The organism is Affinundibacterium amnicola, from assembly GCF_014284275.1.
Lineage (GTDB): Bacteria > Pseudomonadota > Gammaproteobacteria > Burkholderiales > Burkholderiaceae_D > Undibacterium > Undibacterium amnicola.
In genome coordinates, this window is the sequence record NZ_JACOFU010000009.1 from 1 (window position 1) to 115343 (window position 115343).

Consider the following 115343-nt stretch of genomic DNA (forward strand, 5'->3'; position numbering starts at 1 on the left):
CCGAACAGGACCGTGAAACGACTTTGCGCCGATGATAGTGCTGCAACCAGTGTGAAAGTAGGTCATCGTCAGGCTCTTATTCCGCATCGCCCCTGATTCAAATCGAATCAGGGGCTTTTGCTTTTTTTACTCCTTCTACACTTCATTCCCCACTGTGCACCTCAGCCAGATCTGTTTAGATTTGCTTGTCAATCCTCAAGCAAGACAAGAGAGAATCACGCTTAAATCACTTATCCTGCTATTTTTCTACTGACATCTAGCGAATATGTTCATCATTCAGCGATTGGATAATTCAGTATCAGTAAGCTGACAAAGAGAAGCTATTCGCTACGGTATAATGCACCCCTTAGCATTGATTATTCACTTCAAACTGAACGAACACAAAGCATTAAATGTTGCACCGATTTACTTGTGACGCGTTGATTTAAAGAAACTTGATTTCTGTCTCCACCTAACAGATTTTTCGTAAATTTTGTTTTTCAATAATAGTTAAGTTGAAAACTAAAAATAGTCGGGATCTCTTTCACTCTCATTTATCTCTCTTGGTATCATGGAAGCATTTTTCGTATCCACATTTGCAGTCAGTATCGGTGAAATTGGTGATAAGACGCAATTGTTGGCGCTGTTACTCGCCGCGCGATACCGTAAACCAGTGCCGATCATTTTAGGCATTTTGCTCGCCACTCTAGCAAATCACACCCTTGCTGGGCTAATTGGTCAGTGGGTCGTTAGCCATATCTCTGCAGATATTTTGCGCTGGGCACTAGGTCTTTCATTTCTTGCTATTGCGATATGGACCTTAAAGCCGGATGAGATCGATGATGGTACGTTGAATGAAGGTCGGTTTGGGGTATTTATGCTGACTTTCATCAGCTTTTTCTTTGCTGAAATTGGTGATAAAACGCAACTAGCCACAGTGGCTTTAGCCGCAAAATATAGTGAGTTAAGCATGGTTATTGCAGGAACCACTTTAGGCATGCTGATAGCGGATGTTCCTGCGGTATTTTTAGGTAAAGTGGCTTCACCCAATTTCCCATTTCACTATGTCAGATGGCTAGCTTCAGCAGTGTTTGCAATTTTGGGTGTTTTGGTTTTGCTGAATTTAAGTGGCATGTGAGCAATTGCTGCTATGGTTTATCGAGAAGTTCGTATAATTTTTTGCCTAATTGTTTTAGGCCTGTATTTCAGGATAGAAAGTACTTATGAGCGCATATGTTTTGCCAAAAGGAACCGTTGTCAAAGTTGGATCTCTGTCGCGAGATCTGTATTCTTTTTTTAATCAAGGAATACCCAAGAACATGCCACGTGTTGGCTTGCAAAGCCAAGAGTCTTCATCGACATTTGAAAGTCAAGAGGGGATTTACATTGGCGAGCTGATGGCATATTTCTCAGCAGCTGCGCAATTCTGCCAGGCGACCGCTGTGATTTACGCAGAGCATAGTAATGTGATGGAGAACTTCGTACAGCAGCTGCAAGACATGCGAGGGCAAAAACCGGTTATGGAAGGTTTGGAAACTATCTCCATTCAGATCGGTTTACCTGTGGTCTTGGAAATTACGCTAGATGAAGATTGTGAAGTATTTGCAGATACACATTTTGAATCAACAGATAAAGGTGAAAAATGTTGGAAGCATTGGCGCAGTGTTGTGCTGATGCGTAAAGGTGGCATTCCGGCGCACTGGATTAAAAAATTTTACTTCCCCCGATTACTTGATTATCGCGATGTCGAGAGTAGTAAAAGTCCACGCGTATTAGAGCAAACGATTGATAGTTCCTTGATGGTCGGTGGCATGATGCAGGTTTGGCACAAAGATGCACCAGCCGACTTGCTAATGGCGTTTAAGAAGCAATATGGAACAATCAATTTTTCGCAAAACTTGCCTTTTGATGCGAATTCACTTGAACGATTTTTCAATTTTAATAGCATGATAGATCCCGCAAGCAGATTGTTAAACCAGCTAACAATTTGGCAGGACATTGATGCCTTGGCGAAGAAGCAGGGAATTCCCTTGCAGTGATTATCCTAACGCTTCATCATCGCACTCATTAACTGGCCTTTTAAGGTTTTGATGAGTGCGGTTTCATCTGGTGGAACTCCTTCATTTGCTGGTAAGCAGCGATCCGCATAAAATAAGCCTAGCGGTTTATTTTCTATGACTAGAGGCAAAATAATAAAGCTGCGAGCATCGGGCAACAAACGTTTATGCCAGCCAGGCAAGATAGCTTGAATTTTTGGATTCAAAGCATCTTCAATCATCAAGTCTACATTATTGTTCATTGCTACATGAAAGATGGAGTTTTCAGTTTCCACGGGAAATTGAAACTCCTTCTGTCGCTCAATATACTTTTCACCAACAGAAATGCGAGCAGTGTATTTTCCCTGTTGTAAGTCCCGTAAGCAGGCGGTCGCAAAACGGAATCCCATCGCGCCATATAAAGTTTCCAGCACAAGCAGCACCAGATCATTCAATTTCAGCTGTTTTGATGCCAACATTTGCGTGGCATCTTGGACACCAGCGAGCAAAAGATCGCGTGCATTACTTGGTTTTCCACTTGGATGTCGGGTAACCGATTGTAATTGTTGCGCATCAAATGCAGGCAGCATAAATTCATTACAAAAATCGCTGTCACGCACTACCGGAGCGTTTGCGACATGATTCAATGTTGCCAGTGGAACCTCTAAAGTAATCGCTAGTTGACGTGCTTCCTTATCGACATTTTTGAAAACTTCTTCGAGCTGAGTTGCATTAAAATCTAATGCACTACCAAAGCGTTTTACCAGTTGTTCACAACCTTGTTCTATCGATATTTCACCAGGCGTACTTTGTACCATCACTATTGCCAGCTCTTCACTAAAAGTGGCGACTTGCTTAATCCATTCAGAATCTTGTAGGGTCTTTTTAGCGTGGCCGTAAATTGGCTGTAATGCGAAGATGATACTGTCTGGAATTTTCCAATCGTATAAAACGCTCTGACCGAAGCGTTCAAAACTGCACCCTAATAATTGATTGCAAATTTCATTTGTTTGTACGGGATCAGATGAGCTTAAGTTGAGAATTTTGTCATATAGCGGATGGTCAAAAGCCGCCACTAAGATCCGTCCAATATTTTTAAACAATGCTGCAACGGCGGCTTCCTCACTTTTGGGATGGCGATTTCGCCTTGCAATTTCACGCGCCGCCACACTGGCACACAAAGCTTGCACTAGCTCCTTTCGGACAGATTGCGCTTGTTTGTGATCTTTGAATCCATCCACCAGTAAAGTCGCCATCGCGCTGGCTTTAATGGTATCGAAGCCGAGTAAAAAAATGGCACGCGAAATAGTGGTTACTGACACGCCTCCGGGTGTTCGGTAAGCAATCGTATTCGATAAGTGTAATATTTTTTGTGTGAGGGCGACGTCTGACAGAATGAAGTGAGCTAATTCAGAAACAGAGTCTTCTCCCGACGAAGTAATCTGAATGACTTTGCTGATTGTGACGCCCAGTGTAGGCAAGTTTTTGTCACTACGAATTTTGTCGAGTAAACGCTCGCGAACACTGCTGTTGGTGTTGGATGAAATAGTCACAGAAACTTTATGTTATTTTTGTACGAACCGCATCAATTCCATATCGCTTTTGTAGTTCCCCATATAACGATCGGATGGCTTTTAACCGGCTGTTCATAGGATCTAAACGCGCGGCTGATTCAATCAGTTGTTTTGCCAAGCCACCAGTCGCAGGATCCCAACCTAAATTTTCAATACACTTGAGTGCAGCAAGTGCAGCATTGAGAACCACTTGTGGGTTGTCTGGTGATTTCTTAGCGGCACTGGACATGAGTTCAACTGAACCTCGGAAGTCGCCCTCTTTTGCTTTTTGAACACCGAGCGCGACTAGATCTTTTACTTCCTTCTGACTTCTTTGAACGAGTTCTTGTCCAATATGACCTTTGCCCGCACTTTCAAATACACCCAGAGCGCGCGTGACCATCTGTTGATTTGGCGCGTTACGCATGACTTCCATGATGACTTCAGAAGCTGCCTCTTCGTTATTGTTTTCGAGACAGCTCTTAGCTAATCCCAGCTTCAAATCATTGGATAATCCAATTTCGTCACGGTTAGCTAACACGGCGGCATCAAGTTCTTCTGTTAATTTAGCAGAATCCCCCGTTGAGGCATGTAACATCGCTGCTGATATCGCACGACAAGCCTCGGTCTTCTTGATTCCAGACATGCTTTTTTCTAAGTCGCGGATAACAGATTTTGCCTGATTGTGATCGCCTTTTTTTACCAGTGCATTGACTAGTTTGACATGATCTTCGGGATCGCGAAATTCGGAATATTTCGCTTTGCTGACGACTTTTTTGAGAACGTTTTCTGCGGTTTCTATATCGCCAGTTTCAAGTGCCAGCGAACCCAATTTACGCAAACGGCGCACTGCATGCGGTGACACCACGACAGCAGTATCGAGTACCGATTTTGCTTCTGGTAGCGCGCCAATTGCCTCGTGTGTTTTGGAAAGCCAGTCATAAGCATCCATATACTTATTATTTTCCGCTACCAGACTTGTGAGAATTTCCTCTGCTTCTTGGTAACGTCCTTGCATGTATAAAGTTTTGGCCAGACCTAATTTTGCCCAAGCAACTGTCTTCATTTCGTATAGCTTGACATACAGTTCTTCGGCTTCATTCGCCTCACCTAAGATGACGTGCAGTTCTGCACGCAGGCGCATAAAATCAACGAGGTATCTGGGATAAGCTTGTTCACCCTCAACGCAAGCTTCAAGCGCTTCTCGAACAAAACCCTGATCCATTAAATTGAAGACTTCCATGAAAGCTTTGCGCTTTTCAATCGCCTTAAGCACTCTTTCTAGTAAAGCATCTGCCGTGAAAGGTTTGAGCAAATAATCGGAAGGTGCGAGTTCGGCAGCGCTCACCACTTTGGCGTAAGCACGTTCTGCTGTCACCATGATGAAGATCGTTGATAGTGGGGTCAGCTTATGATGACGAACGTCTTCTAACAACTGTTGTCCATCTTGTCCGACACCTAAATCGTATTCGCACAAGATAAGATCAAATACTTTTGATTGAATTGCACGGATTGCGGTACCCGCAGAAATGCCGTGATCGATCTTGGTGATGCCGCATAAGTTCAGCATATTGTGCAAGCTGACACGCATACCAGAATGTGGTTCAACTAGCAGTGCGCGAATTTCCCCTAGATTGCTCATGAAAACCTTTGATGATGAAGGAGTTTGCCTGTTTTAATTGTTTTGGCAAAACATCATATAAAACGACACATTAAATCTGTACTGTTTAGATGACGACCAGCGTGTGCTAAAACTTTAACCGATTAGGTCTTTATAATGTAGCTGTATAGCAATTTTTTTCAAGACATTTCATACAACGTCGCTGGAATGCGACGCTATATTTCATTTGAGAAATTTTGCAACCAGCAAAATGACTAGCGAGAGCAAAATCGTCGAGGCAAAAGGAATAGTAAAAATCTTACCAAATAGTTTTAAACGCAGGTCGCCAGGGAGTTTGCCTATGCCTAATTTCTGCAACCAGGGCAGCAAATTGGCAAATAACACCAATCCAATAAATATCACCAATACCCAGCGAATCATGTGTTGTCCTTTGATGTAAATAACTCAATCACTTTACCTGTTATAGCGGATGCTGTGTTTCGTTCTGCATGCGCACGGTCGTAGTGATGTTAATGCTTAGTTTAAAGGCGATGGCTGCGATCATGCTGCAGTAAAGCTTCGGGTAGCGCGACTCCAGTGCCCAGAATTAATACTTTGAATAATTCTCCCATTTCAGCAGGAGACAATAATTTTTGTACTGCATTACTGGCTGGTAAATAACGACGACTGTCTTCCGCAGGAATCCGGGCCAAAACTTCCGTGATGCCCCCTCCGAGTAAAAATCCCGCTTGGCTGGTGTAGCTTAATAAATCAAGACCCGCTTCCACCCCAGCGATTGCGACGGCGGTGAAATCGACGTGGGCGGTGATATCTTGCAGCCCTGGTAAATAAAAAGGATCAGGATGGGCGTGATGCCGATAGTGGCACATCAAGGTACCTTGATCACGTTGTGGCAAGTAGTATTCGTGTGCCGGAAATCCATAGTCCAGCCAAATAGCGACACCACCTTGCCCCGATTCTGCATGTCCTGCCATCAACATCGTGGCGATACTTCGCATAAAGCCAATTTCAATTGGATGTACTTCGGTAAGGTATCCATTTGGTAATGCTGCGGCGTCTGGAATCTGCGTAAGCAATGCGACGTGTTGATCAGTCGCTTCGTCCATGCTGACTAATTTAAAGCCAGAAATTGACGCTGTCGATGACATTTCACTACTGACTCCCAAGCGTGTCCAGCCCTGTTCTGACTTACAGACCAGCTCAACTGGCATCGCATCAAGTACTTCGTTTCCTATAACGATTCCGGAAAAAGCGGTGGGCATTTTCGATAGCCAAACGACCTGAGGAAAATCTTTTAGACGTTCTTCCTGTCTGGCTCTGAGTTCGCCGGACAATTCCACGATAAAATAGCGTCTTAGCGGAATTTGAGATTGCTGGCATTCCGACAAAATATCGAATGCTAGCTTGCCAGACCCTGCTCCAAACTCCATGATTTCAGGAGCGCTTTGTGTGAATAACTGCTGTGCGACTTGTGCTAAGGTCGCACCAAACAGAGAACTCATTTCTGGTGCGGTAGTGAAATCACCATCAGCACCGAGTTTGACCGAACCACCGCTGTAGTAACCTAAGCGTGGTGTGTAAAGTGCCATTTCCATGTAACGTGAAAACGGAATGACGCCATGGCAAGCGGCGATTTCTGCATGTATCAGCGTTTCAAGTTGTCGCGATACCAGTTGTGCATCGTCAGACGGAATAGGTAGGCTCAGTTGATGATTAGGGGTGGGATTTAGTTTCTGCATACCAGCATTGTATTAAAAAGCGGGACAGTTCCGGTCAATAAGTGAAAACATTTTCGCTTATTGCTATATCAAACAATTTAAGAAAAGCTGATATGGTGCCAGTGCGCCATGTATTTGTCCTTACAGATCAGCGTATCTGAAAGAATCTGAGTGTAGCTCAGGGAAGATTGAAGACTATGAATTCGCAGCAGGTTTCATCAGTGCCAGTCGTGCTAATCACCGGGGCGGCTAAGCGCATTGGTCGCCACATCGCATTGAAGTTGGCACAGCGCGGTTGGGATATCGTGGTGCATTATCACCAATCTGCTGAAGATGCAGCGCAAGTGGTAGCAGAGATTGCTCAGTTGGGGCGCCGTGCAATCGCGGTGCAGGCAGATTTAAGGAGTGTTGATCAAGTCAAGAAAATCGTACCGCAAGTGTTAAACCAGTTGGGACGTCTCGATTGTGTCGTGAATAATGCATCGCTATTTGAGGCCGATAGCGTGAATGATTTCTCGCAAGTTTGTTTGGATAAACATATGCATGCGAATTTAATGGCACCCATTATGTTGGCGCAAGCAATGCACGCATCGCTGCCGGATGATGCTCCAGCGGGGATTGCTTCGGTGATTAATATTCTTGATCAGAAATTGTTTAATTTGAATCCAGATTATTTATCTTATACTTTGTCAAAAGCAGCATTACAGACTGCGACCACGACCTTGGCTCAGGCCTTAGCGCCTAAGCTCAGAGTGGTTGGCATTGCACCTGGATTGTCGATGGTGTCAGGCGATCAAAGCGAAACGGATTTCCTCGCCGCGCACAAAGTGACGCCGCTTGGGCGCTCCAGTACGCCAGAGGATATCGCTGAAGCGGTGTGTTATGTGGCAGCAGCACGGGCAATCACTGGCACCACAATTTTGGTTGATGGTGGTCAGCATTTGATTCCTACACAGCGCGATGTGATGTTTTTAGCGAAGGCTAATTCAGATAGTTAATCCAGATCGTTAATTCGGATCCTTAATTCAGGTCTCTAATCGCGATTTTTTATTATTTTAATTTACCAGTTTTATAAGTGACTCTTTATGTTATCCATACTCCATCATCCACAACTTGCCGATTGTCGTCGCCTGTTTTTGCGTAACTACGAAGTGTCTATCAATATCGGTGTACATGAATTTGAAAAGAAGGGTGAACAAAGAGTCATGATCAATGTTGATCTGTATATTCCTTTGGCATTATCAACGCCAAAAGATGATCAGCTCGATGAAGTGGTTGATTATGACTTTATGCGTGGCACGATTGCTGCGCGTGTGGCGCAAGGCCATGTGCATTTGCAAGAAACTTTATGCGACGATGTCGCAAAAATCATGTTGGCGCATCCTCGAGTACGCGCGGTGCGCGTGTCAACCATGAAGCCAGACGTGTATCCTGATTGCGAAGGCGTCGGTGTGGAAGTGTTTCAAATTAAATCGGAAGTGTGAGTCGAAATATGCAAGTCATCTCTATGCCAAACCCAGTCAATCCATCGCAAACGGCAGCGACTAGGTCACCAGAAAAAATCGCTTACGAGAATAATAAATTACACAAACGCTTATGTCGTTTAGTCGGCCAAGCGATTGGCGATTTTAATATGATCGAAGATGGTGACAAAGTGATGGTGTGCCTGTCTGGCGGCAAAGACAGTTATGCTTTACTCGATATTTTGATGACCTTGCGTGAACGCGCGCCGATTCATTTCGATATCGTGGCGGTGAACCTAGATCAAAAACAGCCAGGCTTTCCTGAAGAGGTGCTGCCTGCTTATTTGGACAAGTTGGGTATTCCGTATCATATCGAGAATCAGGATACGTACAGCATCGTTAAGCGTCTGGTACCAGAAGGAAAAACCACTTGTTCTCTGTGCTCACGCCTGCGTCGCGGAATCTTATATAGGGTTGCGGACGAGCTTGGCGCAACCAAGATCGCTCTAGGTCATCATCGCGATGACATCATGGAGACGTTTTTCCTGAATATGTTTTTTGGCGGTAAGCTAAAAGGTATGCCAGCCAAATTGCAGTCGGATGACGGCAAACATATTGTGATCCGTCCACTTGCTTACGTTAAAGAAAGTGATACCGAACGCTATGCTGCGGTAAAGCAGTTTCCTATCATCCCGTGCAATCTGTGTGGCTCGCAGGAAAATCTGCAACGCAAGCATGTCAAGCAATTGATGCGTGATTGGGATAAACAACATCCTGGCCGTGTGGATAATATTTTCTCCGCACTGTCGACAGTGGTTCCCTCCCATCTAATGGATAAAGATTTGTTTAATTTCCGCGATTTGGCTTTGACCGGTGAGGCGATGCCAAATGGCGATATTGCATTTGACGAAGAACCTTGTGCTACGCCTACTAATGCCGTAATTAAGCTGAATCTGGATCAAGAGTAGTATCGGAAAAAGTCTGACATCTGATGGATTTTGAGTGAAGATAAGAAATGCGCCTTTGGGCGCATTTTTTTTGTCCAAAGTGATTGTTCATACAGAGCAAAGTTCTGCCTGCCAGTAAAACTCAAAATTCCATCACGAATGATGGGCATTCATCATCAATAAGTCGTCGTTTATCGCATGGCTGACCATCGTTGCTTAATGCTTATTACACTGTCTTTGTCGATTGCTTCGCGGTTGCAAGTCGTCACAAGCTTGTGTCAGCAAAAAGAAAAATTATGTAATTTAGATAAGTAGGGAATATGATGTTGATTCTGATTGTCTATTTCCCAAATGATTCAAATGTGAATTGCTCAGTATTTCAGATGGATTCCTGAGCTTGATCTTAACCAAAAAAAGAAAAGGAAATCGTATGTCTTTAAACGCAATGTCTGTGTTGGTAAAAATCTTCTTTGAACCCAAGTCAGCTTTTGAATCGCTGAAAGACAATTCCAAGCCATGGTTACCTTTGGCCTTGATGTTGGGATCGACTTTGGCTTTGTTTTACTGGTATTTTGCGACGGTCGATTTCTCTTGGTTGCTTGAACACACCATGAGCGCGAATCAGGATTTAAATGCCGAGCAAAAACAGGCGATGGCAAAGATGATGACCAAAGACAGTATGATGTGGACCACCTTGGGTGGTGTTTTGATTGGGACACCAATTGTATTTGCGCTGTACGCCTTGTATTACTTGATTGCTTCAAAAATAATGGGTAGCGCAATCACCTATGGTAAATGGTTTGGATTTTCTATCTGGGCAAGTGTGCCGACCTTAATTGGCGTGCCTTTGATGGCATTGCAGATTGTGACAGGCAAAGGTCAAGTGGCGATGGAAAGCTTAAATATGTTGTCGTTGAATTTCTTGTTGACGAACTTACCAAGTGATCATGCATGGGCAGGCTTGATGAATAATCTGAGCTTAACAACGTTCTGGACTGCATTTTTGAGCTATGTTGGTCTTCGTGTCTGGACTGGTCGTAGCGTTGCCAGTTGTGCGATCGCGACGGCTTTGCCTTACGTGGTGATTTACGGAATTTGGATTGCTAAATTGATGTTTTTTAAATGATCGGTCGTGAAATGAAAAAAAGTAAAATTCTAGGAATCGCTGTTGTCGCGGCGATCATCATTGTTCCGGTAGTCATGAAGTTTTCTGGTGGTAAACCGAAGTTAGAAGTGGAAATGACCAAGGTCAGTAAGAAAGAAATTCAGCCATCAATACTCGCATCCGGCAATTTTGTATTTCGTCAGCAGGTGCAATTGTCGAGTGAGGTGATTGGTAAAGTTTCTGAAGTGTTGGTGAAAGAAGGCGACAAGATCGAGCAGGGACAAGTTTTGTTGCGGCTTGATCCTACCTTGATTCGCGCCGAAGTTACACAACAACGCGCCATTGTTCGTAGTGCGCAAGTCAATATTGAGCGAGCGCAATTGAATGTCGATCGTCAGCAAGTGAATGTTGAACGCAGCCGTCGCTTGGCAGAAGCAAAATTTATTGATACCAGTAAGTATGAAGACGCAGTACATCAATTGAATGTGGCGAAGGTTGATTTACATGCAGCACGGGAAAGCATGCAGCAAGCCAGCGCATCTTTAGATCAGGCTTTAAAGCGTTTGGATAAAACGGAAGTGAAAGCACCGATCAGTGGTACGGTGACGGCGGTACAAATCAAAATTGGTGAAACCGCAGTTGCCAGTGCAACTGGGATGGCTGGTTCCTCTTTGATGACGATTGCCGATATTGCTAGCATCATGGCAGAGGTGAATGTAGATGAGGCCGACGTCGCCAAGGTGCAAGTTGGCCAGAAATCAAAAGTGTATCCAGCTGCATTTGATGATCAACCCGTCATTGGTACGGTAGAAGAAGTATCCATGGCGCCACGCGCAAATTTGGCTGGCGCATCGCAAGGTAAAACGTATGTGGTGAAATTGCGTTTGTCAGAAACGAAAATGGGTATTCGTACTGGGATGACATGTCGCGTTGAAATTGTTACCGGTGGTGGCAGCTTGCGACCAGTGTTGCCGATCCAGGCGATACTCACTGGCGACAGCATGAAGCTGGAAAATAAAGAAGGCAAGGACAGCAAAGAAACGAGTAAAAGTCTGGGCGTGGTGTTCACAGTCAAAGATGGCATAGCGCGTAAGAAAGAAGTGAAAGTCGGTATTGCTGACGACAATAATCAGGAAATCATTTCTGGTTTAGCCGAGGGTGACGTTGTTGTTACTGGCCCTGCCAGAGTATTGCGCGCTTTGCGTGATGGCGATCAGGTGCAAGAACTTAAACCTGCTGAACAGAAGGTGAATGCCGCATCTGCATCGGCATCTGCAACATCAGCGTCAGCAAATGGAAGTGGGACCAAGCCGTGATTACTTTGTCAGGTATAGAAAAAAACTACCAGATGGGGGATCAGACTGTGCAAGCTTTGCGCGGCGTGGATCTCCATATCGATCGCAATGAGTTCGTCGCGTTTATCGGCGCCTCGGGTTCCGGCAAATCGACCATGATGAATATTGTTGGTTGTTTGGATCGTCCAAGTGCAGGTAAGTATCAACTTAATGGGCGTGATGTGGCGACGATGGATAGCGATGAATTAGCCTTGGTTCGTAATGCTGAAATTGGCTTTATTTTCCAAAGTTTCCATCTCTTACCGCGTGCCACTGCGCTGGATAATGTGGCTCAGCCTTTGATTTACCGCGGCATCGGTTATAAAGAGCGTAATCGACTGGCGATGGAGGCATTAGATCATGTGGGTTTGAGTTCACGTATGCATCATCGACCGAATGAGCTTTCTGGCGGACAGCGGCAACGCGTCGCGATTGCACGTGCCTTAGTCGGTAAGCCATCGATATTATTAGCTGATGAACCAACTGGGAATCTTGATTCAAGCACCAGCTTGGAAATTCTTGCATTGATCAAAGAAGTTCATCGTGCAGGTCAAACTGTGGTGATGGTTACGCATGAGCCTGAAATTGCCGAGCAATGTCATCGCGTGGTTCGATTGCATGATGGTCGGGTACTAAGTGATGTGCGTAACGACCATCAAGTGCACCATGTACACAATGTGTCAGGAGAATAGCGATGTTTTTATTACTTGAGAGTGTGCGTTCAGCGCTCAATTCCATTCGTGCACATCGGATGCGCAGTTTCCTCACTTCGTTGGGGATTATTATTGGTGTTGCATCCGTCATCACCGTAATCTCTTTGATTCAGGGTTTGTCCAAAAGCGTGACCAAACAGTTTGAAGGTTTGGGTGGCAATTCATTGACGATCACTGCGCATAACACGATGAAGGAAGCAATGCAGGGCAAGTTTAATTCATTGCGTTTCGAAGACATTGAGCATCTTCGCACGCATATTGATGAAATTGCTGATGTCAGTCCCTTGTTTGTGTTGTCTGTACCGACGGTTCGTTTTGGTAGCACCGATACTTCCGCTCGTGTGTTTGCAACTACCCCGACTTACCAAGATGTACAACAACGTTTTGCTAGTATGGGGCGCTTCCTGAGCGCTTCGGATGAGTCGGGTGCGCGTCGAGTTGCCGTGATTGGCCCTAAGCTGATTGAATCTCTGCATCTGCCAGAAAATCCGATTGGTCAGTACATTGGGTTCAATAACGAATGGTTCAAAATTATTGGCGTGATGGAAAAGCGCGGCGAGTTGTTTGGCATGTCGCAAGATGATTATGTGATCATCCCATTTCGTACTGGGCGCAGCTTGATTGGTAATAATCAAAACATGCGTAACATGCAGCTGACGGTGTCGCTAAAAGATATTTCGAAGCTGGAAGAAGTCAAACCGCGGATTAAAACCGTGATGCGTAAAGCGCATCGTTTAGATCCAGATGCACCTGACGATTTTGAGATTGCATCGTCGGATCAATTGTCGAAGAGCTTGGATAACATCACCGCTACTGTGACTTTGGTCATGGGGGGTATCGTTGGTATTGCGCTGTTGGTTGGTGGTATCGGCATTATGAATATCATGCTGGTTTCAGTGACCGAACGTACTCGCGAAATTGGTATCTGTAAGGCAATCGGCGCGCGTAGTCGTGACATCATGATGCAATTCTTGATTGAAGCGGTCACCCTGTCGGTACTCGGAGGCTTGATTGGTTTGGCGCTTGGCTATGCGCTAGGCTTTGGCATTTCGAATCTCATTCCGGATTTTCCTGATGCCGTCGTGCCCTGGTGGGCGGTTCTGTTATCGTTTGTGTTTTCAGCGGGTGTGGGGATCGTCTTCGGTGTGATGCCGGCGAGTAAAGCAGCGAAGCTCGATCCTATTGATGCCTTGCGTTACGAGTAGGTGTTTGTAGCAGATTTTGTCTTAAATTCGAAAAGCTGTAGTCGTCTAAGCTTAATTCTGCTTTAGACACTACAGCTTTTTTATGATTTCTCATGATGGTAAACGAGAATTTAACCAGTGCTTACCTTCGGCAATCCGTGTCACCATCATGGAAGCAATCAGGTCGCCATTGGCGTTGAGCAAAGTCGCAATGGGATCAACCAGCGTGCCTATCACCATCGCGACGGGTAATGCCTGTTCCATAGGAAATCCAAATGCGGTGATCGCAAACACTTCACCAATATAGCCACCGTTGGGAATACCTCCCGCAACGATAGAAACCAGTACCGTAATGCCAAAAATAGCGAACAGCATTTCTGGTGCCGAAAAATCTTTACCAAACATTGCAAACAACACTGCTAGCTTGATAATCGATGACATGCTAGAGCCATCTTTATGAATCGGTGCGCCAAGTGGAATAACGATATTGCGTATATACGCGGGCACCATCATCTTTTCTGCACCAAGCAAATTTGCTGGGATCGTGGCAATACTGCTGCAAGTACCAATCGCGGTCATCGATGGCGTTAAATTATTTTTCCAGAAGACAGTGACACCTTGTTTGCCCGCCGAAAAATAAGCGTATAGGCTAAAGAAAATGAAAAAATATGCCGCGCAGGTGATGTAGTACAAGGCCAAAGGGTGTGCATAAACGCCAATAAGTTGTGGCCCAAAAACACCGACCTGATACGCGAAATAGGCACCTAATCCTAGTGGAGCGATTTTCATGATGATCGCTAATAATTGCTTCATCACTTCATTGGCTGAATTGAGAAACGTGGCAAATGCTTTCCCTTTCTCACCTGCGCGTAAAGTGGCGAAGCCAACTAGCAAAGAAAACAGAATTAATGCCAACATGTTTTTACGTGCCATCAATTCAGAAAAATCGTTGACGGTAAGCACTTGCGCTAGGCCAGTTGCGGAAGTGTTCGAATTACTGGAAACTGGATTATCAAGCGCAGCCTGAGCCGCCATGTTGCGCAGTGTATCGTCCTGCGCGATAGGAAACGCCAGCATCACCAGCATCATCACTGCCGCCGAAATAATGACGGTAGTTAAAAAGACCGCTGCCACAATCGCAAATAATTTCCCTAGACGTTCGCTGCTTTGCAGATTCGCAATCGACGAGGCGATGGTAAAAAATACCAAAGGAATGATCGCGGTGAATAAGAGATTGAGAAAAATATCGCCGATAAATTTGATGCTTTCGACTTGATTCCCAAACAGAAAACCAATCACGCAACCTGTCGTGATGCCTATTAACAGGTAAAGAATATTGGCATAGTTGCGCAGTATGTCCTTAGCTTGCAGGGCGAATTTCATCAATGATCCTATTCAACTTTGGCAGGGATGGTGATGTCGCAAATACTAAAATCAGCACCACGTTCTTGGCGTGTTTTTTCGATGATGCGATTGATTACTTGTACGCTCGCAATACGCACTTTGGGACGTTCTGCCACCGGCAGATCTGCAAGTACACGTACCGACTTCATGATGTCAGGCTGTGCAGGAGGTTCGCCATGTGCCAACTTGAGTAACACATCGGTACCAATGACAACACGTCCAAATACTGTGTAATCACGATCTAAACGACGGGTTGCATCGAGCATAAAATAGAGTTCACTATTGGCAGAATCGCGTGCTTCATTGCGCCCCATACCCGCGCTCCCCAAACAGTGAGCACCCCAAGAACGCAGGGGTGTTTGGCTATTTTTATTGGCTTCGTTGATGGGCAGTGATTGAAACGGCACGCTACCTAAAAATCCCGAAGCAGCATCGCTACTTTTGCTGGCGAAGGTAGCGATCAAGCTAGTGTTCAGCCGAAATATCATTTCTGGCGGCAAGTTAGGGTAAGAAGTTCCGCCGCCGTCTTTGTTGTTGGGGTTGCCTGTTTGCGCCACAAATTTAGGAATCACACGATGAAACTGCAAGCCATCGTAAATCTTTTCACGCGTTAGTAACTTGATTCGTTCAACGGCCTTAGCGGCCATTTCTGGTCGCATCTCGATAATGATACGACCTTTGCTTGATTCAATGATCAAGGTATTGGCTGGATCAAGTGTGCGCCAGTCGTCATTTGTCTGGCTGTTTGCCGCACCCAAAATCATGCATGAACTTAACAGAATGGATAAGGATGGTATCAAGCGCAGCGAATTTTTCATGCGAGTTCTTTCTTTCAATTGTCGACAGACTTACTATTGGAAAAGCTATTGTAGGCAAGGCATGATCGCAGAGCTAGTGAAATTTAGCCGAGTCAAAAAAAATGGCTTGAATCGGTGTCGATTCAAGCCATGAGTGTTGCGTCATTGTGTTTGCTAATGTAGCTGCGGTGCGCGTTTAATCGTCGCTCCATGTGTGCTGACCACGGGGTCGCCGCGCATTTTGAACATGTGTACAACTTGCGTCAAAGCCGCAGCTTGCTCTTGCATTGCAGCAGCCGCTGCAGCAGCTTCCTCAACCAGAGCGGCGTTCTGTTGAGTTGCATCATCCATTTCACGGATCGCTGCATTGACTTGCTCAATACCACTGGCTTGTTCGTCGGAAGCTTTGGTGATTTCTTCCATTATCTGCGTCACGTGATCGACACTTTCAACAATTTCTTTCATCGTTTCACCAGCTTGGTCCACTAATTGTGTGCCAAGTTTTACGCTGTCAACAGAATCGCCAATCAGGGTTTTGATTTCTTTCGCCGCACTGGCAGAACGTTGCGCAAGGCTACGCACTTCAGATGCAACGACTGCAAATCCACGTCCTTGTTCACCAGCACGAGCGGCTTCAACCGCTGCATTTAAGGCCAGAATATTGGTCTGGAAAGCGATGCCATCAATCACCGAAATGATATCGACAATTTTTTGTGACGAGGTATTGATCACGCCCATGGTGCTAATTACTTCGTTGACTACGCTACCACCTTTCACCGCCACACTAGAAGCTGCTGCCGCCATTTGATTGGCATTGCGTGCATGCGAAGAATTCAATTTCACCGCTTCCGTTAAAGTCATCATCGATGCAGTAGTTTCTTCCAGTGAACTTGATTGACTTTCTGTACGCGCAGATAAATCCATATTACCTGTAGCGATCTCGGTCGATGAAGTCGCAATTGCATCTGTACCTTTTCGTACTTCGCGAATAATGTCGCGCAAACTATTACGCATCGTGAATATCGAATACAGCAGGCTAGATTGGTTTTCTGTGTCGAGTGCAATATGTACGGTTAAATCGCCAGCTGCAATTGCGCTGGTGATGTCAACCGCATATTGCGGTTCGCAACCAAGTTGTTTTACTAAGCCGCGCGAAATGAAAAAGCCGAACGCAAAAAGCAAGAACGATAAAATGCCGACAGTGATCAGCATCTGTATCGCACTTTGATAAATGGCAGCATCGACGTCATCCAAATAGACACCAGTGCTGATGATCCAAGACCATTGTGCATTGAGTTTGAAATAGGCGAGTTTTTCGATTGGCGTTGTGCTGTTTGGTTTCGGCCACATAAAACTCAAGAAGCCATCGCCTTTGCTTTTGGCGATGTCACGCATTTCGACATAAAGCAATTTACCTTTGCTATCTTTTTTGTCGGACAAATCTTGTCCTATCATATTCGGCAAAATCGGATGCATGATCATGCGCGGCTGGGTATCATTAATCCACAAATAACCACTATCGCCGAAACGCAAATTTTTTACTGCATTCAATGCCGCTTGTTTCGCGTCGGCTTCATTCATTTTGCCTTCGCTCATTTGCTTTTGATAATGTTCGACTAAGGTGTTGGCTAACTCCACCGCATTTTTGACATTCGCTTGATGCATGGAAAGTAGGGTTTGCTTTTCATGATTTAAGACGATAAGACTGAAAACGACGATCCCTAGAATTGCACTTAACACCAATGCGCCTAATCGTTTGCTCACACCGATTTGGTGAATTTGGCTGAAAAAGCCTGACATACTGTTCTCCTGATGTTCTTTGGTGTTGACCACTAAAATAAAAAGCCCGGCTAGCGCTGACCAAGAAAATTTTGGTCTGGCGTGAAGCAAGGCATGTGACGGCAAATAGCGGTCTTATTGGATCTGCGCTGGCGATAGTGAAAAATGTTCCATTGCTTGGGTTCAGATCCTGCTGGCAAAATCCTACCATGCGCACCGTGCTTTGTAGAAAACATTTCTAGTCTAAGCAGGGCTAATCGCGCTTAACTATTGCGAACCAGCAACAAATCTTTCGTGTTTTGGATTGCGCTAGGAGAGCAATTTTTTGTCTTGATTTATCTTAATAATCACTCATGCTATTTATGTTATTTGTGCATTCCACAACTCTCATTCGTCGCGCTTGTTAGATCTTTTTACGAGTATTTGTGCCAACCCCGACAGCAGTAAAAATCGCGCATAGCTGAAATAGGCCGATACAAGCAAAGACCCAGTTTGGATGGTGTGCATCCATAATCGCGCCAAACAAGACGGGTGAAAATGCCAATCCAATATCCAGACCAGAATATACAACCCCATACACGCGTCCAGTTGCGTTTTTAGGCGAGGCTGCACGGATCAACAGATCGCGTGATGGACCAGCAATGCCGGCACCGAGCCCAACCGCACCCATAAGCACCACCGCCATGCCAGCAGAGATCCATCCAGTGGCCAGTATCATCGCGATCAGCGCAGAAAAGGAGAATGCCACGCTAATGGTTTTGTCGTGATTGCTGGTTTTGGCGGCGATAAAGCCGCCCCAGATCATGCCCAGCGCCGAAGTCAACATATAAGCAGTGTACGCAGCCGTCGCCCAGCTTAAGGACATGCCATACACTTCGCGTAATGCGGTCGGTGAAAAGCTTTGGATGCCACCAATGCCCATAGAAATCATGAAGAAAAACAGGAAGCACATCCATACCGCAGGCAAGCGCATGAAATGAAATAAACCATTTTCCTGATGTGCAGCTGCGATATTTGTATTGCTTGTTTGTGGCTTTGTATCTGTGTGTAGCAGTTCACGGTACACAAATAAAATGACTAACACGATGATGGGGAGGATAGTCGCAGACATTAAGGCAACGCGCCAATTATATAAATTCGCTAGCGTGACTAAAAATACCGGAGCTGCAGCCCAGCCAAGATTACCGCTAATGCCATGCACAGAGAAGGCATGGCTTAGTCTTTGGGTCGTGACACATTTGTTGAGGATGGTGTAGTCCGCTGGATGAAATACACTATTTCCTAAACCTGCCAGCATCGAGCCCAACATCAAGACCAGATAATTGGGGGCGAGCGCTAACACGAATGCAGATAGTGCAAGACAACTAATACCAAAAAATAGCACCGCTCGTGCGCCAACTTTATCGACCACAAACCCAGCTAGGGCTTGTCCGATGCCAGAGATCACAAAGAAAGCACTCATTAATAAGCCTAGTTCTGCATAAGATAATCCAAATGCCTCCTTTAACCAGGGAAACAAGGGTGCCAAAATCATGTGAAAAAAGTGCGAAATTCCATGTGCCAGGCCGACCAGGCTGATCACCAGCGCATCTTGTTTGAAACTATTTGGCGCCGGTACGGTGTTGTGGCTTGCGGTGATACTGCTCATAGCGAAACGTCCTGTTGAATAATCCTTAGTAAGGTCAAAGTGTAAGCAAATAATGCTCGTCTGTTTTAAGATAAACAGTCATAATTTGTCGATTATGTGACAAGTGAGTGCCAAATGAGTAGCAGATGAGTGCCAAATGAGTAGCAATTCTTTGTCAATTGAATTCAAAGCGAAGTCAGCCTAAACCCAAAGTTAACGATGTCACAAGTTCCGTTTACCCATACTGATTCACCACCCGCGAGTCTGTCGCCCACAATCGCACGACCTGTGCGGGTTGTTGCGCGTAATTTGGAAGCCGATGAATTACTGCGGGCGCATCAACATGCATGGGGACAAGTGACCTATGCTCTGGATGGCGCAGTGCAAGTGAACGCGAATCAACAAACCTGGTTTGTTCCGCCACTGAGAGCGATTTGGATTCCACCAAGGATTGAGCATGAGGTGCGCACACTGGAGCGCGCTCAGTTACGCGCGATTTATGTCGATTCATCGGTCGCGCCGATAACTGGCGATGATTGCGTGGTGTTGGAAGTTTCCGCCTTAATGCGTGAATTAGTGCGTTCATTGACCGCAATCGAATTGAATCAATGGGGTTCCGGTGAATCGTATCATCAGGATCATCCTTCGTTGATCAGAGCGGGAAGAACGCAGCGCGAATCGCATCTTGCTGCATGTTTATTAGATGAACTTGCACACGCAGCACCACTACCTTTGAATGTGCCAATGCCGCGTGATACACGTCTGCGTCATCTATGCGAACTGCTAATTGTTGATCCTGCTTTGAATGCGAGCCTGTCTGATTTATCGAAACAAGTTGGCGCCTCTGAGCGCACTTTAGCGCGTTTATTTCAAGCAGAAATGCAAATGAGTTTTGGTTTGTGGCGACAACAGATGCGACTGGCACGCGCGGCGCCTTTGATCGCCAGCGGCAAACCTCTGTCTGTGGTGGCCGCCGAACTGGGTTATGCGAGCCAATCAGCTTTTTCTGCGATGTTCAAAAAGACGTTTGGACAAACTCCTTCCAAATTTTTTCGAACATCAGAACAGAGTTTTGATTAAGCTTGGTGCCATCAATATCATCGATTGCGTTCGTCGCTTATTGCGGATGCTTGGTGAGATAGTCGCGCAATGCTACTTTGAGCGGCTCGATCAATACGATGATCTGAGCAAATAAGGCGTCGACTTCTGAGAACTCATGTTGCTTGCCTTTTTGTTCTATGGACTTCGCCAAAACTTCGATTGGCTGCGCACGAAAATTTCCGACTAAACCTTTGAATGTATGCGCACTTCGATAGAGTAATTCCGCATCTGCATCTTGAATCGCCAGACGAATTTCATCGATTTGTTTGTCACAGCCAGCTAAAAATAGTGGTGTGATAATTTGTATGACTTCCGCATCACCCTGTAAAAGCGCGGCACTAAAATCAAATTCAGATTGCGCGGAAGTCGACCAATGATCGAGTACGTCCTCATTTTGCATCTGATCGGGGTGTGCTTTCGCGCTATTGATATCACGATGTGCAGCGAGTAGTTCGAGTAGTTCTCGCAGATTGTCTGACTTAATCGGTTTGGATAAATAATCATCCATTCCAGCTTCAATGCAGCGCTCTTTATCGCCAGGCATCGCGTTGGCTGTCATTGCAATAATCGGGATATGCTGGTCTTCGGTTTCCAACTGGCGGATAATTTGCGTTGCCTCAATGCCACCCATTTCCGGCATTTGCATATCCATCAAAATCACATCGTATGCATGAGATTTAAATTTTTCAACCGCCATGCTGCCATTCTCGGCAACGTCCGCAATATGCCCCCATTTTTCTAGCAAACTGATCGCAAGTTTCTGATTGATAGGATTATCTTCTGCCACTAATACTTGTAATTGGGTTTGCTCGGGGTAGCTATCTTCCGCGACCAGATTAATGTAATGGATCGCGCCAGTAGCCACGCCTTGAAATATCGCATCAATTGCGATTTGCAATTCACTTTGACTAATTGGTTTGCGTACATAGCCGGCAATGCCGATGGCTTCGCATCGTTGTGCATCATCGTGCAAAGCGGCAGAGGACAGCATTAACATTTTTCCGTTGCCGAGCAGATGTCGTTTGTGTATTTGCTCCGCCAAACGAAAGCCATCCATTTCTGGCATGCAGGCATCGAGTAAAATCAAACTGAACTGGCGCTGAGTTTGAGCTTGCTGACCTAAAATGTCGAGTGCTTCGCCTGCACTGCTAGCGACCGTCACATCCATTTGCCAATGGCGTAAAGTATCGCCAATATACTTTTGATTGATGAGATTATCATCGACAATTAATGCACTTAATCCTTGCAGATGCATCTGTTGCAAGGGCGCGCTATTGGCCAGACTGAAGCCAAAATCGGCAGAAAAATAAAAACAACTTCCGCGCCCGATATCGCTTTGCACTTGCAATTGTCCATTCATTGCTTGTACCAAGCGCGATGAAATCGATAGACCTAATCCAGTGCCACCATATTTGCGCGTGGTGGAAGCGTCCGCCTGACTAAATGCCTGGAAGATGTGCTCCTGCTTGTCAGCTTCTATCCCAATACCCTGATCGGTCACGCTGAAATGTAAACGCGCTACTTCATCTTGTAATTCAACCAGATTGATATCAATCGTGATTGTGCCATGGTGGCTGAACTTAATCGCATTGACTAACAAGTTGCTGAGAACTTGCCTGAGCTTGCCCGGATCGCCAATCAGAATTTCGGGTAGCTCTGGATCGATTTGATATACCAATTCAATGTTCTTTTGATCTGCTCTGAGCGCCGATGCTTTGAGCATGGTTGCAATCAATTCTCGAATCGGGAATTCGATTTTTTCTAGAACAATTTTTCCAGATTCAATTTTTGAAAAATCTAAAATATCATTAATGATTTCTAGCAGAGAATGGGACGACACTTTGACTAGTTCGAGATATTCCCGCTGTTGTGAATTTAAGTGTGTGTCCAAGGCCAGTTCCGTCATGCCGATAATACCGTTCATGGGCGTACGGATCTCGTGGCTCATGGTCGCCAAGAATTCACTCTTTGCTTTGCTAGCGTCTTCCGCTCCTACCTTCGCTTTGATTAATGCAGCTTCTACTTCCTTGCGGCTGGTGATGTCGCGACATGAACCATAGATGCTGCCATCTGGTAATAATGCAGCATTCATTTCGACGGGAACGCTGCCACCATTTTTCTTGAGCAATTGGATTTCTTGACGAATCAATTTTTCATTTTTTAAGCGGCTGGTAAAGACCTGTTTCGCGGATGCACGATGTTGTTCGGGCAGCAGCGAATAAATCCTTGTTCCTAGTAATTCTTCCCGACTAAAGTTGAGCATATTGAGTGCCAGATCATTGACGTAAATCCAGCGTTCGTCTTTGTCGGCAACAAAAACGGCATCCGCGGCATAATCTAAAATCATGCGCTGCTTGTTTTCACTTTCACGTAATGCAAATTGTGCGGCTAAGCGCTCCGTAATGTCTTGAAAAGCGGCGACCGATCCGACAATTTCATCGTTCTCTATAATCGGGGAAGCAACGATTGAAATTGGAAAAAGTCTGCCAGAACGATGTTGAAAATATTCTTGATCCGAACGATAAACCTGACCTTGCGTAACCGCACGGTTAATCGGACAATCAGCTTGCGCCACGGGGTCGCCATTGTGATGCCGCGCATGAATCAAGTCGTGCAGACTTTTCCCGCGCAGTTCTGTCAGAGACCAACCTAAGATTTTTTCCGCTTCTAAATTAAGAAAATTACAGTTGCCTGCTGCATCTAAGGTATAAACACCTTCACCTAAAGTGTTCATCACATTTTGCAAAAGCTGTTTACTCGTGTTGATCTCGTCGGTTAACGCGCGCTCTTGTGTGATGTCTGTGCGGATAGAAATATACTGATATGGCTTTTTTTCAAGGTCTAAAAATGGCACGATACTGGCATTTGTCCAATACATACTGCCATCTTTGGCACGATTGCGGATATCGCCATGCCAAACTTTTCCCTGACTGATTGTTTGCCACATGTCAGCAAAAAAATCTTGACTATGCAAGCGCGAGTTAACGATACGGTGATTTTGACCTAATAGTTCTTCGCGCGTGTATTGACTGATTTGGCAGAACTTATCATTGGCATAAATCAGGTTTCCTTGTGCATCGGTGATGCTGACAATCGCATGTTGATCGAGCGCAAATTGCTGGTTTTCAATCGCCACTAAAGCCGCTTGTAATTCATCGCGTGTATGCAAGATTTCGCTGACTAATCCGGCTAAGAGTGTGCTTAGATTTTCCAGACTATCGTCGTCGGCCAAATGCTTGCCTAACTGTGCCAATACTTCATTAGTCGTATGACGTAAGGTTTGCATGACCTGTTGGCGTAGCTCCGATTCATGGCGTAAATTTTGATTGGCTGCCATCAATTCGTCAGAACTGAGTTCAAGACTCCGTTTGCCGAGCGCCAGATCGCGATCTGCTTGTTCGTAAGCTTCGTCAACTTGCGTCATAAATTGACGCATTCCCTTTAATGCTTTTATCGCCTCGGCACTCAAGTTGCTGTCGTCGGATAGATTGTCGAATTCGCTGAGAATACGGTTCAACTGTGTCTCATCGTGAATACCCAGTAAGCGCTTTTGTTGTCGTTGGGACAGCTTGTGTCGCATTACAGACTCTCCGCTAAATACGTGATCGTCATGGTTTGGTTATGCAAGCTACAGCTTTCTAGTCGATAGCCAGGACAGATTTCACCGTTGGAATAAAAACCGCACAGCGTGGCATTAGTGCCGAGAATATCCTGCACTGCTTCAATCTCTTCATCCACTCGACCACCCATCACTAATTTTCTGCCGACACAACTGACCAGTAGACCTAAGGTCTGCCCATATGCCGGTTCTCTATTTGCGATGCTAGCCTGCGCCGCTGTTTCTGCGCCATCGACTAAGTCATTAGTATGCGCATGCATCAGTCTTAAATAGCCATTGGGATTAATTTCTCCGGCTAATACCAAGCTTCTAGCCGTTGCGTCGATTCCTAATATGGTGCGAATTTGCCCTAGCGATTCGCGTGCATCACTGAGCATTTCAAATGGAAATAACAGCCCAGATCCAGGTAAATCTTTCGCATACTCGCCCAAGTAACGTTGATACACTTCTAGTGCAGGTTCGCCATCAAGTTCATACAAAATATTCCCCGCGCTACGTGTTACTTTGCGGGTCGGACCAAAGGGTTTCCAGCCACCAAAGCTGCCATGAGAGAACACAAGTTTGTCTCCAGAAAAACCGATTCCGACGATGGCTGATGTTGAAACACCGGCATTCGATAGCGTATATGTTTTGACGAAAGCACCATCGTCTGCAGCAAGGCCGCCAGTGATCGGCAATGAATCGCCAAGTTCACTGACGATGCCTTCAATCATGGCACTTCCATTAATATTGACACCTTGGCCGAGTACCAGCAAAGCACGCAATTCAGTGCTGTGCAATTGTGTTGCTAATGCTTTGCCAGCATCGAATGAATGTTCCATCGCTGTGATTTCAGCAGTGGCGATTTTGAACTGGGTTGAAGCAAATCGTATTGCCGTGATGACGGTGGTTTGCGTTGAAACGCCGGCCGAGGTGATTTCGCCGGCTGTGCTGCAACCAGCTCGCTGCGCGTTGGGAAAGTAGCTTGCGAGTGCCATATGCAGTTCAGGGGCGGCGAAATGTTCGGTGTACCCAAACACCAAAACTAGTTGCGGGTCTATGCTGGCTAAATCTGCTAGCTGATCCAAATCTGTAGAGAGATCTCTCAATATCAGCTGCTTGATTTCCATCTTTTATCTCCAGCTCAATGTGTGCGTAGCAATCCTGACTGAGTGCTTCTTGAGATGTTGTAAGAAACAGTGGATATTACACGCGTGGGATTGCGTTTCAATTTAATAGGAACCAAATACTTTAAGATCATCACTATCTTCGCGATAGCGTTCTTTGATGGCCAACACTTGTGAGAAATCAGCCAGAAATGCATCCACACATAGTGGATCAAAATGCTGGCCACTACCATCTTTCAAAAATTCGATAGCGCGATCAACTTCCCAAGCGCGTTTATAGGGGCGCTCGGAAGTTAATGCGTCAAACACATCAGCAACCGCAACAATGCGTGCCGACAAAGGAATATTTGTGCCGCTTAGACCGTTTGGATAGCCACTGCCGTCGAATTTTTCATGATGGGAAAGTGCAATCTCGGCACCCATTTGCAAAGTTTCTGATGCGCTGCCAGCCAAAATTTGGTGACCTAAGCTCGCGTGCGTTTTCATGATGGAAAATTCATCTGCGCTTAGTTTGCCTGGTTTGAGCAAAATATGATCAGGAATGCCAACTTTGCCGATGTCGTGCATGGGTGCGGCTTCTAAAATCATCGCTTGTACAGATTCTGGCAATCGCAGGTTTTTTGCAATTAGACAGGAGTAATTCGCCATGCGCACAATATGCGCGCCAGTTTCTGGATCACGTGAATCGGCCGCTTTACACAGCCGCAATATGGTTTCTTGTTCGCGCGCTCGAATCTCTAAAATCGCTTTTTGTACTTCAGCATCAAGCCAAGAAGCGCGGTTTTCCAGATATCGCTGATTGCGCCGCAGTGCCAGCATATTTTTTGTGCGTGCCAAAAATTCGATTTTATCGACGGGTTTAATCAAGAAATCATTGGCACCAACTTCGAGCGCTTCATAACGTAGTGCGACTTCGTCGTTCGCGGTGATCATTAAGACGGGAATGTCAGCGCAGTGCTTTAGTGTGCGAAAGCGCCGAATGAATTCTATGCCATTCATTGCAGGCATCATGTAATCGACTAAGACGACATCAGGGACATGGTCTTGACACCAAGCGAGCGCAGATTCGGGTACTAGAAAGCTGATCGAGGAACATTGTTCAATTTTTTCTAGCAAACGACAAAGTAAGGTCACATTAATCTGTGCATCATCGATGACTAACACTTGCATTTCCATTCAACTACTCCGGTGACAACACATGAGTTTGGCGGAAGTAATGCATTTACGACAAAGGGGAAGTCGTTAATGCGAATGAAAATGATAGCCTAAATAAATCTTTACTGAGAGTAAGAAGTTGGGAAATTAAGAATGTTTATCAAATTGTGTCTTTTCTGACTGACAGTAGAAAAGACACTTCAAGGCGGATAGACAAAAATTTGCCTTTTGATTAAGTGATGTCTGTGTAAAGAGCAGAAGGTGCTTATACCGCTGATGCTGCTTTCTGTTTGTTCGCTTTGTATCGTGCATGAAAGCTAATTGCGATGCAGACCAGACCTAACATAATGATCGTGCTGTGTGAATTAGTATGTTCTTTAATCAAGATAAAATTCATGATCCCAATGAACGTGATCAATGTCCCCCAACATAAAAAACTGAGGCGGCGCAGATCATAAATTGATAGCGATTGGATGCGCCATAGCATGCCGAGACTGAGCAAAGGCAGCAATAAAATCACCGCACTACCTAATGTGCTAGCCATTTTTTGATCGACAAACAATGCGCCAAACAAGGGCAGGCAAGCCAAACCTGCCATCAAAGACAGAACTAGAAAGACGGTACTTAAAAACAATTTTTCGCGCAGCATGTTGTATCAATATTGAGATGAACCCAGAAAGAGGGCAAGCGCAGCATCGTAGCAAAAAACCGCGCTTGATAGTAGATTTCTTGCACCCATGTGATGGATCAAGGCTTGCGTTGATGCAGTAAGTAAGTCTATATTTGCATGCAAGAACGTAATTTCGATGAATTCATACTTGCTTGCTAATTCCCCTGATTATTTACAGGCAGTAAAGTGAGTGCGTGATAAACTTGCATTGAATTCGTCTAACATTAGACTAAACACAGATGAACATTTGGCGAGCAAGCAAACAGCGTTATGACAAAAATTATTAGCGATCAAGCCAAGAGTGAGCACCCGCTGGTAGCACAAATCCGGCAGGAAGCTGTGATGCCTAAAGAGAACGCATCAGCGCAGTTTAATCCCCCAAGCATTCCAACTAAATTATCCCGCATCGAAAGCCGCATACATAAACGCTATCTGGTGAAATGGCGGATTGCGATTGTGTACGAAGGTGGTAAAGGTAAAAAAACCTTCCACGGTCGCGTCAATGAAATCTCCTTGGGCGGCTTGAGCATACATTGTGATTACAATGTTTTTCATGATGGAAAAGTCATCCTATTGCTAGCATTACCACCATTGAATGCAGGTGCACGAGAGAAAATCTTGGAAATCACCTGTCGTATGAATTACACCATCCTATCGCAGAAATTATTTCGCATCGGGCTAGAGTTTGTCGAATTTCGTCAAGGTGACAGAAAACTGCTGGAAGAGCGATTGGAAATCAGCAACGCTGGTGGAATTGGCTACTCAGAAAGCTGATGAATTTGGGCGACATTATTCCTGCGTGGTAGCGGTGACTGTTTGATCTGCTTTCAAACAGCCGACTAAGTCATCGATAAATTGGTCACGCAGCACTTCATATTCACGCATGGTCTTGAATGCGCCTAGCTCGGCTGGCTGATTCATCATATACGCGGTAGCGATGACCGCTCTTGATTCTGACAATAAGGTATATATACTAAGTGGTCCATTAACTTCGAGTGAAGATTGATCAAGCGCAATGATCTCAATATCGTGGTGTTTTCTGATAGGTATGGGCTTCGCCGGAGTCATTTTTGATTGATAAACTTTCTGCATTTGCGCGATGATCGCGACACGATCTTCTGAAAACAGTTTTGCGTCAGATTGTTCAAGCTTCAAATCGACAAACATGACATTTGGTGCGGTTTCCAAAATTAGTTTATAGCCATCTAGCGTACTTACCTTGCGATTGCCTTCCGTGGTCATGACCTGACGAAACTGTATGTGGGCTGGTAGTCTGTTGGTCTTGGCTAGTTGTAAATTGCCTTGTGCTATACAGGTGAGAATCGGCGCAAGAGTATCGGTGCTGCGATTCAGATGAGTTTGTTCTGCCTTTGCAGAATTTGATAGGGTCACTAAAAGCAGTGATAATCCAAATAGAACACCGTAAGTTGAGCGTTGTTTGTTCATGTCGATGCTGTAAAAAAAATGCATGCCCTACGCTTTTCAATTGTGAAGAGAATCAACCTAGGGAATGAGTAGACCTATTAATTGTGAGAATAATTTAGTTTTCAGCGAGTGACCAAACTTGTCTTACTCGCTGCAAAAACTGCGTTAGGCTAACAAGGAAATAAGTGATGAGCGAACCCCAAGCTAAATAGCCACCGATTAATAATTCGCCAAAACTAGTCAGCCTTAGTAAGCAAAAAGCCGAAGCCAAACACAAGGCGATTGCGGTAATTTGGACAGATAAAATGTGTTCAAACTTAGCGTACACCAATAAAACAAGTGTTAACATTAAAGGCCAAGTAAAGGCAAATACGTTGACCGCACGGAACATCATCGTATCGTGATCTGCGTTGTAGGCATATCTCACATCAACAGATGGCGAAGCCGTAAGGATTTCTTGAGTGGATGGTGTCTGTGTTGGATCTTTTTGTACACTGCATTGAGATAAAGGCAGGAAGAATGAGATGAACAAACATAATGCGGCAAGACGTTTGAGTAAGTTCAATTTCATCAAATTAGCCTCTTTGTTTTTATTTTGAATCCGGCGCCATATTTTTCTTTAGGCTGGAAAATAGGGAGTAGGTAAGTAGAGTAAATAAAGGAACGAAAATAAGTCGACCAACAAACCAAGCGATTTCTCCATGCCGTAAATCTGAAAAGTAGCCCCAGATAAGCGCGCTCAAGGTCGAAAGAAAATAAATAGTAAGGTATTTTTTCTTCATGTTGTGGAGGTAAGAATGCAATGTCGATTGCAACTTACCATGGTTTAAAGTCATTAACAAGAAGCTAAAATCAAACCTTAATAAACATCGCGTCGATACAAGCCATTCTCGCGCATTGTTTCTAATACTTCATCACCTAACATCTCGCGCAATGCGGCATCGACTCCGCCTGCCATGCCTTCTAGACTTCCACAGACATAGATTGCGGCGCCATTGCTGATCCATTCGCTTAGTGTCGCAGCTTGTTCGCGTAATTTGTCTTGCACGTATATACGCTGAGATTGATCGCGGGAAAAGGCCAGATCCAGTTTGCTTAGAACACCGCTGGTTTGCCATTGTTCGATTTCTGTTTGGCAGAAAAAATCGTGTTCGCGATTGCGCTCGCCGAAGAATAGCCAATTTTGCCGTTGTCCTTGCTGTGCACGATGTTTGAGATGGGCGCGTAAGCCTGCGATGCCGGTACCGTTCCCGATCAAGATCAGTGGGCAATCGCTATCCGGTGGATGAAAGCTACGATTGTTACGCAAGCGTAGTTGTATGGCGGTTCCCAATTCTGCGAAGTGCGTCAGCCATCCAGAGCCCCACCCTAAACTACCATCGGCTTGCTGCATTTGCCTGACAATAAGTTCCACCGCGCCATCTTGCGGGATAGACGCAATCGAATATTCGCGGTGTGGCAAAACTATTTCTAGACCTGGGCGACGCGGTAATATTTCTGCGATGTCGCCAGCTTGCCAATCACGCTTTGTTGGTGGTGTTAGACGTAACTGGTAGACCGCATTTCCTTGGCTACCTGCATTGAGTAATCGGCGTTCTGTCAGTGTCCATGTTTCATACTCGGCAGGGTGCCAATCGGCGAGATCTGTATGACCACTCAGCACCCCTAGATGATGTTGCCAATGACGTAGCGCGCCATCGTCGCCGTTATCGACTTCGACTAAATCGAACAAAGTTTTTGCGCCTTGCTGATGTAGCCAGTGATCAAGTTGGTGACCAAAAGCGCAGAAGGCTTGATAGTGACGATCGCCCAAGGCGAGCAACGCATAACGGCAATGCGTGAGTGACAGCGATTGCGTCATGATGTCGCGAGTAAATTTGGCCGCACTATCTGGTGCATCACCTTCGCCGGTAGTACTGGCGATGAAGAGTATTTGCTGCGCTTTTTGTAGGAGCGCGGAATCTAACTGACTGATGTCGAGCAAATGGGTTTGCATGCCGCCTTGCTGCAAACTGGTTTGGGTTTGAAGCGCGAGCTGTTCTGCGTAACCAGTTTGGCTAGCATAGACAATCAATATCTCGTTTTGATTCAGCGATTCTGCACTGAGCGATGCTGATGGAACTTGATGATTTGCACGATGCGCCTGATGTGCCCGATGTGCTTGCGCATGCCGATCTTGTATCCAATAATAAAATAAGGTGTAGCAGAGCAGTAAAATGACTGTAGTAACTACCCGCACTTGTTGGATGCTCAGGTACTGTTCTAAGGATGCGAATAAGCAAATCGCGCTGAGAACTAGTGTCACGATCAGACCTAGATTGAGCAAGCGAGTTTTGCTGAGATTTAATTTCTTTGTTGACGACATAGTGTGAAGTTCAAATCAATTTTTGATGGCGACTTTTCGGGATTGCCTTAGTCATCATTCATCATGGCTACAAATGTGGGGCTCAGATGTTCGTGAAAGGCATCGTTCTCACGCACCACTATTCGTGCTGCGACATGCAGGCGGGTTGCGTAGTCCATGCCTGCTTCTGGGTCTAATACGGTCATCGCGGTTGCCAAGGCATCAGCGATCATGCATTCTGGGTGCAAGACGGTGACAGATGCGACGCCATGTTGTACCGGATAGCCATTGCGTGGATCTATCGTATGGGAATAGCGTTTAGCGTCGTGTATAAAGTAACGTTGATAATCACCCGAAGTAGCAATTGCAAGACCGTGTAGCGCTGCCACATATTCCACTTGTTCAGTTTGTCCTTCAAGTTGTTCTAAATTCGCCCACCACGGTTGACCATCAGGTTTACACCCTAAGCCTCGTAATTCACCGCCGATTTCAACCAAATAACTATGGATGCCGATTTGCTGCAAATAGCGCGCAAGTTGGTCCACACCGAAACCCTTTGCGGTTGAACACAAATCGATTTCAAGATCGCCCGTTTGCAAGACACTTTGGTCTGTCGTATTTAGTTTGAGTTGACGCCAATTCGATGCTTGTAATGCTTGTTGAATGTGGGTTGAATCAGGCGCTACCGTGATTTTTCCTTTGGGTCCGAATCCCCAAAGATTCGCTAGATGGCCTATGCATGGGTCATAGGCGCCTTGGGTTTGTTCCGCAACAAATAAGCTGTGTTGCAAGACCTTAAAAAAGTCCGCAGGCAAAACATGCCAGCTATTTGCCGCTGCGCGATTAAAGCGACTGATATCGGAATCGGCTTCCCAAGGGCTCATTTGTGCTACGACTTGATCGAGTTCTGCTTGAATGCCCGCTTGTAACTTATCCGCTTCGATTGACGAGTTGGCATAACACTGTACCTGCCAAGTCGTACCCATGGTGAATCCGCGCAGATCATGCAATTGCGCATGGTGATCTGGCTGACTTGGTCGTTGCATCGTGAGCGGAATTAACACCTGACGTTGTCTAGTTTGAGATGAACTCGATGGCGGCATATGGGTGAGAATCGGCACGTGGGAAGTCGGAGACAAGATAGCAAAAGAAGGGGTTTGCGTGTCAGTATCTTGGGGGAATACCGACACGCGACTCTTGGGAGAGTATGAAATTAGTCAGGCATCACTTCTAAAGTGGCAACGTAGCTGGCACGACGTTCTTTGACACCAGGAATACTGGATTTGTTGTCGCTAAAACTCGCTTGCATCCAATACAAACCAGCACCTTGCCATTTAATGCTCACTTTACCTTCGCTGTCGGCGGTTAATAATTGCTCATCGAGTTTTTGACGATAGCGAATACCACCGGCAATCACGGTAACTTTAACGCCAGCAGCAGGTTTGCCATCGATTAAGAATTGGAACTGGGCTTGGTCGCCATTCATCAAATCATTTGGATGTGTGATTGGATTTAATTCCAATCCCTTGCCAGTTGGTTTCAATGCCGTATTGTTTGGCTTGCCATTAGTAACAAAAGTTTCGACGCGTCCTTGGTTATGACTCACTTGCAAATCTTGTGCGTTCGCAGGAACTTCTTTGGCAAAGGCTTCTGCCGTACCGCGCCAACGTTTTGGCGCACCATTTTCTTTGTAGCTAGCATTGATACCATCGTTGACTACGCTGATTTTGTAGGTGCCTGGTAATTCAGCACGAATATCGAAGTTACTTCGTAATTTACCGCTGCTTTGATTTTCTGCTTTGATGTTGGAACCATCTGCTGCGGTGATGACTAAATTATTTAGATTCATCGCAACGTGATCGAAGAAAAATACATCCGTTGCCGCCGCCGCGTCAAAACTGACCCACGGTGCTTTGCCGTTCACCACAGTTGAGGTCGGAACGATAAATTGACGATGCGCCAGCGCATCTAGCGGCGCCAATAAAGGCATGCAAGCGGCTAATGCGACACACAAACTTTGGCGAGTTTTATTGGAAAAGAGTTTCATGGAAGGATCCTTGAATAAAGTTTTATCTGAGGTGAATTTGATTATGGTTTAACTTGTACCGAGATTTTGCCTAACTCGTGGCCGCCTTGTGCGGACGCGAGTTTGCCGTCTTTGCCGCCCCAAGTAAATGGAACCTTGACCACTTCACGACCACCGCCTTCACGTGATGCCTCGACTAATAAGTTGTAATCACCTGCAGGCAATTTCGCCAGCGCGGTTTTATCACTGGCAAAGCTGAGTGTATGTTCGCCAACAATTCTTGTCGCGCTACTCACACCGTCCATAGGCATGGACACATCGCGACCACTACGACGCCACCATTGACGCATATCTTTCAACCATTTCGCGCCTTCGTTATCGCGCTTTTTGAGGTCATACCAAACCGATAAATTGGCCGCAAAACTTTGATCAGGACGTTCAACCCAAATCGCCACATAAGGACGATGATATTCAGCGACATTGAGTTTTGGAACTTCAACTTTTACCACTAATTCCGCTGCCATCGCAGACGTGCCTAGTAAAGTGCTGATAGCGAAGGGAAGTATTTTTTGCATAAATTTACCTCGATAAATATGAGTCAGATTAAATAGAAATTCTCTTTTTTTGTGCATAGCTGAAGCGCCCGATGATGATTTTTTTAGGGCGTTTCTGACGGTGTTCTGTCATGCGTTTTTTTATAGTGCGACACTAATCGCAGATAGAAAAACAGTAAAACAAAGGAAACGAACGGCTGGCATGACGAAGACTCATCGGCTGGCAAATACCAACAAAAACGGTCAAACTTAGTGAATAAACATAATACTCAGTAGCATCGGTATCACTAAACCTGCGACCACCAAAGGCCAGGTTAAGCGACGGTTGCTCGCATGCATTTTGAGTAAAAATAATCCTGTAATACAAAAGATCAGACAAGCCAAGGCAAAAATATCAATGAACCATGACCATGCGGTACCAGTGTTGCGGCCTTTGTGCAGATCGTTTAAATAAGCGATCACACCACGTTCCGTTTTTTCATATTCCAGTGCGCCGTCTTCTAAATTGACTCGCAACCAAGCATCGCCACCTGGGCGCGGTAAGGCGACATAAATTTCTTCTGGCGACCATTCCGCTGCTTTGTTGGCGGCATCAATACGATGTTGTGTTTCCAGCCATTGCAACATGCTAGCGGGCAAACTGGTATCTGCATTTTTCTGGCTACGCTGCTTTACTTCGGCATTTAATTGTTGCAAAAGACTGGCGGGAACTTGCCCGGTCTTTTGGCTGGTTTTTGGGCTAGCTTCGATATCGGCAGCATGATTTAAAGTGAAGCCTGTCACAGCAAATAACATCATCGCGATTAAACAAATCGCGGAACTGATCCAATGCCAGTTGTGTAAATGACGCAGCCAAAAAGCGCGTTGTTGTTGAGGAGTAGACACGTTGTAAATACTTAATAAATTCGTCAAGGTGGTGATGTCAGCAAAAGCTTACTGACAAGACATGCTATTTTAATTGAGAATCATTCTCAATTGGAATTATTTGAACAATTGATTTGTATCGCATTGTTACCGATAGTCTGACGTTCGTCGGAAAGCTGGTTGGAAAACTCGTAACAACAGACAAATTCAAATCAGATCAAACTCCAGCAAACTCGATCAAGTCTCTGCCCACATGCGGATCAGATTATGATACTGCGCAGTCAGCCCTAAGACCTCTGCACTGTCACCAATTTGCCCGCGTAAGCTTTGTATGTATTGATCCATCTCAAATAACATGTTGCGACGTGCATCGTCACGGATCATGCTTTGCGTCCAAAAGAACGAGCAAACGCGAACTCCGCGCGTTACTGGCTTCACTTGATGCAAGCTGGTGGATGGATACAAAATCAGATCACCAGCCGGCAACTTGACTTCATGTGCACCATAGGTATCGATCACTTCTAGCTCGCCACCCTCATATTCGTCAGGGTCGCATAAAAATAAAGTCGAAGACACATCTGTGCGTAAGCTGAAGTCAGCATTCGGTACCTGACGAATAGAACCATCGACATGTAAACCATAATGCTCGCCGCCGGCATAGGCATTAAATAAAGGTGGCACGATGCGTAAAGGAAGGGCGGCTGAATAGAACGTAGGATTCTTCTTTAGCGCCGCCAGTACCATTTGTCCCAGTTCTAATGAAACCTCAGCATGTTCTGGTAATTGGCGATTTTGTTTTACCAGCGCACCTTGCGCACCAACGGTTTGTTTGCCGTCTACCCAATTCGTTTCTTGCAGGCGTTGACGTAAATAATTCACTTCATCCAAAGTGAGAACGCCGGGGATATGCAACATCATGATGATTCATCCGTAGTAAATAAGTGATTGGCCGTCATCAACATTGCTACCCACTTTGTTTTTGTCTAGGGAGGCGCGGATGGTTTCAGTTATTTGAATAATTCCGTGCTTCTCTATGTTTCGAGCGTCTGATGCTTGGCGTTGACAGGCATTCTAAACAATCTTTAATGCAAAGTAAATGGGAATCATTCTCATTTACTTGTTGCAAATCAAAATGAGAACGATTATCATTCGTCTTAATGTTTTTCGCCAGCCATCGAAGCCGTCCACTCCAAGCGGTTGTCACTAGCCAGCCTTCTCCCTTTATTTTGATTGAAACTTAAGCTAACTACTTTCAACCACACTGAACTTGTGTTGAATGCTGCGCCTCTGTTTCTGATTCATTTTATTTTCATATTTTTAACATTCCTAACCGGAGAATTTTTGTGGCATATATTCGTAGTCGTCAACATCAAAAAAACGCGGTCCAGTTCAAACATACTTTGATCGCTATTGCTGTTTTGGCAGCACCGCTGTCGGTGCAAGCACAAACCGAAGCGCAAAAGAGTACGCAAGAGCAAAGTAAAAAAGAAAATGCTTTGCCTGAAATTAAAGTGCAAAGCACGCAAGATATCCCTTACAAGGCAGAAGTATCTAGCTCCAGTAAACTGGTGAAACCCTTGTTGGAAACGCCGCAGATGGTATCGGTCATCAAAAAAGAACTCTTGCAAGAACAAGGCGCATACAACTTGATGGACGCTTTGCGCAATACGCCAGGTATCACAATGCAATTGGGTGAAAATGGTAATACTGCCGCGGGTGATACATTCCAGATGCGTGGTTTCGCCAGTCAGTCTTCCGTTTTTGTCGATGGCGTTCGTGATTTAGGAGCGATTACACGCGACACATTTAATGTAGAACAAGTTGAAGTCGTCAAAGGTCCGGCAGGCGCAGACGTTGGTCGTGGTGCAGCTTCTGGCTATATTAATTTGGCGTCTAAAGCGGCGATGTTGGACGATGTGACGAGTGGTACTGCCAGCATCAATAATGGCAATAACAAACGCGTCACTGCCGACATCAATCGCAAAATCGGTGATACGACAGCCTTGCGCTTGAACGTGTTCAAGCAAGATGGTGGTGTTGCAGGTCGTGATCAGGTCGAGAGTAATGGCTACGGTATCGCGCCGTCTATCGCCGTGGGCTTGGGGCAAAAATCACGTGCCTATTTTTACTCACAACACATTCGTCAAAACAATGTACCAGACGGTGGTATTCCTACCGTTGGCCTAAAAGGCTTCTATAACGCGAATGCCTTATTGTTGAATGCGCCTAAAGTCGATAGCGAAAACTTTTACGGTAGCGTCAACGACTTCGAAAAAGTAGAAGCGGATATGGCTACTGCCAAGTTTGAATTCGATTTGAGCGACACGACAGTCTTACGCAATATTACGCGTTACGGGCAATCCTCCATGAAACGTGTGGTGACAGGTATCAACGGTGTTACCGCCGCTGGCGCGCAAGACACTTGGACGGTGGCTCGCTCACGTCAAGGTTTGGATCAAAGCAATGAAATTATCGCGAACCAAACCAGTGTTAACAGCAGCTTCGATACCGCAGGTTTGAAACATAGTTTGTCTGCGGGTGTTGAGCTCTTGATGGAAAAACAAAACACCAATACTCTAGCGGTGCCAACAGGTGTCGTTGTGCCAGCAGCCAATCTGTACAACCCGAATGCCAATGTGAGTTTGCCTATTCCTGTGAAAAATGGTGCAACGGCAGAAGGTCAAACCAAAACTGTCGCCCTCTATGTCTTTGATGCGATCGATTTGAATGACGCATGGCAGTTGAACACAGGCTTGCGCTACGAGCGCTACAACACAGAATCACGCACGGTCAGTTTATCCACTGCAGCGGCGAATCCAACACTGCCAGTTGGCACTTTGATTCCTGCGAAAGTAACGAAGAGTGATGACCTCTTAAGTTGGAAATTAGGTACTGTTTACAAAGTTGCTAAAAATGGTCGTTTGTACGGTGTGTATGCAACCTCATTAACGCCGCCAGGTAGTGCGAATTTTTCGCTGAGCAGTGCGGCAAATAATATCAATGGTCCTTTAGCGGATGCACAAAAAACCACCAATTTGGAATTAGGTACCAAGTGGGATTTGTTAGACAAATCCTTGTCATTGACGGCGGCTTTTTATCGCACCGATAGTACTAATGAAATCGTCCAAGTCGATAGCGTTACAAATGCCTTTGCCCAATTTGGTAAGCGCCGTGTTGAAGGTGTTGAAATTGGTATCGTTGGACAAATCAATCCAGATTGGCAAGTGACCGCCGGTGCAGCAACCATGAAGACAAAAGTCTTACAAGGTTCCACTGGCAACAATGCGGCTGGCGCTGCAACACGTTGGTCACCAGATCTGACAGCGACTTTGTGGAGTAGTTACAAAATCACGCCTGCGTTCACCATTGGTGGTGGATTACGTTATACCTCGGAGCAAAAGCGTGTGATTGATCCGGCTGCGAATCTGGCGGTGCAAAATATGCCAAATATCGCATCGAATTGGGTGGCGGATGCCGTCGCGTCTTATCAGGTGAATCGCAATCTTTCTTTGCAGTTCAATGTGGCGAACTTGACGGACAAAGCTTATGTCAATACCTTGAATAACAGTGGCGCACGATACACTGTTGGTACACCTCGTACCTTCTCATTAAGTGCCAATGTCTTGTTCTAAGCATCGCATGATGGAAACGATGACTAGTCAGTCTGATTAGTCATTAGTGCATTGATCTTAAAGCGCATCATCATTCTGGTGGTGCGCTTTTTATTTGCCGGAAGTATTGCGGATGGCATTCAAAATCGTCATTTTTGTGTATAGTTGTCGAGTCGCGGTGAATCCGCAGATATCGTGATGGCTTATTAGGTTTTTAGGTTTGAATAAGGAGAAACAAAATGGATGCTATGAAAAAACAAGCTGCAATTGATGCGCTGAATCACATCATGGAATTGGAACTTGCCGGTGTCGTGCGTTACACCCATTATTCTTTGATGGTGTATGGCTATAACCGTATTCCTATCGTTTCGTGGTTGAAAGGAAATGCGGATGAGAGTTTGGCGCATGCACACAAAGCTGGTGAATTGGTGACGCTGCTAGGTGGTCATCCTTCGCTAAAAATTGGTGCACTACTAGAAACGGAGCAGCATGATATCGGTGATATTTTGCGTGAAAGTTTGGATTTAGAAACCACCGCTTTGTCTGCCTATTATGCATTGCTGAAAATTGTCGAAGGCAATTCAGTTCTACTCGAAGAATATGCGCGCGAAATGATCGTCGCCGAAGAGTTGCATTTAGATGAAGTCAACAAAATGTTGCGTCGCCCTGGCGCTATTGAAGTGTTTGCTGCATCCTAATCGTGTCTCGCTAAGTCGGGCTGCTTAGCCCGACTCTTGTTTCCTTCTCCTCCATCATTGAGCTTAAACCGCTATTCCATGTCGCCAGAACATCATCGAATGCTGTCTAAGAATGTGCTTAGGCGGCAAGCCGCGGGAGCTAGGAAATTAAGCCCGCCCATCGATTTTCTTGATAGCTGCCTGACAGATTAATTGACATGAACGGTGAGCGCATACAATCTTAATATGAGGAGTCTTCAATGGATTTAATTTTGTTGCAGCCCGGTAATGCAGAAATGTTCGGCGGCTTGATGGATGGCGCTGATGATAATCCTGTGTTGACGGAAGATGGCAGAGAAAGTGGCGATATCAAGTTTGCTCAATGCATTGAATTGGTATCGCTGCGTCAAGGAATGAAACAACAGATCACGACAGACCCAAGTAACTTGGCACGTAATTCAGATCGCCCGGTTATTACCGAATTTACTTGCGTGAAATATGTCGATAAAACTTCGGTGAAGTTATATGAATATTGTCTGCGTGCACAAGTGCTTAGCACGGATCAAAAAAGTCCAACCAAGATTTTTATCTTACGCAAAACGAATGAGAAGTTCGCTGTCTTCATGACGATTGAGTTACGTGACGCCATCATCAGCGAGATTCAGTTTCAATCACACCCCAACGATATGCCGACTGAACAATTTAAACTAAGCTTCACCGAAATCTTATGTACTTATTCCGTACAAGGCGCTGACAAAGCGAACCCTGGTAATTTCACTTCTGGGTGGAGTATTGCGCACAACCGACCAATTGCGCAGTTGACTGATTGACCTAGGACTCGGGGCACGTGTCATTTTGGGTTTGCCTATTTCAACTGAGTTTTGACGAAAGTAGGCGTTTTCTTAGCAAGGACCCGATGAGAAAAGTGAGACCCAAGCTCAGTGCGCTTACCAGCAGATAAATCAGACTTGCATTCAGCAGACCTAGATAGGTATGTGCCGTAAAGAATGCGTTGATATGAATAAAGAATCCGCAGATCATCCAAGGTATGGCGGGGAGTGGTTTATTGAGCCATGATTGACGCTGATGGCATAGATAAATCAGTCCATTGGCAATGACTACACTAAGTAGAAATATCGTTGTTGCGAGTTGGCTCATGTGTCTCTTTCCCGTGCAATTCATTCGTTTTTGCTGGTAGGGTGGGAGCTACCAGCGGCTATAAAATTGAGCAGTAAGCGAGGCCTTAAGATGTGGGGCTACTATGTTCTTCGTTTTGCCCAGATTCTAATTCTTCAGACGCTTGTTCCAGACCGCGTGCCAGTGATGAGACGCTAGGATTCTCAACGAACACACAGCGTTTGCCGGTACGTTTACAAAATTCTTTGACACGCCAATACGCATTGTGGCTAATGCAGCCAGTTTGGCAGATCACCAAATCAGCAGCAGCGAGGCTGCTATCTAACAGACTTTGACTATCTTCCATGCCACCATCGTGATGTGCAAAGCGGCCACCTACGCGCTCAATTAAATCGCGGTAACTAGCAACATTGCCGCTACGACCGCCAACACATAAAACATTTTTTTGTTGTAGTTGAATCGCAATCGGAATCGTTCGATGATGTTTAATCTCGACGGATTTCACCTCTTGCACTTGGTGCTGTTCAGTTTGCTCAGTATGTTGAGCGGTTCGCCGAGTTGCGGACAGTAGTTGATGCTTGAGTTCGCGCACCAATTGTTCTAACTCATGTTGACGCGATATCATTTGTTCGATTTTTTGTTGCAAGCGTTGGCGGCTAGCTAATTCTGGAACTGTATTTTTGAGCGCTTGTAAATCTGTATTGAGATAAGCGATGACGCTTTCTTTGCCAATATTTTCAGCCCGCAGTTGCACGATGGTTTGCTGTAATTGTTCAATCTCATGTGCCTTCTCTTGGATATGACGTGTTTGCCGTTCTTGTTGCCGCGCCATCTCACGACCAAGTATTGCGTTCTCTTCCAATAAGGCATTAAATCTGACGATGTCAGCACGCACCGTTGCACCTGCTTGGTGTTGCAGCATGTGCATATCGCGGCACATGCCTTCTTGTATGCTGTAGTCACACAAAGGATGGGTTAAGCCAGCCCAGAATGCGCCAGCCACGTCACCCTGATAAATCGCATCAACCCAGAGTTGCACCAGTGCTTCGCGTGTCTTCGCGATGCGGAAGCGTTTGATGGTTAGCGCATAGCGTTGATCCAAATCTTCTTGCAAGATCTCGGAAACTCGGTTGCGTTGACTGCATTCAGCGATTGCGCCAACATGAATTTCATAGTCGTCTGCCTGCATATTGCCGCCCAAAGCTTTGCTAATCAGGCGACGTAATACCGCCAGCGGAATGCAAACGCCGATGATAGGACAATGCGTATCGCGCGATAAATCCCATAAGCGACGACGGCGCGATCCGGCTGAAGACGACTTGGTGGCAGATTCGTTCTTGGCAGAAGAGCTGTGTTTTTCGCACATGATGAAACTCCTGATGTTGATGACATTTAGTGGAAAGTATGTGGTGAATCGTGACTCTTTTGCTCAGGCGTAAAGTTTTGTGCATGTTCTATCGTGGTCTGCGCTTGTGCGACCATCTTGGATAACTCTGCAAAAGCCGTCAGATCTAGTCGCAGAGAAATTGACTGTAGGCTCAGGTGCACAACACCACATTCCGGGCAAATCATGATTTCGCCAATTTTGCTATTGGCAATACTTAAATGTTGGCAGGCATTATTTTTCATATTTGATGTCACTCGCTTAGGCTGATAGAAAGCGCTTGGATGGTTTGTGATGGCGCGATGGCGTGCCAAGATAAAGCTCTCGCACTGTCTTGATCCTCATACCGATCAATGCGCAAGGCAGGGTGTTGAAAGTGTGAAATTGCTGATGGATGATTTGCTCCAATCGGCGAGCGAACATCATGCGTGTGCAGGGTGATCTTTATTGCGCTGCGTTCTGGCATTTGCCTGCGTTGCTCAAATCTTCCTTGGCTTGAGTTGGTCGTGATGGTGCGCGATTGCTCATCGAACAGCGCGCGAACAATGCTTGCTTTGCAATGCATAGTGTCTCCACATAAGTGGCACTGGCTGGCGATGACTGGCTGGTGCTTTAAAAATATAAAACGGATGAGGGAAAGCGAAGTAATTAGGTGCAACAACAATAAGTGCAACAACAAAAAAACAATAATGCAATCTGCATCTGGAATTTTTGAGAGAAAATTCCGTAGTTATTTAGTCAGAATCAGTTTTCCCATTGACGTACAACGCAATCGATACACCATGCCTTGGTGTTCAATTTCGATTTCTTGATGCCCTTGTAAAATATCTCGACTATGCAAGCGCAATGGCGCGGCGACCGCTGTTGCTGGTTTCAGTAGAGCGGGACTGGTTTGGCTAGATTCTGTGAGGTTCATACAAAGCGGATCGTTTAAGTTAATCAATGAATCCATTATAAATGCGAATCATTCTCATTTACAAGTGAAATTTTATGCTTTCTACTTTGTCTATGACGCAGCTTTGTTTGAACCGTGCAAAAGGGTTGAACGGTTAATTTTTGTTATTGAATCGAGATCGATAGATTTGATTCGCTACTTCGCTTAGACTCGCTTTCTCAAACACAGGTAAGAGACTAAGATGATGCGCAACAAGTTACTCTTATGGCAGGCAGATGTTCCCGATGCGCGAGATCATTTGTTTCGGGCTTCAGTAGTCGATTTGCCATCACGGATCGACTTGCGGCGCGATTGCCCGCCGGTATTCGATCAAGGTGAGCGCATTGGTAGCTGCACGGCGAATGCGGTCTGTCATGCCTTTCGGTTTAATTTATTACGTGAAGCCAGATTGTCGGAACGAGCCGCGCCAAAATATCTTCCTTCGCGCTTGTTTTTGCATTACAACGCACGGGCCTTGGCCGGCATGCATCTGGAAAATAAAGGTGCACAAATTCGCGATGCGATGAAGAGTGTGGCCAAGCATGGTATTTGTCGTGAGCGAAGTTGGCCCTATCGTGCGCACCGATATGCAGAGTTGCCAACGGATACCGCTTATCAGCAAGCTTTGCGCTTTCAAAGCATTGCTTATCAACGTGTGCAACACGATTTAATTGAACTGAAAGAATGCTTGGCAGAAGGATTTCCCTTTGTCTTTGGCTTGACTGTATTTAGCGCTTTTACCAGCGCGTCTATGCAAGCACGTGGTGTTTTAGCACTGCCCAAAAAAGAGGAAGAAAAAATTGGTGGTCATGCCGTGCTAGCGGTTGGATACAACGATGCGACCCAAAGGTTTCTCATCATGAATTCGTGGGGCGAGAGCTGGGGACAAGGAGGTTATTTCAGCGTCCCTTACGATTATGTGATGCAAGAAAAAATGGCGAGAGATTTTTGGACTTTACGCGCGGTTGAGAATGATGCAGCGTGATGGAAATCCTCAATAGGAATACTTAAAATGGCGCAGGGTAGAGCCTGCCCTTGAATGCTTGAGTCGGGTGCGTGGAACCGAAGGTAGCGTTGCACGACTAGGCGGACACCACAACGCCAGCCGCTATTTTGTGTAAATCCAAATAAAAAGGCACCCTATCTATTTCTTCATCTAAGTGCCTCAAGGCTGGACATGCTCGAACAGTCCATAGATGACGATTGACAGATAGGGTGCGGCGAAGAAAACTGTGAAACTCCTGATGCAGTTTTACGAATGACATCGTTCAAGAGGCGTTTGCAGAATCTGATGCAATATGCGCATAAAACATGATGTCAAAAAGTGATTAAACTGCCGGAATGAATTTTGATAATGTCGATCAATGCAAAAAGCATTTTTAAGAAATTTCTTCTGATCTTCTCAATTATTCTGTACATGAATAAGTTGAAAATAAACTAGCCATAAGCAAATAAGAGGCAAACAACAAGCAAACAACAAGCCAAATAATCAGTTGGAAAAAGCGTATCGATCGACGTGAAAAATCATCCGTCACGCACCATCCGTACGTGATCAGATCTAAGAGAAACTCAACAGAAAGCGGTATTGAATGTTGAACACTTTCAAACACGGCCTTCCGCAGTGTTCCTATTGAGATCGACAGGCCGGTATCCGGGCTTGTAAGTCTTGTTACATCGCCTTCCCAGTCTTAAAAAACCAGTGGCGTAGATGATGTAACCGCACTTACTTACCGTTGCGGAGGCAGCAGGGGCTTGGTGATAGTTTGCTATCGTGACCACTTTCCCGTTTAACACGATTCAAGATAATGAAGCGCGCACCTGTTGAAGAAAAGTTTAACACAGGTCTTTCGCAAATCTAAAATAAATCTATAGCCAATCTAGAGTAAATCTATACTTGGCAATTTCAAAAAACTGGTTTCTCGGATGGTCGCGACGAAATCTTTCAAATAGCTTTTGTCGCTAGTTTCTGGCAAAGATGCTGCGTACAAGCTACCAATTAAACCTGATGCCGTGACACGTTTCGCCAGCACATAATCACGATTGACATAATTCTGCGCAGCCCACACTGGCAGCGTTGCGATACCACGTTTGCTAGCAACCAATTGCATCATGGCGACGGTTAATTCTGTCGTGCGACGACCAGCAGTGACGACGCCAGCAGGGGCTAGCACTTGCCTGACCACGTCTAACATCTCATCGGGTACTGGGTAGGTAATTAAGGTGTCGTTGGCGAAGTCTTGTGCGACCAAATAATCACGTTCCGCTAATGCGTGATCTTTTGCAATCAGGGCGATGATTTCAAAACGGAATAGCGGTTGGTAATGTACTTTTTCGCTGATGTCGGTTTCCGATACGATTGCAATATCTGCGCGTCGCTCATATAACAATCCAACCGGATCAGCCTGAAAGCCCGACACAATATCCAGTTCGACTTCTGGCCAGCGCGTGCGAAACACATCCATCGCTGGCATCAACCAATCGAAGCAGGTATGGCATTCGACCGCGATGCGTAATTGTCCGGCCACACCTTGCGCTAGACGCGCCAAATCACGCTCAGCCGCTGCTACCTGCGGCAAGACACTATTCGCTAATTGCAGCAAACGCTCGCCTGCCCCCGTGAAGCGTATCGGTGTGGTCTTACGCTCAAACAGCGCGCTACCGTAATGTTCTTCTAAAAGTTTGATTTGATGCGATAAAGCGGATTGCGTCAGATTTAATAAACTTGCGGCACGCAGCAAATTACCGGCTTCATGTAGCGCTTGCAAAGTTTTTAAATAGCGGATTTCAAGGATGGAGATCATGGCTGTGGGTAGGGTTTAAAACAAGCTGGGCTACTAATTCCCTTCTCCCGCAAGCGGGAGAAGGGTTAGGGATGAGGGGCGCTCAGGTTCGGATAAAGTCAAAAGAACTGCAATTCCTTTATTGACCTTTGCTCCAGATGAAATTGCAGTCGCTGAACTACCCTCACCCTAACCCTCTCCCGCACGCGGGAGAGGGAATATGCTAATGGCAAACGCGGCACTTTATATCTATTGAGTGATTATGAAAATTTTTCAAGTTAAATATAAAAATTCATCGTTTGAATAATAATGGATTTTCTCTCATCATGCAGAAATACTTAAACCTAACACTCAGGAGCACATGATGACGATTGCCCACATTTTAGGATTCCCGCGCATAGGCGCACAACGTGAATTGAAATTTGCCCAAGAAGCCTTTTGGCGTGGTGAAATTAGCGAAGTTGCTCTGCGTGATATCGGTAGTGATTTACGCGCCCAACATTGGGCATTGCAACAGCAAGCTAGCTTAGATTTTGTGACGGTTGGCGATTTCGCTTGGTATGACCAGGTGCTTAGCACACTGAACTTATTCGGCGCTTTGCCTAGCCGTTTTGGCTTTGATCGCCAGCACACCAGTTTGGAAAATTACTTCACGGCCGCCCGTGGCAATGCTCAGCACGTCGCGATGGAAATGACTAAATGGTTTGACACCAATTACCATTATTTAGTCCCGGAGTGGACTGCCGATACTCAGTTCGATTTACAAGCAAACAGTGCGTTACTAGAAGAAGTACAACAAGCACAGCAACTTGGTCATCAAGTGAAAGTCAGTCTGCTTGGTCCATTGAGCTTGCTGTATTTGGGTAAGGTTAAATCAGGTCTGAGTAGCCCCTTAGAGCTATTGCATAAACTGCTGCCTACGTATAAAAACTTGCTGATCTCTTTACAAGAAGCGGGTGTGGAATGGGTGCAAATAGATGAACCAATTTTGGTTTTGGATCTCAGTGCAGAGTGGCTACGTGCGTTTGAGCCTGCTTACCAATTGCTGAGCGCCAATACACCGAAATTATTACTGACCACTTATTTCGACTCAATCGCCGAACATGCTGATTTGTTGCATCGCTTACCGGTTGATGGCGTGCATATTGACTTGGTACGCGCACCGCAACAGTTGGAGGTTCTGTTAAAAAACTGGCCACAAGGACGCGTTTTATCTTTAGGCGTGATTGACGGACGCAATATCTGGCGCGCTGATTTGTCGAGTATTCTCGAACTATATCAACCCGTGCAAAGTCATTTGAAAACCCTACAAGCGCCTTTGTGGTTAGCGGCCAGTTGTTCCCTATTGCATGTGCCCGTTGATTTGGATGTAGAGAACAAGCTCGATCCAGAATTGCGTTCATGGCTAGCATTCGCGGTACAAAAGCTCGCGGAAATTGTCAGCTTAAAACAGGCTTTCGATGGCAACAAAGAGCTAGTGAGAAACGCATTTGCGACAGCCGATGCCGCGCAACAAAGTCGCCGCACTTCTAAGCGCATCCATATCGAATCGGTACAGAAACGAATGGCGCAAACACAGGCTAGCGATGCAGAGAGAAATTCCCCATTCGCAGAACGTATCATCGCGCAACAACAGCGATTTGATCTGCCGCTATTTCCGACCACGACTATCGGTTCCTTTCCGCAAACTAAAACGATACGTCAGGCGCGTGCTGCGTATAAACGGGGTGAGTTAAAACATCTAGAATATTTGGAAGTGATGCGTGCAGAAATCACTTACGTCGTCGCTGAACAAGAAAAAATCGGACTCGATGTGCTGGTCCATGGTGAAGCTGAGCGCAACGATATGGTGGAATATTTTGGTGAGCAATTATGGGGTTATGGCTTTACCCAATTTGGTTGGGTGCAGAGCTACGGTTCACGTTGCGTGAAGCCACCGTTCATTTATGGCGATGTCTGTCGTCCAGAAGCAATGACGGTGGCATGGAGTGCGTATGCGCAAAGTCTCACGCAGAAACCGATGAAGGGTATGTTGACAGGGCCGATCACGATGTTGCAATGGTCGTTTGTGCGTGATGACCAGCCGCGTGCGACCACCGCTTTGCAAATTGCTTTGGCATTGCGTGATGAAGTAGCCGATTTGCAAAAGGCAGGAATCGGCATGATACAAATTGACGAACCAGCTTTTCGCGAGGGTTTGCCTTTGAAGCAAAAAGATTGGACCGCGTATCTGGAAAATGCGGTGCACGCGTTCAAATTATGTTCGGCGGTCGTTCAGGATGAAACGCAAATTCATACCCACATGTGCTATGCCGAATTCAATGATATTTTGCCGTGGATTGCAGCGATGGATGCCGATGTCATTAGTATAGAAACTTCACGTTCGGCGATGGAATTATTAGAAGGTTTTAGCGACTTTGCTTATCCGAATCAGATCGGTCCGGGTGTCTATGATATTCACTCACCGCGTGTCGCGAAAGTCAGCGAGATGCAAAAGCTCTTGCAAAAAGCACGGCAATTATTGCCAGATCAAAGTATTTGGGTGAACCCTGATTGTGGTTTGAAAACGCGCAACTGGCCAGAAACGATTGCGGCCTTAGAGCATATGGTGCAAGCGGCGGCATTGTTGCGTGCGAGTTGCGTGGAAGAGGCTGAGGACGAGCATCAGCATTGTTGTTGAAGTTGCGATTTATAGGGCGGTTTTTACCCCGTCGGCGCTAGTCAAAATAGAGATTTTCCTGAAACGGCTAGAGCGCTCGATTTACTCCTTCCCCTTCAAGGGGAAGGCAGGGATGGGGATGGGTTTAATTGAGCAATCGACGATATTTCTTGTTCAATTCAAACCCATCCCCACCCTAACTCGCCCCTTGAAGGGGCGGGAACCTTGTGCCCATGCGGTTTAGATTAATTTTGAATTGGCTAGCGCCTATGAGTTTGAGACTAAACGGTTTCTACTTCTGCGCTTGCAAGTCTTTCGCGATTTTTTCAACATCGCCCATCACACGCAACAGATTTCCGCTCCAGAGTTTGGCAATTTGTTCTTCCGTGTAGCCGCGACGTACTAGTTCCAAAGTCACGTTAAAAGTTTCGCCAGCATGATTCCAACCATCGATCCCGCCACCGCCATCAAAATCAGAAGAAATTCCTACGTGATTGATACCAATTAACTTGACTGCATAATCAATGTGATTCACCAGATCTTGAACATTTGCACGAGTCGGCGGTGGGAATTTCGCATCCACTTCGTTCAAACGCTTGAGTAGGGCTTCACGTTGTTCTTCGCTGATGCCGCCAACTGGGCCGCGACGAATGCCAACGACAGAAACATTACCAGGTACTTTAAATTCATCGCGCACTACTTTCAACGCGGCACGGCGTTCTGCTGAATCCGTCTTCAAATAGCTACTAAAGCCAACGATTTGAATCACACCATTATTCGCTTTGAGCGCGAGTAATTGCTCATCATCCATATTCCGGCTGACATCGCACAAAGCACGCACGGACGAGTGCGATGCAATGATAGGTGCTTTAGTAATCGCCAGTGTCTGCATCATCGATTCTTTCGATGGGTGCGATACGTCGACCATGATGCCCCATTTATTCATCTCTGCAATCACTTGCTTACCTAACGGTGATAACCCATTCCATTTCCAGCCGATCGTTTCGCCGGTGTTCGAGTCGGAAAGTTGACTATGTCCTTGATGTGCTAAAGACATGTAGCGCGCGCCGCGATCGTGGAATTGCTTGACGCGTCTGAGTGCAAACTTTTCGTCACCGAGTGGGTAAGCATTTTCGACCCCGATCAAGGCGACTTTTTTACCCTTGGCATAAATGCGTTTAACATCCGCAACACTGCGCGCAAATTCGATTTGATTTGGCGCTAACACCGTCGTCATACGGTGTATGCCCTCAAACATATTGATAGCGCCATCATAGGCGCGCTTGTAACCCGCCGGCTCGAAAGCATCGGCTTCAGTTGATTGTCCGGTGTACACAATGAAAAAAGCAGCATCCAAACCACCAGAGATCATTTTGGGTAAGGTGACTTGATTTTCCAAATCTTGCGCGTAGTTGCGTGAGTAAGCGAAATTATTGATATCGATATCCGCATGCGTATCCAAGGTCAGTACGCGCTTATGGATAGCCTTTGCTTTTGCGATTAAGGCTTGCTCGGCTGTGATTTTGGCTTCAGGTGGCGTGGCGTAAGTGCTGGAGGTAAATGCGGCTCCCGCAAACAGAGCGCTCACAATCAGGGCGATTGGTAATGGGGTGCTTTTCTTGAGTCTCATGGTTTTCCTTATTGATGTATTACTGTTGGCAAGTGTGAGGATGTGCGTTTCCGGTAAAAGCTTAGATCAATTGTAGGTGGTATTGTTGAGTAAATGCAGATTTCCTATCGTGCATCAGCGACTTCAGCAAGTGACTGAAGTGCAAATAGACCGCAAGATGCCCGATATGGTTCCCAGTCGCGTAGAGACTTGTTGACCCTAGTGTTTAAGCTGTGGTTTCGGTGCTGACTTTATCCCAATTATTTTCATCATCATAATTACACATCCAATTGACAGCTTGATGCCACTCTCTGACCATCTCAGGATTGATATTTCCCGGGCAAGGTTTGTGGTTAAGCTGCGCATGACGAACCGACCAATGTAAACGGTAGAGTAGATCCGCCCAATCCATAATAACGTCTTTGCGTCGGGCTTTTAAGGCGGATTTGATCTGCACAAGGATATCTGGCGCACCTTGCACATGATTAAGCGCATTGAGTGCTGGAAAATAGCTCAGAATTTTATCGGTGAGAATTGGCTTATTGCTGAGATCGATTTTGTCCAATAATCCCGCACACCAGGCTAAAAAATGAAACGCGTGCAAGCGATTTTGAAAAGCTTGAACACGATGGTCGTTTAGCTCGCTGCCTTCTGCATAGTCATGCAGAAAGCTAGACTCTTCGGCTGATAATACGTGCATCAAATCATGTGCTTGCAGAAAATGGTGCAGTTCAACATAGTGGCCGCTGTGGGCAGCCTGGCTGACTGCCCACAAACCAATGAGTCGTTGAGCTAATTCAGATTCACTGCGCAAGCGTACTTCTTCATCGGCTTCGATCACATGCAACTGCACGTTGATGCGAATACCGCGTTTGTGTAGTTGTAGTTCGGAAGCTTCTTTGCGGAGTTCTGGCGTCATTTTAGGGCAGATAAAATCAAGTGAAACCGCGATTATGACACCCTCATACCCATGCTCCAAGGCAGATCCGCATGATAGACTGATGGCTTCGTGATTCTTGTTTATCAAAATAATATGAATGTCGTGATTCTGGCTGCTGGCATGGGCAAACGCATGCAATCAAATGTACCGAAAGTGCTGCACCCGATTGCGGGTAAGCCGATGTTGCAGCACGTGATTGATACTGCGCGGCAGTTGCATGCGGATCACGCTGCAAAAATTTGTGTTATTTACGGACACGGTGGAGATCAAGTTCCATTAGCGGTGGCTGACGATGATATTTGTTTTGCGAAGCAAGAACCACAATTGGGAACCGGACATGCAGTGGCGCAGGCAGTACCGCATTTGGATGATGCTGTCCCAACATTAATTTTGTATGGCGATGTGCCATTGACTCGCGCCGCTAGTTTGCAAGCGCTTATGAATGCGGCGGGAAAAGACAAACTTGCGATACTCACGGCGCAGATGAGTGACCCGACTGGCTTGGGGCGCATCATTCGCGAAGATGGAAAAATTCGCCGCATCGTTGAACAAAAAGATGCGAATGCCGAAGAACGCGCGGTGACCGAGATCAATACCGGCATCATGATTGCCCCGACGGTAGCGCTTAAACAGTGGTTGTCGAAGCTTTCGAATCAAAATGCGCAAGGTGAGTACTACTTAACGGACATCGTTGCTAGCGCGGTCGCGGATGGGGTTGAAGTGACATTCGCGCAGCCAGCGGCGATTTGGGAAACAATCGGTGTGAACAGCAAAGTTCAGTTAGCGGAATTAGAGCGTTTGCATCAAAAAAATATTGCTTATCAATTGTTAGAACAGGGCGTGACTTTACTTGATCCTGCGCGGATTGACGTGCGTGGCAATTTAGTCTGCGGTCGTGATGTGACGATTGATGTTGGATGTGTGTTTGAAGGGAATGTGGAATTAGCCGATGGTGTGAAAGTTGCGGCACACTGCGTGATCAAGAATGCCAAGATTGGTGAAAGCGCGGAGATCAAACCCTTCTGTCATATCGAAAATGCAGTGGTCGGTGCAAAAGGACAAATCGGTCCTTATGCACGTTTAAGGCCAGGTGCTGAATTGGCTGAAGATGTGCATATCGGTAATTTTGTCGAAGTGAAAAATAGCCAAATTGCTGCACACAGCAAGGCAAATCATCTTGCCTATATCGGTGATGCCACTGTTGGTAGCAGAGTCAATATTGGCGCAGGTACGATCACTTGCAATTACGATGGCGTGAACAAATTCCGTACCGTGATTGAAGATGATGCTTTTATTGGTAGTGATAGCCAATTGATTGCGCCAGTAACAGTAGGTAAGGGCGCAACTTTGGGAGCTGGTACGACTTTGTCAAAAGATGCACCAGCAGGAAAATTGACGGTGTCACGCGCAAGACAAGTGACGATAGATGCTTGGCAGCGCCCAGTTAAAATCAAGAAATAATTCGACAAGAACTGCCAGCCTGATGCCTGTGTTGGATTAGGTTTGTGGATTCACAGACTTGAAATTGATCGCGCTTGCTGAGATGATTGGCAAGGCCAGAAACAAAACAGGGGGAAGAATTTCCCCCTAGACAGACGCCTTTCATTTACCCCGGAATAAAGGGGAAGATGCTGATTAGCATGAATGAAAAAGGCGTCTATTTTTTTACTACTCACCAGCGATCCAACCTGGGTTTCTACTCAGCCGGTGACACTGCTTCTTACGCTATTTACTTACTGCTTACTACTTTTAGCTTGCTGCTAATTTGTTGCTATATAACTTATCTGACTACTGTCTTACTACAAATTTTTGAACTACTTTTTTACTTCATTTGACACAATTCAAACACTAATTAATCACAGTGATATGTCACTGCTCACAATATGAATTAGTTAGTAGAATTATCGATCAAGTAAGCAGAGAATGCAGCGACAACAGCGATCATTGTTACTACCAGTTGGATTTCTACAAATGCGTTCAACATGATTTTTCCTTTGTAAGTGATTAAATTTGCCGTTTCTTTGCGTTCCGTTTGTATGCATCGTTACGACAGGCAGAATCATAGCAAGGCGATAAATATAAATATAATTTTGATTAGTAATGTCAATCATTCATAAATTGTATATCTTGTCATCGTCAAGAAATATTTAGACATTTCTCATTTAATTTGATGTTATTTGTCGCCTAAATACGACTAAAAGCGATGCTAAAAATTTCACAATGTATTTTTTAGATACATAAATTATTCTTTATTTCGCCCTGTATAAGCGAAGTGTCGAGCCTTGAGTCTTTAATTCTCTCTGTGTTGAGTAGAAAAAAAGCACTGACATTGATCTGGCGCATATCTGATTCACACAGGTAAGTTGTGTACTTTGAAGGGTTTTGATCTGCCGCAAAGACGATGCTTGTTGTGGTGCTTCGCCGTCAATCAACCTAGATTGGCGTTAATACCAATTTGATGTGGACGATAAATTAAATAGGGGCATTCATTCGCAGCGAGGATTGCAAACGCAAAGTAACAATGCATCAATCAATCACTATCTGCGTCTCGAACTTGCTGCGGTTAATCGCGAAAAAGCTGCGCACATTACGCACATTTGCTTGCGTTGCAAATAAGCGATGTGCCAGTGCGTGATAGGCTGCCATATCGGCAACTTGAATAATCACCACAAAATCCGGACCAGGTGATACTCGATAGCACTGTTGTACGGCAATTTCTTTTGCGACCAATTGTTCGAATGCAATTTGATGTTCGCTGGCCTGATGATCAAGCGTGATCTCCACAATCGCTGTCAAACCAAGTCCCAGTTTTTCTGGTGCAAGAATCGCGACCTCTCGGGCGATCACGCCTTCTTTTCTTAAACGATGTACGCGGCGCAAACAAGTTGGTGGTGAAGCGTGTACACGCTCTGCTAATTCTTGATTGCTGAGTGAAGCATCGAGTTGCAGTGTTTGTAGTATGCGTTTATCGAGTTCGTCTAATGTAATCATGGCGTGCTTAAAATTGGTGATGAAGAAGTGATTTTAAATTTCATGTATCTGTATATTTTGAAATTTTTCTTTATCTATTGATCTATATGGCTAATTTAAGCATTTTTATTAAAATATTGAAAGAAAATTTCATTGCGACTGGTTTAGGATGCTCAATATTCAGTCAGTGTTGACTTATTCTTTCAGCAGAGGTCTCTATGTGTGGCATCGTCGGCGCAGTAGCACAACGTAATATCACTCCTATTTTGTTAGAAGGCCTCAAGCGCCTCGAATACCGCGGCTATGATTCCTGCGGCGTGGCTTTGCATGTCGATGGCAAATTGCAGCGCTCACGCAGCACTTCACGCGTTGCTGAATTACAAGCGCAAGTTGAGCAAACTGGCTTGGCAGGATTCACGGGGATTGCACACACACGCTGGGCAACGCACGGCGCACCATCTTCAGCGAATGCGCATCCACATTTTTCACCTAATGGCGAGAACGCACGTATTGCGCTCGTCCATAACGGCATCATAGAAAACCACGAAGAGCTACGCGCAGAACTCACGCAAGCAGGTTATGTGTTTGAAAGCCAAACCGACACCGAAGTCATCGCTCATTTGGTCGATCATTTATATAGCGGCGATTTATTTGAAACCGTACAACAAGCCGTTAAGCGCTTAGCTGGCGCGTATGCAATTGCGGTATTTTGTCGTGATGAACCACATCGTGTAGTTGGTGCACGCCAAGGCTCACCATTAATCGTCGGCATTGGTAAAGGCGAAAACTTCTTAGCATCCGATGCGATGGCACTCGCAGGCACCACCGATCAAATTATTTATTTAGAAGAAGGCGACGTCGTCGATTTGCAATTGCAACGCGTGTGGATCGCGGATGTGAATGGCAAACAAGTAGAACGTGAAGTGCGTACAGTCCACGCCCATACAGGTGCGGCAGAACTAGGTCCGTATCGCCATTACATGCAAAAAGAAATCTTCGAACAAGCCCGCGCACTAGGCGACACTTTAGAAGGCATTACCAACATCATGCCTGAGTTATTTGGCGACAAAGCCTATCGCGTTTTCAAAGAGATCGACAATGTACTTATCCTCGCTTGCGGCACCAGTTACTACGCTGGAATGACCGCCAAATATTGGATAGAATCCATCGCCAAAATTCCGGTGAATGTAGAAATCGCCAGCGAATATCGCTACCGCGATAGCGTGCCGAATCCTAAGAGCTTAGTCGTCACCATTTCACAAAGTGGCGAAACCGCCGATACGCTAGCCGCACTCAAACACGCCCGCGAACTTGGCATGCCGCATAGCCTGACGATCTGTAACGTATCGACCAGCGCCATGGTACGCGAATGCGAGCTCGCCTATATCACACGTGCAGGCGTAGAGGTTGGCGTCGCATCGACTAAAGCTTTCACTACACAACTAGCCGCACTATTTTTGTTGGCGTTAACCCTGGCACAAAGCAAAGGTAGACTCAGTGAAACCGAAGAACAAGACCACATCAAAGATCTGCGCCATTTACCAGTCGCCATCACCGCAGTACTCGCACTAGAACCACAAATTATCGCCTGGGCAGACGAATTCGCCCGCAAAGAAAACGCACTTTTCTTAGGCCGCGGTTTGCATTACCCAATCGCTCTAGAAGGTGCATTAAAACTCAAAGAAATTTCCTACATCCACGCCGAAGCTTATCCAGCAGGCGAGCTCAAACATGGACCATTAGCCTTAGTCACCAAAGACATGCCAGTGGTCACGGTCGCACCGAACGACACTCTCATCGAAAAACTTAAATCGAATATGCAAGAAGTCAGAGCACGCGGCGGCGAACTTTATGTTTTCGCCGATGCCGATTCTCGCATCACCCCAAGTGAAGGTGTACACGTGATTCGTCTGCCAGAACACTATGGCATGCTGTCACCAATTTTGCATACGGTGCCTTTGCAATTGCTCGCGTATCACACGGCCTTGGCTCGCGGGACGGATGTTGATAAGCCTAGAAATTTAGCTAAGAGTGTGACTGTTGAATAGGTTTGAGCGTTCAAAGATTCACTTGAAATTTATCATTGATGCAGTGTTTATGGTGTCCTCCGATACACCTGTTTTCAAGCTGCAATAATAGAAAAGAGCAAGGCGTGGCACGGGTTTTGAAAGGCAGGGAACTTTGTTGAATAAAATTTAAGGATATGTTAGTGTTGGGTCTTTCACTTTAGAACAAATTAGTCTTGCTCAGGTCATTTATGCCATTAACCGATCTATTGTCTATTGCTGGTTCAGTACTCATTGCTATTGGTGGAGGTGCCGCCATTGTTTTTGCTCTAGCGAAATGGCTCGGTGGTGTCTGGGCTACACGTATCTTAGAAAACGAGCGCGCAACTCAATCCCGAGAACAAGAGCTGTTGGTGCGCCGAAGGAATATCTACGCCAAGCTTTCAGTTGCTTTACGTGTGTTTCTTTCTTCGACGACTCGAAGCAGCCCTGAGTATCAAGTGCGATTTCTTGAGGCTTACGACGAGGCCGCGCTTTGGGCGTCTGACGAAGTAATGAATGCGGTCGGTATGTTGTTAGACCAAATACGCAGCAATACCGAGCGGCGAGGCGCTCACTCCGAACAAGAGTTGCAAACCGCGTATGCGACTTGCATTACATCCATGCGTAAAGATGTTGGCTTCAAAAATACAGAATTCTCCTATCGGGTTGTGAGCTTCTAATGAGTATGGCTAACATGGCGTTCGTCTGAGAATCGCCGATGACAACTTCACTTAGATTTAAACCGTCTGTGTCGACGCCCCCGAAATCTCAACGCTACATACCTTTGAGTTTCACCAAATATGAAGATTGACATCTCATTTACCTGTAAATGCGGCCAAAGAGTTTCGGAAACGTTTCCTTGCCCTGAGCCTAATTTTATGGCGGAAAGAAACAAGGACAGCTATTCCGAAAATTATGAATCAGCTATTTGCGAAATCTGCGGAACCGATTACGACGTAATAATAATGAATTCATTTGGCGGAGCAGACGTGTACGTAAATAACGGCGACGTAGACGTAAAAAATAGTGGCCCGTACTACACAGAAGACGATAGTGACGAAGAGTTTTACTGGAAGAGCGAATCGTCTGAGCACTACAAAACCCTAAATGATCACTTAGACAGTGCGTCCGAGCTATTAAAAGTTGAAGTCAATGAAAAAAACAGATTCAGCTTGCATGTAATGATTTACGGTCATGTAGTCGCAGCAACCGAAGGCTTTTTATCTTCAATTTTCATCAAAACAACCGTCGGCCACGAAGAATTGATACGAAAGCTGATCGAGACAGATCCTAAATTCTCGGACATGAAGTTCACACTGTCTCAGCTTTTTAAAGAACGGGAGCAGATCAAAGACACAGTCGCAAAGTATCTTCACGACCTCATATTTCACGATCTAAAGAAAATAAAGCCAATGTACAAAGAAGTTTTTGGTCATGACTTTGGCGATATTTCGTGGCTGTTCATGGCAGTCGCCAAACGACACCATTGCGTACACAGAGCGGGACACGATAAGGATGGAACTCCGATTGTTTTTGCCGAAAATGAAGTTTTAGAGCTAATTGAGAAAATCAAACAGTTGGCAGCAGAGTTGTTGATTACAACAAGCAAGCTTGAAGACGATTTATTGAGGCCGTTTTAATCGGCATAGCAATTCGTCTCTTAGCGCCGTAGGTACGATTAGCGAACGCGTATTCGTACGAATGTAGTTTTCAGATCAAAACCGAAAAGATAAAGTGAATCTTCATGTTGGGTATCACTCTGTTTAGTCTTAACCTACGATTTCTGCTACTAAATTCCGCCCACAGAATTCACTAACTACGTGCTCATAAGCATTAACAAACACGTCTTCGATTTTCAAGTTATCACCATTAGGCGTTATGCAAAGCCCCTGCACGCTTGGAAGGCGCAACCGTCTTTTTCTTGGCCGCACTTGATCCCGACTTTGTGGAGGTAAGCATCTTCTTAGCTAGAACAGTTTTTGTACCAGTTTTCCGAACAGGTGCTGCTACAGCTTTTCTGCCAGATGCAATGCTGGGAACTGAGTAGGTTTTAGACGCATCAACTGTAGAATCCACATCTTGCCAAGGAAGAAAATTGGGTAAGTCGATACGCGAGCCATTTTTGTCAACAACCGAAAGTTCAAGCGTTAATCCTAGCGATTTCAAGAACCGACGTAGTGTGGATACATAGGTGTCCGAACGTTTTTCAAGCTGTGATACGGCGTTCTGTTTAATGCCGAGTTCCTGCGCCACCTCGACTTGGGTTTTCCCTACCGCTTTGCGAAAATCGCTGAGTGTCGCAGCGTGGGCGATCATTTCTTCGACTTTCTGTTTTGAAAGTGCAGCAATTTCTGTCTGACGTTTTGCAGGCAAATTTTTGATAATGTCGTCTAGATTTCTGCCCATTATTATCTCCTGATGTTTCCTTTTTTTGCTTCCACATTCTTCAAAGCTTGCAAGTGTTTGTCGAAGCGTTGATTGGCTTTCTTTAACAAGGTTTTGTAGAACTTATCTTCATCTTTTCCTTGCTTGTCGGCAGCCACCAAAATTATCGCATTACGATCCGGATCGAAGGCAAATGCTGCTCGCCAAATCTCTGCACCATTGTTTGCTTTGAAACGAAGCTCTTTCATATTGGGGTGCTTGGGATTTTCTAGCGTTCCAACATGCGGCCTATCAGCGGCGGGGCCAAGCTCTTGTACCGCGGCGGCAACGGCAAGCAATTGATCTTGAACATCTTCTGAGAGCGCATCGAACTCAGGATCAAAATCATCATGAAAGATGACTTTCCATTTTTTTGCTCGATTCAATTATCATCTCCTAGTGATATCATGTCAAGGTACTTTTTGGTTGCAAATATAATTTTTATTATTCAATAATTATATTGAATTTAAAGCATTTTTTTGGCTGTAAATTTTTTAGGCGGCATTTGATTGATATGTATAGAAAACTGAAATTGCTATATCTATTTGAGTCGTCATGTATAAATTTTGCAGGTTTTTATACATTTCTTCACTTACAGAGTTTTATCTACTGACTTCAAATGTCAATGTCGCTTCTGATTATTTAATCTCAAATCACACTTAAAAAACAGCCTCTTTACTGCATCATCACCGTCCGATAAATATCAATATTTTGCGGTGGTGATTGATGGTAGTAAACGCCAGTCTTACTCACATTGAAATGATAGCTGTCTGTGGTCACGATGATTTTTGGTGATTGATTGGCTTTCTTTTGTAGGAGTTCTAAACGATGGTTCGCGCGGCGTTGCCAGTACCAAGCGTCGCCATGTTTTTGTATATTGAAGACTCGTCCTGATAGCCAGTCGATTTTTTTCTCATCGAGTTCCAGCACTTTTTGGGGAATCTTTCCTGCGTAGAGATCACCTGCTTGGTTGATCCAAAGCGTGTCGTCTTCTCTTTCAGAAAATTTTGCATACTGCCATCCGCCTTTTTCTAGCGAAGTTGTTTCAGTGTCGAGGTGGTAGTAGTTGATCTGCCACTTGCCGTTGACATTGACACTAAAGGCGACGGTTTGATTGTCTTTGAATGAAACTGCGCGCATTTCTCTCTGTGGTAACTTGACTTTCGACCATAAGCCTGAAGTGGCATCGATGAGATGAATTTCATTGAGGCTAAGTGCCATTAATTGCTTACCATCAGGGCGCCATTGCAGGTCGATGTAATGTCTGCCGTCATTGAATTGACTTAGTCTTTTCGCGGCATTGTGTGTGCTGTGCCGTAGCCAAATTTCCTCGCCGCCAGTCGCCAAACTAATGAACGCCAGGGTTTGATTTTTCTCCGAAAAAGTCGCAAGCCTGTCATCGACTGAGTTCGTTACAAGTTCCATTGAGTCTTGCGTATCAAATCGAAATTGGAGAATGTTTTGATTCGATTCGCCAGCTGGGAATAGATAATCCTTGCCGTTACTATGTCGTGTCGGTGCTCTTAAGTTGAGATTGCCAGAATAAATTGCATAAGGATTGTTACCGTTCAGGCCGTAACTAATTAATTGATTCGCCGGATGTTCGCCCATCAAAATCACGCGATCTCCTTGTTGACTCCAAATGCCACAGCAAATATAGGCATCGAGTTTGAACAGGAGTTTGAGCTCATCAGTATCTAAATTGAGTTCATAAAAACCTTCCCATTGTTGTTTATCGGGGGAAGAAATTAAGAGCTTGTTCTGGGTAGGGTGGAGGTCGAATTGACTATTGCCGCTGATGACAAGTTCTGGTTGTGCGAGACGACGTTTTTTCCCGGTTTGTCGATTGAGTTCAAATAAAGAATAAGGCGAATTATGCCCTTCCGCCTCGGTGTAAATCAGTTTATTTACATCGTGGGTGAATTCTATTTTTCCATAGCTGCCAACCGGGCAATTGTGAATGAGCTGCGGTTCAGAAAATGATTTTCCTTGAACATTGCGGATAAAAAATTGGCAGGATTCAGGTGTTGTGACCAAATAAGCGATCTGTGTGCCGTCATCACTCCAATCGGCGGGGCCAACTGAGGTCGTTTTTGCTTCGCCATGGTCGAACACGAAGATGCTTTCGTCAGACAGTTTTTTGACCTTGAGGCGCATTTTGTTATCGCGCACTTCGACATAACTTAACAGCGAGCCATCGGGCGATAAACTTGGGAATACATCGGCACCTGCGTCGCGCGTCAGTGCGAGCGATTTGGTGCTGGCAATAGGCGTGGGTGTTTGCTTCAAGAAAACGAATTGCGCAAGGCCGATTGCGCTAGCAATCAGAAAGATGGCGACAGCGAGCCAGATGAATTTGCTGGGTGATTTTTTTGCTTTGTCTACATTTGGAGATTGCTTTACATCTTCTCCTGCATCTTTGTTCGCCGCATTGCCGTGTTCGGGATAGTCATGTTCCAATGCAGAGATGTCTGCGATGGGTTTGCTCGATTCAATAGCGCGCACTTGCGCGATGAACTTATAGCCCTTCTTTGGAAAAGTGGCGATGAAGCGGGGGCTTTTGGCATCGTCGTCAAAATGTTTTCTGAGCTTGGTGACGACTTTATTCACGGCGCTATCTGTCACAACTCGGCCAAGCCAAACCGAGTTGATCAGTTCATCGCGGCTGACGATGCTATCTGGATGTTGGCAGAAATAGCTTAACAACTCGACCGCCATAGGCTCAAGCTGCTGTACTTGCTCGTTGCTGCTCAGGGTTTGTTGTTGATCGCAAAAAAGGAATTGTTCGATTTGCCAGCGCATGAATTTTTGTGTGAAGGAATATGGTCAGTCGGAAAAATATCACGTTGAACGTGTTTTGTGAGTGAGCCTCTTAGGAGGAAATGGCGAAAAGCAGTCTAAGTCATCAAAAGTCATCAAAAGTAATGTGTACGTTACGACATTTTTGCGGTGTTTTCTTATGCTCATTCACTTCATTAAACATGGAGTAAACCTATGAGACAAATAATGAGACAAATACAGCCATCCATGATCATGGCATTCATCGTGTTGATTATACAAGCCTTGATCGCTGGCAACGCCTGGTCTAGCGAAACCTATCAAAAGCCCGCTAGCCTCGCTGGTGCCAAAATGGAACAAAGAGCGGATGCTTATCATTTATTACAATCCGATCTCTTTCGCCAAGAATTGAATGATTTGATAAAGCGTGCCAAGCTGACCGTGGACGATGCGAGCAGGGATGATGACAAAATCGCTATCGCTTCGTTCTTAGGTGATTTTCAACAAACGCATGGTCTCATCGCCAAACAAAAAAATCCCTTGGGGTATTTTCACTACTCAAGCCATATTTGGTTGAGTCAAGCTACGCCCGACCGAGGGCAATATGATGCGAAAGCACTTCACGAGTTCATGACGAGGAAACTCGGCGCTTTTTCTAACGAGGACTTATACAGGGTGAGCTATTGTCTAGGTTGGTCGCTCGAGATGGGCCAAGACTATATGTTGGGTTTGTTTAAAAAACTTCAGTCTAATGCCACGCTAAATAAGAACGACATCGTCAAGCTCGTGACGAACTACCAGCTCTACAAAGTGTACGAGCGTATTTTAGCGACAGGGAATCAGATCTTGTCCGCCGAAAATGACAAGCGTTATGTGATCGAACCGAATGTACTCATCAAGACAAAATCGGGCGTGAGTTTATCGGCGGTGGTGGTGCGGCCGAAGCAAATTGTTGGAAAACGTCCGGCTGCTTTTCAGTTTTCTATTTATGCGGACGAAGCTTGGCATATAAAAACGGCGATCCATGCGGCGGCACACGGCTATGTGGGCGTGATCGCCAATACTCGTGGAAAACGACTCAGTCCAGATGAAATTATTCCATGGGAAAAAGACGGTGAAGACGCCACCCAAGTGATTGATTGGATCATCCAACAAACTTGGAGTGATGGCCGCGTTGGGATGTATGGCGGAAGCTATTCGGGATTCTCTCAATGGGCCGCAGCGAAATACATGCACCCGGCATTAAAAACCATCGTGCCTTACGCCGCCGCTAATCCATTGACGGGACTTCCTATCGAAAACAATATTTTCATCACACCGAATTATCAATGGCCATTTCATGTGACAAACAACAAGACCATGGATCATTCTGTGTATGCCGATGGGAAGTATTGGGACGATGTTTTTGACACTTTGTATAAGAGCGGGCGTGCTTTTCGAGATATCGACAAAGTTGAGGGCAAGCCCAATCCGTGGTTTCAAAAGTGGCTCAATCATCCTGATTACGACGACTATTACCAGCAAATGCTGCCCTACAAAAATGACTACAAGAAAATCAATATCCCTGTGCTGTCGATTACTGGCTACTTCGATGGTGGGCAAATTTCAGCGATCGATTTCTTGAAGCAGCACTACAAATACAATCCACAAGCGAATCACACTTTACTGATCGGCCCGTATAACCATGGCACGGCGCAAGGTGTGCCGTATTCTCATCATAGTAATTACCAACTCGATCCAGTCGCTTTAGAAAAAGACACAGAAGAAATCGCTCTTCAATGGTTCGACTATGTGCTCTACAACAAAGCTCGTCCTTCGCTGCTGAAAGACAAAGTCAATTATCAACTGATGGGCAGTAATACCTGGCAGCACCATCCATCGCTGCAGAAATTAAATCAAGAAGGTCTGCGTTTTTATCTGAATACGACCAAAGATAAGGACGGTCATTATCAGCTGTCGAGAAGCAAACCAAGGACGCTCGATTTTGTCTTGCAAACAGTAGATTTAGCCGATCGCACCACCACCAACAACGAAGCTGGTATGTGGCCGCTTATTCACAAACAACTCCCCAAGAGCAATGGCCTCGTGTTTATGACCGAGCCATTAACGGAAGCGATGCAGCTAGCGGGAAGCATCACCGGCCACTTTTCAATCGCCATCAATAAACGTGATGTCGATATTGGCTACAATTTTTATGCGATATCGCCTGAAGGTGAAGTGGTCTTTCTCAACTACTACATAGGTCGCGCCAGTTACGCCCACGATATGTCGATGCGCAAATTGCTGACCCCCGGCAAGAAAACACAAGTGCCGATTGTGAACGCGCGAATGACGGCAAAACTACTCTCGCTCGGCAGCCGACTTGTCATGGTGCTGGACGTGAACAAGAACCGCCACGCGCAAGTGAATATGGGAACGGGAAAAGATGTGAGCGACGAGACGAGTGCGGATGGTAAAGAGCCTTTAGAAATCAAATGGTTCTCAGATAGTAAGCTCACCATTCCGTTGAAACCTTGGCGCTAAAATATCTTGGACTTACGCAAAACAGACACTAGCGTCGTTGGTTCGCATCGCCCCCCTGCCTTCGCAGGGCAGGCCAAGCAACCGTACTGTCTTCGGCTTCCCGCCCCCGACTAAAACATTCGAGGCACGCTCTAGTCAGCGCAATTTTGCGTAAGTCCTAACTTTGAAATAAGTTGAGCCTATTGAAATAAATACTGTATGCATGTACAGTATTGTGCGCGATGTGCGCGTACTAAAACGGAGTATTTCAATATGCTAGATCACATGACATTCCGCGTGACCGACATTGGTCGCGCTAAAGCGTTTTACAGTAAAGCCCTAGAACCCTTGGGTTATAGCCTTTCTTTTGAAGGTCACTATGGGATGAATATTTTGGGGTTTGCCTACCCAGATGCATCTGAACCAGACGGCAAAAAAGCGGATGTGTGGTTTATTGACGGGCCTTCACCATACGGCGGTCCCGCAGCTACGACTGGCTGCCACCTTGCATGGCGGGCAGAATCGCGTGCACAAGTGGATGCTTTTTATCATGCAGCAATCGCCGCAGGTGGAAAAGACAATGGTGCCCCAGGCCTTCGACCTGACTATCACGCACATTACTATGGTGCCTTTGTAATTGATCCTGAAGGCAATAACATTGAAGCTGTTTGTCATCAGGCAGCATAAGTATTTGGTTATTGCCAAATTTTATCCAGTAAAGCCAGCAAGCCAAGGTATGCCATTATCCTCATGCCCATACCCGCTGGCTTAACTGCTTGTAAATTGATGCCTCTCAAAGTACAAGAAATGAAGCAATATTTTGGCGCGTGGAATATCTGTTGTGGAGTCTGCGCGATCATTGCACTACTCGCTGAAGGTGGCAGACGTGAAGCTAGTAGAAAATCTTTTTGCATTCAATAATCTTCTTATTTTCTGTTACCTCAATATAGGCGATCAAGTTCTCGTAGTGCTTGATGAAAAATCAGGCATTCAATATTGAAGCCGTGAGCTCGAGTTGGCATCGCATACGAAGAACTTCCTAGACATCAGACAGATCATTGTTTCGCTGTGCATCTTTAATGCGAGGTAATAGTCCTGTTCATTTCTGTCTCATGAGATTGTTAGACACTTCAAGCATCAAGAAGATAAAATGCCCGTCAGCGGCTGCACATGAATACGAATCAAATCAACTTTATAGGAAACAAGATGCAGTTAGAAAATGTGCGCCCAGAAGATTACGCAGAGATGCTGGATGTTTGGGAAAACTCCGTCCGCGCAACGCATGATTTTATTTCCGAAGACGATATCGCGTTTTTTAAACCGATGATCATTGAACAGGCTTTTCCAGCGGTCACATTAAGATGCGTGAAAAATGAAGCGGGTTCGATTGTGGGTTTCGTCGGTGTACACGACGCTAAGATTGAGATGCTGTTCATCTTAAATGAAGTGCGAGGACAAGGCGTGGGTAAGTTGTTGTTGCGATACGCAATGGAACAACTTGGCGCAACCGAAGTCGATGTCAACGAACAAAATCCACAGGCGGTCGGTTTTTATCAGCACATGGGGTTTAAGATCATCACCCGCTCACCGCTCGATAGTATGGGAAAGCCTTTCCCGATTTTGCATATGAAACTTGAAGGATAAAACATGTTCTCATGGCGTTGGCTAATCGCGGCAGTGATCGTATTTGGTGCTTGGCATCAGTATCAACAGCGTGCGCAGAAACCGATTCCGCGCTCGAATGGGGTGCTGGTGCAAAGTGAACCGGTGCAAACCATGCTTGATCGCGGCGATAGTTGGCAGAAAGGCGATTACACGATTAAGGCATTAGCCGATTTTGAGATTGAAGCGCGTATCTTGGCGAAGGAGTTGTATTCGATCGGTCGTGAGGCCGATCTGTCACCCGTGGATTTGGCTTTGGGTTGGGGATCGATGTCAGATTCTGAAGTGTTGTCTTCACTGACCATTTCGCAGAGTAATCGATTTTATTATTACCGCTGGGAAGATCAGCCGCCACGTCCACCCGCTGAAATCGCTAGTCATAGTGCGAACATGCATATGATTCCGGCAAACGCGCAGATTGAAAAAATATTGAAAGAGGTGAGGCAAGGGCAAGTCGTGCGTTTGCGCGGAAAGCTTGTTGCTGTGAGTACGCCCGATGGCTGGCGTTGGCAGTCTTCGCTGACGCGTGATGATACGGGCGCTGGTGCTTGCGAATTATTTAGGGTGGAAAGTGTTGATGTGCGCTGAGTAGGCGTTTTCAACGATCTCCACTCAAAAAAATAGGCAAAAACGGCACTTCTGCAAGCCAATTCACTTCGCATCGAAAGTGACTTTACATCAGGGGAATTGCTTATGGCTTTGTGCAAGTGCGGCCACATTTCTGGTTAGCGCTTATGCCATGCTCGCTTCTATCGTTCGAAGCTCTTTTCTGTCTAGATAAGCCGCGACGCTAGTGAGAGCCAACGCTGCGAGAACAATCAAGGCGCCTATCCAAGGTGTCGCCATTAGCCCCAAGTTCGCGACAATGACACCACCCACCGATGATCCCAATGCGATACCGAGGTTGAAAGCTGCAATATTGAGGCCTGAGGCTACATCTATGGCTTTTGGTGCATCGATTTCTGCGCGTTGTACGACATACACTTGGAGGCCAGGTACATTGCCAAATGCGACGGCTCCCCAAGCTAGTATCGTGATTAAAGCCAGCCAGGTATTTGATGCAGTCCAGGTGAACACAAATAAGACCAGTGCCAGCAACGCAAATATGATTTGTAATGCTGCTATAGGGCCACGACGATCTGCAAGCCTTCCGCCCCAGATATTTCCAATGGCGACAGAGATTCCATAAATCAGAATCACTAAGCCCACTGCAGTTTCAGAAAAGCCCGAGACATTTTGTAAAATGGGCGCAAGGTAGGTGAAGGCGGTAAATGTCCCGCCGTAGCCTAATGCTGTTATTGCATAGACGAGTAAGAGCCTCGGTTTTTTTAAAACGCTGAATTGCGTCAGCATCGATACCGGTTCGGGGCTTGGTATATTGTTAGGAACAAGTATCCAGCTACCCGCTAAGGCAATGATGCCCAACATAGATACGCCAAGGAATGTCGCTTGCCAACCAAAATGTTGGCCAATAAAAGTACCGATAGGCACACCCGTCACTAATGCGACAGTCAATCCAGTGAACATCAGCGCGATTGCGCTAGCAGCCTTGTCCTTGCTTACCAGACCTGTGGCAATGGTAGAACCGATAGAAAAGAACACGCCGTGGGCTAGACCAGTCAACACGCGCGCGACAATTAAAGTGTTATACCCAGGTGATTGCCATGCAATCAAGTTGCCAATGGTGAATAAAATCATCAATCCTATGAGTAGTTTTTTTCTAGGTATTTGTGACGTTAGTGCTGTTAATACGGGAGCACCAACAGCGACACCAAGCGCATATAAACTGACTAATAGGCCTGCCGAAGGCAAAGAAACTGACAGGCTTTTGGCGATAGTGGGAATTAGCCCGACGATGACAAATTCTGTGGTACCGATGGCAAAAGCGCTCAGCGCTAGTGCCCAAAGTGCAAGTGGCATAATAACTCCTTGTGAGAAAGAGCTTGGATTATGTAAGGATGACGTGCAAAGAAAAATCCTTGGCATTACACTAGACTTTTGACGTGGAGGCACAAATGCTGAATGTAGATACCTTGATTAGTTTTCTTACCGTGCTCGATCAGGGCTCCTTTTCCGCCGCTGCGGTAAAGCTAGGACAGACTCCGTCAGGCATTAGTCGAGTGATTTCTCGGCTTGAATCGCAGCTTGGCGTGACCTTAATTAATAGAACGACGCGTAGGCTAGATGTGACAGACGAAGGAAAATGGCTCGCTGTCAAAGCGCGTAAGATCGTTGATGAATTAGCGCAAACGGAAGCCGAGTTGAGCGCTAATCTTAATCAACTGAAAGGCAAGGTCAGGATTAACGCAGCAAGTCCCGTTTTTAATCATTTACTAGCACCACACTTGGCGGAATTTCAGGCACGTTATCCTTGTATCTGCTTAGAACTGACTAGCGGTGAGACCATCGTCGATCTGATTGAAGAGCGAGCTGATTTGGCGATACGTATTGGTGAGCTACGTGATTCCACGCTTCGTGTTAGAAAATTAGGTGAAAGCCAGATCAGATTGTTGGCGGCACCTGCTTACTTGCAACGCTGCGGTACACCTCAATCGGTGGAAGACTTACAGCAGCATTGTTTACTCGGTTTTACTTCGCCCTCTTCATTAAATGCCTGGCCAATTAAGTTGCCAAATAAGCTGCAAAGTGAGCTACCAAAACAGGAAGGTGAATCGGAGCAGCTAGTAATCGAAGGCAAGGTACTTGCATCAAATGGAGAGACCTTACGTCACCTCGCCATCCACGGCGCTGGTATCGTATGTCTTGCCGATTTTATGACCGAAAGCGATCGCGCCCAAGGTAGCTTGGTGCCCGTTTTGGAGAAACAATTACTAGTGCAGAAGCAGACGATTTCTGCGGTGTTTTACCGGCATGAAGTTGTTGCGCCGCGTATCAAAGCTTTAGTAGAATTTTTGGTTGAGAAATTGGATAGACCTTTGCAGCCGCGATGAGAATTCGGTGTCGCGTTTCAGAAGCGTACTAATGATTGCTTGTTACCGAGGTTTGCAAAGTCGCGCGATGCTTGTCAATCGCTTGTATGACGATCTGACTTAATCCATCAGCTGTTCCCATGTTAACCGTATCGACCAAATTAGCGCGCATTGCTGGCGTCCAAAACTTTTTCAAATGATTGGCAATGCCATCTAAGGCTTCTTCACGGTCCGGAAAGCTTTCAAAAAATGTGCCGATCTGGTTCGCCATTTTGATTAACTTATTGATGCTGTCGAGATTATTCATGGTCTTGGATATGTATGCGTTGTGGGTGGCTATAGATACTCAAATCCTTGCCACGGGTGAATCCTAATAAACTGACGCCTGCTTGTTGTGCGATGTCGATCGCAAGACTGGTGACGCCCGATACGGCGGCGAGTACAGGGATGCCAGCACATGCAGTCTTTTGTACCATTTCGTAACTAGCGCGGCTGGTGATGCAAATGAAACCTTGCGATGGGTCGATTCCTTTTCGTAGACAAGCACCGATAACTTTGTCGAGCGCATTATGTCTACCGACATCTTCGCGAACGACTTGAACAGTGCCGTCTGCGCTGCACCACGCAGCAGCATGACTGCTGCCAGTTGCTTGCAACAAAATTTGTTGTTCGCGCATCGCAGCGATGGCGCTTGAGATGGCTGTTGCGTGGAGAGTTAGGTTGGATAGAACAGGCGCAGGTTGACGTATCGCTTGCGCTAAACTTTCTACGCCGCATAAGCCACAGCCTGTACGTCCTGCCAATTGGCGTTTTCTGTCTTTTAAACCGGCAAAGCAGACTGCCGCAATGGTGATATTGAGCGTGATTCCCTCTGCGCTCTCAGTCGCCTCAACATCATAGATCTGAGCAGCGTGTTCGATGACGCCTTCAGAAAAAGCAAATCCGTAGGCAAAGTCCTCGAGTTCGGTCGGGCTTGCCATCATGACGGCGAAGGCAATCCCGTTGAACACCAAAGCCACCGCGACTTCTTGCGCGACTTGGTCTTCGCCGTGTTGGCATTGACCATCACGCAAGCGCGTCACGCTTTGAGATTGAGAGCCTTTTTCCTCAACGCTCATCTCCTCGGCTTGCATAGAATTGGTCGCTGTGTTCAAGTGCTTGATCTCACGTTGTTACCTGACCATGCAGCTTGTGCCAGCGCCAATTGTTCAGCATCAAATTGTTGTTGCGCGTGCTGCCATTCTGATTGATGCGCCGTCGCCATCACTGGCATCACTTGCACCGCCGTGACTTTGTATTCAGGACAATTGGTCGCCCAATCCGAGTTATCGGTGGTAATCACATTTGCGCCAGATTCTGGGAAATGGAAAGTCGTGTACACCACACCCGGCTGCATGGTTTGCGTGACAAATGCGCGCAAGACCGTATCGCCAGCGCGGCTTTCGATTTTGACGAACGCATCATGTTGGATGCCACGTTCTTCTGCATCGTGTGGGTGAATGTGCAGACGATCTTCGTGATGCCATTGGCTGTTCTCTGTGCGACGCGTTTGTGCGCCCACGTTGTATTGCGACAGGATACGCCCGGTCGTTAATAGCAATGGAAATTTGCGCGTGACTTTTTCATCGGTGGCGACATACTGGGTAATGATGAAGCGGCCTTTGCCGCGCACAAATTTGTCAACGTGCATAATCGCGGTGCCCGTTTCGTCCGTGTTCTCATTGCATGGCCATTGCACGCTGCCGTGACGATCAATTTTTTCATAACTAACTCCGCGGAAGCTCGGTGTCAGTGCAGCGATCTCGGCCATGATTTCGCTAGGATGTTGATATTGCATAGGATAGCCGAGTGCATTCGCGAGCTTCATCGTCACTTCCCAATCCGCGTAACCAGCTTTCGGTGGCATCACTTTGCGAACGCGTGAAATACGTCGTTCAGCATTCGTGAAAGTACCGTCTTTTTCGAGGAAAGATGAACCTGGTAAAAACACGTGCGCGTACTTGGCGGTTTCATTTAAGAAAATGTCTTGCACGACCAAGCATTCCATTGCCATTAACGCTGATGTCACGTGCTGCGTATTCGGATCAGATTGAACGATATCTTCACCTTCGCAGTACATGCCTTTGAATTCGCCAGCATGTGCAGCATCTAACATATTCGGTATGCGTAAGCCCGGCTCCGGGTTAAGTGTGACGCCCCATGCCGCTTCAAATTGCGAACGTACTGTGCTATCAGAAATGTGACGATAGCCCGGCAATTCGTGCGGGAAAGAACCCATGTCGCAAGCGCCTTGCACATTGTTTTGACCGCGCAGTGGATTCACGCCAACGCCTTCACGCCCGACATTGCCTGTTGCCATCGCGAGGTTGGCGATGCCCATGACCATGGTTGAGCCTTGTGCATGTTCGGTCACGCCCAAACCGTAGTAAATCGCTGCATTGCCGCCGGTTGCATACAAACGCGCGGCTGCGCGAATGGTTTCTGCGGGGACGCCAGTAATGGCTGCCATCGCTTCTGGCGAATTATCTGGACGTGCGACAAATGCACTCCATTCGCGCCATGATTTATCGTCGCAGCGTTCTTGCACATATTCGTCGGCAACCAAGCCTTCGGTGACGATCACGTGCGCCAGTGCGCTGATGATCGCGACATTGGTGCCGGGTTTGAGTTGTAAATGATAATCCGCTTTGACATGCGGCCCATCGATCAGATCAATTTGACGTGGGTCGATCACGATCAACTTGGCGCCTTGGCGTAGGCGTTTTTTCATGCGTGATGCAAACACCGGATGCGCATCACTCGGATTCGCGCCGATCACCATGATCACATCAGCGTGCTCGACCGACTTAAAGGTTTGCGTACCTGCTGAGGTACCAAAAGTTTGACCGAGGCCATAGCCAGTTGGGGAATGGCAAACGCGCGCGCAAGTATCCACATTGTTATTACCGAACGCGGCACGGATCAGCTTTTGTACCAAGTAGGTTTCTTCATTGGTGCAACGTGATGAGGTAATACCACCGATGGCGTCTTTGCCATACTTAGCTTGAATGCGGCGGAATTCCGAAGCGGCATGGTTGATGGCTTCGTCCCAATTGACTTCACGCCACGCTTCGTGAATACTCTTGCGTATCATGGGTTTGGTGACGCGATCTTTGTGTGTCGCATAACCCCAAGCAAAGCGACCTTTGATGCAGGAATGTCCCTCGTTGGCTTTGCCGTCTTTCCACGGCACCATACGCACCACTTGGTTGCCTTTCATCTCCGCTTTAAAGCCGCAGCCCACACCGCAATACGCGCAAGTCGTGATCTTGCTGTGCTCAGCTTGACCCAACATGATCACCGTCTTTTCTTGCAAAGTCGCGGTAGGGCAGGCTTCAACACACGCACCGCAACTCACACATTCCGATTCCATAAATGGCTGATCTTGGCCCGGTGAAACGCGTGCTTCAAAACCACGACCGCTAATCGTTAAGGCAAAGGTGCCCTGTGTTTCTTCACATGCGCGGACACAGCGATTACAGACGATGCATTTGGATGGGTCATAAGTGAAGTAAGGGTTCGACTCATCTTTTTTGTTATCGAGATGGTGTTTGCCACCATTTGTGACACCGTTGCCAGCTCCGACGCCGTAGCGTACTTCGCGCAAGCCTGTCACTCCAGCCATATCTTGCAATTCGCAATTGCCATTCGCAGAACAAGTTAAGCAATCGAGTGGGTGATCAGAAATGTATAACTCCATCACGCCTTTGCGTAATTCTTGCAACTGTGGGCTTTGGGTTTTGACCTTCATGCCAGCTTCGGCAGGCGTGGTGCACGATGCCGGAAAACCTTTGCGACCTTCAATTTCCACCAAACATAAACGACATGAGCCAAAGGGTTCTAGGCTATCGGTGGCACAGAGTTTGGGAACTTGAATACCCGCATCGACGGCGGCGCGCATCAGCGATGTGCCCGCTGGTACGGTAATCATTTCACCGTCGATTTCTAGGCTGACGGTCTGGTCTGATTCGCGACGTGGCGTGCCGAAATCTTTGTCTTTTAAATGAGAAAGCATGTTGTTCTCCTAGGCCTTGGTTTGATCCGACGCCGGATTTGCCGCAGCTAGACCAAAGTCTTGCGGATAATAGTTGAGTGCAGAGATCACCGGATTCGGTGTCATTCCACCGAGCGCGCACAGTGAGCCGTATTGCATGGTGTTGCACAAATCGCGTAAGAGTTTTTCTTGCGTAGGTTTGAGTGCAGAATTCGTATCAGCTTGCACCAAGCGTTCAATCACTTCGACACCGCGGGTAGAACCGATGCGGCATGGCGTGCATTTGCCACAAGATTCCAAGGCACAAAATTCCATCGCATAGCGTGCTAGTTTCGACATATCCGCCGAATCATCATGCACGACGATGCCGCCATGGCCCAAGGTCGCGCCGACCGCGGCATAGGCTTCGTAGTCAAAAGGCAGATCCCAATATTGCTCTGGCACATAACTACCTAAGGGGCCGCCCACTTGCACCGCTTTGATAGGACGGCCGCTGGCGCTGCCACCGCCAAAGTCGAACAAGAGTTCACGCAAAGTGACGCCGAAGGCTTTTTCTATCAAGCCACCAAAACGGATATTGCCAGTCAATTGGATAGGCAGTGTTCCAGTCGAACGACCGAGTCCAAAGTTTTTGTAGAACGCCGCACCGCGTTCGAGTATCAATGGCACCGACGCAAAACTAATCACATTATTGATAACCGTCGGCGCGCCGAATAAACCTTGTAAGGCGGGAATAGGGGGCTTGGCGCGCACCACGCCACGCTTGCCTTCTATGCTTTCTAACATGGCGGTTTCTTCACCGCATACATAAGAACCAGCGGCTTTGCGTACTTCCAGATGAAACGCGTAGTTCGAGCCAGCGATGTTATCGCCCAAGTAGCCTGCGGCTGTCGCTTGTTCAATCGCGCTTTGCATCACAGTCAATGCACGTGGATATTCGGAACGAATATAGATATAACCGCGTGTCGCCCCCGTCGCGATGGCGGCAATCGTCATGCCCTCGATCAGCATGTAAGGATCGCCTTCCATCGTCATGCGATCTGAGTATGTGCCGGAGTCACCTTCATCGGCATTGCAGACGATGTATTTTTGTGGCGCTGTCGCTGCGGCCACGGTCTTCCATTTGATTCCGGTTGGGAAAGCTGCACCACCACGTCCGCGTAAGCCAGAATCCAACACTTCTTGCACAATCTGCGTCGGAGTTAAATGTAGACAGCGGCGTAAGCCAGCATAACCTTGATGCGCCTCATAATCGCTTAAAGACAAGGGATCGGTCACGCCCATGCGGCTAAAGCACAAGCGTTCTTGTTTTTTGAGGTAGGGAATTTCCTCGGTCAAACCTAGCGATAAAGCATGGGTGCCGCCTTGCAAGAAATTCGCTGCAAACAGTGACGCCACATCTTCTATTTGCACTGGACCATAAGCAACACGACCTGCATCGGTTTGTACTTCAACCAGCGGCTCTAACCAAAATAAGCCGCGTGAGCCATTGCTAACTAAGTCGATAGAAATGCCGAGCTGCTGCGCTTGGGCGAGGATCGCTTCTGCGACTTCATCTGCACCTAAGGCGATGGCTGCGGTGTCTGCAGGCACATAAATACGCACACTCATTATGTGTTCTCCTTCGCAGATTGTGCTAATGCCGCACTGCGAGTTTGCTCATCGTGATGGCGTTCAAGCAGTTGATCAAATCGTGATGCATTCACTCGCGCATAGGGGCGTTCATTCACACTCATTGCAGGTGCTGTTGAACAGAGTCCTAAGCAATATACAGGTTCTAAAGTAATCGTACTGTTGCTGTTCGCATGTTGGCAGGCGTGCTGCCACAAAGCTTCTGCACCCATAGATTGACAAGCTTCCGCACGGCAAACTTGCACAATGGTCTTAGCCGGTTGCTCTTGACGAAAGTGGTGATAGAACGTGATCACGCCATGGACTTCTGCGCGCGACAAATTCAGCGCTTTGGCGATGATCGGTGTCGCGTCCGCTGGAATAAAACCGAGCTGATCTTGAATCGCATGAAGAATCGGCAGCAAGCCGCCTTGATTAAACTGCTTAGACTGGTGTTCGAGAATCGCGCTATGCACTGTCTCTCGTTGATGGTCGCTTAACATGGGCTGTCCGCATCTTGGTTGGGGAATTGAGAGAATGTCATTGCATCCTCCTTCGTATTCCATCATTGTGATAGAAAAAGCCACAATTTTCCAATTGAATTTGGATATAGGTGTTTCGTCCTTGATCTGCAGCGAAAAGTAGAGGCGTCAATGTCCCCTTTCCCGCAAGCGGGACAGGGCTAGGGTAAGGGTAGTTCAGATTGACGAAATGCATCTAAATGCTGCGTTCTGTATTGAAAGCGCATGCAGACTTGTAGGGCGGGTGAAACCCGCGCTGCTTAGGTGCTCGAGGGGCTGGCGGCGCGGGCTTCACCCGCCCTACAATTTTATATCCTTAGCGTAATGGCAGTAAGGCCTAAGCAATGCACACAAATACCCAACATAGAGAGATTGAGTAACTCAGACCGTGTTCATCGTAATACCGGTCAAGGCATTCAATGTCATTCCTGCGCAGGCAGGAATCCAGTGGCGTTCGTCACTCGACCACAGACCCTGGGCTCCTGCCTACGCAGGAGCGACATTCATTTTTTACGATCAAATAGACTTATATAGATTTTGATGAATTCAAGGCGAGCGATGGCATCAGGGTTAGCCTCAACCCCCAAGCTTCTCATCAGAGCGCAAAGTCAGCACCCGCACACCATCTTTGGTCACTGCGACAGTATGTTCAAATTGCGCAGACAATTTGCCATCGACCGTCACAACCGACCAGCCATCGTCCTCGGTATCGACCGCTGCCTTCCCTTGGTTAATCATGGGTTCGATGGTAAACACCATGCCTTCACGCAGTGTCAATCCGGTGCGTGGCTTACCCCAATGCAGCACTTCTGGTGCTTCGTGCATTTCACGACCAATACCGTGACCACAATACTCGCGCACCACCGTGTAACCATGTTTGCGCGCATGGCTCTCAATCGCAAAGCCGATATCGCCTAAACGCGCACCAGGCCGCACAGTCTTGATGCCTTTCCATAAAGCTTCATACGTCACTTGCACCAAACGCTTTGCCGCAGGCGCAACCTCACCGACCAAATACGTCTTACTGGAATCCGCAATAAAACCATGCTTCTCCAGCGTGATATCAAAATTCACGATATCGCCATTTTGCAAAATCTCAGTAGGCGAGGGCACACCATGGCAGACAACTTGATTGCGCGAAGAATTCAATGCATACGCATAGCCATATTGCCCCTTGCTCGCGGGACGCGCCTGTAAATCATGCGTGATGTAATGATCAACCAAATCATTCACTTGCATGGTCGACATCCCAATCAAATGACATTGATCTAGGTGGGTGAACACTTGCGCTAACAATTTGCCCGCTTCTGCCATCAAGGCAATTTCATCGGCTTGTTTAATGATGGTACTACTCATGCGCTCGCCACCCGCAAAGCCTGCGTCTCCACCCCCGCAGCCCGCATTTCTTCCGCCATGATTTGCTGAAAACTCAAGGTTGGATGCATCTCACACAGCATACCAATCTTGATCCAATACGCCGCTTGCGCATTAATCGAACGGCAAGAAACCGTACTCGCCTTACGCATTTGATCGTGCAGTTCCTCGTCAATATTGACTATGCCCATGAAATTTCCTTGATATGGTATGAATATGAATCGTATGTGAAGTATATATTCTGAGCGTAGTATTGTGCAAGCAAATATTGCCGATTTAGCTGCGCTGAATTACGCCTATCGCAAAAAATGCGCACGCCTCTTTTGTCGATTCTGTTATACCGCGAAGTGAGTAGACATTATCAAGCTATGCAAAGCTGGATAAGGGCTTTTAGCAACTTGGAACTTTGTTGATCAAATTTTAAGGATGTGTTAACGTTGGTTTTTTTACTTTAAAACAAGTTGGGCGTCATGAACGTAGTCGCATACAAATCTGTCGGCCTAGTGAGCTTCGGTATCGGGCGAGCCGACTTAGTCAATCTGCTTGGAGCACCGGAGAGCGAAGAAAAGTCCCGAATCTGGGCTTTCGAATTACGTTACCCGGCAGGTGTGTATCGGTTTGATTCAGTTGGCCAGTTGAAAGAAATCTCAGTTGATGTCCCTGTATTTGAAGTCGACGGCGAGAGCATCTTGTTTGAAAATCTTCGCACCTTCCTCGAACAGCGCGACAAAGAGATATTCGAACGTGTCGGGTTCTTGGTAAGCCCGAGGTTTGGTTTGGCGTTTGATCATTACTTCCCGTCGTGGGTCACTGCTTTCCCACGAGAAGAGCTTCAGCTTTGGCGCTCAATTGGGAGCAAAAATTGACGCTGACGCCCAACAGGACATTCGAAGGTGAAGCCGTGATATTGTTTCGTCTTCGAATTGGCTGCTTCGCGCGGCTCACCTCAACTTTGCGTTGTGTGTCAATGAAGATATTTCCACTGTTAGCCTTTTTTATCGTTACGTCGATAGTTCCAGCAACGACTTATGCCGCCAATGCTTGTTCTGCGGTGTCTTCGGTACTACCCTCGGTTAGTTCTGCGGATCTTGACGGCTGCGTTTGTGATAGCAACCTCAGAAATCTTCATAGTAGCCTAGTTCCACCGTTCCGCATCGTAGCTGCTTGTAATCTTAAGTGGAGTTCAGGCAAGCCTATTAATTTAGCTACGCAACAAATTCACCTTCATCAATTTACAAATGGAGACTATCCATTAGGTACAATATTTGTATCAGGGGCCGCCACATTTAACGGTGTCCTTACGAATAATGAAATGGGAGCTGTTTCTGTGCGTCTCAACAAGTCATTAATGCGTAATTGGTCAGTACCTTTGTTTTACCAATTGAATGTGGATGAGCTTCCAAAAAATGTCCTAATTCCAAAACATTTGGGCAATGTGAGTTGCTTAGAAGGGCGAGCATCGCTAACTGTGAAAGGTCTTCGGATTGTAATGGGCGAGAACGATGAAGCAGGAGTGTGGCCTTTAGAACACATTTTCCGTAAAGCTTCACTAGAGAAAATTTGCACGATTTGACACACGACATGACATTCGAAAATGACACGCGAATACGCGCTTTTCTAAAATCTATTGATCGGCGCACGCGCCTTTCAATTCGGCGTTGGGCATCATGAACAAGTCTGCTTCCATGCTTGTAGCCACTTTGCGAAGACAAGTTACAGTTCGCCCTATTCGCGGTGTAATCCTGCTAGGCTTTATCTTAGCCGTTGGCAGCCTTCTCTTATCAGGTATGACATATGCTGGACTAAGTCTGATACTTCCGTTGTCTGCGTGGGGTGATTCGGCAGGAAAGCAGATTTTCGGGCAGTCAGATTGGGTTATTTTCTTCGTTGGGGTTTTATATATTCCGCTTCTGGAAACCTTGCTTGCGCAGGTATTGCCCATTGAGATCATTCGTCGAGTTGGTGGTGGAAGCGTCGCGTGCATTGTCGTAAGTGCCCTGTTGTTTGGTGGTGGCCACTATCTCAATGGTGGCCTTGCACACGGGCTGACGACATTGTCTGGTGGTCTTGTATTTGCGTTTGCTTATGTCTTTGCTCGACCGCATGGCTTTTGGGCGGCGTTCATCTCTGCGTGCACCGCACATATAGTGCATAACTTTTTTCTTCTGTTTGTGGCTATTCGACTATTCTCGTAATAGATTTAGTTCGCATGATCGTCAACGCTTTGATCGATTAGCCAATTTTTGGCAAGCCACTCATGCTCAAACGTTACTGAGCGTCATAAAATCTTTTAATTTCTTGATGCTCTTTTTGAAGATGACTCGCGCGCATATTTAAAACAAACGTTTCCAATATGTGCAATATCTTTCAAAAAACTGCTAGATTAGTCATGCAAGAAATTTTGTAATAAATTAGATCAAACACAAACACACCAAATTAAAACCCAATGGAAAACACCGATTACATCTGGATCATCACCAACCTAACAGGCATCGCAATGGGTCTATTGTTTAAACCGAAAACCTCAAGCTTGATCGTGCTGGTGTTGTTGATTTTGGGTACGATAGTATTTTTGATTGGCATTTATGCTGCTTGGATTCCAGCCGAGCATTTATGGTCGTTGGTGATGGCAGTGCCGATGGCGATTACGGTGTTTGGTGCGGCGGTGTTGACTAGCCTTTGTGTGTTTTTGCTGAAACGTGCACTTGGTCGCTCTCGCTCCCAGTCATAGTATCGATTCATATTTTCCAACAAATGACATCCACTGATTCCGCCATCGCCTACGAACAGCACGCAGAAGAATTTTTGCATGCCCGTGATGGTTCGGTGATTGGCATCGAGGTTTTGCAAACTTGGTGTGCCAGTTTAAGTCCTGATGCGGAAGTGCTGGAGCTGGCGTGCGGTGGGGGCTTGCCAGTGACGCGGATTTTGCAGAATGCGGGTTTGCGTGGTTGGGCAATCGATAGTTCGCCTACTTTGCTGGCGCAATTTCAGCAGCGGTTTCCGACGATCACTGTTGAATGTGCGCGGGTGCAAGATAGTTTGTTTTTTTCGCGATCATTTGATGCGGTGTTGGCGATTGGTTTGCTGTTTTTGCTCAAAGAGGCAGATCAAGTGGATCTGATTCGTCGCGTTGCTGTGCACTTAAAAATCGGCGGTCGTTTCTTATTTACCGCGCCGACACAGCGCTGCGAATGGACTGATGCAACGACAGGGATCGTCTCGTACTCGCTTGGGCAAGAGGCTTATGCGGCTTGCTTGCAATCGCTTGGATTAAGCCTTATTCATCGTTTTGTGGATGAGGGCGGTAATCATTATTATGAAGCGCAACGCCTTGTTTAGTTCGCCGTTTCTTCTGCGTATTTCTCTTTAATTTCTACCATCGCTGGCAATTGCGCGATAAATAAATCGACCAATTCAGGATCGAAGTGTTTGCCTTTCTCGCTTTGTAGTAAATCGACGGCGGCTTGTACTTCCCAGGCTTTTTTGTAAGGACGGATTGAAGTCAATGCATCGAACACGTCGGCAATCGCGACGATACGCGCTTCGATAGGAATTGCCTCACCTGCGATACGGTGTGGGTAGCCGCTGCCATCAAATTTTTCGTGATGGTAGAGCGCAATGGTGCGTGCCATTTGCAGTAAGGGCGAATCGTGTTCGCCCAAAATTTCAGCGCCCATCAGTACGTGTTTTTGCATCAATGCCCACTCGTCTTGATCGAGTTTGCCGGGCTTGAGCAAGACATGATCAGGGGTGCCGATTTTGCCGATGTCATGCATTGGTGCGGCATGAAATAGTAGGTCGGCTTGGCTTGCGCTAAAGCCTGCGGCCAGGGCGAGCAAACGCGAATAGTGGCTCATGCGTATCACGTGTAGGCCGGTTTCATTGTCGCGATATTCGGCAGCGCGTCCTAAGCATTGAATGATTTGTAAGCGCGTTTTTTGTAATTCATCTGCGCCGACCAATGAGAGATGGGTCTTAACCCGCGCACGTACGACTGGTGGGCTGATGGGTTTGGTGATGTAGTCAACTGCGCCAACTTCAAAGCCTGCTGATTCGTCGCTGACTTCGCTTAGGGCGGTGACAAAAATCACGGGAATCGATTTGGTCGCTGGATTGGCTTTGAGCAGTTTGCAGGTTTCCAAACCAGTTAAACCTGGCATCATCACGTCTAACAAAATCAAATTCGGCGCTTCTTCTTGTGCCAGTTTGAGCGCTTTTTCACCATCGAGCGCAAACAGTAAACGATAATCTTCATGTAAGACTTGGCGCAAGATTTGCAGATTGGTAGCGGCATCATCAACGATGAGAATTTTCGGCCGTTCGTCTGTTTGTTTCATTTTGCATTCCCTTGGTGACGATAGTGATCGTGTAAATTGTTAACCATCGCTCTTGCTGCCTCAAAGTCGAAAGAATTGACAACCTGATCGAGTGCATCAAAGTCTTGTTTCGGTAATCGTTCTGAGAGAGCGCTGAGTACAGTTTCGGCAAGCTCACCATGCGCTAAGGCTTTATCTAATTCGAGCAAAAGTGGCAGCAGATCGGATGCTTCAACGGGTTTACTGATCGCTTCAGATGGCATGATCTTACTTTCAAACTCACCTAATGTTTCGGTGACATTCATTAATTCATCAGCGAGTTGATCGAGTGTAGGTTTGATTTCTTCGAGTGATTTCGTCGATATTTCAGTTTCTATTGTGGTGCAAATATTGCTTACGCGTGACAATGCAAGATTGCCGGCGGCACCTTTGAGTTTGTGTACAAGCGCAGCGAAGTCCGTCGGTTGTTTGAGTAGCGTACGTAAACGAGGCACAGAGTCGCGGAAACTACTTAAAAATTGACGTATCGCTTCGCGGTGACGTTGTTCGTTACCCCAAAGATTCTGTCCGCGGCTCCAATCAATGACGGAGCCACTCAATTGTTGTGCGATCTGGGTATGCGTCGCTGATTCCAACACAGGGATCTCAATTTTTAGCAAACGCGCGATTTCTTGGCTTAAGCGGAGTAGATCAATTGGCTTGTGTGCAAAACCATCCATGCCCGCTAACTTTGCCGCCTTGATATCGGCTTCCAGAACGCTGGCAGAAAATGCGATGATTGGTGTTGGCGTGAGCCCTTTCTGTGTTTCCAAAAGACGAATGAATTGACTCGCCTCCAGTCCATTCATCACTGGCATTTGTACATCCATTAAGATGATGTCAAATTGCTGTTGTGGAAAAATCTTGACTGCTTCTGCGCCATTACGTGCGGTTGTGATGGTGTGACCAAGTCTGCCTAACATAACTTGTAATAGTTCGAGATTTTGAGGAACGTCATCTACTGCAAGAATATGGAGCGGAGGTAAAGTGATGATGCTTTGTTCTTCGTTTGTGTGAACTGCTTCGCCCAGTAAAAGAGGTAGCTCAACATGAAATTGACTGCCGACGCCAATTTCGCTCTCTACCCAGATACGTCCGTGCATTAGCTCAATCAATTGGCGCGAGATGGTAGTACCGAGTCCAGTGCCGCCGAACCGACGACTCATTGAAGCATCGGCTTGCGCAAATGGATCGAAAATGTGATTGATGCGATCTGGTGCGATGCCGATGCCAGTGTCTTGCACAATAAGATGTAACTTGTTTTCCTGCATCGAGACATGAAGAACTACCTCGCCTTTTTCGGTGAACTTGATCGCATTGCCGATTAAATTTAAAAGAATTTGCTGTAGGCGTAAGGCGTCACCTTGGAAGAAATCAGGTATCGTTTCTGGATAGTTCAGAACGAGTGGCAATGCTTTTGCTTGTGCATTGATACGCAAGGTTGCCATTACTTGCATACAGACTTCGCGCAGTGAAAAATCGCGGATTTCTAATTCAACCGCACCGTGTTCTAACTTGGCGGTATCTAAGATATCGTTCAGCAGCGTCAGTAAAGAGCGCGCCGAATTACGGACGGTACTCAAGTGACGTCGTTGGCTATCATTGACTGGCTCACTCAACAACACATCCGTAAAACCAAGAATCGCATTCATTGGTGTGCGAATTTCATGACTCATATTCGCGAGAAAAGTATTCTTGGCTGCTGCCGCATGTTCCGCTTTGGCTTTTGCTTCACGCAGATCTTGTTCCATCATGTGGCGTTCAGAAAGATCGCTAGCGAATTTGATGATTTTATATGGCCTGCCTTCTGGGTCAAAGATCGGGTTGTAGCTACCATGAATCCAGATTTCTTGACCATGTTTGCCGAAGCGATGGAAGTCACCAGAGGTGCTGATACCTTTGCGTAAGGATTCCCATAGTTGTTGATAATCGGCAGATTTCACTTCGCTCCGAGCACAAAGCAGTGAATGATGTTGGCCTAATAATTCCTCTAAGGTATAGCCAGTGATCGTTAGGAAATTTTCATTTGCATTGAGGATGTTTCCTTTCAAATCAAATTCAATCACGCCAAGTGAACGACTAATTGCATTGACTACGCATTCAAATTCTGCGTTCCTTCGTTTGCTATCCGAGATATCGACAATGACGCCATCTATCCATTCGATTTCACCGTCTGCGCCGCGTACTCCACTGGCGCTTTCAGATACCCAGTGCTCTTTGCCACTTCGGTCAACGATGCGATACTCCAGCATATAGGTTTGCCCGCTATAGAGTTTTTCACTGACTATGCGGGAGGTCCATTCCACATCATCGGGATGCAATAGTTGAGCAAAGGTCTTTTTCCCAGAAATAAAGTCTTCTGGTTTCCATCCCGTCAGACGTTCGACTGCATCACTAATGAACAGCATGCTCCAGTCTTGGTCTAGCCGACAGCGAAACGCGATGCCAGGCAAGTTGGCGATCAATGAACGATATTGTTGCTCGCTGTTTCGCAGCGCTTCTTCCATTTGTCTGCGTTCACTAATGTCGGTAATGAAACCGACAAATAAAGTTTCGTTTTGAAGGTTTGCCTCACCCAGTGCGAGCCGCATTGGAAATGGCGTGCCATTCTTGCGCAAGCCCATCACTTCACGTCCAGAACCGACAACTTTTAAATCGCCGTTGAGTAAATAAGTGCGCAGATCATCATTGGAATCTTTGCCCTTTGGTGGAGGAATAATGGTTTGAACAGTTTGCCCAATAATCTCACTAGCCTGCCAACCAAAGATGGTTTCAGCCGCACTATTAAAAGCACGCACGATACCTTTGCTATCGATGGTAATGATGCCATCCACCGCAGTTTCAACGATGGTGCGGGTGCGTGCTTCTGTGTGTACCATGCGTTGATAAATGCTGCGATAACGCAGCAAGATATTGCCCGCGACTGTGATCAGAATCGCGAGCGTTGTGATTCCCGCAATGGAGAGTGCCAAATCAAAATTCTCGGTTGGCGCGAAATTAGCATTCGGATTATTTAAAAAATGCGTGGCTTTCATGCCAGTGTAGTGCATGCCAGATATCGCAATACCAAGCACAATTCCACTGATGATATTGATGTGATTAGGCTTGAGTCGTTGATGCGCGATCAGTTGGAAGCGCAACCATAAAGCAGAAATCGACAGGGCAACCGCAACGACAATGGAGATGCCAAAAATAATCGGGTCAAATCGTAAAACTAATGATTTGTGTACCGCTGCCATCCCACTGTAATGCATCACGCCAATGCCAGCGCCGACTAATATGCCGCTGACGATCAGTTGCCAGCGCGTGACCCGTTCTTTGGCAATCAATAAAAGGGCGACCCACGACGCTAAAAAACTAGGCAACATGGATAGTACGGTGATGATTCTGTCGTAACGCGCTGTGCTGCAAACACTAAAAGCCAGCATGCCGATAAAGTGCATGGACCACACCCCAGATCCCAACACGAAGGCACCAGACAATAAATAAATTTGTCGGTTAAACGGTCGTTTTTCGGTGCGCGCCATGCCCGCTAGCTGGAAGGCCATAATGCCAGCCAACACCGCAACAAAAAGTGAAAGAGCTACTAAAGGATGATTATATTCACCGTTGAGTAGTGGCAGCGACTGGCTATCGGATAAGAAAAAACGGTGAATTTGCATGTTGAGCTTTTCAGTCTATGGGCTTCGCCCGAAGTGTGGGAAACATGAATGTCAAAAAGCTTACTTTGTGGCAATTGATTCTATTCGCTTCAACTTAAAGTCGCAAGCGCAGTTGATGCCTTGATCTTATGGCACGGTGTATTGCAAGCCGTATTTCGGATTCTTCGGATTTTAGAGAAATGAAACATGACTCGTTTTATCCGTGTTGAGTATGGCCATGGTTTGGGGTTTTGAAGAAGACCATGTACAGATAAAAAAATCACGATCATTTCCTAGCAATTGAATGGCATTTGTCAAGTTTTTAAGTTGATATGCAATTTAAGCATGATGTGAATAAGTATGGAAAACCGCTATACTTTCGTCTTCATAAAATCCGGTCATTGTAAATATTTGGTTTGAAACTGCATGTCATGTCAGTCATCAAACAAACGCAAGGACGTTCTTCATTGTCCGCAAATACACCTTTGATGCTTGGTTCGGTCTGTATTAGTTTCCGCACCTGACTTTGCCGGTCACAGTCAATCATAATCAACTAAGCTTAATCACGCTTAGTTGATTTTTTTATTTGAAGTTAGGTATTACATCGATGAAACCATATCTTGTCGGCATTACCGGCGGTAGCGGTAGTGGCAAAACTACATTTATCAATTCCTTATTGGCAGCGATGCCAGCAGGAAGTGTTGCGCTGCTGTCGCAAGATAATTATTACAAGTCAATCGATCAACAATCGCAAGATGAAAATCGTATCGAGAATTTTGATATTCCATCGTCACTCGATCTCGATAAGTTCTATCAAGACGTTTTGCGTTTGCGCGATGGTCAGGCTTTAGAGATTAAGGAATACACCTTTAATAATGCCGATGTCGTCCCGAAAATTTTTCATATTCCAGCGTCACCGATCGTGTTGTTGGAAGGTATTTATGCCTTACATAATCCAGCCTTGTATGACATTATCGATTTAAAAGTCTTTATCGATGCAGAGGAACATCATCGTCGCTATCGCCGTGTGCAGCGCGATGCGGTTGAACGTGGTTATGATCAGGATGATGTCTTGTATCGCCTCAGTAATCACCATCAACCAGCGTTTGAAAAATATATTCTGCCGCACCGTAGCAATGCCGATATCGTGATTCCAAACAATCATGGTTTCGATAAAGGTCTGGAAATGTTGAGCGTGTTTTTGCAATCGAAAATTACCAACTAACTTGTAGCTACTTTTTAGCAGTTAAGAGTGAGTGTAGTAGTGTAAAAACCGGAAAAACGATGGTTTGTTTTTTAAGGTGCAGCTTATGAAGCAGAAAATTGCGGTGGTTGGCAGCATCAATATGGACTTGGTTTTCAAGATTCCACGCATGCCCTTACCCGGTGAGACTTTGATGGGACACAGCTTTCATCTGGTACATGGCGGAAAAGGTGCGAATCAGGCGGTCGCGGCAGCCCGAATGGGCGCAGCTGTGAGTTTGGTTGCCTGTGTCGGCGATGATGCGAATGGCCAAAGCTGCCTGCACGCCTTGCAAAAAGATGAAATCAATGCATCGCATGTGCGGGTGATTCCCGATTGTGCAACTGGTGTTGCCGGAATCTTGCTGGATGATGAAGGACAAAACAGTATTGTATTAGCAACTGGAGCAAATGCTCTACTTGATCTGGCGGACATTGATTGTGCTGATAGCACTATTGCACAAGCTAAACTGTTATTATGCCAACTGGAAACACCACTCGCCAGCGTGTTACATGCGATGGCAAGTGCGAAGCAGGCGAAGCTGAAAGTGGTATTAAACCCAGCCCCAGCGCAAAAGTTGAGTGATCAAATTCTTGCGCAAGTCGATTACCTGGTTGTCAACGAAACAGAAGCCGCCTTGTTGAGTGGATTGGCAGTCTGTGATCTGGCGACGGCGCAGCTTGCTGCTGCAGTTTTGCAGCAGCGCGGTGCTGGTGTTGTGATCGTCACGCTTGGCGCAATCGGGATATGGGTGGCCGCACCGGATCAGGCGTATTCTTTGCCAGCTTTTAAAGTGGAAGTGGTCGATACGACTGCTGCCGGAGATACTTTTGTGGGTAGTTTTGCCGTGGCGATTGCAGAAGGCATGGATTTGTGTGCAGCATGTATGTTTGCACAAAGTGCGGCAGCCTTGGCAGTCACCAAGTTGGGCGCGCAAACTTCGATTCCCTATCGGCAAGCAGTAGAGCAGCAGTTACAAAATAAGTGAATATCCTATAATTCGAGCGAAATAAGTAATCAGGCCAATCAATAAATCAGTAGCTAGGTCGTTCATCCAACGACACCAGCGAATGAAGCTAATCAAGCTATTCAGGAGTTATTAAAAAATGAAATTGCGTTCATCACTTCTCTTCAGTGCACTTCTCTCTGTGTCCGCGCTAGCTGCGGCGAGCCAGCCTAAATTCGCTTTAGTTTATGACGCTGGTGGAAAGTTTGACCGCTCATTCAATCAATCTGCCTACGAAGGCGCAGAGCGCTTCAAAAAAGAGACGAAAATTTCTTATATTGATGTGCAAGTTCTGAGCAATGCACAAGGCGAGCAAGTGTTGCGTAATCTCGCACGTAAAGGGATCAACTTAATTGCTGCAATTGGTTTTACCCATGCTCAGCAAGTACAGACCGTGGCGAAAGAATTTCCTAAAACGAAGTTTGTGATTGTCGATGGTGCAGCAACTGGCGCGAATGTCAGCTCGATTTTATTTAAAGAACAAGAAGGCTCTTACCTGGTTGGCGTAGCAGCGGCAATGGCATCGAAATCTAAAAAATTAGGTTTTATCGGTGGTATTGATATTCCCCTGATCCGTGCATTCGTCTGTGGCTATACACAAGGCGCAAAATCGGTTGACCCGAAAATTGATGTCGCACAAAACGTGGTTGGTACCACGGCGACTGCGTGGAATGATCCAGCCAAAGGCAGTGAATTGGCACGTGCACAGATGGAGCGCGGGGTTGATGTGATTTTTGCAGCGGCTGGTGGTAGTGGCATGGGTGCACTGCAAGCCGCCAAGGAAAAAGGCAAGATGGCGATTGGTGTCGATTCGAATCAGAATTATCTCTTCCCAGGTGTGATGCTGACATCCATGGTGAAGCGTGTTGATAATGCGGTGTACGAGAATTTTATGCAGATGAAAAATGGCACATGGAAAGCGGGTGTGGCGAATTTAGGTCTGAAAGAAGGTGGTGTGGATTGGGCGCTCGATAAAGATAATCGTAGCTTGATTACGCCAGAAATCGAAAAGCGTGTGAATGCCGCGAAACAAGATATTTTGAGTGGTAAGGTGAAGGTTGTAGATTATCGCGAAGCCAGCCGTTGCCCTTTATAAGTTGGATAAAAGCCGTAGCATTGCATGATGCTGCGGCTTTGTTTTATCTAAAATTTTTCCTGTGACTTTTCTTTTCTTCTGGTCTTTTGTAAGTCAGTAGCGAAGCACAAACTAAGCTCAAACTCAATTGAACACCATGTCCACTGCAGTAGAATTCCGCCAAATTTCAAAGCGCTTCGGAAAGGTTCTCGCCAACGACGCTGTGAATTTCTCGATTGCGCACGGCACGATACACGGCATCATCGGTGAAAATGGTGCTGGCAAATCGACCTTGATGAGTATCCTATATGGTTACTATCACGCCGATTCAGGCGAGATACTCATCAACGGAGAAGCACAAAGCATACGCAATAGCCACGCTGCGATTCAGCTTGGCATTGGCATGGTGCATCAGCATTTCATGTTGGTGGAAGACATGACGGTGTTGGATAACATTATGCTCGGCATGGAAGGCGGTTTCCGTCTGCGTCAACAGCGCAAAAAGATCGCTGCCGAACTGGCGAGCCTGTGTTCCGATTATGGTCTGGAAATCAAACTCGATGCGCGTATCAATACGCTGTCAGTTGGTGAGCAACAGCGCGTTGAAATTCTCAAGCAGCTTTACCGCAACGCGAATATTTTGATTCTGGATGAACCAACCGCCGTCTTGACGCCGCAAGAAACAGAAGCCTTGTTTGCGATCTTGCGCCTGTTTAAACAGCAGGGAAAAACCGTCATTTTAATTACCCATAAGCTCGCCGAAATTTTAGCCATTACCGATGCCGTGACGGTCATGCGTGCGGGTGGTGTGATCGCGACTTTGGAAACCGCAAAATGCAATCAAGAAGATTTGGCGCACAAGATGGTGGGGCGTAAAGTCGCTACCGAATTGCCGCGTCAGACTTTATCCGCTGGTGCGACAGTATTGCGTGTGGATGAACTATGTTTGCAGAATGAGCAAGGCGTACATTTGCTGAGTGGCTTGAGTTTCTCTGTGCAGGCGGGTGAAATCGTCGCCATTGCCGGTGTTTCTGGCAACGGACAATCAGAGTTGTTAGAGATTCTGGCGGGAATGCGCAATTTAAAAGGCGACAAAATTAGTGGCACAGTCCATGTCCACGATTTAGCGCTGACTTATAAGAAAAAAGATCCGACCTTGGCTGCCAAGCTGCGCAAGCTTGGAGTCTCGCATGTACCAGAGGATCGTCTGCGTGACGGTGTGATTAAAGATTTTCCTGTGTGGGAAAACATCTTGTTAGGGCAGCAAAGCGAACAGATTTATCTGGATAAAAAACAATGTGTGGCTGCCAGTGATGCATTGTTACAGCAGTTTGAAGTGCGTCCTTTAGATTCACATTTACGCCTGTCTCAGCTCTCGGGCGGCAATCAGCAAAAGATTGTTTTGGCACGCGAGATTGCAGCACGTCCCAAATTGATGTTGGTGGGACAACCAACTCGTGGTGTTGATATCGGCACGATACAAAGAATTCATACGGAATTATTGGCCTTGCGCGATGCGGGTGTGGCGATCTTATTGGTCTCCGCCGAGCTGGAAGAAATTCGTGCATTGGCGGATCGTATTTTAGTGATGTCGGGCGGGCGTATTACCGGTGAATTAAATATCGCCGATTACGATACGACACGTATTGGTTTATTGATGGGTGGCTTACACAAATGAATTCAGATTTACCTCGTTGGGCGACGAATGTCGCTCTACCTATGTTGAATTTGCTCTCTGCTTTGGTTGTCGCAGCAGGCGTAATTTATCTGTTAGGTGAAAGTCCTGTCGAAGCTTTAGTCATCATGATCAAAAGCGCACTCGGTAACGCAGAAGGATTTGCGTACACCTTATTTTATGCGACCACATTTATCTTTACTGGATTGTCAGTGTCGATCGCGATGCAAGCCGGCTTATTTAATATCGGTAGTGATGGTCAGATGTATTTAGGTGGCCTAGGTTTGACTTTGGTCATGCTGCAATTTGATGCGAGTTTGTCGCCATGGTTATTGATCCCAATGGGAATTGCGAGTGCCGCCTTGTTTGGTGCTGCATGGGCTTTCATCCCCGGTTATTTGCAAGCGAAGCGTGGTAGTCATGTGGTGGTAACGACGATTATGTTTAACTTCATCGCCGCATCGCTGATGAATTTCATCATCATTACTTACCTGATTCCTGTGGGCGAACAAAATCCAGCTAGCCGCGTGTTTGCCGAAAGTGGCTGGATTCCGCGTCTCAATACCTGGCTGCCGGTGCTGGGTGAAACACCGCTGAATCTGACTTTTTTGATCGCGATCTTTTGTTTGTTTGCTTATGGCTTGATCGTTTGGCGGACGCGTTGGGGTTATGCCTTGCGCGCTGCCGGTAAGAGTTCACATGCGGCCTTGTATGCCGGGATTTCTATTTCTACCGTGATCATTGTCGCGATGCTGATGTCGGGCGCTTTGGCCGGTGTTGCCGCTGTCAATAGTGTGGCTGGATCGATGCATTATTTGAGTTTGAATTTTACGGCGGGCGCTGGTTTTATCGGGATCGCAGTTGCCCTGATGGGCCGTCAGCATCCGATTGGCATCTTTATGGCCGCCTTATTGTTTGGTGTATTGATTCAGGGTGGTTTCGATCTGTCATTGGAAAAGTCGAATATTCCGCCTGAGACCTTTGTTTTTATTCAAGGCTTGATTATCTTATTTTGTGGTGCGATGGAAAACATGTATGCACCTGCCTTGTCACGCGTACTGAAAATGAAGTGGGGAAAAAATGTTTGATGATTTTCAATTTTCTACCATTCTGGTTGCGACGATTCGCAATGCGCCAGTGTTGCTATTCGCTGCGTTCGCCGGTGTTTTCGCTGAGCGTAGCGGCATCATCGATCTGGCTTTAGAGGGCAAGATGTTGACCGCTGCCTTCGCTGCCGCTGCTTGCACTTATGCGACACAAAATCCGTATATCGGGATAGCTGCTGGCATGTTGGTGTCGTGTGTCATTGTTTTATTGCAAGGCTATGTGTCGATTAATCAGAAGGGTAATCAATTGGTTTTTGGTATCGCGATCAATATTGCGATGTCGGGATTAACTTTCGTCTTGGCACAGTATTTTTTCCAACTCGGTGGCCGCAGTCCCGATTTGGGCGATGCACGCCTTCCAGTGTTGAATTTTCCTTTTGCCGATTGGTGGTCAACCATACCCGCATTGAACTGGCTGCTAGGTAAATTTTTGGGTGGACATACTATTCTGGTCTATCTCGCTTTTGCGCTAATTCCCTGTTTGCATTGGTTGATCAATCACAGTCGGTTTGGTCTGCGTTTGCGTGCTGTTGGTGAGAACCCCCACGCAGCCGATGCGGCGGGTATTAATGTCGCACAAACACGTTATTTAGCCTTGTTGTGCGGTGGCGTACTGTGTTCGTTTTCTGGTGCGTATTTAGCGATTGTGCAAAGTGGATTTTTCTTGCGTGATATGTCGGCAGGTAATGGTTTCTTGGCATTGACAGCCATGGTATTTGGTAACTGGCGTCCATTGCAAACAGCATTAGGTTGCTTGATGTTTGGCTTCTTTGCTGCCTTACAAATTCAAATGGAAGGTGTGGCTTTCCCTGTGGTTGGGCAGATACCGGGTTCCTTGATACAAATGCTGCCATTCGTGGTGACGGTTGTGGTGCTAGCAGGTGTGATGGCGAAATCGGTGGGGCCAAAAGCTTTGGGTGTGCCATTTGTGAAATCGCGCTGATAGCAGATGGAAAGCAGACTGAAAGCACGAACTGCTGACAGAGTCAAAAGATTGAATAGAGATTGATATGGTACATAAAGTTATTTTCGATACAGATCCTGGCGTTGATGACGCAATGGCTTTGTATTTTGCGTTGGCACATCCTGAGATCGAAGTTGTTGGTATCACCAGCACTTTCGGCAATGTCACAGTAGCGCAGGCGACTGCTAATGCCTTGTATTTGACCCGTCTAGCGGGCCATGAAATACCCGTTGCCGAAGGTGGTGCACTACCTTTGATGAAAGCCGCAGGCAAACCGCCTGGCTTCATCCACGGTGATGATGGATTAGGGAATCTGCCTTCGCGTTTACCACATGCAGCACAAGCGGAAGCGATGTCTGCTGCAGAATTTATTGTCAAGATGGCGCGTCAGCATCCGGGTGAAATTACGCTTGTTGCAGTTGGCCCCTTGGTCAATCTAGCTTTGGCATTAAAACTGGAGCCGCAATTGCCTAGCCTGATTAAGCAGGTCGTGCTGATGGCGGGTACGGTGATTGAGCCTGGCAATGTGTCACCCGTGGCAGAAGCAAATGTTTGGAACGACCCACACGCTGCTGATCTGGTCTTTACTGCAGGTTGGAAACTCGCGATGGTCGGCTTGGATGTGACGCATCGTGTGGTGATGGGCGCTAGTTATTTTGCTGGTTTGGCACAGCATCATCAGCAACATATCGCGATGACGACACTCGCGCATGCGGTGAATTTTTACAGCGATTTTTATCAAAAAGCACGACCAGATTTAGGCCATGCTTGCTTCTGTCATGACATTTTGGCTTTCGTCTATCTGGTTGCGCCAGAATTATTTCAGGTTATGGATGGACGTGTACGTGTGCAGTTAGATGGTTTGGGTAATGGACAAACGATGATGGATAGACACGGCGGTGGCTTGGTCTATGCGCAAACTGGATGGGAACATCATCAAGCGGAAACACGTGTTTGTTTGCAAGTCGATGCGCCAGCATGTTTGAGATTAATCGAACAAACTTTAGAAGCTAATTGGTTACGCGCGCCTTTGGCGCAATGATCATTGCATGTATCGAGAGATTACGAGGAGTTAGCCATGTTAATTACACCGGTCGATTTTACTAGCCCAACAGCCGCGAAAGATTTTGCGGAAAGTTTGCACAACACGGGTTTTGGAGTGCTCACCAATCATCCTTTATCGCAGCAGTTACTTAATACCGTTTATGCTGAGTGGTATGGTTTCTTTCAGAATGAAGCGAAACATACTTATGCCTATGATCCGCAAAAATACGATGGTTATTTTTCGCCATCCGTTTCTGAAACTGCCAAGGGAAACACCAAGCGCGATCTGAAAGAGTTTTATCACATCTATCCTTGGGGGCGTTACCCAAGCGAAGTATCTGGCGCTGCGCGTCAGTATTATGAGGAAGGTGCTGCATTAGCGGCAACCTTGTTGCAATGGGTTGAGCAATATACGCCTGCTGAAGTGCAAGAAAAGTACTCGATGCCTTTGTCGCAGATGATACAAGGCAGTGAACAAACGCTGCTGCGGGTTTTGCATTATCCACCGCTACGTGGTGATGAAGAGCCGGGAGCTGTGCGCGCAGCAGCGCATGGCGATATCAATTTGCTGACGATTTTGCCGGCAGCGACTGCTGCAGGTTTGCAAGTCGTCGGTAAAGATGGCGAGTGGCATGATGTGCCTTGTGATTTTGGGATGCTGATCGTGAATATTGGCGATATGTTGCAAGAAGCCTCAGCTGGTTACTATCCGTCGACGATACATCGGGTATTAAATCCAACAGGTGAAGAAGCGAAAAAATCGCGTGTTTCATTGCCGCTGTTTTTACACCCGCGTCCTGATGTGGTCTTATCAGAACGACATACTGCGGGTTCGTATTTGACCGAACGTTTGCAAGAATTGCATTCCAAAGTTTAAATTTGCGACTTAAAAAACCACATTCATGTGGTATTTGAAGAACTACTCTAAAAAAGAAATGCGGCTGTCATCGAACTGAAGTAAAAGTGAGTTCAAATGCAGGTACTTTGCGTAGAAATGCAGGCGTGAATTCGTCACGCATAATGCCTTGTTAAGGTACGCAGTAGATTTTTTTGCACGTGTTGATGCAGCTTGAAAGACTCTGGACACAAACTGGATAAATTCAAGACATCAATCAAATCAAACAGATTACAGATTTTAAACAAACGAAAAGCAAGGAGCTATTAATGAAGCAACTCAATAAATCATCAACTGCAGTACCTTCGCGCGTGAAGATGCTCGTCATCGCATGCCAATTGACATGCCTTGGTATGTCAACAGCCTATGCACAATCACAGACGCAAGAGAAGACGGAAAACAATGATCCGATCAGCTCCGCTCAAGTGACGATCACGGGTAAAAAAGTCGGTATGGGTTTGATGGTGCAAGAAAATACACCAAAAGCACGTAGCACGATTACTGCAGAAGAGTTGGCAAAACAACGTCCAACAGGTAACGCCTATGAAGCATTGGAATTGATGCCAGCGGTGAATAGCTATAACCACGATGCAACGGGTTTGTTTGGTGGTGGTTTGACTTTGCGCGGCTTTAACAGTGATCAAATCGGTGCAACGATCAATGGCGTGCCAGTGAATGATTCTGGTAGCTTCGCTGTGTACCCACAAGAATATGTGGATCAAGAAAATACTTGCTCACAATTTGTTACTCAAGGTTCTACCGACGTTGATTCACCGCAAATCGGTGCAACTGGTGGTAACTTCGGTATCATCACTTGTGATCCATCTAAGACAAAACGTATCCGTGTTGCGCAAACTTTGGGTCAATTGAATTTGTCCAAAACTTACGTGCGTTATGACACTGGTTTGCTCGAAGGCGGCCGTACTCGTTTCTTTATCTCCGCATCGCATGCGCAATCCGACAAGTGGAAAGGTAAAGGCGGTGCAAATCGCGACCATATCGATATGGGCTTCAGAACTGATTTCGACAAGTTCAATTCCATTAGCGGTACTGTGTTGTACAACCGCGCTATCAACCAAAACATTAGTTCTTTCAGCTTGGTTGATTTAGAGAAGTTTGGTTATAACTATGATTTCTCACAAACTTTCGTTGGTCACGCTCCAGCAAGCCCAGGTAAAGCAGGCAATGACACCAACTCTGCGTTTGGTGATGCTTACTACCAACTGACAAAAAACCCATTTGAAAATGCCATTGCTTCAGTAACTGCAAAAATGCGTATTGGTGAAAACACCGACATTAAAGTTATTCCTTACTTCTGGTATGGCTATGGCACAGGCGGCAATCAACAAAAACTGCAAGCAGAGAATGCATTTTTGAACAAAGCAACTGGCAGAAATACCGCAACAGTTGATTTGAACGGTGACGGTGATACTTTGGATCGCGTGATCGTTGCAAACAGCAGTGTGACGCGTACTAGTCGTCCAGGTGTGACGGCTTCTGTTACGCACACAATTGGCGACCATCAAGTATTAGCTGGTTTCTGGTTTGAGCGTGCAACGCATGAACAATTTGGCCCTATGGTATTAGTGGATGCGAATGGTAATGCGAACGATATCTGGTTGAAAGAAGGCCGTGTATTGCGTCCAGACGGCACACCATATCAATCACGTGACTGGACAACAATCAGTACGTCGAATCAAATTTTCTTGCAAGACACGATGAGTTTGATGAACGACAAGTTGACCATCAATGCGGGTGTTCGTGCACCAACTATGAAGCGTGACTTCACGAATAAGGCGAACGAAGGTAGTAACTCTGGTACGGATTACAACATCGAAAAAACCTATCGCGAAATTCTGCCGCAATTGGGCGCGCGCTACCAGATCGATAACAATAATCAATTGTTCTTCAGTTTGGCACGTAACATGAAGGCACCTCCAAACTTTGTTTACTCCACGACTAACAACGTTGTCTTGGTCAATGGTAAACCAACGATGCCAGTTGATGTGCAAGCTGAAACTTCAACAAACATCGACGTAGGCTATCGTCTGCAAAGCGATAAGTTGACAGCACAAGCGACGGCTTACTCTGTTGATTTTAAAGATCGCCAAGCAACTGCTTATGACCCAGTAGCGAACATGAGTAGTTTGACCAGCGTTGGTAAAGTTAAGACGCATGGTTTCGAAGTTGAATTGGGTAACACACCAGTGAATGGCTTCTCTTTCTACGGTTCGATTGGTTACGCGAAGAGCGAAATCAAAGACGATATCCTGATCAGCAAAACAGCAACTTTGCCTACCAAAGGTAAGCAAATGACCTTGACGCCAGAATGGAAAGCGGGCTTGAGCGCGATGTATGAAACAGGTGCTTTCTATGCACGTTTGAAAGTGAAATATACAGGCGAGCAATGGGCGACGATGACCAATGATGAATTGGTTCCAAGTTACACATTGTTAGGTTTGGATTTTGGTTATCAATTCCCAAATACCAGCTGGATCAAGAAGCCAACTTTGCGTTTGAACATCAGCAATTTGACGAACGAAAAGTATCGCAATCCATCTAGCTTTAACGTAACAAACGCGAAGGCATATGGTACTGCGGGCGCGAGAACCGTGTTCTACTACATGGGTTCACCACGTTTTGCATCAGTCACTTTGTCAGGCGATTTCTAATCTCTGTTTAGTTGATGATAATCAGGCCTTTGTGATCGGTATTTGCAGTGGTCTGATTCAGTAATATCCATGGTCTGCAAGCTTGTGTTTGCAGACCTTTTTAATTGTAGAGACCTTTGCACAACTTAATACGCAAACTTCGACAACTCACTATGGTTGTGCAAAGGTCTTTTGTAAATCTCGACATTTTTTAGCGTGATGTTGGCGCAAATTCTATGAACTTTTCTCTCCCAGTTTTTGGTCGTTTGACCCGTACCACGATTAGTTTTAGTTTGTCTTTGATGCTGCTTGCATGCGCAACGCCAAAGACGGAGCCGGTGGTGCTTAATTTAGTGGCTATCAACGATCTTCATGGACATATTGAGAAGGAAAAATTTAGTTATACGCCTCGCGGAGAAAAAACAGCGAAGACTTTAGTCGGGGGTGGGATCGAGACTTTGGGCGCAAATTTAGCGGCGTGGCGTAAAGAAGATAAAGATCTCATTTTCGTTGGTGGGGGGGACTTGATTGGCGCGAGTCCAGCAATCTCCTCTTTGTTCGCTGATGAACCGACCTTACATGCATTGGGGCGCATGGGCTTACGTGTGAGTGCTTTGGGAAATCATGAGTTTGATCATGGCTTGCAAGAATTGCAGCGACAAATTCATGGTGGTTGCGAGTCACCGCGCCCAGATCGCGCATGCAAATTTGATGGACGATTTCCTGGTACGCAATTCTCGTATATTGCTTCCAATGTCTTGAGTAAGCAAACTCAGAAACCGTTTTTCCCCGCCTATCATGTGGAAGAAGTGAAGGGCGTAAAAATTGCGTTTATCGGGGCGGTCTTGCGTGATACCCCATTCATGGTGGCAGGCGATAAAGTAAAAGATTTAAGCTTTATCGATGAAGCGGAGGGAATCAATCGTACGATTCCCGTGCTGAAAGAAATGGGCGTGAAAGTATTTGTCGTGTTGATTCACGAAGGGGTTAGTTCACCAGATGTTTTTGATCAATTTGCTTGCTCGCAAATTAAAGGGCCAATTGTTGATATCGTGAAGCGGCTAGACCCAGCGATCAAGCTGATTGTTAGTGGGCATAGTCATACGGGCTTTGTCTGCAATGTTGAAGGCCGCACGGTGACGCAAGCGCAAATGTATGGACACTTGCTGACACGAATTTCAATCAAGTTGGATGCTACTAACCATCAAGTAATGGACATTCAAGCAAAAAATATGGTGATGGAACCAAACTCTGCTCCCGCACCAGAAGAGTTATCAAACCTACTGCATAAAGCACGTGAAGGTAGTAAAGCGATCATCGCGGAACCTGTAGCGAAACTAGCTGTACCAGTGATTACACGGAAGTTGAATCCCGCCGGGGAATCTCCATTAGGGAATATTGTTGCGGACGCACAGCTTGCGGCGGTGAAAGATATGGGGGCGCAGATCGCTTTCATGAACAATAAAGGGATACGCAGCAATCTGGAAACTCTGGCGGGCAACATTAGTACCTACGGACAAAATGCGACGGTTCTTCCGTTCGGTAATACTTTGGTGTTGATGAGCCTCACTGGTGCGCAAATCCGCGGCTTACTTGAGCAACAAGTCTGGTTGGATGAGGAATCGCAAGACGGCAGGAATGTCTTACAAGTGTCTGATGGTTTCACCTATATTTGGGACGCAAAACGTAAAGTAGGCGAGCGCGTCATTCCTGATAGCGTGAAGTTGAATGGAATTGCGCTTGATGATCAACGCGAGTATCGCATCGTTGCGAATAATTTTATCGCGGGTGGCGGTGATCGCGTCGCGATGTTCTTGCAAGGAAAAAACGTGATTGATACTGGCATTAAAGATATTGATGTGTTTATGTCGTATATCAAAGCACACGATCAGGCCGGAACACCTGTCGGCAGCGACAAACCAGTTGGGCGTGTAAAACGTATTAATTAATATCACACCGAGAAAGTGTTCATCATGAAGAAGATAAAGTTTGGTTTGGTTTTGTGTACTGCCTTGTTATCCTTGAATGCGCAAGCATCGGGGGATGAGGGGCATAAAACCATCGGTGCGATCGCAGATCGTCTGTTAGTCGGCACGAATGCCGGAGCGCGCGTGAAAGCCTTGTTACAACCCGGCGAAAGTCTGCAATCTATCTCCATTTGGGCTGATTGCGCTAAAGGGACGTTTTGTGGTCCACAGACGTCGGAAATGATCGCTTTCACGATACAAAATCCTGCACACGCCGCTTACCACTATACGAATACCCCAGTCGACAACAAATCTTATGTCGCTGGTGGAGTCGGTACCACGGATCACGATATCGTACAAACCTTAAAGCAAGCCATCGCGGTTTTACAAGGCAATGATAACGAGAAAACCAATCCGCATCGGTTCACACCGCGTCAGGCTTTATTGATGATCGCGCATTTGCTTGGCGATATTCATCAGCCTTTACATGTTGGCGCGGTCTATTTGAACCAAGATAATCAATTCGTCACACCAGCTACGCAAGCACAAGTCGACGGTGTGAATGTATTTGATGTCCAAGGTGGAAATAATTTGTTGATCGAAGATCAGGCAACTTGGACCGCCCGTGATGTGAAAAATTTTAAGCCCGAAGCATCGAATGGAAATGCCGCGCGTGTTGGGAAACCGCTGCATTTATATTGGGATGTCACGGTGGTGGAAAATGTGATGCGTGATTTGGGCGTGAAGTCGGTGTCAGAGTTGACGGATAAGCTGATCACAGCAACTGTAGCGCCTGCTGTGAACAAAGGTGATCCAGTTACTTGGCCTGAACAGTGGGCAACTGAAGGCTTGTTTTTGGCAAAATCAGCTTATGCGAATATCGTGATCGTCGATAAAGTTAAAGCGACGAATCGACGTGGTGTGGAATACGCGAATTGGTATTCGAAGTTACCTGCGAATTATATTCAGGAGAGCACGGAAGTCACGCGCAAACAGTTAGCCGTCGCCGGGCATAGGCTCGCTGCTTTGTTAAAAAGTATTTGGCCTTAACAGCTTGTTGTTGGCAAATCAGAGAGTGGAATACATCATGAAAAAAGTTCTCGTTGCAATCTGTCTTAGTTCGCTCGCGCTTAATTCTATCGGTGCAATGTCATCAGAGGAGAAAATATCTCCAAGCAAACTGAAGCAGAATTTGAATGCAACCAACCAGTACTATACGCAATTAATCAAGTCGACGAATAGCCCACAACCACGACTGGCAGAGCTAACGATGTTGATGACGATGTTGCCGAAAGGTGGTGACATCCATCATCACTATTCAGGCTCAGTTTATGCAGAGACTTATCTTGACTGGGTGGGGCAACATGGCTTTTGTATTTATCGTGAAAGTGATGTCACGAATAAGCTCGATAAATTTAAGGTCGAGTCACGTCCTGCGCAAATCGCTGCGTTTGCTAATACTTGCTTGAGTGCTGAGGCAATTCGTAAAGATGCGAACTTTTATCGTGAATTAATCTCTGCATGGTCGGTGCAAGATTACGAGCACCAAGTACATCCACAACCAGCGCCTGATCAACATTTTTTCAATACCTTTGGCTATTTTTCAGGTATCTCAAAATATTCCACCAATCTGGGATTAAAGACGCTCAAGCAGCAGGCGAAAGCGGAGAATCTGCAATATCTGGAAACGATGTTGAAAAGTGCGCCAGTCACCGATCATCCTGAATTCGCCAGTAAAATTGATCGCTTGCATTCTCAATCTAACCTGAGTGAGATGCAAAACGCATTTGCGCAGTACGCCGATTTTTTGGCGCAAGATCCTGCTGCGCAAAGTAAGATCAATGAATTTGTGAAAGAGTTGACGGCGGATGCTGCGGATATTGATGACGCTGAATTTACTTTGCGTTTTCAAACCTATGTCTCGCGTAATAGTGCACCATCAAAAGTCTTCTCTGGTTTGTTCGCGGCGTTTGCGGCAAGTCAGTCAAATCCTTTGATTGTCGGCGTGAATATTGTCGGTCCTGAGCATGGCGTGGTTGCCTTGCGTGATTACACTTTGCACATGCAGATGTTTGCCTTCTTAAAGCAGCGCTTTCCGCAAGTGCGTTTGGCGATGCATGCAGGCGAATTAAAATTAGGCTTGGTCGCGCCTGAACATTTGCAGCATCATATTCGTGGCGCTGTACAAATTGCCGGAGCAGAACGAATCGGGCATGGTGTTGACATTATGCACGAGCATCAAGCCGATCAATTGTTGGCTGAATTGAAGCGACGTAAAGTTGCGGTAGAAATTAATTTGAGTAGTAATGCTTTTATTCTTGGACTGCAACAGCAAGCGCATCCAGTCACGATGTATTTACGCCACCAAGTTCCTATTGTCATCAGTAGTGATGATGCCGCGGTGTCGAGAAACAATCTGAGCCATGAGTATTTCTTGTTCACCAGCCGTTATCAACCTTCGTATGCCGTGTTGAAAAAAACAGTCTATAACAGCATTCATTACGCATTTTTGAACCCTGCTGAAAAGACGCAACAATTACGCCAACTTGATCAGCGCTTTAGCCAATTTGAAGCTGCTGCCGCGAAATTGGCAGCTTCCGCAAAAGCGCAATGAGTTCAGCCTGATGTTTGATGCAGATCTTTCCATCTGCATCAAACATCAAATATCGATTATTGGTCGGTAAAGACCACTTCCAAGCTTGCTTCTCCTATATTTCAAAGCAACTATTCAAATTGGTCATACCACTCATTGCTATATGGAAATCATCGAAGTATAATTAAATATATTTAAATCACCCATGACCGTTTGTTCTTCACAAGAGAAGTAAATGATGAACATGGCGTGCTTGCTCAATTTTCGGCTATTTAATTAAGAAAGTAGAAATGAACACGCCTGTTGCAACGCTGTATTTTATTTCGGTGGGTGTGTTTGCATTAGGCGCTTTTCAGGCAGCCATCATGGCACGAGGCAGTGCCTATGCTAAAACCTGCTGGACTTTCTCCGCGCTGTGCCTATTCTTCTCTTTGTTTCAATTGTCCTGCGGTTTGCAATTCACCGCCAGCAACTTTCACGCGGCGATGGCGGCGCATAAGTGGGTCAATATTTTTTCTGTATTGCTAATCCCTTTAATCTGGTTCTTGGTGGCTTCTTTAGAAGATAAAGCGAGCTCTTTTCGTCATGCATATATTGTTGCTGTCTTGGCAGCGTGTGTGATCGGGTATAACTACGTCATGCCACATGGCTTTCGTTTTGACGCAGTTTTTCAAGATGGCTTGACGACGCTGCCTTGGGGCGAGCAAATGTGGATCTTTTCTGGTGAACCAAGCTTGGTGTTTCGCGCGATGCGCTTCATGTCTTTGTGCTTGTTGATCTATACCATGATCTTTTCCATCAAAATTACGCGTTTAGGAGAGAAGAGAACCAGCCGTTTGTTTTGGATCGCATTGGCGCTGATGTTGATTGCGGGTTTGATGGCAGGTTTGTCTGATTCCGGTGTCATAAAAATGTCTTACCTGGGCGGATTTGGATTTTTGTTTTTGGCGGTATCTTTTTCTGCATTGGTTGGTAAAGATGTGTCTAGCCGGCGCATCGAAGAATTGCGTATCTATAGCGAATTGCAGCATGAAATTGAACATCGCAAAATTGATAATCAACGCTTTGAACACGTATTAAATAGCGATATTCTGACTGGCTTGCCGAATAGAGCGGGTGCTTTAGCGGGTTTAACGAAGTTGTTGGATTTAAATATCAAGAATCAGACTAAGTTAGGGATCTTCATTTTTGATGTGGATCAACTGGGCATTGTTAATGGTACACGCGGCTATCAAGCGGGTGATCAGTTACTAATTGAAGTGGCGCAACGTTTACAAGCGAATGTGCGCGACAGCGATATCGTTGCACGACTTGGTAGTGGCAGGTTCATCGTTGCTGCAACGGGCTTAAAAACCGAACGTTGTGTGACTTTGGTGTATGAAAAACTTGCTGGTGCGTTGGCTTCGCCATTTTATGTGAGCGACAGTTTGCTGAGCATCACATCGAGCGTAGGTGCTGCAGTTTTTCCTGACAATATCAGCGCAAATGAAGATCTGCTATCCGCAGCTGAATTGGCCTTACATGATGCAAAAAGTGATGGTATAGGTAAGCTCAGGTTTTATCATCCATCGCTGAAAGATACGATGCAAGAACGCATTGCCTTTGAAAGTGCTTTAAAAGAAGCGCTGACGAATCAAGAGTTTTCCCTGTGCTATCAACCGCAAGTTTCGGCAATCAATGGTAATACAGTTTGTCTTGAGGCCCTGATCCGATGGCAGCATCCTGCGTACGGCTTAGTGATGCCGGATAAGTTTATTCAACTAGCGGAGACGATGGGCATCATTGCATCGATTGGTGCTTGGGTGATTGATGCGGCTTGCGAACAATTATCACGTTGGCGGGCGATGGGTTTCACGGATGTGCGCGTGGCGATCAATCTGTCGGCACAACAATTGTTGGTATCTGAACTGGAGCAAACGGTTAGCGCGGCACTACAACGACATCAACTCTCTGGTCGCGATATCGAATTGGAGATAACAGAGTCGGTATTGATGCAAGATCCCGAACGCGCAATTGAAAGATTGGGTGCGCTACAAAAACTTGGAATACGTTTGTCGATTGATGATTTTGGTACCGGTTATTCTTCTTTAGGTTACTTGCGTGTGCTTCCAGTGAATGCATTAAAGTTAGACCGCAGTTTTGTCTGGGATTTGGAAAAGGGCGGGAAGGGATTGGAAATTTGTGCCACCGCGATAGACTTGGCAAAAAAACTTGATCTGGAAATTGTTGCCGAGGGAGTAGAAACCAAAGAGCAGTTAGCGCAGTTAAGACATCTGGGTTGTGATCTTTTGCAGGGCTATTTATTTGCCAAACCTTTGACCGTTGAGGCGGCCAGTATTTTTCTGATCAATGCGCATAGACCTTGGCAATCAGTGATGAATTCTGATGCTGGTTTCGATATTTCTTTGATGATCAATCCGTCTTATTCATCTGGGAATTAAGTCAAGACGCCTTAGTGGTTTCATTGAATGTATTTGCTGATGCAAATCACTGAGCTAGTTCACTAAGCCAAATCGGCCAGCACTTGCGCTTCTATCTGTATCCATTCTTCCGCAGTGAATAGACGTGAGCGAGTGTGAAAGGCTTTTCCGCTTGCACCTTCGAGTGAAAATGTGCCGCCGTGTCCATCGATCACCTCTAATATCAATTGCGTGTGTTTCCAGTAATCGTATTGCAGCTTTCCAATGTAGAACGGCACGCCGTCTAGTTCCCCGAGTTTGACATCATACGGGCCGATGGTCAGATCACTTGGTAGATAACAATTTGCAGCGCTGTTGTCACAACAGCCACCAGATTGATGAAATAAGATGTCGCCATATTCCGCCTTTAATTGCGCGATTAATTCTAGTGCCGCTGGAGTAGCGATAACGCGATCAACCATAAATCCTCACGAAAGCTGGAATGCTGAAAACTGGCCAGTTAAATTCAACCGTGAAGCAGCTGTTGCGCTACTTCACGGCGTTACGGACATCATCAAAATACACGAATGTTCTGTGTTTGCTGACAGTTCGCAATGTAGTTTAAAAGTCGATTAGAAAAAACCTAGTTTATTTTCGCTGTAACTGACTAAGAGATTTTTTGTTTGCTGATAGTGATTCAGCATCATCTTATGATTTTCACGACCAACGCCAGATTCTTTGTAGCCACCAAATGCCGCGTGCGCTGGGTAGGCATGATAGCAGTTAGTCCAGACCCGTCCTGCCTTGATCGCACGCCCCATACGATAAGCGACATTGCCATTGCGACTCCATACACCAGCACCTAAGCCATACAGCGTATCATTAGCGATGGCGAGTGCCTCTGCCTCATCTTTAAATGTGGTGATCGCTAGAACGGGTCCAAAGATTTCTTCTTGAAAGATGCGCATTTTATTATGGCCTTTGAACAAAGTTGGCTGCACATAATAACCACCTGCCAAATCGCCCTCCAGATGTGCTTGCGCACCACCTGCTAAGACTTCTGCACCTTCTTCTTTGCCGAGCTCAAGATAAGACAAGATCTTGGTTAATTGCTCTTTTGACGCTTGCGCACCCATCATGGTATCGGTGTCTAAGGGATTCGCATGTTTGATTGCAGCGACGCGTTTTAGCACGCGCTCCATGAATTTATCGTAGATACTTTCTTGAATCAAAGCACGCGATGGGCAAGTACATACCTCACCTTGGTTGAAGGCGAATAACACCAAACCTTCGATCGCCTTGTCGAGAAAAGCATCATCCGCATCCATGATGTCGGCAAAGAAAATATTGGGTGATTTTCCGCCAAGCTCTAAGGTCGCGGGAATTAAGTTGTTTGCCGCCGCTTGTGCAATTACACGACCCGTAGAGGTTGAGCCAGTGAACGCGATTTTCGCGATACGTTTGCTACTTGCCAATGGCATGCCCGCTTCACGTCCGTAGCCGTTGACGATATTGAGCACACCTGCAGGCAGTAAATCGGCAATCAATTCCGTCAAAATCAACAATGAAATTGGCGTAGATTCTGCGGGTTTTAATACCACGCAATTTCCTGCGCCCAGTGCTGGTGCTAACTTCCACGCGGCCATCAAAATCGGGAAGTTCCAAGGAATAATTTGACCGACCACACCGAGTGGCTCGTGGTAGTGATAGGCCACAGTCGTCTCATCGAGCTCAGATAAACTGCCTTCTTGCGCGCGTATGCAGCCAGCAAAATAACGGAAGTGGTCGACCGTTAACGGGATATCGGCATTGAGTGTTTCACGTATCGCTTTACCATTGTCGACAGTTTCTGCATAGGCCAATAATTCCAGATTCGCTTCTATGCGATCTGCAATTTTGTTGAGAATGTTGGCACGTTCAGTCGGAGAAGTTTTTCCCCATGCGTCGGCGGCGGCATGTGCGGCATCGAGAGCGAGTTCAATATCCTCTGCACTTGAGCGAGCTGCCTGCGTATAGACTTTGCCACTGACCGGTGTAATGACGTCAAAGTATTGTCCTTTCACCGGGGCTGTCCATTTGCCGCCGATGAAATTGTCATAACGAGTTTTGTATTGAATGTTGGCGCCTGGTGCACCCGGTGCTTGATAGATCAAGATAGTCTCCTTTTGTTGATTATTGGCTTGCTATTGTCGGATTGTGGCAACGCTGTTGTGTTGATCGAGTGTCACATCGTCGGCGTTACTCACATCATTAATTGCAAATGGCATGCCACTTCTCTCTGGTTTTGGAAATCTCTCTTTTGTTGCGCTGCAACCTCCTATGCACTTGAATGCCTAGTTATTTTTTGTGTATTTTTCTCTCCCGATTTTGGAAACTTCTTGGTGTTAAAAATCTTGGTTCTTGTCCGTTAGCGGTCGGTGCAAACAGTGACAGGTGTAACAATTTGAGACAGTTTTTTGCATGGAAGGATGTTCTCTCGCTCATTTATTCTTAGGTATGATGGGGGTTTACTTGAATTCGTCTCGGCAACTGCGTTTGACCGGAAATCTGGGTTAAAGTACGACTTCTGCAATCTGTGTTTTCAACGCAAATTGCCTATGTGATGAAGTCTAGTTTTTGAATTATCTATAAAAAAAGTGGATGACCGAAAAGCATAAAATGCCTTTTTCGCGTCACGACAGGAGACAAGTTCATGCGCCACCAAGCGATACTTCCCGCCCCGCATTTAAAGCAGGCACGTTTGCAATTTGTGGAACGTGGAATTCATCCAGCCTCTGGCATTGATCTAAGACTTGCACAGTCTTGGCAACGTAGTTTGTCGGCCGGTTTATCGCCAGTTGGTGGTGTCGATTGTGCAGATAATCTGAGTGCCGTGAATCTGCAATATGCGCGCGATTTCAATCATGAATTGATTAGTCATTCTGAACCTGTCATTGAGTATTTGTTTGAACAAGTTCGACATAGCCACAGCATGGTGATTTTGGCAGATGCGCAGGGAGTGTTGATGCACACCTTGGGAGATTTGGATTTCTTGAGCAAGGCTGAACGTGTCGCATTGAAATGTGGTGCGAATTGGGCGGAGAATCAACGTGGCACGAACGCAATCGGAACCGCGTTAGCGGAGGCTGCGGAAATCGAAATCAATGGCGCAGAACATTACCTGGAACCGAATGAATTTCTGACTTGTGCAGCATCACCGATCTTATCGGCACAAGGGCAGTTATTGGGTATCTTAGATATTTCGGGAGACCAGCGTAGCCGCCATCCGCATACTTTGGGTTTGGTATCAACTGCGGCACAGATGATAGAAAACAGTATGGTGCTGGGCAGTTGCCAACACCAAATTTTGCTACAACTGCATTCACGTGCAGAAGGCATCGGTTCGGTTGCGCAAGCTGTCTTGGCATTTTCAGAAGATGGTGATTTGCTTGGCGCAAATCGACGAGGCTTGGCCTTGTTGGGTTTGCGCTATGCTGATATGACAAAGAAAAATTGGACGCAGTTGTTTGATCAAGATATGCATGCGCTGCTGTCACGACAACGCCGCTCGAACGGACAAGCTGAAATCTTATTTTGCCGAAATGGAAATCGTTTATTCGCGCAAGTACATGGGCAAAGTAAGGCTTTGCACACCCTGATTCCAAGCACGAAAACAATTCAGGACGCCGCGATACCAAGCAAAGATCTTGATCACCAATGGCAAAGTGCTGCTGACAAGGCGCGTAAGTTGATTGATAAGGCAATTCCACTGTTGTTGTATGGAGAATCTGGTGTTGGTAAAGAAGTTTTTGCACAGGCGACACACCGTAGCTCACAGCGTCGTGACAAAGTATTCATTGCGGTCAATTGCGCAGCAATTCCAGAGCATTTAATCGAAGCCGAGTTGTTTGGCTACGTCGCGGGTGCTTTTACCGGGGCATCGCGTCAAGGCTCTCTGGGGCGTTTACGTGAGGCTCATGGTGGGACATTATTTCTTGATGAAATTGGCGACATGCCCTTAGTTTTGCAAACTAGATTATTGCGGGTTTTGCAAGAACGTAAAGTGACGCCTTTAGGTAGTAGTGCAGCGATCCCGGTCGACTTTAATCTTATTTGCGCGACACATCAAAATCTTCAAGACAGCATTGATCAAGGACGTTTCCGTGAGGATTTGTTTTATCGGATTAATGGTTTAACTTTGCAATTGCCAGCTTTGCGGGAACGTTCTGATTTTGCTGCGCTGTGTGAAAACTTGTTACATGAATTTTCGCCGCACTATGCACTTCAGATTGATTCCAATTTATTGTTGGCAATGCAGTCTTATGATTGGCCCGGGAATCTGCGACAACTCAGCCATGTATTGCGTGCGGCCACTGCGCTGCTGGATGACGGTCAAGCAATGATCAGTTGGGAACATTTGGCCGAAGAGTTGGTGAGGGTCTTGCGTCAACAGACTGAGCGCAAACAGACTATGCAAGCCCAAGTGGAATCGGCATCGCCAACGCAAAAAAACGCTGCACAGAATTTACAACAGAATACGCAGCAATTGATACAACAGGTTCTGCGCGAGGCGAATGGCAATGTTTCCGCTGCTGCGCGAACTCTGGGCATTAGTCGTCAGACGATGTATCGCAAATTACAAGAGCGGTAAATAGTTAGGTGAATCTGCAAAGAAACAATGAGAAATATGCGTTGCAGACCAAATAGAATGAATCGCGACTTTGTGCAAAGCCCAGCTAATCAGGTGTGATCAAAATCACTAGGGTTATACGAGCCGCAAGCGTGATGATATTAACTACTAGGAAGAGAAACTGACGTCAGATGATTGGCAAAATCTGACGTCAAGTCGATTTACATCTGATCAGGCATGCGGAATTTTTCTCTGCGATCGCCCATTAAATTACGGATCTCTCTGATACTCAGACCTGATTCTTCATGCATACGAATCAGTAATGATGGGCCGACAGGTAAAATCTTGTGACGGATTTTGCTGATGACTGGCGGTGCTACTTCCAAAGCTCGTGAGAGCGCAGCATCGTTTTTTATGCCCAAAGTTTTGATCAGTGTATCAAGCAGATTGTTGGGATCGTATTGAAACTCTTCGGAACTAGGGATGTCGAGTATGTTAGCCATAGAATATGATGAATCCTAATTGAGTGGTTTATGTAAGAAAACTTTAACTTCTGATTCGATTTGATAATTTAAATCAATACAGCGACTATTACACTTTAGGGCAGTTGACCCAACTCACTTCGATGAACTCTCAATGTCAGATCAAATTCATTTTTGATTTGACACCTCGATAACACTAATGTATTCACCTAAAGCCGATAATTCAAGGTAAATTATTAAGTCTTTTTATCTTGGCCAAATTGACTCGGTATTTTGTGTCTATTGTGCCTAAGTGCTACTTCAAATGCGGAGCCGTTAGATCGTTTCAAGTCTCTGATGAGAACTATTGATAAAGTATGCTGGTATTTAGACATACGAGCCTGTCTATACACTATTGTAGGATAATTTGGAAAGCGCAATTGTCAAAGATTGTCTCGTGATTTTGTGCCGCAGATCAAAGCAACAGGCCACGAAGATGCCTTTGCGAGACCACTAAAGCGCCAGTTTGGCGCCTTAGTAAGATCTCACTGAAAGTGAATGAATAGCTTATTGGAAACCGTTCGAAATTTGAGTGTCGCCAGATTTTCGCTTGGTAAAGTATCAGAGGAAGTTAAATGGGTAGCAGTGTTGGTGGGCGACCTTGCAAGATATCTTCACAGCGGATGCTGACCGCTGCCTTTGTTTCTGGATGGGTCAAGATGTAGAAAGTATTCGTCTTGATTGCCGCTATCACATCATCTGCAACCTGCTGTGGCGAGATACCTGCCTCGACTGCTTTGTGAATCGCAGCACCAGTTTTTAGACTAACTTTTTCTAGTTGATCGGTTTGGATACGATCCTCGGTTTTGCGATGACGTTCTGCGTCTGTGATGCGGGTTTTTACCCAACTTGGGCATAACACGGAAACCCCAATTGTTGATTTGCGCAGACTTAAGTCGTGATGCAGACTTTCGCTCAGTGCAACGACGCCAAATTTACTCACATTGTAAGCAGCGAGTGCGGGTTCGGCGATCAGACCCGCGACCGATGCTGTGTTCACGATATGGCAGGGTTCATTACTCGCTAACATGCGTGGTATAAAAATCCGTAGCGCATGCGTGATGCCGTATAAGTTGATTCCCATAATCCATTCCCAATCTTTGGCGGTCGTTTCCCAAGCAGACTTAGCGAAGGCAACGCCAGCGTTATTGACCAATAAATGCACCTGACCAAATTGCGCATAGGCTTGGTCTGCTAAGGTTTGTATATCGCTTTCTTTAGCGACATCAGTCACGACGCCAATTACTTCTGCACCTGTTTGACGTAATTCTTGGACGGTATTGTTGAGAAGCGTATCACTGATGTCGGCAAGCACGAGCCGCATACCTTCAGCGGCAGCCGCAACTGCGATCGCTTTTCCTATGCCTTCTGCTGCGCCTGTGATGACAGCGACCTTCGCTTTGAGTTCTTGCATCTGTTGCTCCATTCTTTTCGTGCGTTTTAAGCTGATTTGGTGAATTGATCTTTGCGGCCTACTGCGCGATCGCGACGACTTAGCGGTAGGTAATTAATTCTGGACGTTGATGTATTTCCAAGTGGCTAGGACTATTTAAGTAATTCAAGCTCGTTTGAGTTCTACCGATGAATAGCTTGCTGACACCAGTGTTAATTAAGCTGGCGTTCAAGTCGAAAATACGTTGGTCAGGAATCCCCAGAACGGCTTGTATCAAAGTAGAAATCGTTCCTCCCGAGGTAAATACCCAATAGTGTTGATGGCTTTTTTCATCCACCTTAGTTTCAGTTAAGCGCATGAATGCATCACGGCAGCGAGTTTGAAATTGAACCCAGCTTTCGCTGTAGTCGTCATAATCGCCACTAGTCCAACGGCTCATTGCATCATTGAACATTAGCTGAAACGTACGTCTAGGGTGCGATTGATTGCTGAGAAATTGTTTTAGCGCACAGAAGTCGGAAAATTCAGAACAGTGTTTGAGAATGACTTCTTGGTGGTCAAATTCATCAAAGCCGCGATCGAGAATCCAGTCTTGCTCTGGAAGTTGATGCGGATCGCTACGAAATTGCTGCAAACATTGTTGCGCAGTTTGTCGATGACGAAGATTGCCGCCAATGATGATCTGATCGACTGTTTGTCCGCTTTGTTTTAACCAATCACCAAGCAGACGTGATTGCTTCTCACCAAGTGCCGAGAGTTGATCATAATCGTCGGCATCAAAGCTGGCCTGACCGTGGCGAATCAAATAAATGTGGCGCATAGCGTGATTTATAAAATTGAAGCTTTGATCAGGCGCAGACAACGTTGCTCCAGATAATTGCTGAGTTTGCCGAAGCCAGAGAAGGCGGGATTAGTGGTTTGCCCATGGAAGTAGCGGTAGTAAATCTGTTGCACGATCACCGCTAAACGGAAAAGTCCAAAGATCGCATAAAAATCAAAATTATCGACGCGGTAGCCAGTTCTTTCACCGTAATAGGTGATCACTTCTTGGCGCGTTAACATACCAGGCAAATGCGTGGGTTGACGGCGTACAGATTGAAATACCGCATCGTCATCCGCTTGCACCCAATACGCTAGCGTATTCCCCAGATCCATTAAAGGATCACCGAGCGTCGCCATTTCCCAATCGAGCACGCCGATGACTTCGGTTGGATCTGCTGGATTGAGAACCACATTATCAAAACGGAAGTCATTGTGGATTAGACAGGTAGCAAGGTCTTGCGCTGGCATTTTGTCGTGCAGCCATTGCATCACGGTTTCAAAGTCGCCGACATCGTCGGTTTTTGCCTGACGATAACGTTCGCTCCAACCGGCAACTTGGCGTGCTACGTAGCCCGCACCTTTGGCGATCGAAGCCAGTCCTGCGTGTTGATAATCGATCTGATGCAGCTCTATCATTTTGTCGATGACGTTCAGACAAAGTCGGCGCGTGTCTTCTGTATTTAGTATTAATTCTTTAGGTAAATTTTGACGGGGAATAATGCCATGCAGACGCTCCATCACATAGAAGTCGCATTCCATGATTGCAGAATCACTGCAGCTTGCAATTACCGCGGGTACATACGGATAAACTGGTTTTAACGCACTCATGATCTTTGCTTCGCGCAGCATGTCATGGGCCGATTTGGCGCGATGGCCGAACGGTGGTCGGCGTAAGATTAAATCACGCTCTGGGTAGCGCAATAAATAAGTCAGATTTGATGCTCCACCGGGGAACTGTTGTATCTCTGGCTCGCCTTGCAAACTGGGTAAATGCTGGTGAATAAAGGCGCTGATTTTTTCGCGATTGAGTTCTTCGCCAACACGTACCGCGGCAGGCGCATCCAATAAACTATTCATGGTCGAGGTCATCTTTTCTTAGTCATTCTTTGTTTAAGTGGAAATGCTGAGTCGTTTTGCTTGTTGTTTTAATTCGAGTTTGGTGATCAAGCCACGATGCACTTCATCCGGGCCGTCAGCGATACGTAGTACACGCGCATAGGCATACAAAGCGGTCAGCGGAAAATCATCGGATAGACCTGCACCGCCATGTATTTGCATAGCGGCATCGATGACCTGCGTGGCGACATTCGGTGCAATCACTTTGATCTGTGAAATTTCGCTCATCGCGCCTTTGACGCCGACGGTATCCATCATCCACGCGGCTTTTAATGTTAATAATCTTGCTTGTTCGATGGCCATGCGCGCATTAGCAATGATGTCGGCATTGCCGCCGAGCTTGGCCAATGCTTTACCAAAAGCGACCCGACTCATCGCACGTTCACATAACAGTTCTAATGCAAATTCTGCTGCGCCAATAGCACGCATGCAATGATGAATACGCCCTGGTCCCAAGCGGCCTTGGGCAATTTCAAAACCACGCCCCAAGCCACCGATGATGGAGGAGAGAGGCAGACGTACATTGGTAAAGCTGACTTCGCCATGTCCATACGGTTCATCTAGCGTATGGAATACCGGAAGCATGCGTTCAATCTTGACGCCCGGCGTATCCAAAGGAACCAGAATCATCGAGTGTTGTTGATGCTTATCCGCGTTTGTGTCGCTCAGGCCCATAAAAATTAGCACTTTGCAGTTCGGATGGCCGATGCCAGAACTCCACCATTTGCGACCATTTAACACGACTTCATCACCTTCCAACATCGCAGTTGCTTGCATATTCGTCGCATCACTGGACGCGACTCCCGGTTCTGTCATGCAAAACGCTGAACGGATTTCCCCTGCCATTAAGGGATTGAGCCAATGTTGTTTCTGTTCATCGCTGCCGTATTTGACCAGCACTTCCATATTGCCAGTGTCGGGGGCATTGCAGTTGAAGACTTCAGGTGCAATCATCGAGCGCCCTGTGATTTCCGCAAGCGGCGCATAATCAACATTCGACAAGCGTGCGCCATCTTCGGGTAAAAATAGATTCCATAACCCAGCCGCTTTCGCTTTAGCTTTCAGCTCTTTCATGATGGGAGGTTGTTGCCATTGGGTCCAGTCTGCGCCACCGCGTAATTGCGCGGCATAGGTTTTTTCAGCTGGGATGACATGCTCTTGCATGAAGGCCTGCAGACGAGCAATCAGGTTGGTGGCGTTATCGGAGTGAGCGAAGTTCATGGCGCGCTTTCAATGAGGAAATAGCAAGTGCAAGGTGTATTGCAGCATACGACCTGGCTATCAATTATTCAAATGAATGATTTGAATATGCCATAATTCATTTCATGAATATATCCCGTACCGATTTAAATTTATTTGTTGTGCTTGATGCGATTTACAGTCAAGGCAATATCACACGTGCCAGTCAGACTTTGAATCTCAGTCAGCCTGCATTAAGTCATGCCCTGGCACGTTTACGTGCGATGTTTGATGATCCTTTATTTGTGCGGCAGGGCGCATTGATGGTACCTACACCATTTACGCGTGGCATCATCACGCAGGTGCGACAGGGTTTGCAATTATTTGAGATGAGCTTACAAGCTGATCAAAGTTTTAATCCGGCGCAGACGCAACGGAGTTTTCATCTGGGTTTACGTGATGTGTTTGAGGCGACTATCTTGCCGCCTTTATTGCAGAAGATTGCCGAACAAGCGCCGGGCATCAGTATTGCCAGCGTACGGGTTGACCGGCGCGAGATTGAAACCGCACTTAGTAGCGGCAATCTTGATATGGTGCTAGAAGTACCGATACCCTTAGTGGGCAACATTCGTCAACAGAGAGTATCGCGTGATCGTCTGATTGTGTTATCGCGCAAAGGGCATTCACAGATGCCAAAGAAAAAATCGGTACCACTTGATCTCGCTAATTACTTACAGCAGCGCCACGTCTTGGTGTCATCACGTCGCCAAGGTATGGGTTTAGAAGATTTTGAGTTGAATCGCGAGGGTTTGCGCCGACAGATTAGTTTGCGTTGTCAACATTATTTCGCGGCTTGTCGTGTGGTTAGTGAAACTGATTTGTTACTAACCATGCCTGAGCAATATGCCAGCATCGCGAATGCCCAGTTTATGAATCGGATCGATCCGTTTCCTTTGGCAACTCAACCAATCGATGCGCATTTATATTGGCATGCAAGTGCCGATAATGATCCGGCCAATGCGTGGTTACGTGAACAATTACTGAATCTAATGAGTCGTTGATAATAATTGTTCAACGCTAGGGCGTGTTGACCTAATATTTGTGCATGCGAATGAGTCGAAATGGACACAGGGCTAGGCGTCAAGGCGCGCCGCAGTGCGAGCACTGTAAGCGACTTGCAACAACGCCATGTGTCCATTTCGGCCATTCCCGAAGGGTTCTTGGCAAAACGCACGATGGACAGCGTTGCATCTCTTGCTGGGGCGGCCAGCCGCAGCGGCGAGATGCGCCTTGCCATCCTGCGTTTTGCCAAGAACGCATTGCCCAAATATTAGGTCAACACGCCCTAGATGAATCTCTTATCCTCCGCTTAATGCACTACAATGGGTTGTACTAAGGTGTACGCTAGATTGTCCTTATCGCAGTCTTGTTACCCATATCGCTTGAACCAGTTCAATTTAGTTAAAATTTATCGAATGTATAAATTTAATTGAGTTGATCTATTAAAGTTTGATCTCTAGAATCGATTCCGTCGTAGTTTTGAACTAAACAAAGGAGATATCTATGTCGAACGAAGCAAAATGCCCTTTCAATCATGGTGCAGCGAAAAACTCAGTCGCTGCTGGCGCGCCGACTAATGCAAGCTGGTGGCCGAACCAATTAAAACTGAATATCCTACATCAACACTCCCCCAAATCCGATCCGATGGGAGAGAGCTTCAATTACGCGGAAGAATTTAAGTCGCTTGATTTGGATGCCTTGGTGAAAGACCTGCATGCCTTAATGACGGATTCCCAAGATTGGTGGCCAGCAGACTGGGGGCACTATGGTGGTTTGATGATACGCATGGCATGGCATGCGGCGGGGACGTATCGCGTGTCCGACGGTCGTGGTGGTGCGGGTACTGGTAATCAACGTTTCGCGCCACTCAATAGCTGGCCTGATAATGGTAACCTCGACAAAGCACGTCGCTTATTGTGGCCGATCAAACAGAAATATGGCCGCAAGATTTCTTGGGCTGATTTATTTATCTTGGCTGGCAATGTGGCGCTTGAATCGATGGGCTTTAAGACTTTCGGCTTTGCTGGTGGTCGTGAAGATATCTGGCAACCAGAGGAAGATATTTACTGGGGTTCAGAGACACAATGGTTGGCAACAAGCGACAAAGAAAATAGTCGCTACTCGGGTAACCGCGACTTGGAAAATCCATTAGCTGCTGTGCAAATGGGCTTGATTTATGTGAACCCAGAAGGTCCAGACGGCAATCCTGATCCAGTGGCATCTGGTCGCGATGTGCGTGAGACTTTTGCGCGCATGGCGATGAATGATGAAGAGACAGTTGCCTTGGTGGCAGGTGGTCATACTTTCGGTAAAGCGCACGGTGCGGGTGATCCAAGCTTAGTTGGCCCAGAGCCAGAAGGTGCTGGCATTGAAGAACAAGGTTTGGGCTGGATCAATCAATTTGCCTCAGGCAAAGGTGTGCATACTACGACTAGTGGTATCGAAGGTGCATGGAAGCCGAATCCAACCACGTGGGACAATGGTTATTTCGATATGCTGTTCGGTTATGAATGGGAATTGACTAAGAGTCCCGCTGGCGCGAAACAATGGGTCGCAAAAAACTGCAAACCTGAGCATTTAATTCCTGATGCACATGATGCTAGCAAGTCACATCCCCCGATGATGACCACCGCAGATTTGTCTTTGCGCTTTGATCCTGCATACGAAAAAATCGCGCGTCGCTTCCATCAAAACCCAGCTGAGTTTGCCGATGCATTTGCACGTGCTTGGTTCAAATTAACGCATCGTGATATGGGCCCTGCGGCACGCTATTTAGGTTCGCTGGTACCAAGTGAAACGCTGATCTGGCAAGATCCGGTTCCTGCTGTGAATCATGCTTTAGTGGATGCACAGGATATCGCCGCCTTGAAAGCAAAAGTGTTGGCGTCTGGTTTGAGTATTGCGCAATTGGTGAATACTGCATGGTCATCCGCATCGACATTCCGCGGCAGTGATAAACGGGGTGGTGCAAATGGTGCGCGTATTCGTTTATCGCCGCAGCGTGATTGGGAAGCAAATCAACCATCGGAATTAAATAAAGTCTTGGCAAAGTTGGAAGCAATTCAGCAAGAATTTAATGCAGCGCAATCAGACGGTAAGAAGATTTCTTTAGCTGACTTAATCGTATTGGCTGGTGCTGCGGCAATTGAAGCAGCAGCGAAGAAAGCAGGGCAAGAGATCGCTGTGACTTTCACGCCAGGTCGCATGGACGCATCGCAAGATCAAACGGATGTTGATTCGTTTGCGGTGTTGGAACCGGCAGCAGATGGTTTCCGTAACTATGTTCGTGCTGGATTGGAATCGCATGCAGCCGAGCTCTTAATCGACAAAGCACAATTGTTGAATTTGAGTGCGCCAGAGATGACGGTTTTAGTCGGTGGTCTGCGTGCTTTGAATGCGAATACCGGAAAAACGCCGCACGGTGTATTCACTAAACGTCCAGAAACCTTGAGCAATGATTTCTTTGTGAATTTATTGGATATGAACACCAAGTGGCAAAAATCAACAAGCGCTGCTGGTGTGTTGGAAGGTCGTGATCGTCAAAGTGGTGAAGTGAAATGGACAGGTACCGTCGTTGATTTAGTATTTGGTTCCAATTCACAATTGCGTGCCTTGGCAGAAGTGTACGCAAGCAGTGATGCTAATCAAAAATTTGTGAATGACTTTGTCGCGGCATGGAATAAAGTGATGAATGCAGATCGCTTTGACTTAGCTTAAATTTTGTATCGAGGTACTGTGAGAAAAAACGGTACCTAAAAGTCTGGATCTGGATCTGAATCTCAATTGAAGACTGAAAATCCCCGATGAAAATAATTCATCGGGGATTTTTTTATGCCGAACTACCGCATCTCATGCGCATTAGATTTTGTGTAAGGTGCCGAGCCTAGCAATAGAAAAACTTGAATACGTGATCGACATTCGATCAGACACACTCAGAATAATCGATCAGTTCAAAGCGTGAAGCGAAAGGAAGTAACTGTTCTAAACTAGCGCTGATCCGCGTTAATTGTGGATCAGCGCTATCGGCATTATCGCTGGTGTCATTGATGCAGAAAAAAGCGAGTTTTCCAAAGCTTTCAATCAATGAATTGAATTGTTGCTCTGCATCGGCATCACCACTACACACATAGCGATAATCGATCTCCTTCAAATGCGCAAGGCCGCGATGCAGCATCCAGCGTGGTACCAGATCCGGCACAATCGGTGGCCGTTGCCAGTCACGAAACACGGTTTGTCTGACTTGTTCAAATAACTCAGGTGCTTCTTTTTCTAATTCCATTAAAACATGTTTGAGCATGGGACGTGGTGCATGTGCAAA

At 46.2% G+C, this 115343-nt stretch carries 98 protein-coding genes and 1 riboswitch (1 of these 99 running past the window's edge); of the genes, 47 read left to right on the top strand and 51 right to left on the bottom strand.

Features of this window, described 5'->3' with window-relative positions; genetic code table 11:
• Positions 1 to 550 precede the first annotated feature (550 nt).
• Positions 551 to 1117 (top strand): TMEM165/GDT1 family protein, encoded by a 567-nt coding sequence (locus H8K33_RS17105; protein ID WP_186892285.1) that lies wholly within the window; start codon positions 551 to 553, stop codon positions 1115 to 1117.
• Between the two features lie 85 nt (positions 1118 to 1202).
• Positions 1203 to 2018, top strand: coding sequence for a hypothetical protein (locus tag H8K33_RS17110; RefSeq protein WP_186892286.1), 816 nt, complete (start codon positions 1203 to 1205; stop codon positions 2016 to 2018).
• 5 nt (positions 2019 to 2023) lie between these two features.
• Here the strand turns inward: H8K33_RS17110 and H8K33_RS17115 are convergent, their stop codons facing one another.
• The 4 genes from H8K33_RS17115 to H8K33_RS17130 form a co-directional block, all read right to left on the bottom strand.
• On the bottom strand, positions 2024 to 3568 hold the full coding sequence (locus tag H8K33_RS17115; protein WP_315484090.1) for an HDOD domain-containing protein: 1545 nt from the start codon (positions 3566 to 3568) through the stop codon (positions 2024 to 2026).
• A 7-nt stretch (positions 3569 to 3575) separates the two neighbouring features.
• Positions 3576 to 5210 (bottom strand): tetratricopeptide repeat-containing response regulator, encoded by a 1635-nt coding sequence (locus tag H8K33_RS17120; RefSeq protein WP_186892287.1) that lies wholly within the window; start codon positions 5208 to 5210, stop codon positions 3576 to 3578.
• 201 nt (positions 5211 to 5411) lie between these two features.
• On the bottom strand, positions 5412 to 5609 hold the full coding sequence (locus H8K33_RS17125) for a DUF2905 family protein (RefSeq protein ID WP_186892288.1): 198 nt from the start codon (positions 5607 to 5609) through the stop codon (positions 5412 to 5414).
• A 101-nt stretch (positions 5610 to 5710) separates the two neighbouring features.
• Entirely contained in the window at positions 5711 to 6928 is a 1218-nt protein-coding gene (locus H8K33_RS17130; protein WP_186892289.1) for a class I SAM-dependent methyltransferase, read from the bottom strand.
• Between the two features lie 176 nt (positions 6929 to 7104).
• Between H8K33_RS17130 and H8K33_RS17135 the strand changes: the two genes are divergently transcribed.
• The 7 genes from H8K33_RS17135 (at position 7105) to H8K33_RS17165 (ending at position 13674) form a co-directional block, all read left to right on the top strand.
• Complete coding sequence (locus H8K33_RS17135; protein WP_186892290.1) at positions 7105 to 7905, top strand: SDR family oxidoreductase; 801 nt, start codon at positions 7105 to 7107, stop codon at positions 7903 to 7905.
• 87 nt (positions 7906 to 7992) lie between these two features.
• Complete coding sequence (locus H8K33_RS17140) at positions 7993 to 8391, top strand: dihydroneopterin aldolase (protein ID WP_186892291.1); 399 nt, start codon at positions 7993 to 7995, stop codon at positions 8389 to 8391.
• Between the two features lie 23 nt (positions 8392 to 8414).
• On the top strand, positions 8415 to 9338 hold the full coding sequence (gene ttcA, locus H8K33_RS17145) for a tRNA 2-thiocytidine(32) synthetase TtcA (protein WP_246443706.1): 924 nt from the start codon (positions 8415 to 8417) through the stop codon (positions 9336 to 9338).
• A gap of 409 nt (positions 9339 to 9747) precedes the next feature.
• The gene (locus H8K33_RS17150; RefSeq protein ID WP_186892293.1) at positions 9748 to 10443 is read left to right on the top strand and encodes a YIP1 family protein; all 696 of its coding nucleotides are present in this window, start codon (positions 9748 to 9750) and stop codon (positions 10441 to 10443) included.
• Between the two features lie 11 nt (positions 10444 to 10454).
• On the top strand, positions 10455 to 11738 hold the full coding sequence (locus tag H8K33_RS17155) for an efflux RND transporter periplasmic adaptor subunit (protein ID WP_186892294.1): 1284 nt from the start codon (positions 10455 to 10457) through the stop codon (positions 11736 to 11738).
• Complete coding sequence (locus H8K33_RS17160; RefSeq protein ID WP_186892295.1) at positions 11735 to 12448, top strand: ATP-binding cassette domain-containing protein; 714 nt, start codon at positions 11735 to 11737, stop codon at positions 12446 to 12448. Before H8K33_RS17155 ends, H8K33_RS17160 begins: the two co-directional genes overlap by 4 nt.
• Before the next feature lie 2 nt (positions 12449 to 12450).
• Positions 12451 to 13674 (top strand): ABC transporter permease, encoded by a 1224-nt coding sequence (locus tag H8K33_RS17165; RefSeq protein ID WP_186892296.1) that lies wholly within the window; start codon positions 12451 to 12453, stop codon positions 13672 to 13674.
• 90 nt (positions 13675 to 13764) lie between these two features.
• Here the strand turns inward: H8K33_RS17165 and H8K33_RS17170 are convergent, their stop codons facing one another.
• The 4 genes from H8K33_RS17170 to H8K33_RS17185 all read right to left on the bottom strand — a co-directional run bounded on the left by H8K33_RS17170 (position 13765) and on the right by H8K33_RS17185 (position 19281).
• Positions 13765 to 15036: a dicarboxylate/amino acid:cation symporter gene (locus H8K33_RS17170; RefSeq protein ID WP_186892297.1), complete on the bottom strand. Its 1272-nt coding sequence runs from the start codon at positions 15034 to 15036 to the stop codon at positions 13765 to 13767.
• A gap of 8 nt (positions 15037 to 15044) precedes the next feature.
• A complete protein-coding gene (locus tag H8K33_RS17175) occupies positions 15045 to 15875 on the bottom strand; it encodes a peptidylprolyl isomerase (RefSeq protein ID WP_186892298.1) in 831 nt (276 codons plus the stop codon).
• 153 nt (positions 15876 to 16028) lie between these two features.
• A complete protein-coding gene (locus tag H8K33_RS20125) occupies positions 16029 to 17654 on the bottom strand; it encodes a methyl-accepting chemotaxis protein (RefSeq protein WP_186892299.1) in 1626 nt (541 codons plus the stop codon).
• Positions 17655 to 18036: 382 nt separating this feature from the next.
• Positions 18037 to 19281 (bottom strand): MFS transporter, encoded by a 1245-nt coding sequence (locus tag H8K33_RS17185; protein WP_186892300.1) that lies wholly within the window; start codon positions 19279 to 19281, stop codon positions 18037 to 18039.
• Between the two features lie 198 nt (positions 19282 to 19479).
• Between H8K33_RS17185 and H8K33_RS17190 the strand changes: the two genes are divergently transcribed.
• Positions 19480 to 20340 (top strand): AraC family transcriptional regulator, encoded by an 861-nt coding sequence (locus tag H8K33_RS17190; RefSeq protein WP_186892301.1) that lies wholly within the window; start codon positions 19480 to 19482, stop codon positions 20338 to 20340.
• Positions 20341 to 20377: 37 nt separating this feature from the next.
• Here H8K33_RS17190 and H8K33_RS17195 read toward each other — a convergent pair whose 3' ends face one another.
• The 4 genes from H8K33_RS17195 to H8K33_RS17210 form a co-directional block, all read right to left on the bottom strand.
• The gene (locus H8K33_RS17195; protein ID WP_186892302.1) at positions 20378 to 23941 is read right to left on the bottom strand and encodes a PAS domain S-box protein; all 3564 of its coding nucleotides are present in this window, start codon (positions 23939 to 23941) and stop codon (positions 20378 to 20380) included.
• Entirely contained in the window at positions 23941 to 25089 is a 1149-nt protein-coding gene (locus H8K33_RS17200; RefSeq protein WP_186892303.1) for an FIST signal transduction protein, read from the bottom strand. Before H8K33_RS17200 ends, H8K33_RS17195 begins: the two co-directional genes overlap by 1 nt.
• Before the next feature lie 102 nt (positions 25090 to 25191).
• Positions 25192 to 26262 (bottom strand): HD domain-containing phosphohydrolase, encoded by a 1071-nt coding sequence (locus H8K33_RS17205; protein ID WP_343043840.1) that lies wholly within the window; start codon positions 26260 to 26262, stop codon positions 25192 to 25194.
• Positions 26263 to 26506: 244 nt separating this feature from the next.
• Complete coding sequence (locus tag H8K33_RS17210; protein WP_186892304.1) at positions 26507 to 26890, bottom strand: hypothetical protein; 384 nt, start codon at positions 26888 to 26890, stop codon at positions 26507 to 26509.
• A 291-nt stretch (positions 26891 to 27181) separates the two neighbouring features.
• Here H8K33_RS17210 and H8K33_RS17215 point away from each other — a divergent pair, with 291 nt between their 5' ends.
• Complete coding sequence (locus tag H8K33_RS17215) at positions 27182 to 27685, top strand: PilZ domain-containing protein (RefSeq protein WP_186892305.1); 504 nt, start codon at positions 27182 to 27184, stop codon at positions 27683 to 27685.
• A gap of 15 nt (positions 27686 to 27700) precedes the next feature.
• Here H8K33_RS17215 and H8K33_RS17220 read toward each other — a convergent pair whose 3' ends face one another.
• From H8K33_RS17220 to H8K33_RS17255, 8 genes are all read right to left on the bottom strand, one after another.
• Positions 27701 to 28381 (bottom strand): hypothetical protein, encoded by a 681-nt coding sequence (locus tag H8K33_RS17220; protein ID WP_222613476.1) that lies wholly within the window; start codon positions 28379 to 28381, stop codon positions 27701 to 27703.
• Positions 28382 to 28451: 70 nt separating this feature from the next.
• Entirely contained in the window at positions 28452 to 28907 is a 456-nt protein-coding gene (locus tag H8K33_RS17225) for a hypothetical protein (protein WP_186892307.1), read from the bottom strand.
• 288 nt (positions 28908 to 29195) lie between these two features.
• On the bottom strand, positions 29196 to 30701 hold the full coding sequence (locus H8K33_RS17230; protein WP_186892308.1) for a sulfite reductase subunit alpha: 1506 nt from the start codon (positions 30699 to 30701) through the stop codon (positions 29196 to 29198).
• A 47-nt stretch (positions 30702 to 30748) separates the two neighbouring features.
• Positions 30749 to 31870: an FAD:protein FMN transferase gene (locus H8K33_RS17235; protein WP_343043841.1), complete on the bottom strand. Its 1122-nt coding sequence runs from the start codon at positions 31868 to 31870 to the stop codon at positions 30749 to 30751.
• A gap of 23 nt (positions 31871 to 31893) precedes the next feature.
• Entirely contained in the window at positions 31894 to 32727 is an 834-nt protein-coding gene (locus H8K33_RS17240; RefSeq protein ID WP_186892309.1) for a DUF4198 domain-containing protein, read from the bottom strand.
• 41 nt (positions 32728 to 32768) lie between these two features.
• Positions 32769 to 33281, bottom strand: a complete 513-nt coding sequence (locus H8K33_RS17245) for a DUF2271 domain-containing protein (RefSeq protein WP_186892310.1) — start codon at positions 33279 to 33281, stop codon at positions 32769 to 32771.
• A gap of 228 nt (positions 33282 to 33509) precedes the next feature.
• Complete coding sequence (locus H8K33_RS17250; RefSeq protein ID WP_186892311.1) at positions 33510 to 34145, bottom strand: PepSY-associated TM helix domain-containing protein; 636 nt, start codon at positions 34143 to 34145, stop codon at positions 33510 to 33512.
• A 216-nt stretch (positions 34146 to 34361) separates the two neighbouring features.
• Positions 34362 to 35042 (bottom strand): Fe2+-dependent dioxygenase, encoded by a 681-nt coding sequence (locus H8K33_RS17255; protein ID WP_186892312.1) that lies wholly within the window; start codon positions 35040 to 35042, stop codon positions 34362 to 34364.
• Between the two features lie 425 nt (positions 35043 to 35467).
• Here H8K33_RS17255 and H8K33_RS17260 point away from each other — a divergent pair, with 425 nt between their 5' ends.
• The 3 genes from H8K33_RS17260 to H8K33_RS17270 all read left to right on the top strand — a co-directional run bounded on the left by H8K33_RS17260 (position 35468) and on the right by H8K33_RS17270 (position 39242).
• Positions 35468 to 37756, top strand: a complete 2289-nt coding sequence (locus H8K33_RS17260) for a catecholate siderophore receptor Fiu (protein ID WP_222613478.1) — start codon at positions 35468 to 35470, stop codon at positions 37754 to 37756.
• 218 nt (positions 37757 to 37974) lie between these two features.
• A complete protein-coding gene (locus H8K33_RS17265; protein ID WP_186892313.1) occupies positions 37975 to 38433 on the top strand; it encodes a ferritin-like domain-containing protein in 459 nt (152 codons plus the stop codon).
• A 239-nt stretch (positions 38434 to 38672) separates the two neighbouring features.
• Entirely contained in the window at positions 38673 to 39242 is a 570-nt protein-coding gene (locus H8K33_RS17270) for a type VI secretion system tube protein Hcp (RefSeq protein ID WP_186892314.1), read from the top strand.
• A 40-nt stretch (positions 39243 to 39282) separates the two neighbouring features.
• Here the strand turns inward: H8K33_RS17270 and H8K33_RS17275 are convergent, their stop codons facing one another.
• The 5 genes from H8K33_RS17275 to hemP form a co-directional block, all read right to left on the bottom strand.
• Positions 39283 to 39570, bottom strand: a complete 288-nt coding sequence (locus tag H8K33_RS17275) for a hypothetical protein (RefSeq protein ID WP_186892315.1) — start codon at positions 39568 to 39570, stop codon at positions 39283 to 39285.
• Between the two features lie 85 nt (positions 39571 to 39655).
• Positions 39656 to 40915 (bottom strand): DUF2325 domain-containing protein, encoded by a 1260-nt coding sequence (locus H8K33_RS17280; protein ID WP_186892316.1) that lies wholly within the window; start codon positions 40913 to 40915, stop codon positions 39656 to 39658.
• A 26-nt stretch (positions 40916 to 40941) separates the two neighbouring features.
• Positions 40942 to 41178 carry a hypothetical protein gene (locus H8K33_RS17285; RefSeq protein ID WP_186892317.1) on the bottom strand — a complete coding sequence of 79 codons (237 nt, stop codon included), beginning with the start codon at positions 41176 to 41178 and terminating at the stop codon, positions 40942 to 40944.
• A gap of 8 nt (positions 41179 to 41186) precedes the next feature.
• Positions 41187 to 41498, bottom strand: a complete 312-nt coding sequence (locus H8K33_RS17290; RefSeq protein ID WP_186892318.1) for a hypothetical protein — start codon at positions 41496 to 41498, stop codon at positions 41187 to 41189.
• Positions 41499 to 41663: 165 nt separating this feature from the next.
• Positions 41664 to 41849, bottom strand: a complete 186-nt coding sequence (gene hemP, locus H8K33_RS17295; protein ID WP_186892319.1) for a hemin uptake protein HemP — start codon at positions 41847 to 41849, stop codon at positions 41664 to 41666.
• Between the two features lie 220 nt (positions 41850 to 42069).
• Between hemP and H8K33_RS17300 the strand changes: the two genes are divergently transcribed.
• Positions 42070 to 42852: a C1 family peptidase gene (locus tag H8K33_RS17300; protein ID WP_186892320.1), complete on the top strand. Its 783-nt coding sequence runs from the start codon at positions 42070 to 42072 to the stop codon at positions 42850 to 42852.
• A gap of 640 nt (positions 42853 to 43492) precedes the next feature.
• A riboswitch (cobalamin riboswitch) is annotated at positions 43493 to 43704 on the bottom strand.
• Positions 43705 to 43744: 40 nt separating this feature from the next.
• On the opposite strand, the gene H8K33_RS17305 is transcribed toward H8K33_RS17300, so the two are convergent.
• Positions 43745 to 44668 carry a LysR family transcriptional regulator gene (locus tag H8K33_RS17305; protein WP_186892321.1) on the bottom strand — a complete coding sequence of 308 codons (924 nt, stop codon included), beginning with the start codon at positions 44666 to 44668 and terminating at the stop codon, positions 43745 to 43747.
• Positions 44669 to 45011: 343 nt separating this feature from the next.
• Here H8K33_RS17305 and metE point away from each other — a divergent pair, with 343 nt between their 5' ends.
• Positions 45012 to 47327 (top strand): 5-methyltetrahydropteroyltriglutamate--homocysteine S-methyltransferase, encoded by a 2316-nt coding sequence (gene metE / locus H8K33_RS17310; protein ID WP_186892322.1) that lies wholly within the window; start codon positions 45012 to 45014, stop codon positions 47325 to 47327.
• A gap of 271 nt (positions 47328 to 47598) precedes the next feature.
• On the opposite strand, the gene H8K33_RS17315 is transcribed toward metE, so the two are convergent.
• Together H8K33_RS17315 and H8K33_RS17320 are read right to left on the bottom strand one after the other, a co-directional pair.
• Positions 47599 to 48936: a dipeptidase gene (locus H8K33_RS17315; protein WP_186892323.1), complete on the bottom strand. Its 1338-nt coding sequence runs from the start codon at positions 48934 to 48936 to the stop codon at positions 47599 to 47601.
• 205 nt (positions 48937 to 49141) lie between these two features.
• Positions 49142 to 49834: a DUF4272 domain-containing protein gene (locus tag H8K33_RS17320; RefSeq protein ID WP_186892324.1), complete on the bottom strand. Its 693-nt coding sequence runs from the start codon at positions 49832 to 49834 to the stop codon at positions 49142 to 49144.
• A gap of 114 nt (positions 49835 to 49948) precedes the next feature.
• On the opposite strand from H8K33_RS17320, the gene glmU reads away from it, so the two are divergent.
• Positions 49949 to 51316: a bifunctional UDP-N-acetylglucosamine diphosphorylase/glucosamine-1-phosphate N-acetyltransferase GlmU gene (glmU, locus tag H8K33_RS17325; protein ID WP_186892325.1), complete on the top strand. Its 1368-nt coding sequence runs from the start codon at positions 49949 to 49951 to the stop codon at positions 51314 to 51316.
• Positions 51317 to 52381: 1065 nt separating this feature from the next.
• On the opposite strand, the gene H8K33_RS17330 is transcribed toward glmU, so the two are convergent.
• The gene (locus tag H8K33_RS17330; RefSeq protein WP_186892326.1) at positions 52382 to 52846 is read right to left on the bottom strand and encodes an Lrp/AsnC family transcriptional regulator; all 465 of its coding nucleotides are present in this window, start codon (positions 52844 to 52846) and stop codon (positions 52382 to 52384) included.
• 197 nt (positions 52847 to 53043) lie between these two features.
• Between H8K33_RS17330 and glmS the strand changes: the two genes are divergently transcribed.
• From glmS to H8K33_RS17345, 3 genes are all read left to right on the top strand, one after another.
• Positions 53044 to 54873, top strand: a complete 1830-nt coding sequence (glmS, locus tag H8K33_RS17335) for a glutamine--fructose-6-phosphate transaminase (isomerizing) (protein WP_186892327.1) — start codon at positions 53044 to 53046, stop codon at positions 54871 to 54873.
• A 209-nt stretch (positions 54874 to 55082) separates the two neighbouring features.
• Positions 55083 to 55553 carry a hypothetical protein gene (locus H8K33_RS17340; RefSeq protein ID WP_186892328.1) on the top strand — a complete coding sequence of 157 codons (471 nt, stop codon included), beginning with the start codon at positions 55083 to 55085 and terminating at the stop codon, positions 55551 to 55553.
• A gap of 120 nt (positions 55554 to 55673) precedes the next feature.
• Positions 55674 to 56513 carry a hypothetical protein gene (locus H8K33_RS17345; protein ID WP_186892329.1) on the top strand — a complete coding sequence of 280 codons (840 nt, stop codon included), beginning with the start codon at positions 55674 to 55676 and terminating at the stop codon, positions 56511 to 56513.
• Between the two features lie 229 nt (positions 56514 to 56742).
• Here the strand turns inward: H8K33_RS17345 and H8K33_RS17350 are convergent, their stop codons facing one another.
• The 3 genes from H8K33_RS17350 to H8K33_RS17360 all read right to left on the bottom strand — a co-directional run bounded on the left by H8K33_RS17350 (position 56743) and on the right by H8K33_RS17360 (position 60099).
• Positions 56743 to 57279, bottom strand: a complete 537-nt coding sequence (locus H8K33_RS17350; RefSeq protein WP_186892330.1) for an XRE family transcriptional regulator — start codon at positions 57277 to 57279, stop codon at positions 56743 to 56745.
• Between the two features lie 2 nt (positions 57280 to 57281).
• Positions 57282 to 57683 carry a type II toxin-antitoxin system RelE/ParE family toxin gene (locus tag H8K33_RS17355; RefSeq protein WP_186892331.1) on the bottom strand — a complete coding sequence of 134 codons (402 nt, stop codon included), beginning with the start codon at positions 57681 to 57683 and terminating at the stop codon, positions 57282 to 57284.
• Positions 57684 to 57972: 289 nt separating this feature from the next.
• A complete protein-coding gene (locus tag H8K33_RS17360) occupies positions 57973 to 60099 on the bottom strand; it encodes a winged helix-turn-helix domain-containing protein (RefSeq protein ID WP_186892332.1) in 2127 nt (708 codons plus the stop codon).
• A gap of 204 nt (positions 60100 to 60303) precedes the next feature.
• Between H8K33_RS17360 and H8K33_RS17365 the strand changes: the two genes are divergently transcribed.
• Both H8K33_RS17365 and H8K33_RS17370 read left to right on the top strand, forming a co-directional pair.
• A complete protein-coding gene (locus tag H8K33_RS17365; RefSeq protein ID WP_186892333.1) occupies positions 60304 to 62598 on the top strand; it encodes a CocE/NonD family hydrolase in 2295 nt (764 codons plus the stop codon).
• Positions 62599 to 62850: 252 nt separating this feature from the next.
• On the top strand, positions 62851 to 63264 hold the full coding sequence (locus H8K33_RS17370) for a VOC family protein (RefSeq protein ID WP_186892334.1): 414 nt from the start codon (positions 62851 to 62853) through the stop codon (positions 63262 to 63264).
• An 8-nt stretch (positions 63265 to 63272) separates the two neighbouring features.
• Here H8K33_RS17370 and H8K33_RS17375 read toward each other — a convergent pair whose 3' ends face one another.
• Positions 63273 to 63491 (bottom strand): hypothetical protein, encoded by a 219-nt coding sequence (locus tag H8K33_RS17375; protein ID WP_186892335.1) that lies wholly within the window; start codon positions 63489 to 63491, stop codon positions 63273 to 63275.
• Between the two features lie 292 nt (positions 63492 to 63783).
• Between H8K33_RS17375 and H8K33_RS17380 the strand changes: the two genes are divergently transcribed.
• Together H8K33_RS17380 and H8K33_RS17385 are read left to right on the top strand one after the other, a co-directional pair.
• Complete coding sequence (locus H8K33_RS17380) at positions 63784 to 64221, top strand: GNAT family N-acetyltransferase (RefSeq protein WP_186892336.1); 438 nt, start codon at positions 63784 to 63786, stop codon at positions 64219 to 64221.
• Positions 64222 to 64224: 3 nt separating this feature from the next.
• Entirely contained in the window at positions 64225 to 64827 is a 603-nt protein-coding gene (locus tag H8K33_RS17385) for a hypothetical protein (RefSeq protein ID WP_186892337.1), read from the top strand.
• Positions 64828 to 64971: 144 nt separating this feature from the next.
• Here the strand turns inward: H8K33_RS17385 and H8K33_RS17390 are convergent, their stop codons facing one another.
• Complete coding sequence (locus H8K33_RS17390) at positions 64972 to 66159, bottom strand: MFS transporter (protein WP_186892338.1); 1188 nt, start codon at positions 66157 to 66159, stop codon at positions 64972 to 64974.
• Between the two features lie 95 nt (positions 66160 to 66254).
• Here H8K33_RS17390 and H8K33_RS17395 point away from each other — a divergent pair, with 95 nt between their 5' ends.
• Positions 66255 to 67190, top strand: a complete 936-nt coding sequence (locus H8K33_RS17395) for a LysR family transcriptional regulator (protein WP_186892339.1) — start codon at positions 66255 to 66257, stop codon at positions 67188 to 67190.
• A gap of 28 nt (positions 67191 to 67218) precedes the next feature.
• On the opposite strand, the gene H8K33_RS17400 is transcribed toward H8K33_RS17395, so the two are convergent.
• The 7 genes from H8K33_RS17400 to H8K33_RS17430 form a co-directional block, all read right to left on the bottom strand.
• Positions 67219 to 67476 (bottom strand): formate dehydrogenase subunit delta, encoded by a 258-nt coding sequence (locus tag H8K33_RS17400; RefSeq protein ID WP_186892340.1) that lies wholly within the window; start codon positions 67474 to 67476, stop codon positions 67219 to 67221.
• Positions 67469 to 68323: a formate dehydrogenase accessory sulfurtransferase FdhD gene (fdhD, locus tag H8K33_RS17405; protein WP_246443701.1), complete on the bottom strand. Its 855-nt coding sequence runs from the start codon at positions 68321 to 68323 to the stop codon at positions 67469 to 67471. The genes H8K33_RS17400 and fdhD overlap by 8 nt, the downstream gene beginning before the upstream one ends.
• Positions 68320 to 71223, bottom strand: a complete 2904-nt coding sequence (fdhF, locus tag H8K33_RS17410) for a formate dehydrogenase subunit alpha (RefSeq protein WP_186892341.1) — start codon at positions 71221 to 71223, stop codon at positions 68320 to 68322. The genes fdhD and fdhF overlap by 4 nt, the downstream gene beginning before the upstream one ends.
• A gap of 9 nt (positions 71224 to 71232) precedes the next feature.
• The gene (locus H8K33_RS17415; protein WP_186892342.1) at positions 71233 to 72813 is read right to left on the bottom strand and encodes a formate dehydrogenase beta subunit; all 1581 of its coding nucleotides are present in this window, start codon (positions 72811 to 72813) and stop codon (positions 71233 to 71235) included.
• Positions 72813 to 73316 (bottom strand): NAD(P)H-dependent oxidoreductase subunit E, encoded by a 504-nt coding sequence (locus H8K33_RS17420; RefSeq protein WP_186892343.1) that lies wholly within the window; start codon positions 73314 to 73316, stop codon positions 72813 to 72815. Before H8K33_RS17420 ends, H8K33_RS17415 begins: the two co-directional genes overlap by 1 nt.
• Before the next feature lie 594 nt (positions 73317 to 73910).
• A complete protein-coding gene (gene map / locus H8K33_RS17425) occupies positions 73911 to 74690 on the bottom strand; it encodes a type I methionyl aminopeptidase (RefSeq protein WP_222613479.1) in 780 nt (259 codons plus the stop codon).
• Positions 74687 to 74899 (bottom strand): ParD-like family protein, encoded by a 213-nt coding sequence (locus H8K33_RS17430; protein ID WP_186892344.1) that lies wholly within the window; start codon positions 74897 to 74899, stop codon positions 74687 to 74689. The genes map and H8K33_RS17430 overlap by 4 nt, the downstream gene beginning before the upstream one ends.
• 279 nt (positions 74900 to 75178) lie before the next feature.
• Here H8K33_RS17430 and H8K33_RS17435 point away from each other — a divergent pair, with 279 nt between their 5' ends.
• The 5 genes from H8K33_RS17435 to H8K33_RS17455 all read left to right on the top strand — a co-directional run bounded on the left by H8K33_RS17435 (position 75179) and on the right by H8K33_RS17455 (position 78050).
• Entirely contained in the window at positions 75179 to 75574 is a 396-nt protein-coding gene (locus H8K33_RS17435; RefSeq protein WP_186892345.1) for a hypothetical protein, read from the top strand.
• Positions 75575 to 75675: 101 nt separating this feature from the next.
• The gene (locus H8K33_RS17440; protein WP_222613480.1) at positions 75676 to 76281 is read left to right on the top strand and encodes a hypothetical protein; all 606 of its coding nucleotides are present in this window, start codon (positions 75676 to 75678) and stop codon (positions 76279 to 76281) included.
• A 94-nt stretch (positions 76282 to 76375) separates the two neighbouring features.
• Positions 76376 to 76903, top strand: a complete 528-nt coding sequence (locus H8K33_RS17445) for a CPBP family glutamic-type intramembrane protease (protein ID WP_186892347.1) — start codon at positions 76376 to 76378, stop codon at positions 76901 to 76903.
• 251 nt (positions 76904 to 77154) lie between these two features.
• Positions 77155 to 77439, top strand: a complete 285-nt coding sequence (locus tag H8K33_RS17450; protein WP_186892348.1) for a hypothetical protein — start codon at positions 77155 to 77157, stop codon at positions 77437 to 77439.
• Positions 77440 to 77462: 23 nt separating this feature from the next.
• Positions 77463 to 78050, top strand: coding sequence for a class I SAM-dependent methyltransferase (locus H8K33_RS17455; RefSeq protein WP_186892349.1), 588 nt, complete (start codon positions 77463 to 77465; stop codon positions 78048 to 78050).
• Here H8K33_RS17455 and H8K33_RS17460 read toward each other — a convergent pair.
• Together H8K33_RS17460 and H8K33_RS17465 are read right to left on the bottom strand one after the other, a co-directional pair.
• Positions 78047 to 79048: a response regulator gene (locus tag H8K33_RS17460; RefSeq protein WP_186892350.1), complete on the bottom strand. Its 1002-nt coding sequence runs from the start codon at positions 79046 to 79048 to the stop codon at positions 78047 to 78049. The two genes, H8K33_RS17455 and H8K33_RS17460, sit on opposite strands and share 4 nt — an antisense overlap.
• Entirely contained in the window at positions 79045 to 82728 is a 3684-nt protein-coding gene (locus H8K33_RS17465) for a PAS domain S-box protein (RefSeq protein WP_186892351.1), read from the bottom strand. The genes H8K33_RS17460 and H8K33_RS17465 overlap by 4 nt, the downstream gene beginning before the upstream one ends.
• A 586-nt stretch (positions 82729 to 83314) precedes the next feature.
• Here H8K33_RS17465 and H8K33_RS17470 point away from each other — a divergent pair.
• The 13 genes from H8K33_RS17470 to H8K33_RS17530 all read left to right on the top strand — a co-directional run bounded on the left by H8K33_RS17470 (position 83315) and on the right by H8K33_RS17530 (position 101367).
• A complete protein-coding gene (locus tag H8K33_RS17470; protein WP_186892352.1) occupies positions 83315 to 83932 on the top strand; it encodes a uridine kinase family protein in 618 nt (205 codons plus the stop codon).
• 85 nt (positions 83933 to 84017) lie between these two features.
• Positions 84018 to 84938, top strand: coding sequence for a ribokinase (gene rbsK, locus H8K33_RS17475; RefSeq protein ID WP_186892353.1), 921 nt, complete (start codon positions 84018 to 84020; stop codon positions 84936 to 84938).
• A 118-nt stretch (positions 84939 to 85056) separates the two neighbouring features.
• The gene (locus H8K33_RS17480) at positions 85057 to 86052 is read left to right on the top strand and encodes a BMP family lipoprotein (protein WP_186892354.1); all 996 of its coding nucleotides are present in this window, start codon (positions 85057 to 85059) and stop codon (positions 86050 to 86052) included.
• Between the two features lie 136 nt (positions 86053 to 86188).
• Positions 86189 to 87709 (top strand): ABC transporter ATP-binding protein, encoded by a 1521-nt coding sequence (locus H8K33_RS17485; protein ID WP_186892355.1) that lies wholly within the window; start codon positions 86189 to 86191, stop codon positions 87707 to 87709.
• A complete protein-coding gene (locus H8K33_RS17490) occupies positions 87706 to 88794 on the top strand; it encodes an ABC transporter permease (RefSeq protein WP_186892356.1) in 1089 nt (362 codons plus the stop codon). The genes H8K33_RS17485 and H8K33_RS17490 overlap by 4 nt, the downstream gene beginning before the upstream one ends.
• Entirely contained in the window at positions 88787 to 89755 is a 969-nt protein-coding gene (locus tag H8K33_RS17495; protein ID WP_186892357.1) for an ABC transporter permease, read from the top strand. The genes H8K33_RS17490 and H8K33_RS17495 overlap by 8 nt, the downstream gene beginning before the upstream one ends.
• A gap of 67 nt (positions 89756 to 89822) precedes the next feature.
• Entirely contained in the window at positions 89823 to 90818 is a 996-nt protein-coding gene (locus H8K33_RS17500) for a nucleoside hydrolase (RefSeq protein ID WP_186892358.1), read from the top strand.
• Between the two features lie 36 nt (positions 90819 to 90854).
• The gene (locus tag H8K33_RS17505; protein ID WP_186892359.1) at positions 90855 to 91697 is read left to right on the top strand and encodes an isopenicillin N synthase family dioxygenase; all 843 of its coding nucleotides are present in this window, start codon (positions 90855 to 90857) and stop codon (positions 91695 to 91697) included.
• A gap of 287 nt (positions 91698 to 91984) precedes the next feature.
• The gene (locus H8K33_RS17510) at positions 91985 to 94387 is read left to right on the top strand and encodes a TonB-dependent receptor (protein WP_186892360.1); all 2403 of its coding nucleotides are present in this window, start codon (positions 91985 to 91987) and stop codon (positions 94385 to 94387) included.
• A 215-nt stretch (positions 94388 to 94602) separates the two neighbouring features.
• Positions 94603 to 96315, top strand: a complete 1713-nt coding sequence (locus H8K33_RS17515; RefSeq protein WP_186892361.1) for a bifunctional metallophosphatase/5'-nucleotidase — start codon at positions 94603 to 94605, stop codon at positions 96313 to 96315.
• Positions 96316 to 96339: 24 nt separating this feature from the next.
• A complete protein-coding gene (locus H8K33_RS17520) occupies positions 96340 to 97383 on the top strand; it encodes a S1/P1 nuclease (RefSeq protein WP_186892362.1) in 1044 nt (347 codons plus the stop codon).
• A 37-nt stretch (positions 97384 to 97420) separates the two neighbouring features.
• The gene (locus H8K33_RS17525) at positions 97421 to 98947 is read left to right on the top strand and encodes an amidohydrolase family protein (RefSeq protein ID WP_186892363.1); all 1527 of its coding nucleotides are present in this window, start codon (positions 97421 to 97423) and stop codon (positions 98945 to 98947) included.
• 269 nt (positions 98948 to 99216) lie between these two features.
• Positions 99217 to 101367 carry an EAL domain-containing protein gene (locus H8K33_RS17530; protein WP_186892364.1) on the top strand — a complete coding sequence of 717 codons (2151 nt, stop codon included), beginning with the start codon at positions 99217 to 99219 and terminating at the stop codon, positions 101365 to 101367.
• Between the two features lie 62 nt (positions 101368 to 101429).
• Here the strand turns inward: H8K33_RS17530 and H8K33_RS17535 are convergent, their stop codons facing one another.
• Both H8K33_RS17535 and exaC read right to left on the bottom strand, forming a co-directional pair.
• Positions 101430 to 101807 carry a DUF779 domain-containing protein gene (locus tag H8K33_RS17535; protein ID WP_186892365.1) on the bottom strand — a complete coding sequence of 126 codons (378 nt, stop codon included), beginning with the start codon at positions 101805 to 101807 and terminating at the stop codon, positions 101430 to 101432.
• Positions 101808 to 101957: 150 nt separating this feature from the next.
• Positions 101958 to 103478, bottom strand: coding sequence for an acetaldehyde dehydrogenase ExaC (exaC, locus tag H8K33_RS17540; RefSeq protein WP_186892366.1), 1521 nt, complete (start codon positions 103476 to 103478; stop codon positions 101958 to 101960).
• Positions 103479 to 104017: 539 nt separating this feature from the next.
• Between exaC and H8K33_RS17545 the strand changes: the two genes are divergently transcribed.
• Entirely contained in the window at positions 104018 to 105955 is a 1938-nt protein-coding gene (locus tag H8K33_RS17545; protein ID WP_186892367.1) for a sigma-54-dependent Fis family transcriptional regulator, read from the top strand.
• A 200-nt stretch (positions 105956 to 106155) separates the two neighbouring features.
• Here the strand turns inward: H8K33_RS17545 and H8K33_RS17550 are convergent, their stop codons facing one another.
• The 5 genes from H8K33_RS17550 to H8K33_RS17570 all read right to left on the bottom strand — a co-directional run bounded on the left by H8K33_RS17550 (position 106156) and on the right by H8K33_RS17570 (position 111007).
• Complete coding sequence (locus tag H8K33_RS17550; protein ID WP_186892368.1) at positions 106156 to 106437, bottom strand: hypothetical protein; 282 nt, start codon at positions 106435 to 106437, stop codon at positions 106156 to 106158.
• Positions 106438 to 107026: 589 nt separating this feature from the next.
• The gene (locus H8K33_RS17555; protein WP_186892369.1) at positions 107027 to 107869 is read right to left on the bottom strand and encodes an SDR family NAD(P)-dependent oxidoreductase; all 843 of its coding nucleotides are present in this window, start codon (positions 107867 to 107869) and stop codon (positions 107027 to 107029) included.
• 79 nt (positions 107870 to 107948) lie between these two features.
• On the bottom strand, positions 107949 to 108668 hold the full coding sequence (locus H8K33_RS17560; RefSeq protein WP_186892370.1) for a histidine phosphatase family protein: 720 nt from the start codon (positions 108666 to 108668) through the stop codon (positions 107949 to 107951).
• Between the two features lie 8 nt (positions 108669 to 108676).
• Entirely contained in the window at positions 108677 to 109747 is a 1071-nt protein-coding gene (locus H8K33_RS17565) for a phosphotransferase family protein (protein ID WP_186892371.1), read from the bottom strand.
• A 33-nt stretch (positions 109748 to 109780) separates the two neighbouring features.
• Entirely contained in the window at positions 109781 to 111007 is a 1227-nt protein-coding gene (locus tag H8K33_RS17570; protein WP_186892372.1) for an acyl-CoA dehydrogenase family protein, read from the bottom strand.
• Between the two features lie 104 nt (positions 111008 to 111111).
• On the opposite strand from H8K33_RS17570, the gene H8K33_RS17575 reads away from it, so the two are divergent.
• From H8K33_RS17575 to katG, 3 genes are all read left to right on the top strand, one after another.
• Positions 111112 to 112026 carry a LysR family transcriptional regulator gene (locus H8K33_RS17575; protein ID WP_186892373.1) on the top strand — a complete coding sequence of 305 codons (915 nt, stop codon included), beginning with the start codon at positions 111112 to 111114 and terminating at the stop codon, positions 112024 to 112026.
• A 60-nt stretch (positions 112027 to 112086) separates the two neighbouring features.
• Positions 112087 to 112299 carry a hypothetical protein gene (locus H8K33_RS17580; RefSeq protein WP_186892374.1) on the top strand — a complete coding sequence of 71 codons (213 nt, stop codon included), beginning with the start codon at positions 112087 to 112089 and terminating at the stop codon, positions 112297 to 112299.
• Between the two features lie 229 nt (positions 112300 to 112528).
• A complete protein-coding gene (gene katG / locus H8K33_RS17585; protein WP_186892375.1) occupies positions 112529 to 114742 on the top strand; it encodes a catalase/peroxidase HPI in 2214 nt (737 codons plus the stop codon).
• 205 nt (positions 114743 to 114947) lie between these two features.
• Here the strand turns inward: katG and H8K33_RS17590 are convergent, their stop codons facing one another.
• Positions 114948 to 115343, bottom strand: partial view of an exopolysaccharide phosphotransferase gene (locus H8K33_RS17590; protein WP_186892376.1) — the 3' portion only. The gene runs 387 nt beyond the window's last position; only the last 396 of its 783 coding nucleotides appear in the window; the start codon falls outside the window, past its right edge — the gene reads right to left on this strand; its stop codon occupies positions 114948 to 114950.

Coding starts and splice junctions, on each gene's coding strand:
- H8K33_RS17105 (WP_186892285.1), top strand. CDS start 551: ATGGAAGCATTTTTCGTATCCACATTTGCAGTCAGTATCGGTGAAATT.
- H8K33_RS17110 (WP_186892286.1), top strand. CDS start 1,203: ATGAGCGCATATGTTTTGCCAAAAGGAACCGTTGTCAAAGTTGGATCT.
- H8K33_RS17120 (WP_186892287.1), bottom strand. CDS start 5,210: ATGAGCAATCTAGGGGAAATTCGCGCACTGCTAGTTGAACCACATTCT.
- H8K33_RS17125 (WP_186892288.1), bottom strand. CDS start 5,609: ATGATTCGCTGGGTATTGGTGATATTTATTGGATTGGTGTTATTTGCC.
- H8K33_RS17130 (WP_186892289.1), bottom strand. CDS start 6,928: ATGCAGAAACTAAATCCCACCCCTAATCATCAACTGAGCCTACCTATT.
- H8K33_RS17135 (WP_186892290.1), top strand. CDS start 7,105: ATGAATTCGCAGCAGGTTTCATCAGTGCCAGTCGTGCTAATCACCGGG.
- H8K33_RS17140 (WP_186892291.1), top strand. CDS start 7,993: ATGTTATCCATACTCCATCATCCACAACTTGCCGATTGTCGTCGCCTG.
- ttcA (WP_246443706.1), top strand. CDS start 8,415: ATGCCAAACCCAGTCAATCCATCGCAAACGGCAGCGACTAGGTCACCA.
- H8K33_RS17150 (WP_186892293.1), top strand. CDS start 9,748: ATGTCTTTAAACGCAATGTCTGTGTTGGTAAAAATCTTCTTTGAACCC.
- H8K33_RS17155 (WP_186892294.1), top strand. CDS start 10,455: ATGAAAAAAAGTAAAATTCTAGGAATCGCTGTTGTCGCGGCGATCATC.
- H8K33_RS17165 (WP_186892296.1), top strand. CDS start 12,451: ATGTTTTTATTACTTGAGAGTGTGCGTTCAGCGCTCAATTCCATTCGT.
- H8K33_RS17170 (WP_186892297.1), bottom strand. CDS start 15,036: ATGAAATTCGCCCTGCAAGCTAAGGACATACTGCGCAACTATGCCAAT.
- H8K33_RS17175 (WP_186892298.1), bottom strand. CDS start 15,875: ATGAAAAATTCGCTGCGCTTGATACCATCCTTATCCATTCTGTTAAGT.
- H8K33_RS20125 (WP_186892299.1), bottom strand. CDS start 17,654: ATGTCAGGCTTTTTCAGCCAAATTCACCAAATCGGTGTGAGCAAACGA.
- H8K33_RS17185 (WP_186892300.1), bottom strand. CDS start 19,281: ATGAGCAGTATCACCGCAAGCCACAACACCGTACCGGCGCCAAATAGT.
- H8K33_RS17190 (WP_186892301.1), top strand. CDS start 19,480: ATGTCACAAGTTCCGTTTACCCATACTGATTCACCACCCGCGAGTCTG.
- H8K33_RS17195 (WP_186892302.1), bottom strand. CDS start 23,941: ATGCGACACAAGCTGTCCCAACGACAACAAAAGCGCTTACTGGGTATT.
- H8K33_RS17200 (WP_186892303.1), bottom strand. CDS start 25,089: ATGGAAATCAAGCAGCTGATATTGAGAGATCTCTCTACAGATTTGGAT.
- H8K33_RS17205 (WP_343043840.1), bottom strand. CDS start 26,262: ATGGAAATGCAAGTGTTAGTCATCGATGATGCACAGATTAATGTGACC.
- H8K33_RS17210 (WP_186892304.1), bottom strand. CDS start 26,890: ATGCTGCGCGAAAAATTGTTTTTAAGTACCGTCTTTCTAGTTCTGTCT.
- H8K33_RS17215 (WP_186892305.1), top strand. CDS start 27,182: ATGACAAAAATTATTAGCGATCAAGCCAAGAGTGAGCACCCGCTGGTA.
- H8K33_RS17220 (WP_222613476.1), bottom strand. CDS start 28,381: ATGCATTTTTTTTACAGCATCGACATGAACAAACAACGCTCAACTTAC.
- H8K33_RS17225 (WP_186892307.1), bottom strand. CDS start 28,907: ATGAAATTGAACTTACTCAAACGTCTTGCCGCATTATGTTTGTTCATC.
- H8K33_RS17230 (WP_186892308.1), bottom strand. CDS start 30,701: ATGTCGTCAACAAAGAAATTAAATCTCAGCAAAACTCGCTTGCTCAAT.
- H8K33_RS17240 (WP_186892309.1), bottom strand. CDS start 32,727: ATGAAACTCTTTTCCAATAAAACTCGCCAAAGTTTGTGTGTCGCATTA.
- H8K33_RS17245 (WP_186892310.1), bottom strand. CDS start 33,281: ATGCAAAAAATACTTCCCTTCGCTATCAGCACTTTACTAGGCACGTCT.
- H8K33_RS17255 (WP_186892312.1), bottom strand. CDS start 35,042: ATGATGTTGCATATCCCCGGCGTTCTCACTTTGGATGAAGTGAATTAT.
- H8K33_RS17265 (WP_186892313.1), top strand. CDS start 37,975: ATGGATGCTATGAAAAAACAAGCTGCAATTGATGCGCTGAATCACATC.
- H8K33_RS17270 (WP_186892314.1), top strand. CDS start 38,673: ATGGATTTAATTTTGTTGCAGCCCGGTAATGCAGAAATGTTCGGCGGC.
- H8K33_RS17275 (WP_186892315.1), bottom strand. CDS start 39,570: ATGAGCCAACTCGCAACAACGATATTTCTACTTAGTGTAGTCATTGCC.
- H8K33_RS17280 (WP_186892316.1), bottom strand. CDS start 40,915: ATGTGCGAAAAACACAGCTCTTCTGCCAAGAACGAATCTGCCACCAAG.
- H8K33_RS17285 (WP_186892317.1), bottom strand. CDS start 41,178: ATGAAAAATAATGCCTGCCAACATTTAAGTATTGCCAATAGCAAAATT.
- H8K33_RS17290 (WP_186892318.1), bottom strand. CDS start 41,498: ATGCATTGCAAAGCAAGCATTGTTCGCGCGCTGTTCGATGAGCAATCG.
- hemP (WP_186892319.1), bottom strand. CDS start 41,849: ATGAACCTCACAGAATCTAGCCAAACCAGTCCCGCTCTACTGAAACCA.
- H8K33_RS17300 (WP_186892320.1), top strand. CDS start 42,070: ATGATGCGCAACAAGTTACTCTTATGGCAGGCAGATGTTCCCGATGCG.
- H8K33_RS17305 (WP_186892321.1), bottom strand. CDS start 44,668: ATGATCTCCATCCTTGAAATCCGCTATTTAAAAACTTTGCAAGCGCTA.
- metE (WP_186892322.1), top strand. CDS start 45,012: ATGACGATTGCCCACATTTTAGGATTCCCGCGCATAGGCGCACAACGT.
- H8K33_RS17315 (WP_186892323.1), bottom strand. CDS start 48,936: ATGAGACTCAAGAAAAGCACCCCATTACCAATCGCCCTGATTGTGAGC.
- H8K33_RS17320 (WP_186892324.1), bottom strand. CDS start 49,834: ATGACGCCAGAACTCCGCAAAGAAGCTTCCGAACTACAACTACACAAA.
- glmU (WP_186892325.1), top strand. CDS start 49,949: ATGAATGTCGTGATTCTGGCTGCTGGCATGGGCAAACGCATGCAATCA.
- H8K33_RS17330 (WP_186892326.1), bottom strand. CDS start 52,846: ATGATTACATTAGACGAACTCGATAAACGCATACTACAAACACTGCAA.
- glmS (WP_186892327.1), top strand. CDS start 53,044: ATGTGTGGCATCGTCGGCGCAGTAGCACAACGTAATATCACTCCTATT.
- H8K33_RS17340 (WP_186892328.1), top strand. CDS start 55,083: ATGCCATTAACCGATCTATTGTCTATTGCTGGTTCAGTACTCATTGCT.
- H8K33_RS17345 (WP_186892329.1), top strand. CDS start 55,674: ATGAAGATTGACATCTCATTTACCTGTAAATGCGGCCAAAGAGTTTCG.
- H8K33_RS17350 (WP_186892330.1), bottom strand. CDS start 57,279: ATGGGCAGAAATCTAGACGACATTATCAAAAATTTGCCTGCAAAACGT.
- H8K33_RS17360 (WP_186892332.1), bottom strand. CDS start 60,099: ATGCGCTGGCAAATCGAACAATTCCTTTTTTGCGATCAACAACAAACC.
- H8K33_RS17365 (WP_186892333.1), top strand. CDS start 60,304: ATGAGACAAATACAGCCATCCATGATCATGGCATTCATCGTGTTGATT.
- H8K33_RS17370 (WP_186892334.1), top strand. CDS start 62,851: ATGCTAGATCACATGACATTCCGCGTGACCGACATTGGTCGCGCTAAA.
- H8K33_RS17375 (WP_186892335.1), bottom strand. CDS start 63,491: ATGCAAAAAGATTTTCTACTAGCTTCACGTCTGCCACCTTCAGCGAGT.
- H8K33_RS17380 (WP_186892336.1), top strand. CDS start 63,784: ATGCAGTTAGAAAATGTGCGCCCAGAAGATTACGCAGAGATGCTGGAT.
- H8K33_RS17385 (WP_186892337.1), top strand. CDS start 64,225: ATGTTCTCATGGCGTTGGCTAATCGCGGCAGTGATCGTATTTGGTGCT.
- H8K33_RS17390 (WP_186892338.1), bottom strand. CDS start 66,159: ATGCCACTTGCACTTTGGGCACTAGCGCTGAGCGCTTTTGCCATCGGT.
- H8K33_RS17395 (WP_186892339.1), top strand. CDS start 66,255: ATGCTGAATGTAGATACCTTGATTAGTTTTCTTACCGTGCTCGATCAG.
- H8K33_RS17400 (WP_186892340.1), bottom strand. CDS start 67,476: ATGAATAATCTCGACAGCATCAATAAGTTAATCAAAATGGCGAACCAG.
- fdhF (WP_186892341.1), bottom strand. CDS start 71,223: ATGCTTTCTCATTTAAAAGACAAAGATTTCGGCACGCCACGTCGCGAA.
- H8K33_RS17415 (WP_186892342.1), bottom strand. CDS start 72,813: ATGAGTGTGCGTATTTATGTGCCTGCAGACACCGCAGCCATCGCCTTA.
- H8K33_RS17420 (WP_186892343.1), bottom strand. CDS start 73,316: ATGTTAAGCGACCATCAACGAGAGACAGTGCATAGCGCGATTCTCGAA.
- map (WP_222613479.1), bottom strand. CDS start 74,690: ATGAGTAGTACCATCATTAAACAAGCCGATGAAATTGCCTTGATGGCA.
- H8K33_RS17430 (WP_186892344.1), bottom strand. CDS start 74,899: ATGGGCATAGTCAATATTGACGAGGAACTGCACGATCAAATGCGTAAG.
- H8K33_RS17435 (WP_186892345.1), top strand. CDS start 75,179: ATGAACGTAGTCGCATACAAATCTGTCGGCCTAGTGAGCTTCGGTATC.
- H8K33_RS17440 (WP_222613480.1), top strand. CDS start 75,676: ATGAAGATATTTCCACTGTTAGCCTTTTTTATCGTTACGTCGATAGTT.
- H8K33_RS17445 (WP_186892347.1), top strand. CDS start 76,376: ATGAACAAGTCTGCTTCCATGCTTGTAGCCACTTTGCGAAGACAAGTT.
- H8K33_RS17450 (WP_186892348.1), top strand. CDS start 77,155: ATGGAAAACACCGATTACATCTGGATCATCACCAACCTAACAGGCATC.
- H8K33_RS17455 (WP_186892349.1), top strand. CDS start 77,463: ATGACATCCACTGATTCCGCCATCGCCTACGAACAGCACGCAGAAGAA.
- H8K33_RS17460 (WP_186892350.1), bottom strand. CDS start 79,048: ATGAAACAAACAGACGAACGGCCGAAAATTCTCATCGTTGATGATGCC.
- H8K33_RS17465 (WP_186892351.1), bottom strand. CDS start 82,728: ATGCAAATTCACCGTTTTTTCTTATCCGATAGCCAGTCGCTGCCACTA.
- H8K33_RS17470 (WP_186892352.1), top strand. CDS start 83,315: ATGAAACCATATCTTGTCGGCATTACCGGCGGTAGCGGTAGTGGCAAA.
- rbsK (WP_186892353.1), top strand. CDS start 84,018: ATGAAGCAGAAAATTGCGGTGGTTGGCAGCATCAATATGGACTTGGTT.
- H8K33_RS17480 (WP_186892354.1), top strand. CDS start 85,057: ATGAAATTGCGTTCATCACTTCTCTTCAGTGCACTTCTCTCTGTGTCC.
- H8K33_RS17485 (WP_186892355.1), top strand. CDS start 86,189: ATGTCCACTGCAGTAGAATTCCGCCAAATTTCAAAGCGCTTCGGAAAG.
- H8K33_RS17490 (WP_186892356.1), top strand. CDS start 87,706: ATGAATTCAGATTTACCTCGTTGGGCGACGAATGTCGCTCTACCTATG.
- H8K33_RS17495 (WP_186892357.1), top strand. CDS start 88,787: ATGTTTGATGATTTTCAATTTTCTACCATTCTGGTTGCGACGATTCGC.
- H8K33_RS17500 (WP_186892358.1), top strand. CDS start 89,823: ATGGTACATAAAGTTATTTTCGATACAGATCCTGGCGTTGATGACGCA.
- H8K33_RS17505 (WP_186892359.1), top strand. CDS start 90,855: ATGTTAATTACACCGGTCGATTTTACTAGCCCAACAGCCGCGAAAGAT.
- H8K33_RS17510 (WP_186892360.1), top strand. CDS start 91,985: ATGAAGCAACTCAATAAATCATCAACTGCAGTACCTTCGCGCGTGAAG.
- H8K33_RS17515 (WP_186892361.1), top strand. CDS start 94,603: ATGAACTTTTCTCTCCCAGTTTTTGGTCGTTTGACCCGTACCACGATT.
- H8K33_RS17520 (WP_186892362.1), top strand. CDS start 96,340: ATGAAGAAGATAAAGTTTGGTTTGGTTTTGTGTACTGCCTTGTTATCC.
- H8K33_RS17525 (WP_186892363.1), top strand. CDS start 97,421: ATGAAAAAAGTTCTCGTTGCAATCTGTCTTAGTTCGCTCGCGCTTAAT.
- H8K33_RS17530 (WP_186892364.1), top strand. CDS start 99,217: ATGAACACGCCTGTTGCAACGCTGTATTTTATTTCGGTGGGTGTGTTT.
- H8K33_RS17535 (WP_186892365.1), bottom strand. CDS start 101,807: ATGGTTGATCGCGTTATCGCTACTCCAGCGGCACTAGAATTAATCGCG.
- H8K33_RS17545 (WP_186892367.1), top strand. CDS start 104,018: ATGCGCCACCAAGCGATACTTCCCGCCCCGCATTTAAAGCAGGCACGT.
- H8K33_RS17550 (WP_186892368.1), bottom strand. CDS start 106,437: ATGGCTAACATACTCGACATCCCTAGTTCCGAAGAGTTTCAATACGAT.
- H8K33_RS17555 (WP_186892369.1), bottom strand. CDS start 107,869: ATGCAAGAACTCAAAGCGAAGGTCGCTGTCATCACAGGCGCAGCAGAA.
- H8K33_RS17560 (WP_186892370.1), bottom strand. CDS start 108,668: ATGCGCCACATTTATTTGATTCGCCACGGTCAGGCCAGCTTTGATGCC.
- H8K33_RS17565 (WP_186892371.1), bottom strand. CDS start 109,747: ATGAATAGTTTATTGGATGCGCCTGCCGCGGTACGTGTTGGCGAAGAA.
- H8K33_RS17570 (WP_186892372.1), bottom strand. CDS start 111,007: ATGAACTTCGCTCACTCCGATAACGCCACCAACCTGATTGCTCGTCTG.
- H8K33_RS17575 (WP_186892373.1), top strand. CDS start 111,112: ATGAATATATCCCGTACCGATTTAAATTTATTTGTTGTGCTTGATGCG.
- H8K33_RS17580 (WP_186892374.1), top strand. CDS start 112,087: ATGGACACAGGGCTAGGCGTCAAGGCGCGCCGCAGTGCGAGCACTGTA.
- katG (WP_186892375.1), top strand. CDS start 112,529: ATGTCGAACGAAGCAAAATGCCCTTTCAATCATGGTGCAGCGAAAAAC.